This window comes from Streptomyces sp. NPDC005195, assembly GCF_040608315.1.
GTDB classification, from domain to species: Bacteria; Actinomycetota; Actinomycetes; order Streptomycetales; family Streptomycetaceae; genus Streptomyces; species Streptomyces kaempferi.
The window spans coordinates 56,894-169,991 of the sequence record NZ_JBEXHZ010000009.1; the positions used below are offsets into that span (position 1 = coordinate 56,894).

Here is a 113,098-nt window from a genome sequence, read left to right on the forward strand (position 1 = left end):
CGTCTGAACTGGTCCGGCCTCGCGGCGTGCGAGTCCGGGGGACGGCCCGCCGCGGTGGACGCCTCCGGGACCTACGGGGGCCTCTACCAGTTCGACACCCACACCTGGCGCAGCCTCGGCGGGTCGGGGCGGCCGCAGGACGCGCCCGCCACGGAGCAGACCATGCGGGCGAAGAAGCTGTACGTGCGGCGGGGCGCGACCCCGTGGCCCCACTGCGGCCCCCGCCTCCACGGCTGACCTCCGGTGTGCCCGGTCCGGGGGCTCCGTCCCTGGCCCCCGTCCGGCCTGAACGGCCTCGTCCTCGATCGCAGGACGGGCTGGAGCCCCCGTACCTCCGTCCCGGAGGGGGCGGTGGAGTCGGCCGGGGTCGTCGCCCCCGTACCCTGGCTGCGTGAACAGCCCCACCCCCGACGCCCTCCTGGGCCCCGCCGAGGTCCGCGAACTCGCGGGCGCGCTCGGCGTGCGGCCCACCAAGCAGCGCGGCCAGAACTTTGTGATCGACGCCAACACCGTGCGCCGCATCGTGCGCACCGCCGGCGTCCGGGAGGACGACGTGGTCGTCGAGGTGGGCCCCGGCCTCGGCTCGCTGACCCTCGCGCTGCTGGAGGCGGCCGACCGGGTGGTCGCCGTCGAGATCGACGACGTCCTCGCGGGCGCGCTCCCGGCGACCGTCGAGGCCCGCATGCCGGCCCGCGCCGACCGGTTCGCGCTCGTGCACTGCGACGCCATGCAGGTGACCGAGCTCCCGGGCCCCGCGCCCACCGCGCTCGTGGCCAACCTCCCCTACAACGTCGCCGTGCCCGTGCTGCTGCACATGCTCGACACCTTCCCCACCATCGAGCGCACGCTCGTCATGGTGCAGGCGGAGGTCGCCGACCGGCTCGCCGCCGACCCCGGCTCGAAGGTGTACGGCGTGCCGAGCGTCAAGGCCAACTGGCACGCCGACGTGAAGCGGGCCGGCTCGATCGGCCGCAACGTCTTCTGGCCCGCTCCGAACGTCGACAGCGGCCTCGTGTCCCTCACCCGGCGCGCCGAGCCCGTGGCGACCACCGCCTCCAAGCGCGAGGTCTTCGCCGTCGTCGACGCCGCCTTCGCGCAGCGCCGCAAGACGCTGCGCGCCGCCCTGGCCGGCTGGGCGGGATCCCCCGTCGCGGCCGAGGCCGCGCTCGTCGCCGCCGGGGTCTCCCCGCAGGCCCGCGGCGAGTCCCTCACCGTCGAGGAGTTCGCCCGCATCGCGGAGAACCGCGTCGCCGGGGACACCGCCGAGAACAAGGAGCCGGTCCAGCCGTGACGCAGACGGTGACGGTACGCGTCCCTGCCAAGGTCAACGTGCAGCTCGCCGTCGGCGGTGCCCGCGCCGACGGTTTCCACGACCTGGCCAACGTGTTTCTCGCGGTCGGCCTGTACGACGAGGTCACGGTGACGCCGGCGGACGAGCTGCGCGTCACCTGCTCGGGCCCCGACGCCGGCCAGGTCCCCCTGGACCGTACGAACCTCGCGGCCCGCGCCGCCCTCGAACTCGGCCGCCGCCACGGCATCGAACCCGCCGTCCACCTCCACATCGCCAAGGACATCCCCGTCGCGGGCGGCATGGCGGGCGGCAGCGCCGACGGCGCCGGTGCGCTGCTCGCCTGCGACACCCTGTGGGGAACGGGCACCTCGCGCCGGGAACTCCTCGACATCTGCGCCGAGTTGGGCAGCGATGTGCCGTTCAGCCTGGTCGGCGGGGCGGCACTCGGTATCGGACGCGGCGAACGGCTGCGGACGCTGGAGGTCGGCGGGACCTTCCACTGGGTCTTCGCGATCGCCGAGCGCGGGCTGTCGACCCCGGCGGTCTTCCGGGAGTTCGACCGGCTGAACGAAGGGGTACGGATCCCCGAACCGGTCGCCTCGCAGGAGCTGTTCGACGCTCTGGCCAAGGGCGACGCCGCCGCCCTCGCGGCCACGGTCTCCAACGACCTCCAGACCGCCGCCCTCTCCCTCTTCCCGGCCCTCGCCGACACCCTCGCCGCGGGCCGCGCCGCCGGCGCCCTCGCCGCGCTCGTCTCCGGCTCGGGCCCGACCACCGCCTTCCTCGCGGCCGACGCCGAGTCCGCGCGGACGGTGGCCGGGGCGCTGCGCGCTTCCGGAACCTGCCGGACGGTGAGGATCACCGACGGACCCGCGCCGGGCGCCACCGTCGTGTGACCCCTCCGGTCCCTCCGGCCTGTCCGACCTCTCCGCACGGCCGGCGCCCGTACTCAGAGGCGACTTGAGTACGGGCGCGCTGATGCCGGGCGGCCTCGCGGCGCGACCGTACGGGTATGGCATCAAGCGTTCGTGACCTCGCCGCGGCCACCCCCGCCACGCGCGACAAGTACATCGACCTCCTACGGGTCGCCTCGCTCGGCACGGTGGTGCTGGGGCACTGGCTGATGGCCACCGTCTCCGTGGGCGACGACGGACGGGCCGAGGTGGGGAATCTGCTCGCCGTGCAGCCCCGGCTGCAACTGCTGACCTGGGTGCTCCAGGTCATGCCCGTCTTCTTCTTCGTCGGCGGGTTCTCGCACGCGCGGTCGTACCGCTCGCTGCGGCGCCGGGCGGAGCGGGAGGACACGGAGGGGGCGCTCTACGCCGTCTTCCTGCGGGCGCGGCTCCAGCGGCTGCTGCGGCCGACCATGGTGTTCATCGGAGTGTGGGGGGCGGCGGCTCTCCTGCTGCAACTCGCCGGTGCGAGCGGCGGCCTGCTGGACGTGTCCCTGCGGCTGGTCGCCCAGCCGCTGTGGTTCATAGGGATCTATCTGGCGATGGTGGCCTTCACACCGCCGCTGCTCCGGCTCCACGAGCGACGGGGGTGGGGCGCGTTCGGCGGCCTCGTCGCGGCGGCCGGCTGCGTGGACGTCCTGCGGTTCGGCTTCGGTGTCCCGTACGTCGGCTTCCTCAACTTCGCCTTCGTCTGGCTCGCGGTCCACCAGCTCGGCTTCCTGCGCGCGGACGGGAGACTGCGGCGGCCGTACCTCCTCGCGGGCGCCGGGCTCGCCGGGGCGGTGCTCCTGGTCGCCTGCGGGCCGTATCCGCTCTCCATGGTCGGCATGCCCGGCGAGAGGATCTCGAACATGGCACCGCCGACCTTCGCGCTGCTGTGCCACGGGCTGTGGCTGGTCGGCGGGGTGGAACTGCTGCGCGGGGCCGCGGGGCGGTGGCTGCGCGGGCCGCGGGTGTGGCGGGTGGTCGTCGCGGCCAACGGAGTCTCCATGACCGCCTTCCTGTGGCATCTCACCGCGATGCTCGGGGTGTACGGGGTGCTGCTGGGGCTGGGGGTACGGCTGCCGGAGCCGGCCACGGGGGAGTGGTGGGCGCAGGCGCCGGTGCGGGGAGTGGCGGCCGTGGTGGTGACCGCGGGGCTCGTCGCCGTGTTCCGGGGGTTCGAGCGGGGCACTGCCGTGCGGGGTGTCCGGGGTGTCCGGGGGGTGCGGGCGGTGTCCGGGGGCGCGCGGGTGGCTGCCGCCGTGGGGGTGGGTCTGTGTCTCTTCGGCGTCCTCGGGCTGTCGCTGGTCGGGTTCGGGGGGCTTCTGGACGGGCGTACGGCGGTGCTGGTGGCGGTGCGGGTGACGGCGCCGGTCGCTGTCGCGATGACGCTGGCGGGGTGGCTGCTGGTGGAACGCACGGCCCGCACCTGACCGGGGAAAGGTGGTGGATCGGGTGCGGGGGCGGTCGGACTACTCTTGAGGGTCGATCGTCCCCCTTGTCAGGAGAGAAATGGCCGTCAACCTGGTCAATGTCGAGTCCGTCAGCAAGGTGTACGGCACCCGTGCCCTGCTCGACGGAGTCTCCCTCGGCGTCAGCGAGGGCGACCGCATCGGTGTGGTCGGGCGGAACGGCGACGGCAAGACCACTCTCATCCGCATGATCGCCAAGCTGGAGGAGGCCGACACCGGACGCGTCACGCACTCCGGCGGCCTGCACCTGGGGGTGCTGACGCAGCACGACTCGCTCGACCCCGCGGCCACCGTCCGCCACGAGGTCATCCGTGACCTGGCCGACCACGAGTGGGCGGGGAACTCCAAGATCCGGGACGTGCTGACCGGACTCTTCGGCGGACTGGACCTGCCCGGGTTCCCGCAGGGACTGGACACGGTCATCGGCCCCCTCTCCGGAGGTGAGCGCCGCCGTATCGCGCTCGCGAAACTGCTCATCGAGGAGCAGGACCTGATCATCCTCGACGAGCCCACCAACCACCTGGACGTCGAGGGCATCGCCTGGCTCGCCCAGCACCTGCGGGAGCGCCGCTCCGCGCTGGTGTGCGTCACCCACGACCGGTGGTTCCTCGACCAGGTCTGCACCCGCATGTGGGACGTGCAGAAGGGTTCGGTCTTTGAGTACGAGGGCGGCTACTCCGACTACGTCTTCGCACGGGCCGAGCGTGAGCGCATCGCCGCCACCGAGGAGGTCAAGCGGCAGAACCTGGTCCGCAAGGAGCTGGCCTGGCTGCGGCGCGGCGCCCCCGCCCGTACCTCCAAGCCCCGCTTCCGTGTCGAGGCCGCCAACGAGCTGATCGCGGACGTGCCCCCGCCCCGCGACAAGAGCGAGCTGATGAAGTTCGCCAGCTCCCGGCTCGGCAGGACCGTCTTCGACCTGGAGGACGTGACCGTCCAGGCCGGACCCAAGGTGCTGCTCAAGCACCTGACCTGGCATCTCGGCCCCGGCGACCGGGTCGGACTGGTGGGCGTGAACGGCGCCGGCAAGACCTCGCTGCTGCGGGCCATGGCCGAGGCGGCCCGCAGCGACGGCGAGCGGCAGCCCGCCGCCGGCCGGGTCGTCACCGGCAAGACCGTCAAGCTCGCCTATCTCTCCCAGGAGGTCGCCGAGCTCGACCCGACCTGGCGGGTGCTGCAGGCCGTCCAGGCCGTGCGTGACCGCGTCGACCTCGGCACGGGCCGCGAGCTGACCGCGGGACAGCTGTGCGAGACGTTCGGTTTCAACAAGGAGAAGCAGTGGACGCCCGTCGGCGACCTGAGCGGTGGTGAGCGGCGGCGGCTCCAGCTGCTGCGGCTGCTCATGGACGAGCCCAACGTCCTCTTCCTCGACGAGCCGACCAACGACCTCGACATCGAGACGCTGACCCAGCTGGAGGATCTGCTCGACGGCTGGCCCGGCTCGATGGTCGTGATCTCCCACGACCGGTTCTTCATCGAGCGGACCACGGACAACGTGTTCGCCCTGCTCGGCGACGCCACGCTGCGCATGCTGCCGCGCGGGATCGACGAGTACCTGGAGCGGCGCAAGCGGATCGAGGAGGTCGCGGCGGCCGCCGTACTCGCCGCCGCTCCGGCGCCCGCCAAGGCGGCCTCGGCCGCGGACGCGCGCGCCGCCAAGAAGGAACTGCAGAAGATCGAGCGGCAGCTCGACAAGGTCTCCGAGAAGGAGACCAGGCTGCACGCCCAGATCGCCGACAACGCGACGGACTTCGCGAAGGTCGCGGAACTCGACTCCGAACTGCGTGAGTTGACCGGCGAGCGCGAGGAACTGGAGCTGCGCTGGCTGGAGCTCGCGGAGGACGCGTAAGCCTCGGGCGGGCGGCGCGCACGTCTCGTGAAGGGGGCGTGAAGGCGCGTAACGAGGGCATCACGGGCCGGTCCTCCCTTGGGAACAGGGGAGCGATCGGCCCCTCGTGCGAGGGGCGCGGAGTGATAGAAAGAGCGGTCTGAGAACAGTCTGAGAACCACCGGGGTGGCGCGGGACGGAGGCGCCGTCGGGGCCCGTGCGGGGCCGGCCGCCGACGCCGCCGGTGGGGCGCCGCATCAGTGAATGAGGGGGACGCGCTGATGAGTCAGCCGCCGAGTGAACCGCCGCAGGGCGGCTTCGGAGCACCACAGGACCAGCCACCGGCGCAGGGCGGCTTCGGCCCGCCCCAGGATCCCCGGCGGGCGACGCCGCCGCCGCCCGCGCAGCCGCCGCAGGCGCCCCCGCCCCCGCCCCCGCAGACCCCGCCGGCCGGACCGCCGCAGCCCGGCTACGGCTACCCGCAGCAGCCCGGCCCGTACGCGCAGCCGGGCCCCTACGGTCAGCCCGCTCCGTACGGTCAGCAGGCGGGGTACGGGCAGGTACCCGGACAGGGGCAGGGATACGGGCCCGGGTACGGCTATCCCGGCCAGGTGCCGTATCCGGGCGCGCCGGGCTCTGGGCCGCCCGGCATACCCGGCGGCTCCAGGAACCCCTTCAAGAGGCGGCCCGCCGTCGTCGTCGGGGCGGCCGTGGCCGCGCTGCTCGTCGTCGGCGGCACGGTGTGGGCCGTCAGCGGTGGCGGTGGCGACGACGGGAAGAAGCCGGTCGCCGAGGGCACCAAGGACGGCCAGGGCGGCCAGGGCGGCAAGAACACCGCGCCCCAGCCTTCGGCCAATCCGGGCGACGGCAGCGGTGACGGTGGCGGGGACCCGGAGAATCTCAACGACGGCCGTAGGGCCGGTGAGGCGAAGGTGCTCTGGTACAAGCAGGCGCCGGACGCGCCCGGTTCGGGCGCCGACGCCCCCGGCCTGTGGATCACCGGCAAGGCCGCGGTGAAGGCCGCGTACAAGCAGGTGTTCGCGTACAACGTCGGTGACGGCAAGCCCACTTGGGACCCGATCACGTTCGCGCAGAAGATCTGCGCGGTCACTCCGCAGAAGACGTCCGACGACAAGGTCGTGGTGGCGTACATGAGCGGCGCGGGCGACGGCGCCAAGTGCAACCAGCTCCAGCAGATCGATCTCGCCACCGGAGCCAAGGGCTGGAGCGTGAAGGTCGCCGACGGCGCGCTCTTCGACAGCACGCTCACCGTCGAACTGTCCGTCACCGGGAAGACGTTGATGGTCGGCCGTTCGCAGTCCGGTACGGCGTACGACGTCACCAGCGGCAAGAAGCTCTGGGACAAGAAGAAATACGGCCAGGCCTGCTATCCGGCCGCGTTCGCGGGCGGCGCCAAACTGCTGTCCGTCGCGTCCTGCGGGGCCGGCAGCACCACCCAGCACGACGAGGTGCAGGAGCTGGACCCGGCCACCGGCAGGGCTGGATGGACCACGAAGATCCCCAAGGGCTGGCGGGTCGTGCGCGCCTACTCCGTCGACCCCGTCGTCCTCTACATGACCAACGACGACAAGAAGACGGTCAACGTCACCACCCTGAAGGACAACGGAGGTGTCCGCTCGCAGCTGTCGAGCAAGGACTCCTTCGCGCCCGAGTGCGGGTTCGCCATCATCGACCGGGATCTGCCGGGCTGTTTCGGCGCCGTCGCCGACGCGAACACCCTCTACCTGCCGACCGAGGCGAAGACCGGCGCCAACGAGGTCGTCGCGTTCAACCTGGCGACAGGCAAGGAGAAGTGGCGCGTCAAGTCCCCGACGGACAAGTCGATGCTGCCGATGAAGACGGACGGCACCCGGCTGATCGCGTACGTCGAGCCGTCGTACGAGGCCGGTGGACAGGTCGTGTCGATACCGACCACGGGCAGTGGCCACACACCGGCGAAACTGCTGCAGAACCCGCAGGGCACGGCGTCGATCGAGAACGGGTTCTATTCGAAGGCCGTCGACTACGTGGACGGGCGCTTCTACATCTCCACCACCCGGCTGACGGGCAACGACCAGTCGAGGGAGAAGCTGATGCTGGCGTACGGCAAGTGAAGCGCGCTCACGCCGCCGTCGGCACCCGCTTCGTCCACGTCCCCGACGCTTCCGTATCCGAGGTGCACACATCATGAGCCAGCCGCCGCCCCCACCGCCGCCCAACGAGCCCCCGCCGGGTGGGTTCGGCGCGTCCCAGGACCCGCCGCCGGGTGGGTTCGGCGCTCCGCAGGACCCGCCGCCGGGCGGCTTCGGCGCTCCGCAGCCCCCGCAGGGCCCGGGTTACGGATACCCGCAGACACCCCCGCCCCAGTCCCTGCCCCAGTCCCCGCCGGGCTACGGGTATCCGGGCGGGCAGCCCGCGCAGCCGCCGTACGGCTACGGCTATCCGCAGCAGCCGCCGACCTACCCCATGCAGCCGCAGGTTCCCCAGGGCGGCGGCGGGCGGAAGATGAGCGGCCAGGCGGTCATCATCGTGGCGGCCGTCGTGGCCGTCGCGCTGATCATCGGTGGCGGTGTGCTGTACGCGACCTCCTCCGGCAAGGGCGACGACAGCAAGAACAACTCGTCCGGTACGGGCGGCGGCACCGGCGGCAAGAAGGACAACGGCGGTACGGGCGGCGGCGGGACCACCGGTTCGAACGGTGAGGAGAAGGTGCCGGCCGACACCGGTTCCAAGGTCCTCTTCCAGGTCCCCGCGCCGTCCGTGGCCGCCGGGAGCAGCGTGACCACCGTCGGCTCCTGGCTCACCGGCAAGGTGTACGCCAAGAGCGGCAACGCCGAGGTCGACGGCTACGACCCCGACTCCGGCGCCAAGCTGTGGACGATCAAGCTCCCCGGCCCGGTGTGCTCGGCCAGCCGGCACACCACCGACTCCGACCGGACGGCGATCGTCTTCGAGCCCGCCATGCCGACCAAGGCCCAGCCCTCGCACGGCTGCAGCGAGGTCGCCGCGCTCGACCTCGCCGCCGGCAAGGAGCTGTGGGCCACGTCCGTCAAGTCCGGTGACCAGAAGATCAGCCTGGACAACGTCACCGTCAGCGGGAACACGGTCGCCACGGGCAGCACCAGCGGCGGCGCCGCGTTCGACCTCTCCACCGGCAAGGCGCTCTGGTCGCCGAAGCCCACGGACAGCTGCTACGACGCCGGGTACGCCGGCGGCGACAAGCTGGTCGCGGTCCGCAAGTGCGGTGCGTACGGCAGCACGAGGCAGCTGCACATCCAGACCATCGACCCGAAGTCCGGGAAGGTGATCTCCGAGTACAAGATGTCGCCCGGCATCGAGTACGCGAGTGTCGTGTCGACCGACCCCCTCGTGGTCGCCGCCGACGTCGGCGACACCGCCGGGGACGGCAGCGGCATCTCCGACTTCTTCTCGATCGACAACAGGACCGGCCGGCTGCGCACCAGGATCTCGGCGCCCGGCAAGACGTACGCCGCCAAGTGCGACGGCATCAGCAGGACCGAGGCCTGCGCGATGCTGGTGGTCGGCAACGACAAGCTCTACATCCCGACCGAGGAACACGACGGCAGCGGCCAGTACAGCAGGACCGACGAGATCGTCGCCTTCGACCTCGGCACCGGGAAGCAGACCGGCCAGCGCGCCAACGCCGGCGACGGCTACACGATCTCCCCGCTGCGCATGGACGGTGCCAACCTCCTGGCGTACAAGCGGCCGCCGTACGACAAGGGCGGTCAGATCGTCAGCATCGACGGCACCACCTTCAAGGAGACCAAGCTCCTGGAGAACCCGGCGGCCCGGTCGGTCCGCGACGTGGAGACGAGCATGCTCCCGGAGTACGCGGAGATCCTCTACGGCGGCGGTCGTCTCTACATGTCCGCGGTCTACGCCCACAAGCCGACCGGCACGGACGAGAAGGAGTATCTGGCGATCGCGTTCGGCGCGCGCTGACCGGAATCACGTGATCACGGCCCCGTCCCTGCTCAGGGGCGGGGCCGTGCGCTTACCCCTCGTCCTTCCCGAATGCGAGGAATTTCGGTATTCCGGGGCGGTTCTCTCCGGTAGGGGAAGCGCAACGTCGAACAAGCGTGTAGCTTCCGGGGGATGGAGCGCCGGGGGGCTCCTAATCCACGGGGAACCAGTGGGGATGCTTGGGGGGACTGGGGGGTTGCTCGATGGGAGTGCGGCTCATGGTGGTCGACGACCACCGGCTGCTCGCCGAGGCGTTGGCCTCGGCGTTGAAGCTGCGCGGGCACCGGGTGCTCGCCGCGGCGGCGCCCGCCGCGGGAGCGGCGGAGTTGGTGATCACGAGGGCACCCGAGGTGTGCCTGATCGGTACGGCGACACCGGCCGAGCCGGGGATGTTCGACCCGGTGGTCAAGATCAAGCGGGAGCGTCCGCAGGTGGCGGTCGTGGTGCTGGGGCCGGTGCCGAACCCGCGTGGCATCGCCGCCGCGTTCGCCGCGGGCGCGTCGGGATACGTACGCCATGACGAGCGTATCGAGGGCGTCGAGCGGGCGATCATGAAGGCGAGGGCGGGCGAGGCGGCGGTGGCCCCCGGCCTGCTCCAGGGTGCCTTCAGTGAACTGCTCAACCCCGCCGCCCAGCCGGACGACGAGGGCCAGCGCCTGCTCCAGATGCTGACGCCCCGGGAGGTCGAGGTGCTGGTCCGGGTCGCCGACGGCGAGGACACCCGGCTGATCGCGGCGGGCATGGGCATCGCGCCCTCCACGGCCCGGACCCATGTCCAGCGGGTCCTGATGAAGCTGGGCGTGGGGTCGAGGCTGGAGGCGGCGGCGCTGGCGGCACGGACGGGACTGCTGGACCGGGCGGGGCCGGTGGCGACGTAGCCGGGCCGGGGTGGAGTGCAGGGCCGGGGTGGAGTCCCGGGTCCCGGTTCCGTACCGGCCCGGAGGCCGCCCCGGCTACTCGGCCGGTTCCTCCTCCCCGGAGGCCGGTACCGGCGGTGCCGGCGGGCGCAGCCACAGCCAGGCCAGGAAGAAGAGGCCCAGGGCCAGCATGCCCAGGCCGGTCCAGAGGTTGATGTTGATGCCCTGCGTCTTGGTGCGGTCGGCGTCGGAGGCGGTCAGGCCGGCGACCGTGACGATGACGCCGTAGACGACGAACAGGCCGCCGATGATGCGGCGGATGTCGAAGAGACGCGCCGCGGTCGCGGACTTCTTCTCCAGCTCCGTGACCTCGCGCTGGACGTCGCGGTCCGAGTAGTGGTCGGACATGGTTTTCCGGGCCTTTCTCTTCGGGGTGGATGCGGACGCGGGAGCGGGATCAGAACGAGAACGGGATGTAGCAGGCCGCCGCCAGGATCAGCGCGCCCCAGCCCAGCAGGGCGGGCCTGCGGTACCAGGCGTCGTCGCCGGCGGCGGCCGGCTCGGCCGCGCCCGGTGAGCGGGTCCCGTAGACCAGGCCCTGGAGGTCCTCCGCCGGCTTGGGCGCGGTGAAGAGGGAGACCGCGACCATCACCACGGCGCCGGCCACGAAGCCCGCGATCGCCGACACGAAGTTCGCGCCCTGGTCGGAGGGGATGCCGATGATGCCCTGCTTGTAGATGACGAAGTAGTTGACCATCGCGGCGGTGGTACCCGCCAGCAGGCCCCAGAAGCCCGACTTCACGGACGCCCGCTTCCAGAACATGCCGACGATGAAGACCACGAACATCGGCACGTTGAAGAAGGAGAAGAGGGTCTGGAGGTAGCTCATGATGTTGGAGAAGGACGACGCCAGGAAGGCCGTGCCGATCGACGCGAGGACGCCGACGACCGTGATCAGGCGGCCGAAGCGGATGTAGTAGGCGTCCTCCCGGTCCTTGATCACGTACTTCGCCCAGATGTCGGTGGTGAACACGGTGTTGAAGGACGACACGTTGGCCGCCATGCCCGCCATGAAGGCCGCGAGGAGCCCGGTCACCGCGATGCCGAGCACGCCGTTGGGCAGCAGTTCCTGCATCAGGTACGGGATCGCGTCGTTGTACTGGAGGTCCGAGCCGCTCGTGCCGATCTTCGGGACCAGGACGGCCGCCACCAGGCCCGGGATCATCACCAGGAAGACGATGAAGATCTTCGGGTACGCGGCGATGAGCGGGGTGCGCCGGGCCGCGCTCAGGTTCTTGGCCGACAGCGCGCGCTGCACCTCCGCGAAGTTCGTCGTCCAGTAGCCGAAGGAGAGCACGAAGCCGAGGCCGAGGACGATGGTCAGCCAGTTGGCGCCGAGCGGGTTGTCGCTGCCGATGCCGGTGCCGCTCCACGCCGTGGTGAAGTGGGTGCCGTGGGACTTGTCGAGCGAGTCCGTCAGACCGTTCCACCCGCCGACCCGGTGCAGACCCAGCACCGCGATCGGGATCAGCGCGGCGAGGATGACGAAGAACTGCAGCACCTCGTTGTAGATCGCGGACGACAGACCGCCGAGGGTGATGTAGGCGAGGACGAAGAAGCCGGCGACCACGATCGCCACCCACTGCGGCCAGCCGAGCAGTGCCTCGACGACGATCGCGAGCGAGTAGAGGTTCACGCCCGCGATCAGGATCGCCGCGAAGGCGAACAGGATCGAACTCAGCAGGTGTGCCCATTTGTCGAAACGCAGCAGAAGGAACTCGGGGACCGAGCGGACCTTCGAGCCGTAGTAGAACGGCATCATCACCAGGCCGAGGAAGACCATGGCGGGGATGGCGCCGATCCAGTACCAGTGCACGGTGTAGACGCCGTACTGCGCGCTGTTCGCGGCCATGCCCAGGATCTCGGTGGCGCCCAGGTTGGCGGAGATGAACGCGAGGCCGGTGACCCAGGCGGGCAGCGAGCGCCCGGAGAGGAAGAAGTCGAGGCTCGTCCTGACCGAGCGTTTCGCGGCGAAGCCGATGCCGAGGACGACGACGAAGTAGATCCCGAGGATCGTGTAGTCGAGCCCGTTCGTGGGGAGCCGGAGGCCTGCGGCCAGTTGGGCGGTGGGGCCGGAGGCCAGGTGCCCGGAAGCCAGGTGGACGGCCCCGTCGGCCAGGTAGGTGGGGGTAGGCATGCCGGTATCTATGCCCCGTGCGCCCCAGAGACCGCCCCAGCCTCACAGAGACCCCCCAAACCCGCACAGGCATTGACGTTACTGTTGCTTTGTGATTTGTTGTGTTTGGTTCTGTTGGGTGGCTTTGCTGGTTCGAAGCGGTGCTGATGAGGAGTCCAGCGGTGAAGAAGACCTCGACCCGGCTTGCCGACGGTCGTGAGCTGATCTACTACGACTCGCGCGACGACACGGTGCGCGACGCGGTGGACCGGCGTCCACTGGAGCCGACCGTCACCAGCTCCCAGGTGCGCCGCGACCCGCTCCTCGGCGACGTGGTGGCGATCGCCTCGCACCGGCAGGGCCGCACCTACCACCCGCCGGCCGACGAATGCCCCCTGTGCCCCTCCCAGGGCGACCGGCTGAGCGAGATCCCCGACTCCTCGTACGACGTCGTGGTCTTCGAGAATCGTTTCCCCTCCCTGGCCGGTGACTCCGGCCGCTGCGAGGTCGTCTGCTTCACCTCCGACCACGACTCGTCCTTCGCCGACCTGACCGAGGAACAGGCGGGGATCGTCCTGGAGGCGTGGACGGACCGGACGGCGGAGCTGTCCCATCTCCCCTCCGTCGAACAGGTCTTCTGCTTCGAGAACCGCGGCGCCGAGATCGGCGTCACGCTCGGTCACCCGCACGGGCAGATCTACGCCTACCCGTTCACCACCCCGCGCACGGCGCTGATGCTGCGCTCCCTGGCCGCGCACAAGGAGGCGACCGGCGGCGGGAACCTCTTCGACGAGGTCGTCGTGCGCGAGCTGGCCGAGGGCGAACGGATCGTCCTGGAGACCGAGCACTGGGTGGCCTTCGTGCCGTACGCGGCGCACTGGCCCTACGAGGTCCACCTCTACCCCCGGCGCAGGGTGCCCGACCTGCTCGGCCTCGGCGAGGACGCCCGCAAGGAGTTCCCCCAGGTCTATCTGGAACTCTTGAAGCGCTTCGACCGGATCTTCGACGGACCGGGTGGGGAGAAGGAAGGGGCGGGGGAGCCTCCGACGCCGTACATCGCCGCCTGGCACCAGGCGCCGTTCGGCGCTCTGGAGGAGTTCGAAGGCGTCAACCGCGACGACTTCGCGCTCCACCTCGAGCTTTTCACCATTCGCCGCACTTCCGGCAAGCTGAAGTTCCTCGCGGGTTCCGAGTCCGGCATGAGTGTGTTCATCAACGACGTGCCGCCGGAGGCCGCGGCTCAGCGACTGCGAGAGGTAGCGAGTACATGAGTGGGAAGTACCTGGTCACCGGTGGCGCCGGATATGTCGGCAGTGTCGTCGCGCAGCACCTGATCGAGGCCGGCCACGAGGTCACCGTCCTCGACAACCTCTCCACCGGCTTCCGGGAGGGCGTCCCGGGTGGGGCCGGCTTCATCGAGGGCGACATCCGCGACGCCGCCAAGTGGCTGGACGCCTCGTACGACGCCGTCCTGCACTTCGCCGCGTTCTCGCAGGTCGGCGAGTCCGTCGTGAAGCCCGAGAAGTACTGGGACAACAACGTCGGCGGCACGATGGCGCTGCTCGCGGCCATGCGCGAGGCGGGCGTGCGCAGGCTGGTCTTCTCGTCGACCGCCGCGACGTACGGCGAGCCGGAGACCACTCCCATCGTCGAGACCTCGCCGACCAGGCCCACCAACCCCTACGGCGCCTCCAAGCTCGCCGTCGACCACATGATCACCGGAGAGGCCGCGGCGCACGGACTGGGCGCGGTGTCGCTGCGGTACTTCAACGTGGCGGGCGCCTACGGCGCGCAGGGCGAGCGGCACGACCCCGAGTCGCACCTGATCCCGCTGGTGCTCCAGGTCGCGCAGGGGCGCCGCGAGGCGATCTCCGTCTACGGCGACGACTACCCGACGCCGGACGGCACCTGCGTCCGTGACTACATCCACGTCGCGGATCTGGCCGACGCGCATCTGCTGGCGCTGAAGGCCGCCGTCCCTGGTGAGCACCTCATCTGCAACCTCGGCAACGGCAACGGGTTCTCGGTCCGGGAGGTCGTCGAGACCGTCCGTCAGGTGACCGGGCACCCGATCCCCGAGGTCATGGCGGAGCGCCGTGCCGGGGACCCGGCCGTCCTGGTCGCCTCCGCGGAGACCGCGCGCGAGCGGCTGGGCTGGAGCCCGTCCCGCGCGGACCTCGCCGGGATCGTCGCGGACGCGTGGGCGTTCGCGCAGAACATCGCAAGGGAGCAGTAGGTGGGGGTTCGCGAGGGCTTCGAGGAGCTGTACGGCGCCGCGCCCGAGGGCGTCTGGGCGGCGCCCGGCCGGGTCAATCTGATCGGCGAGTACACGGACTTCAACGAGGGGTTCGTGATGCCGCTCGCGCTGCCGCACACGGCGGTCGCCGCGGTGTCGCGCCGCGACGACGGGGTGCTGCGGCTGCACTCGGCCGACATCGAGGGGCCGGTCGTCGAGCTGCGCGTCGACGAGCTGACGCCGCTGGCGAACACCAGCTGGGCCGCGTACCCGGCGGGTGTGGTGTGGGCGCTGCGCGAGGCCGGGCACGCGGTGACGGGTGCCGACATCCATCTCGCCTCGACCGTGCCGACGGGGGCCGGGCTGTCCTCCTCGGCCGCCCTCGAGGTCGTGACGGCGCTCGCCCTCGACGAGCTGTACGAACTCGGGCTCACCCGGCCCGAACTGGCCCGCCTCGCGCAGCGCGCCGAGAACGACTTCGTCGGGGTGCCCTGCGGGATCATGGACCAGACGGCGTCGGCGTGCTGCGCCGAGGGGCACGCGCTGCACCTGGACTGCCGGGACCTGTCGATCCGCCAGGTCCCCTTCGACCTGGCCTCCCAGGGCCTGGAACTGCTGGTCTTCGACACCCGGGTGAAGCACGCGCTGGGCGACGGGGCGTACGCCGAGCGGCGTGAAGGGTGCGAGGAGGGCGCGCGGCAACTGGGCGTCTCCCATCTGCGGGACGTCGCGTACGAGGACCTGGACGCGGCGCTCGCCCGGTTGTCCGACGAGCGGGTGCGCCGGTACGTGCGCCATGTCGTCTCCGACGACCACCGGGTGGAGCGGGTCATCGCGCTGCTGGACGCCGGGGACGTCCGGGCCATCGGGCCGGTCCTCACGGACGGACACGCGTCGCTGCGGGACGATCTGCGGATCTCCTGCGAGGAACTGGACCTGGTCGTCGCCACGGCGAACGCCGCGGGGGCGCTGGGGGCGCGGATGACCGGGGGCGGCTTCGGGGGCTCGGCGATCGTGCTGGTCGAGTCGGCCGACGTGGACTTTGTCGGCAAGGCGGTGACGGAGGCGTTCGCGGCTGCCGGGTACACCGCGCCGCGGGTGTTCCCGGCGGTCCCTTCGACGGGCGCCCGCCGACTGCACTGACCTGGCCTTTTTCGTCCGGGCTGACCGGGGGCGAGGAAACCCCCGGTCAGCCCAGGTGCTTCGTCAGCGTGTACTCCGTGGTCCCCGGCGGATAGTCGGGGACCACGCACACCACCTCGTACCCCTGCTTCTTGTAGAACTCGGGCGCCTGGAAGTCCCACGTCTCCAACCGGACGGCGACACAGCCCCGCTCCTCACGCGCCATGCGCTCCCCCTCGGCGAGGAGCCGGGAACCCAGACCGGAGCCCCGGTGGACGCCGTCCACCCACAGATACGTGACGTGCAGCCACGTCGTCCAGGTGTGCCCGACCAGCCCGCCCGCGAGCTCGCCGGCGGAGTCCAGGGCCCAGATGTGGAGGGGCAGTTCCCGCTCGGCCGGGGTCCCGCGCAGCGCGCGCAGGACGGGAGACGCCGCCGTGTTGGTGTCGAGCAGCCGTTGGCGGAGCAGTTCACGTCGGCCTTTGTCGACTTCTGTCTCCATACGAAACATACGACTCACCCTAAACGCCCCGGCCAATCAGTTCTGCAAATTACCTTCCGCTCCGGGCCCCCGGCCGTACTCTGATGAACAGCACCGGTGGGGGCCGGTGCTGATCAGGGGGCGAGACAGCCGGGTACGACACCCGGAGTGGGGGTAGCACTTCCAGCACGGCGGCGGCCGTGCGGCTGCGGCGCCCCGTTCTCCGAGCCGGAGACCGGTTCGGGTTCTCTCCGGGTGTCGTACCTGCGCGGGTCGTCCCCCGACAATGGGGTATCCCCCGCTCCTCAGGAGCGTGGGGAAGGGGGTTTTTGTGGTTCGCATCCGAGTCCTGGTCGTCGACGACCACCGCATCTTCGCCGAGTCGCTCGCCGCGGCTCTGGCCGCCGAACCCGATGTCGACGTGTCCGCGGCCGGCAGCGGCCCGGCCGCGCTGCGCTGCCTGGAACGGGCGGCGGCGGAGGGCCGTAGGTTCGACGTGCTGCTCGTGGACGCCGACCTCGGCGGAAACGTGCCGGGCGCCAGGCCCGCCGTCCCGGTGCAGGAGAGCAACGAGGACGGGCTGGTCGACGGCATCTCGCTGGTCGCGGGTGTCCGTGCGGGCCAGCCCGGCGTGCGCATCGTCGTACTCGCCGAGAAGGACGACCCGCGCCGGGCCGCGCTCGCCCTGCAGGCCGGTGCCTCGGGCTGGGTCGCCAAGGACTGTTCCCTCTCGCGGCTCCTCACCGTCATACGGGGTGTGCTGCGGGACGAGACGCATCTCCCGCCCGCCCTGCTCACCGGTGTGCTGCGGGAGTTGACGGCCGCGCGCAAGCACCGCACCGAGAGCGAGCGGCTGGTGGAGTCGCTGACGCCCCGGGAGCGGGAGGTGCTGCGGTGCATGGTCGCGGGACTGGGGCGAAAGGCCGTCGCGGAGCGGCTGTTCCTCTCGCCGCACACCGTCCGCACCCATATGCAGAACGTGCTCGGGAAGCTGGGCGTGCACTCGACGCTCGCCGCCGTGGCCCTCGCCCGGCGGGCCGGGGTCGGGCCCGTCGACCTAGCCGGGGATGTTGTCGAACGGGGCGGTCAACTGGCGTAGCAGCGAGGCGAGTTCGCCACGCTGGGCTCTGCTGAGTTCCGCCAGGATCGCGCGCTCCTGGTCGAGGAGCCCGGCCAGTGCCTGGTCGGCGCGGTCGCGGCCCTCGTCGGTGAGGCGTACGAGGACGCCTCGTCGGTCGCTCGGGTCCGGGAGGCGCTCCACCAGATCCTTCTGCGTCAGCCGGTCGATGCGGTTGGTCATCGTGCCTGAGGTGACGAGGGTCTGGGTGAGCAGCTGGCCGGGGGAGAGCTGATACGGGGAGCCGGCGCGCCGCAGCGCGGTCAGGACGTCGAACTCCCAGGGCTCCAGGCTGTGCTCGGAGAACGCCAGTCGGCGGGCGCGGTCCAGATGCCGGGCCAGCCTGCTGACCCGGCTGAGTACCTCGAGCGGTTCCACGTCGAGGTCAGGGCGCTCCCGGCGCCACGCTCCGACCAGCCGATCGACCTCGTCCTCCATGACGATCAGTGTAGTGGTTGTGTCGACGTGAAGTCTCTTGATGTGGAGTCTCTCGACGTAAAGTCTCTTGACGTCGAGATAGTTGGATGTGAGGGTGGAGCTCTGCCCGGACATGATGTCCGTACGACTTCGAGGAGGCCTGCCCATGCCCGCCACCGCCGCCACCTGGGACCCGGGTCAGTACCTGCGTCACGCCGGCCACCGCGCACGCCCCTTCGCCGACCTCCTCGCCCGGGTCCCGGAGCTGCCGCGTGATCCGGCCCGCATCGCCGACCTCGGCTGCGGCCCCGGGAACGTGACGGCGGTGCTGGCCGAACGCTGGCCCACCGCGCGGATCACCGGCCTGGACAGCTCCCCGGAGATGCTGGCACGCGCCGAGGCGCTCGCGGGCCCCACCCCGGGCGGCGGCCGTCTCGACTTCGCCCCGGCGGACGCCAGGACCTGGACACCCGCGAAACCGTACGACCTGGTGATCAGCAACGCGACCCTGCAGTGGGTGCCCGGACACGTCACCCGCTTCCCCGACTGGGTGGCGGGCCTCGCCCCCGGCGGCACCTTCGCCTTCCAGGTCCCCGGCAACTTCGACGCCCCGAGCCACCGCCTGATGCGCGAACTCGCCCACTCCCCGCGCTGGAAGGACCGCCTGGCCGAGGCGCTGCGCCACGACGACGCCGTGCACACCCCGGCCGTCTACCTGGAGCAGCTCACCGCCCTCGGCTGCGAGGCCGACGTCTGGGAGACGACGTACCTGCATCTCCTCCAGGGCGAGGACCCCGTCCTCGACTGGGTGAAGGGGACGGGGCTGCGGCCGGTTCTCACCGAGCTGGGGGCGGACGCGGAGGCCTTCGTCGCCGAGTACCGGGACGCGCTGCGCGAGGCGTATCCGGCGACCGGGCACGGCACCGTGTTCCCCTTCCGGCGGATCTTCGCCGTCGCGCGGAAGGCGGCCTGAGCGTGCTCGCCGCCATCGACCACGTCCAGCTCGCCGCCCCGCCGGGGTCGGAGGACCTCCTGCGCCGCTACTACGTCGGCGCTCTCGGGATGGCCGAGATCCCCAAGCCGCCCGTCCTGGCCGCGCGCGGAGGCTGCTGGTTCCGGGCGGGGGCCGTGCAGCTGCACCTGGGTATCGAGGGCGCTTCCGGGGACGGGGGAGCGGGATTCCGGCCCGCACGGAAGGCGCACCCCGGGCTGCGGGTCACCGGCATCGACGCCTACGCCGCCCGGCTGGAGTCCCATGGGGCCCCGGTCACCTGGGACGACGCCCTGCCCGGCCACCGCCGCTTCTACTCCGAGGACCCCGTCGGCAACCGGCTGGAGTTCCTGGAACCGGTCGTCAGGACGTACGGACCGGATTCATGACGAGGATACGGACGACTTCGTCGTCGATCAGGTAGAGGACCCGGTGGTCGCCGACACGGAGGCGCCGGATCTGAGGTCCGTACGGGGTGGAGCCGGTCGGGCGCGGGCTTTCGGCGAGCGCGTCGACGGCTTCGTAGACCGCGGCGAGGCCCGTGGGGTCGTCCTTGAGGAACCGCACCGCCGTGTTCGTGGCCTCCGGTTCCCATGTGATGCGGTACGTCACGGACGCAGCCCCAGGAGCCGCCCGACTTCTTCGTGGGGGATGCCTTCGTCCAGCGTGCCCTCGGCCTTGCGCCGCTGATGGTCGGCGACCGCGAGGGCGTCTTCGAGATCCTCTATGACCTGAGGGGAGACGAGGAGCGCTGCCACATGGCCGTGGTCCGTGAGGGCGATGGTCTCCCGGCCGTGGGCCGCTCGGCGGACAAGATCTCCGAGCTGGGAGCGGGCCGCGCTGATCGCAATCTCAGTCATGCGCGGATGATTCCACAAGGTTAATCTTGTGGTCGATAACGGCCCCGTGATCGACCACTCAGCTCTTGCGGTGCCCTATCAAGCGCGGCTTCGGCTCCAGGCCGTCCAGGCCGTGCCAGGCCAGGTTCACCAGATGCGCGGCGACCTCGGCCTTGCGGGGCTTGCGGACGTCCAGCCACCACTGGCCGGTCAGCGCGACCATGCCGACCAGGGCCTGCGCGTAGAGCGGGGCGAGCTTCGAGTCGAAACCGCGGTTCCTGAACTCGCGGCCCAGGATGTCCTCCACCTGGGTGGCGATGTCGGAGATGAGCGAGGCGAAGGAGCCCGTGGACTGGGGGATGGGGGAGTCGCGGACCAGGATGCGGAAGCCGTCCGTGTACTCCTCGATGTAGTCCAGGAGGGCGAAGGCGGCCTGCTCGCACAGTTCACGCGGGTGACCCGCCGTCAGGGAGCCGGTGACCATGTCCAGCAGCCGGCGCATCTCACGGTCCACCACCACCGCGTACAGGCCCTCCTTGCCGCCGAAGTGCTCGTAGACCACCGGCTTGGAGACGCCCGCCTTGGCCGCGATCTCCTCCACCGACGTGCCCTCGAAACCCTTCGCGGCGAACAGCGTGCGGCCGATCTCCAGCAGCTGCTGACGGCGCTCGGCACCGGTCATACGGGTGCGACGCGCACGGCGCGGCTTTTCGTTGCTGTTCGGGGTGCTGCTGGAGTCGGTCGCCACGCCGTCAATCATGCCGGGTCGGGGGCTTCCGTCTCGCGCCGGGAGGCGGACCCGTCGGTGTCACGCTTGGAATCGATACGCGAGCGTGACGGCCAGCGCACGTCGTACGCCCAGCCCAGTTGCTCGCACCAACGGATGATCCGGGCCGAGGAGTCCAACTGGCCGCGCTCCACCCCGTGCCGGGCCGAAGTCGGGTCGGCGTGGTGCAGGTTGTGCCAGGACTCGCCGCAGGACAGCACGGCCAGCCACCACACGTTGCCCGAGCGGTCACGCGACTTGAACGGGCGCTTGCCCACCGCGTGGCAGATCGAGTTGATCGACCAGGTCACGTGGTGCAGCAGGGCCACCCGGACGAGTGAGCCCCAGAAGAAGCCGGTGAACGCGCCCCACCAGGACATCGTCGCCACACCGCCGATCAGGGGCGGCAGCGCGAGCGAGAGCAGGGTCCAGTAGATGAACTGGCGCGAGATCGCGCGAATCGCCGGGTCCTTGATCAGGTCGGGAGCGTACTTCTCCTGAGGGGTCCGCTCCTCATCGAACATCCAGCCGATATGCGCCCACCACAGGCCCCTCATCAGCGCCGGAACCGTCTCGCCGTAGCGCCACGGCGAATGCGGGTCGCCCTCCGCGTCGGAGAACTTGTGGTGCTTGCGGTGGTCGGCGACCCAGCGGATCACCGGGCCCTCGACCGCCATCGAACCCGCGATGGCGACCGCGATCCGCAGCGGGCGTTTCGCCTTGAAGGAACCATGCGTGAAGTAGCGGTGGTAGCCGATCGTCACGCCGTGACAGCCCAGGTAGTAGAAGAAGACCAGCAGGCCGAGATCCAGCCAGCTCACTCCCCAGCCCCAGACCAGCGGTACCGCCGCGAGCAGCGCGAGGAACGGGACCGTGATGAAGAGAAGGAGCGTGAGCTGTTCGAGTGACCCCTTCTTGTCTCCGCCCAGGGTGCCAGGGGGGAAGGAGGGGTCGTCGCTCGCCCCCGGGGCGTCGTCGATCACATCGGAGCTCGTGCTCATGGGCGTCCCCTGTGGGATTCGAGGGTGGGGAAGAGGGTGGCCGGGTACGGCTCCCAGGGTTCTCCCGTTGTGTGACGGGAACCCCTACGCTTCCGTAACCTACGGCATCGTAAGTATGGCAGCGCGCTGCAGAGCGGCAACAGCCCGAGACCTTGCGCGTCCACCTGGACACCTATCCTTGGAGTCGGTCGGACAGCGCGGTCCGTTCTGTTTATTCCCGGATGCCACGTCCCTAAGCGGCAGCCGCCGCGCGGTCGTCACCCGGGTTCCCTCCCAGACGAGCTTCAGACGAGCTTCCACACTCTTCAGCCGAGCTTCCACACTGCAAGGAGCCGCACCTGTGAGCAGTGCCGACGACCAGACCACGACGACCAGCAGCGAGCTGCGCGCCGACATCCGGCGCCTGGGCGACCTGCTGGGGGAGACCCTCGTCCGCCAGGAGGGCCCCGAGCTCCTGGAACTGGTCGAGAAGGTCCGCCGCCTGACCCGCGAGGACGGCGAGGCCGCCGCCGAGCTGCTGCGCGGCACCGAGCTGGAGACCGCGGCCAAGCTGGTCCGCGCGTTCTCGACCTACTTCCACCTGGCGAACGTCACCGAGCAGGTGCACCGCGGCCGTGAGCTGCGCGCCAAGCGGGCCGCCGAGGGCGGACTGCTCTCCCGGACCGCCGACCGGCTCAAGGACGCCGACCCGGAGCACCTGCGCCAGACGGTCAAGAACCTCAACGTCCGCCCCGTCTTCACCGCCCACCCGACGGAGGCGGCCCGCCGCTCGGTCCTCAACAAGCTGCGCCGCATCGCCGCCCTGCTCGAAACCCCCGTCATCGAGGCCGACCGCCGCCGCTACGACACCCGGCTGGCGGAGAACATCGACCTGGTGTGGCAGACCGACGAGCTGCGCGTGGTCCGCCCCGAGCCCGCCGACGAGGCCCGCAACGCCATCTACTACCTGGACGAGCTGCACGCCGGCGCCGTCGGCGACGTACTGGAGGACCTCACCGCCGAACTGGAGCGCGTCGGGGTGAAGGTGCCCGACGAGACCCGGCCGCTCACCTTCGGCACCTGGATCGGCGGGGACCGTGACGGCAACCCGAACGTCACCCCCGAGGTCACCTGGGACGTCCTGATCCTCCAGCACGAGCACGGCATCAACGACGCGCTGGAGATGATCGACGAACTGCGCGGCTTCCTGTCGAACTCGATCCGGTACACCGGCGCCACCGAGGAACTGCTGGACTCCCTGCGGGCCGACCTGGAGCGACTGCCGGAGATCAGCCCCCGCTACAAGCGGCTGAACGCCGAGGAGCCCTACCGGCTCAAGGCCACCTGCATCCGCCAGAAGCTGGAGAACACCAAGCAGCGCCTCGCCAGGGGCATCCCGCACGAGGCCGGCCGCGACTACCTCGGCACCGCCGAGCTGCTGCGCGACCTCACCCTCATCCAGAGCTCGCTGCGCGAGCACCGCGGCGCGCTGTTCGCCGACGGCCGCATGAACCGCACCATCCGCACGCTGGCCGCCTTCGGTCTCCAGCTCGCCACCATGGACGTACGCGAACACGCGGACGCCCATCACCACGCCCTCGGCCAGCTCTTCGACCGGCTCGGCGAGGAGTCCTGGCGCTACGCCGACATGCCCCGCGAGTACCGCGCCAAGCTCCTGGCCAAGGAACTGCGCTCCCGGCGCCCGCTGGCCCCGACCCCGGCACCGGTCGACGCCGCCGGCGAGAAGACCATCGGCGTCTTCCAGACGGTCAAGCGGGCCCTGGAGGTCTTCGGACCCGAGGTCATCGAGTCGTACGTCATCTCGATGTGCCAGGGCGCCGACGACGTGTTCGCCGCCGCCCTCCTCGCCCGCGAGGCGGGCCTGCTCGACCTGCACGGCGGCTGGGCGAAGATCGGCATCGTGCCGCTCCTGGAGACCACCGACGAGCTGCGCGCAGCCGACGTGATCCTGGACGACATGCTCGCCGACCCCTCCTACCGGCGTCTGGTGGCGCTGCGCGGAGACGTCCAGGAGGTCATGCTCGGATACTCCGACTCGTCGAAGTTCGGCGGCATCACGACCTCCCAGTGGGAGATCCACCGCGCCCAGCGGCGGCTGCGCGACGTCGCCCACCGGTACGGCGTGCGTCTGCGGCTCTTCCACGGCCGCGGCGGCACCGTCGGCCGCGGCGGCGGCCCCTCCCACGACGCGATCCTCGCGCAGCCCTGGGGCACCCTGGAGGGCGAGATCAAGGTGACCGAGCAGGGCGAGGTCATCTCCGACAAGTACCTCGTGCCCTCGCTGGCCCGGGAGAACCTGGAACTGACGGTCGCCGCCACCCTCCAGGCCTCCGCCCTGCACACCGCCCCGCGCCAGTCCGACGAGGCACTGGCCCGCTGGGACGCGGCCATGGACGTCGTCTCCGAGGCCGCCCACACCTCTTACCGGAGGCTCGTCGAGGACCCCGACCTGCCGACGTACTTCCTCGCCTCCACGCCGGTCGACCAGCTCGCCGACCTGCACCTGGGCTCGCGGCCCTCCCGCCGCCCCGGCTCGGGCGTCTCGCTCGACGGCCTGCGCGCCATCCCGTGGGTCTTCGGCTGGACCCAGTCCCGGCAGATCGTGCCCGGCTGGTTCGGCGTCGGCTCGGGCCTCAAGGCACTGCGCGAAGCCGGCCTGGACACCATGCTCGACGAGATGCACGAGCAGTGGCACTTCTTCCGCAACTTCCTCTCCAACGTCGAGATGACGCTCGCGAAGACGGACCTGCGGATCGCCCGGCACTACGTCGACACCCTCGTCCCCGACGAGCTGAAGCACGTGTTCGCCACCATCGAGGCCGAGCACCGGCTCACCGTCGCCGAAGTACTGCGCGTGACCGGCGGCGAGCGGCTGCTGGACACCAACCCCGTGCTCCAGCAGACCTTCTCGATCCGCGACGCCTACCTGGACCCGATCTCCTACCTCCAGGTCGCCCTGCTCAAGCGGCAGCGTGACGAGGCCGCGGCGGGCGCGGAACCCGACCCGCTGCTGTCGCGGGCCCTGCTGCTGACCGTCAACGGTGTGGCGGCCGGCCTGCGCAACACCGGCTGATCGTCGGTGGACCGGCGGTGGTACCCCCGGGGTCCGGGGGTACCACCGCGGGTTTCACAGAGCGAGGAAGGCCGGTCTCACAGGGCCAGGAAGGCCGCCGTCAGCAGCGCGAGCCCGGCGCCCGCCATCACCCAGGCCGACCGGGTGCGCCGCAGACCGCCCGCGACCACCACCGAGGCCAGCAGCAGCGCGCCGCCGAACGGAACCCACGCGTAGAGCAGTCCGGCCGGGCCGCTGCGGACCACGTCACCGCTGCCGGGCTTCACCGTGACCGCGTACGTGCGCCCCTTGCGCACCGCGGCCGACTCCTCGATCGTGACGCGGGCCCGCGCCCGGGAACCCGCGGACACCGGCCGGTACGGCCCGGTGCAGCGTTCCTGTGAGCAGGCCGTCACGGTCATCGTCCCCTGCTCCCGGCCCTTGCCCAGCATCACGTGCTGAGCCGTGCCCCAGGAGCCCCAGACCCCCGCGATCAGGATCAGTGCGGTGACCGTCCCCATCACCGCGAGCCGCCCGAACCGCAGCGCCGGGTGCGCGTTCTTGCGGGGGCGCTTGCGCGAGGCGGCGGACATGGCGGCGATCCTTGGCCATGGCCGTGCGTTCGGTCAACTCGGCCGGGGGACTAGTCCGCAGTTGTACGAGTACGTCGATCATCCCTGGCCACCGCTCGGGAGCCGGCCGCCCCCGGCACCGCCGCTCAGGAGTTGTACGTGCCCTGCGCCCGCTCCAGCCCGTCGATGACGAGGCATTCCACCGCGTCCGAGGCCCGGTCCACGAAGTAGCCCAGCTCCTTGCGCTCGGCCGACGCGAAGTCCTTGAGCACGAAGTCGGCGACCTGCATCCGGCCGGGGGGCCGGCCGATGCCGAAGCGCACCCGGTGGTAGTCGGGGCCCATCGCCTTCGTCATGGACTTCAGTCCGTTGTGCCCGTTGTCGCCGCCGCCCAGCTTCAGCCGCAGCACGCCGTAGTCGATGTCCAGCTCGTCATGGATCGCGACGACGTGGGCGAGCGGCACCTTGTAGAAGTCGCGCAGCGCGTTCACGGGGCCGCCGGACAGGTTCATGTACGACATCGGCTTGGCCAGGATCACCCGGCGGTTCGCCGGGCCGGGCGGGCCGATACGGCCCTCGATCACCTGCGCCTGGGCCTTCCCCGCGCGCTTGAAGCTGCCGCCGATCCGCTCCGCCAGCAGGTCGGCGACCATGAAGCCCACGTTGTGCCGGTTCATGGCGTACTCGGGGCCGGGATTGCCGAGGCCCACGATCAGCCAGGGGGCGTTGGGGTCCGTCGTCACGTCGGTCTCTCCCATGGGTCCTTGATGCGCCTGCGTCCTTGACAACGCACCGACCGCCGCCCCGGAAGGGAACGGCGGCCGGCGAAGGGGATTCCGGGAGGAATCAGGCCTCGGTGGTCTCGGCCTCGGCGTCCGCCGGGGCCTCCTCCGCCTGGGCGGCGAGGACCTGGAGGACGACCGCGTCCTCGTCGATCGCCAGCGTGGTGCCCTTGGGCAGCGGGATGTCCTTGGCGAGGATGGCCGCGCCGGCCTCCAGGCCCTGGATGGAGACGGTGACCGACTCCGGGATGTTGGTGGCCTCGGCCTCGACCGTCAGCGTGCTGAGCACGTGCTCGAGCAGGTAGGCACCCGGGGCCAGCTCGCCCTCGGTGTGGACGTAGACCTCGACGTTGACCTTCTCGCCGCGCTTCACGGTGAGCAGGTCGACGTGCTCGATGGAGCCCCTGATGGCGTCACGCTGGACGGCCTTGGGGATCGCGAGCTCGGTCTTGCCCTCGATGTCCAGGGTGAGCAGGACGTTCGGGGTGCGCAGGGCGAGCTGCAGCTCGTGGCCCGGCAGCGCGATGTGGACGGGGTCGGCGCCGTGACCGTAGACGACCGCGGGAACCTTGTTCTCGCGGCGGATGCGGCGGGCGGCGCCCTTGCCGAACTCGGTACGGGGCTCGGCGGCGAGCTTGACCTCGGACATGTGCACTCCTCGTAGTTAAGGGACCCGAAGGGCCTGGGGATGTGGTCACCCGGCCGAACATCGGCCTGCTACGAAGAGCGCGTCGATAACGGACCGCCACACAAGTGTGGCCTCCCTCGCCGAGCAACTTTGGCAGTGTACTCGGCGGGAAGGCCACACCCAAAAGGATCTCTACCGCTCCTACTGCTCCTCGAAGAGGCTCGTCACCGAGCCGTCCTCGAAGACCTCACGCACCGCGTTGGCGATCGTCGGCGCGATCGACAGCACCGTGATCTTGTCCAGTTCCAGCTCGCCCGGGGTCGGCAGGGTGTCCGTGAAGATGAACTCGCTCACCTTGGAGTTCTTCAGGCGGTCGGCGGCCGGACCGGAGAGCACGCCGTGCGTGGCCGTGACGATGACGTCCTCGGCGCCGTGCGCGAAGAGGGCGTCGGCGGCGGCGCAGATCGTGCCACCCGTGTCGATCATGTCATCGACGAGGACACAGACACGGCCCTTCACGTCACCGACGACCTCGTGGACGGTGACCTTGTTGGCGACGTCCTTGTCGCGGCGCTTGTGCACGATCGCCAGCGGGGCGTCCAGGCGGTCGCACCAGCGGTCGGCGACGCGCACCCGGCCCGCGTCCGGGGAGACGACGGTGAGCTTCGACCTGTCGACCTTGGCACCCACGTAGTCCGCCAGGATCGGCAGTGCGAAGAGGTGGTCGACCGGGCCGTCGAAGAAGCCCTGGATCTGGTCGGTGTGCAGGTCGACGGTGAGGATGCGGTCGGCGCCCGCCGTCTTCATCAGGTCCGCGATCAGACGCGCCGAGATCGGTTCGCGTCCACGGTGCTTCTTGTCCTGTCGGGCGTAACCGTAGAACGGCACGATCACCGTGATGCTCCGCGCGGACGCCCGCTTCAGGGCGTCGATCATGATCAGCTGCTCCATGATCCACTTGTTGATGGGAGCCGTGTGGCTCTGCATCAGGAAGCAGTCGGCGCCGCGGGCGGACTCCTGGTAGCGGATGTAGATCTCGCCGTTGGCGAAGTCGAAGGCCTTCGTCGGGACTACCCCGACACCCAGCTTGTGGGCGACCTCCTGGGCAAGCTCGGGGTGGGCGCGGCCGGAGAAGAACATCATCTTCTTCTTGCCGGTCGTCTTGATCCCGGTCACAGCACTGTCTCCTCAGAGGTGTCTCAGCTGGATGGTGAGAGGACATCTCCACTGGGCGCGGGAGTCCGTCTCAGCTGGGGGTGCGGGTGCACGGTGCGGGTGTGCACTTATCACGGTACGCCGTGTCGGACGTGCCTGTTTCCGGTCAGACTTCGCCTTCCGGCTCCCGGGAGGCGGCCTCGGCGGCCTTCGCGGCAGCGCTTCCCGGACGCTTGCGGGCCACCCAACCCTCGATATTCCGCTGCTGGCCACGGGCCACGGCGAGCGAACCGGGCGGTACGTCCTTGGTGATGACGGAGCCCGCCGCGGTGTACGCGCCGTCCCCCACCGTGACGGGAGCCACAAACATGTTGTCCGAACCGGTGCGGCAGTGGGAGCCCACGGTGGTGTGGTGCTTGTCCTGCCCGTCGTAGTTCACGAAGACGCTTGCGGCGCCGATGTTCGAGTGGTCGCCGATCGTGGCGTCGCCCACGTAGGAGAGGTGCGGGACCTTGGTGCCCTCGCCGATCGTGGCGTTCTTCGTCTCGACGTACGTGCCGACCTTGGCCTTGAGGCCGAGACGGGTGCCGGGACGCAGGTACGCGAACGGGCCGACGGTGGCTTCGGGGCCGACCTCGGCGCTGTCCGCGACCGTGGTGTCGACCCGCGCCCCCGCCCCCACGCGGGTGTCCTTCAGACGGCAGTTGGGCCCGACCTCGGCGCCCTCGGCGAGATGCGTGGCGCCCAGCAGCTGGGTGCCGGGGTGCACGATCGCGTCCTGCTCGAAGGTGACGGTGACGTCGACCCAGGTCGAGGCCGGGTCGATGACGGTGACGCCGGCGAGCATGGCCCGCTCCAGCAGCCGGTCGTTGAGGGTGCGGCGGGCCGCGGCCAGCTGGACGCGGTTGTTGATCCCGGCGATCTCCCGGTGGTCGGCGGCGACGGAGGCGCCGACCCGGTGTCCGGCCTCGCGCAGGATGCCCAGGACGTCGGTGAGGTACTCCTCGCCCTGGCTGTTGTCGGTCCGCACCTTGCCGAGCGCGTCCGCCAGCAGCTGCCCGTCGAAGGCGAACACCCCGGAGTTGATCTCCCGGATCGCCCGCTGCGACTCGGAGGCGTCCTTGTGCTCGACGATTGCGGTGACGGCGCCGCCGGCCCCGTCCCGGACGATTCGGCCGTATCCGGTGGCGTCCGGGACCTCGGCGGTGAGCACGGTGACGGCGTTGCCGTCGGTGTCGTGGGCCGCGGCGAGCCGGCGCAGGGTCTCGCCGCTGAGCAGCGGGGTGTCGCCGCAGACCACGACGACGGTGCCGTCGATGCCGCCGCCGAGCTCTTCGAGCGCCATGCGGACGGCGTGCCCGGTGCCGTTCTGCTCGGCCTGTACGGCGGTGCGGACCGCGGGGTCGGACTCGGCGAGGTGCGCGGTGACCTGCTCGCGGGCGTGACCCACGACGACGACCAGGTTCTCGGGCTCCAACGCGCGGGCGGCCGCGAGTACATGGCCCACCAGGGAACGGCCGCACAGTTCGTGCAGGACCTTCGGTGTGGCCGACTTCATACGGGTGCCCTCACCCGCTGCGAGAACGACGACGGCTGCCGGGCGATTGGCGCTCACGGGAATGCCCTTCGGCTACGGATGACTGGGGTGTGGACAACCGCAGGATACCGGGGCGTATCAGGAGTGACATGAGAGCGGGCCCCGACGGAACTGTCAGGGCCCGAATCGGTCGTGGCTCCCCCGCCAGGACTCGAACCCGGACAGATGGCACCAAAAGCCACAGTGCTGCCAATTACACCACGGGGGATCAAACTCGACTGGACCGGACATTTGGCCAAGCCGTCGAGTGGGCACGCAACACTATGCCGTACCGGGCGCCTTCGACGCGACGGTACTGATGCGCACGGGCTTCCGGGGTCGAACAGCGAGCGATTCTGCAGTTCGAGCGATACCCGCGGGTTTCGCGTCCGGCCGACGGCGGGTCGCGGTGTCGGAGAGGAGGCGAAACTCACCGGAAAAGGGGCGGGGGGCAAACGTAGGCTGGAGGCATGACCACAAGGGGGGAAGAGCACACCGAGGCCGGGGCAGGGCCGTGGTGGTGGGTCAGGTGGCGCGGTGCCGCGCTCGACGCGGGCCTCGCGGCGATGTCGGCGGCCGAGTGCGCGACAGAGGGAATCCCGTTCGCACACGACGCGGGCCTGCCGGCGGCGGTGGGCGCGGTGTTCGGTCTGCTCGCCGGTTCCGTGCTGCTGCTGCGGCGGAAGTGGCCGATCGCCGTCGTGCTGGTGTCGATCGCCATCACGCCCGCGCAGATGGGCTTCGCGATGGGACTCGTCGGGCTGTACACGCTCGCCGCGTCCGAGTTGCCGCGCCGGATCATCGCGGCGCTCGCCGGAATGTCCTTCGCCGGCATGCTGATCGTCACGTTCGTCCGGGCCCATCAGGGCATGGTGCGCGGGGATGTGACCATGGGGGACTGGTTCGTCCCCTTCGTCTCCATCACGACCGCCCTCGGCATGACCGCCCCGCCCGTGCTGCTCGGACTGTACGTGGGGGCGCGGCGCCGGCTGATGGAGAGCCTGCGGGAGCGGGCCGACTCGCTGGAGCGGGAGTTGCAGCTGCTGGCCGAGCGGGCCGAGGAGCGGGCGGAGTGGGCGCGCAACGAGGAGCGGACGCGGATCGCGCGCGAGATGCACGACGTGGTCGCGCACCGGGTGTCCTTGATGGTGGTGCACGCCGCGGCTCTTCAGGCGGTGGCCCGCAAGGACCCCGAGAAGGCCGTACGCAACGCGGCGCTGGTCGGCGACATGGGGCGGCAGGCACTGACCGAGCTGCGCGAGATGCTGGGCGTGCTGCGCACGGGGGACGGGCTGGCCTCGCGGCCTCAGCCGGTGCCGCTCGCCGCGGTGGGCATGGCCGCGGCCGCGGCGGCGTCGCGCGCGGCCGGCGATCCGGGTGACGGCCCCAGCCTCGCGGAACTGGACGAGCTGGTCGGACAGTCGGCGGCGGCCGGGATGGTGGTCGCCCTGTCGGTGGAGGGCGATACGCGGCCGTACGCGCCGGAGATCGAACAGACCGCCTACCGGGTCGTCCAGGAGGCCCTGACCAACGTCCACAAGCACGCGGCCGGCGCGAAGACGTACGTGCGGCTCGCCCATCGGGTGTCCGAGATCGCCATGCAGGTCGAGAACGAGTGCCCGCCCGAGCCGGGGGCGGAGTCCGCGGTGCGGCTTCCCAGCGGCGGCAACGGGTTGCTGGGGATGAAGGAACGTGTGGCCGCGCTCGGGGGTGTGTTCGTCTCCGGTCCCACGGACGCGGGTGGTTTCCGGGTGTCGGCGGTCCTTCCTGCGGGGGGCTGAGCGCTTCCGTCGCGACCCCGGGTTTTCTCGCCCCCGCCGTGGGTTGTCCGCGAGCGCCGGACGGGCTGGTGGTGCGGGCCCGCGCTGGAGACGCGAGGCCGGGGCGCGAGGCCGCGGTGTGAGGCCGCGCTGAAGGGCTGACGTCCGGGGTCATGCCTTTCAGCCCGTCCGAGTTCGAGGACGGGCCCTTCGGGCGATGGCGGGGGTCTGGGGGCGCAGCCCCCAGGGTCGGGTCGGGGGCGAGGAACACTCCCGTCAGCCGGCGGTCAGCCGAGCCGGTTCGAAGCCGGAGACGAGAGTCGTCAGGGCCGCGTCGATGTCCGGTCCGAGATACCAGTCCCCGGTGTGATCGAGCGCGTAGACCCGCCCCTCACTGTCGATGGCGAGCAGCGCCCGCGAGTCGGACTCCTCCCCCAGCGGACACACCTCGGCATCCAGCGCCCGCCCGAGGTCACCCAGGGTGCGAGCCAGGTGCAGTCCGTGCAACGGGTCGAAGTGGAGCGCGGTCGGAGCGAGCTGCCGTCCGGGCCCGGACGGCACGACCCGCAGACCGCCGAACTCCGCCCACGCCTCCACCGCGGCCGGGAACACGGCGTGCCGGTGCCCGGCGGGCGACTCGTGCTCCCGCAGCGCGTCGGCCCAGTACTCGGCCTGCTTTATGTCCCAGCGTCCGGGCTGCCACCCCGCGGAACGGAGCGCGGCGTCCACGGGGACGGAGAAGCGTGTGGTGGAGGTGCGGTCGGCGTGCATCTGCCCTTCGTTCGTCGAGCGACATGGGATCGGGGGACAAGAAGGTCGGGGGACGGGGGATCGGCGGCGCGGCGAGGCCGGAGGACAGGGGAAGAGGGGCGCCGTCGTTACGGGTACGGGTACGGGTGCGGATGGGTTCAGGCGTCGGCGGACGCCGTCGGATCGACGACGCGGACACCGAAGTGCTCGCTGAGCGCCGTACAGGCACGACAGGGTGCCGCGAAGCTCCCGTGCAGCGGGTCGCCGTCCTCCCGGATGCGGCGCGCGGTGAGCTTGGCCTGCTTGAGGGCCCTGCGCGCCTCTCCGTTGGTCATCGGCTTGCGCGCGGCGCGCTTGCTGCGTGCCGCGTCCAGGCCGGTGATGTGCCGGGAGATCAGGATCGCCTCGGCGCAGCGGCCGGTGAAGCGGTCGCGCTGCGCGCTGGTGAGGGTGTCGAGGAAGTCCTGGACCAACGGGTGCAGGGCGGGCGGCTGGTCACCGCGGGCCGCGGTGCCCGTGAGGGTCGCGCCGCGCACGGAGAGGGCGGCGGCGACGGTCGGAAGTATGCCGTCCCGGCGGTGCAGGAGGGTGGGGGCGTGCGGTGCCTCGGAGCTGCTCCAGCCGACGCGCGGGTCCCCGGACGTGCCTGTATGCGTCGCGTTCATGATCGCTCTTCCCTCCCGTGCATCCCCCGATGCGGCTACAGACTGCCAAACGGCGCGGCGGGTGGGGAAGCTGGGGCGCGCGACACGCCCGGTCTTCGCCCCACCGTCACGGCGAGGTGACGGCAGGTCACGGAACCGGAGGCCCGGTGACCAGTGTCCGTCAACCGCATAGGCTGTCGACATCCGCGATCCATACAGCCATTGAGAACGCCGCAGGGGGCAACAGCGATGACGACAGGTCGGCTCGGGCAGCAAGCCGCGCCGCCGAACGCGGCCTACGCCGGGCAGGTCGTGCACTTCCCGGATCCGGTCCGGGCCGCCCGCCACCCCAGAGGTGTACGGGTCGACGCGCACGGCCACCCCGACTTCTCGGCGTACGCGCGTGCCGCCGCGGAGATCGCCGAACCCCCGGAGGGCTTCGGCGTCGACGAACTGCGCCTGACGGACTACGTGTCCGCGAACGCGGCGCTCGCCGCGACCGGCCACGAACTGTGGGACACGATCCCGCCCGTGGCCACGCCGCACGGCTGGACGTGGCATCACGTGGCCGGTACCCGGCGGCTGGAGCTCGTCCCCGTCGAGGTGAAGGCGCTGCTGCGGCACCACGGTGGCATCGCGACCACGACCGTCGACCACACCAAGCGCGGGACGCGGCCCCTGCAGGAGACGCGGCCCGCGCACTTCGGACTGCCCAAGTCCTCGGTCGCGGTGACGGAGCAGCAGGTGCTGGCGGTCGAGGAGGATCTCGGGTACCGGCTGCCGGGCGCCTACCGGTCCTTCCTCAAGGCGGCGGGCGGCTGCGCGCCGGTGGGCGCCGTGCTCGACGCGGAACTCGGACTCCTGCTCGACCAGCCCTTCTTCACGGTGCGCGAAGAGGCCGCCGTCAACGACCTCGTCTACATCAACAAGTGCCTCCGCGACCATCTGACGAAGGACTACCTGTGCGTCGGGTTCGTGCAGGGCGGCCTGCTCGCCGTCAAGGTGAAGGGCGACGCGATCGGATCGGTGTGGTTCTGCGCCTACGACGACGCCCGCGACCAGGACGCGTGGCCGCCGCCCGAGCGGGTGCGGCGGCTGTTGCTTTCCTGCGGCGCAGACTTCGACCAGTTCCTGTCCCGGCTCGCGGGCAATCCGCCGGAGCTGGAGACGGTGGCGAACCTGATGGTGGACGGCGGCTTCGCGCACGCCGTTCCCGTCTCTTCCGTGTCTTCGGTGGGGGAGTGAACGTCCGATGGTGACCTTCGCGCAGGCGCAGGAGCGCGCGGAAGAGTGGATCAACGGCGATGTGCCGGGCTACCAGCACCGCGAGGTGCGGGTGCGGGAGTTCGAACTCGGCTTCGTCGTCTGGGCGGAGGACCGGGCCGAGGGTCCGCGCTCGGACGGCGGCGCGCAGCGGCTCGTCATCGCGCGGGACAGCGCCGAGGCGACACTGTGGCCCGGACTCCCGGTCGGTGAGGTGATCCGCCGCTACGAGGAGGAGTACGGGGCGCCGGACGGCACCCCGGAACCGGCGCCGGCGCCTTCGGCCCGGGTCGACCTCAACCAGACGTCGTTCCTGCTGAGTCCCCCGGAGTGGCTGCAGGAGGCCGCGGACAAGCTGGGGATTCCGGACCGGCGTCCGGGGGCGTCCCGGGGACCGGGCTCGGACGGGGCGGGATCGCGTCCGGCCGCGGCTGCGGCTGCCGCCTCGGCGTCGGGCCCGGGGCAGGGTCCGGCTTCCGCGGGCGGTGGTCCGCCGGCTCAGGCGCCGGGCGAACCGGAGGACGCGGTGCCGCACGGGGGGCCCTTCGGAGCCGGACCGCGCACCGCGCCCGGCCTTCCCGGATTCCCCGGTGCCGCCGGGGTCTCAGGTGTCTCCGGCGGAGCCATGCCGTGGCCCGCCGCCGCGGCCGGTGACGAGCCGGACGCCGGTCCCGAGGACGCCGTGGGAGCGCCGCGGGTGCCCGCGTCGGCGACACCGTGGGCGGGGACGGACACCAACGCCGACGCGGGCGAGGACCGTTCCGTACCGCTGCCGGCGACGGTGTTCGCACCGCCGCTGACCGATGTCGACGACACCGGCACGCCGCTGCCCGGGGCGATCGCGGACGCCAGGACGGCCCTGATCTCCGGCGGCAGCCAGCTTCCGCGCACGGCGGTCGCACCCGCGCTCGACGACCGGGCACCGGCCCCGCCGCCGTACGGCTACCCCCAGGGTCCGGCGGTGCCCGGCACACCCCCTCCGGGTGCGCCGCCCGCCTACGGGTTCCCGCAGGGGCCGCCCGGTGGTGCCCCGCGTACCCCGTCGCCCGGTGCCTCCGCTCCCGGCGGTCCGCAGGGCACGCCTCCCGCGGGCGCGCCCGGGTACGGCTACCCGCAGGCGCCCGCCGGCGCGCCGAACTCCCCCCAGCCGCCCGCCGGTCCGGGTGCCCCCGTGGCGCCTCCCCGGCCGCTGCCTCCGAACGCCGGTGACATCGCCGACGCCGCGACCAGCAAGGCACAGCCGCCGCGGGGCGCGCGCGGCGGTGGCCCGACCGCGCCGCCTCCGCCGAGCGCCCCGGGCGCGCCGGGCGCACGTCCGAGCAGTGCGCCCGCGCCGTCCGGGCCCGGTGCCCCGGGCACTCCGGCGGGCGGGTACGTGCCGACCCAACTTGTCTCCCAGCTGGGCCCGGGCGGCCCGGGCGGCCCCGGCGGCCCGGCGGCGGGAGTCCCCGGCCCGCCTGCCACGCCCGGCGCGCCCCAGCACCCTGGAGTTCCCGGCGCCCCCGGCGCTCCCCAGCCTCCGGACGGTACGCCTCCGGGCGGTGTCCACCACGCCGCGACGATGCTCGCGGGCCCGCCCGCCGGCGGCCCCGGCACGTCCCAGCCGCCCGGCACCCCGGGCGCTCCCGGAGGTCCGGGCGGTCCGCCCCCCGGTGTCCACCACGCCGCGACGATGCTGGCGGGCCCGCAGTCCGGCGGCCCCGGCGCACCGCCGCCCCCGCAGACGCCCGGCGTGCCGCAGGGCGCACCGCAGCCGATGCCCGGTCAGCCCATGCCCGGTCAGCCCATGCCCGGTCAGCCCATGCCCGGTCAGCCCATGCCCGGTCAGCCCATGCCCGGGACCGGGCCGATGGGCGGCCCGGTCCCGGGGCGGCCCATGCCTCCGGGGCAGCCGATGCCTCCTGGCCAACCCATGCCTCCCGGCCTGCAGCCCCCGGCGTACGGGTACCCGCCGACCGGTCTGCCGACCGTCGGCCCCGGTTACCAGGCCGTGCTGCGCTACCGCGCGCAGGACGGCTCGGAGCAGCAGCTGATCCGGCGTTCGGCGCCGGGCACCCCGCACCCGGAGTGGCAGATGCTGCACGAGCTGCGGGCGATGAACGTGCCGCCGCAGCAAGTGCTCGAGCTGCACACCGAGTTGGAGTCCTGTGAGCTGCCGGGCGCGTACTGCGCGCGGATGATCCGGGAGACCTGGCCGCAGGCGCGGATCACCAGCATCGCCCCGTACGGTACGGACCACGCGAGCCGTCAGCAGGGCATGCACGAACTGCTCGCGCACCAGGGCGAGTTGCATCAGGTGGCGGACGGCCCGGCGCGCCTCGCGCCGGTACGGGCGCCGATCCCGCCGGTGCAGCCCGCGGCGCCGGTTCCGCCGGAGGCGATCGGGCACGAGCTGGCGGCGGCGTTCGGACCGGGCGTGTTCCGGTTCGAACAGGTCGCGGTCTCCCGTCAGGGCGTGCCGAACATCGTGGCGCACACCCTGGTGGTGGCCGGACTCCCGGTCGACATGGGCCCGTTCTTCTGGGCGCAGGCGCAGCCCGGCCGTCCGGTGCCGACGCTCGCCGAACTGGCGCAGGAGCGGGGGGTGCATCCGGCGCCGGACGCGGGTTCGTACCTGGTCATGGGCAGTGACTTCGGCAAGGCGATCTGTGTCCAGTACGGCACGGCGAACATCGTGGCCGTGCCGGTGGAGGCGGGTCCGGGCGGTGCCCCGGTGCCGCCGCAGTTCGTGAACACGGGTCTGCCCGAGTTCGCGCGCTGTCTGGCGCTGCTCGGCCGGATGTGGCGGCTGCGGTTCGGGCTCAACCAGGAGCAGGCGGGCCGCTGGACCGTCGACTTCCAGGCCCAGCTGGCCTCTCTCGACCCGGCGGCGCTCGGCTCGCCGGAGAGCTGGTGGTCGGTTCTGCTGGAGCAGATGTGGGACGGCCTGCTGTGATCTCCCGCTGAGCGTCGCGGCTTCCGCGCGGAACGCCACTCATGGGTTGGACCCGGTGCGCATGACCGGGTTCAACCCATTTTTTTGCTTCCCTCGACCGGAACGGACGGGCGGAGTGTCGCGTTATGCGCACTTACGCCTCATCCATCAGGATATGCGCCACATGATGTCGACGAATCATGTCGCAGGGCGCACCTTCGGAGAGGGGTTCAGGGATGAGCAGCGCATCGGTGTCGCCGCACGGCTTCCCGGCTGTACGGGGGCGCGGTTACCGTCCCGAGGAGGTCGACGCGTATGTCGCCGCCCTTTCACGGGACCGTGACGCCGCCTGGGAGCGGGCCGCCCGGCTGACCGTCCTGGCCAAGGAGATGGACGGGGACGCGCGGCGGCTGCGCGAGGCCGTGACACGGCTCGCTCCGCAGACGTACGACACGCTCGGCGAACGCGCCCGCCGGCTCTTCGAACTCGGCGAGGAGGAGGCCACGGCCGTGCGTGACAGCGCGCGCGGCGAGACCCGGCACGCCGTCGACGAGGCCGAGTCGGCCGGGCGGCGGGTCCGCGAGGCCGCGCAGGTGTACGCCGACGGGGTGCGCGCCGAGGCCGAGGAGCATGCCGGGCAGCGGCTGCTCGCCGCCCGCGCCGAGGCCGACGACGCACGGATCGCCGCCCGCCGGGAGATCAAGGAGAACCGCGGGGAGGCGCTGGCCGCGCTGCGCGAGGTGCGCCGGCGCACGGAGATGCTCCTCGTCGAGCAAGAGAAGGAGCACGCCGGGCGCCGGGAGGAGGCCGAGCGCGTGGCCGCCGAGCGGGTGGCCGCGTTCGAGGCGCACCACGAAGAGCGGGTGGCCCGCGCCGAGGCCGCCCTCGCCGAGGCCAGGAGTGCCTACGCCCAGGCCGAGGAGTCGGCCCGGCACGGACAGGAGGACGCGGCGGCGCAGGCCGCTGAACTGATCGCCGAGGCGCGGGTGCGGGAGGAGCGGATCGTCCGGGAGACCGAGCGGGTGCTGCGCGAGCACGGCGAGCGGTGGGACGACGTACGGGCGCACATGGACCACGTACGGTCGAGCCTCATGACCCTGACGGGCCGGGCCCCGGTGGACTGACCACCACGGCCCACCGCCCGTCGCCCCGGCGCCGGCCCGCGGCCCGCGTCCCCGCGCCGGAGGGCGATCTGCGGCAGCGCCCCGCGGCGGACGGTCCGCCGATGACCGATGACCGATGACCGATGACCGATGACCGATGACCGATGACCGACGGCCGACGGAACGCGAGGACGACGGGAGAACCGCCGGAGGCCCCGGCTCAGCGCGCGCCGCGAGAACCCGTACGGCCCGGTGACCGTACCGCTCCCGCCAGGATCCAGCCCTCCACCGCCTCGTACTGCCGGCGCTGCTCCTCCGACTTCCGGCGGCCCGAGACCATGGTCCCCAGCCATCCGTACGCGAAGCCCAGCGGGATCGACACCAGCCCGGTCGTGGTGAACGGGAACCAGTTGAAGTCGGCCTCGGGGAACGCGGAGGTGGGCGAGCCGGAGACCAGGTTGGTGCCGGTCATCAGGACCAGGACGGTCAGCGAACCCCCGATGAGGGTGCACAGCAGGCCCGTGCGGGTGTAGCGGCGCCAGAACAGCCCGTAGACCAGCGCGGGCGCCAGCGCCGAGGCGCCCAGGCAGAACGAGAGCGTGATCAGCGGCTGCAGGCTGCGGTGCTGGACGAGGGTGGCCAGCAGGATCGCCGCGCCGCCGACCGCGAGGGCCGACAGCCGGGCGAGGAGCATCTCGCGGCGGGGGGACAGCTCGTCGTCGTGGCGCCGGCCCCGGAAGAGCCGGGCGTGCGCGAACACGTCGTGCGCCAGGGAGTTGGCGCAGGCCAGGATCATTCCGGCGACGGAGGCGAGCACGGTCAGGAAGATCGCCGTGGTGACGGTGGTGAACAGGAGCGTCTCGGCCGTCGAGACGTCCGGCCCGAACGCGGCGCGCGAGCCCAGCAGATACGCCGTGTTGCCCTGCGGGTCGGCGTTCGCGATCACCCCGCGTCCGATCAGTGCCGTGGCCCCGAAGCCGACGACCGTGATGACCAGGACGAAGAGGGCCACGCACGGTACTGCCCAGGACAGCGAGCGGCGTACCTGACGGGCGCTGCCGGCGGTGTACATGCGCATGGTGACGTGCGGGAGGCAGGCGCCGCCCAGGACGACCGTCAGCTCCGAACTGATCATGTCGAGGCGGGGGCTGGGGCCGCCGGCGAACTGCAGACCGGAGCGGAGGAACGCGGTGCCGACACCGCTGTGGTCGGCGGCCGCCCGGGAGAGCGCCCCCGGGTCCCAGTCGAAGCGGTTCAGGATGAGCAGGGCGACCACGGTGCCCGAGCCGAGCAGCATCACGATCTTCAGGATCTGGATGAGGGCCGTGCCCTTCATTCCCCCGATCGCCGCGTAGCCGATCATCAGCGTGCCGAGTCCGATGATGCATCCGGTCTTCAGCGAATCGCCGGAGAAGCCGAGGATGAACGCCAGCAGGTCGCCGGTGCCGGCCAGTTGGACCAGCATCAGCGGCAGCAGGGCGACGATGGTCGCGGCGCACGCGGTGACACGTACGGCACGGCCCGGCATCCGCCGCGCGAGCGCGTCGCCCATGGTGAACCGGCCCGCGTTGCGCAGCGGTTCGGCCAGCAGGAACATCAGCAGCATCAGGGAGAGCGCCGTGCTCAGCGCGAGCACGACCCCGTCGTACCCGGCGAGCGCGATGACCCCACCGGTGCCGAGCACGGTCGCCGCCGAGATGTAGTCCCCGGCGATGGCGAGGCCGTTGCGCATCGGCGACAGCGATCCGTACCCCGTGTAGAACTCGTCGAGGTCGTCACGGTCCGGCCCGGTCATCACGCACAGCAGCAGCGTGACCGTGGTGACCGCGGTGAACGCCACCAGCGACATGGCCTGCGCGGAACTGCTGAACCCGGTTCCGCCCCTCTCGATCGCGCCGGTCATCGGGCCGCCTCCCGCTTCGCGTCCAGCTCACTCTGCTTACGGATCCGGTCCGCGACCGGGTCGACGCCCCGGCGCGCCGTGTACTCGTACACGCCGATGGCCACGCAGGTCACGGGCACTTGCAACAGGCCGAGCAGCAGCCCGGTCGGCAGTCCGCCGGACACCGTGCTCGTCATCAGGCCCGGCGCGAACGCCGACAGGAGGAGGAAGAGGGTGAAGTACCCGAGCGCCGTGAGCGTCGCCACCCGCCGCTGCCGGCGATAGGCGCCGCGCAGCAGCCGGATGTCGCTGTGCTGCCCCAGCGCGTGATGTCGCGGCCGCCGCCTTCTGGGAGGTTCGGGAGGCTGCGGCCGCCAGGGGTAGGTGGCGTACGAGGGGGAGTGCGGAGCGGGTTCGTCCCGGAACTCCGGACCGTCCTGGAACTCCGGATACGGGAGCGGGGACTGCTGCGGACAGGGCGGTGGATACGGGGGCGGATACGGAGGCTGTCGGTGTGGTCGGTGCGGCGTCTGGTACTCCGGGGACGAGAACGCGTCTGGCATCCCGGTTCTCCTTGCGTGGCTCGGGTCCGGTGCGGACCGCAGGGAGCAGGGGGGTGGGCGAGGCACGTTACTCGCAGGTAGCCCTCGTGGGCGTGGGTTTCGCCGAACTGATCGGTCGGTATGCGCTTACTTCGCTGACCTGGGGTGTTGCCCAGGTATACCCCTGTGACGGAAGTGTGAAGAGGTAGGGGAGTGGTGTCTGAGGTGGGGGGTGTTCGCAACCGTGTGCCCCGCCCGCGTACCCCGCTGACAGACTCCGTTCCCACCGGAACACGCACCCGGCGGGAGCGGCGACGTCCTCAGTCCGCGGGGTTGTCGAGGACCGGGAAGCGCCTCGGCGCCACGAACAGCAGCACCAGGAAGGCGAGCACGGCGGCGCACGCGGCGCCGAGGTACACGGCGTGGACCGCGTCGGCGACCGCGTGCCGCAACCGCTCGCCCGGCGCGCCCGAGGCCATCGCCCGCGTCACCGCGTCCAGGTCCCCGGCCCCGCCGAGCCGCGCGGCCAGTACCCCGTTGGCGATCGCCCCGAACAGGGTCGCGCCGATGGTCTGGCCGGTCTGACGGCAGAAGAGGACGGACGCGGTGGTCGTGCCGCGTTCGGCCCAGCCGACGGTCGACTGGACCCCGATGATCAGAGGGAGCTGGAAGAGGCCCAGGGCACCTCCCAGCAGCAGCATCAGCAGGGTCGGCTGCCAGGGCGCGCCCGGATAGGGGAGGAACGGGAAGGCCAGCAGGATCAGGGCCGCCGCGCCGATGCCGGCCATCGCGGTGTTGCGGAAACCGATGCGCCGGTACACGTGCTGGCTGAGCGCCGCGGACACCGGCCAGCTCAACGTCCACACGGACAGCACGAATCCGGCGGTGACCGGGGCCAGACCGAGGACCGCCTGAGCGTACGTGGGCAGGAACACCGAGGGGGCGACCATGAGCAGCCCCAGCGCGCCCAGCGCCAGATTCACCGCGGCGATCGTGCGGCGCCGCCACACCCACCCGGGGATGATCGGCTCGGCCGCCCGGCGCTCGATCACCACGACGGCCCCGATCAGCGCGAGTCCCGTGCCGAACAGGGAGAGCGAGGGGGCCGACAGCCAGTCCCAGGCCACCCCGCCCTGCACGAGCGCGGTCAGCAGGACGCCGCCGCAGGCGAAGACGGCGAGCGCGCCCGCCCAGTCGACGCGCGCCCGCCCGGAGGACTCCCGGGCCGGCTCGTGCAGATGACGGACGACCAGCCACAGCGCGAGCGCGCCGATCGGCAGGTTGACGAGGAAGATCCAGCGCCAGTCCGCGTACGCGGCGAGCACACCGCCGAGACCCGGGCCCGCCACCGCCGAAGTCGCCCACACCGTGGACAGCCTGGCCTGGATCTTCGGGCGCTCCTTGAGCGGGTAGAGGTCGGCGGCGAGCGTCTGCACCGTGCCCTGGAGCGCGCCGCCGCCCAGGCCCTGGACGACGCGGAAGACGATGAGCGCGGCCATGTTCCAGGCGGTGGCGCAGAGCAGCGAGCCGACGAGGAAGACGACGGCGCCGGTGATCAGCACCGGCTTGCGGCCGAAGGTGTCAGACAGCTTGCCGTACACCGGCAGCGTGACCGTCACCGCGAGCAGATAGCCGGAGAACAGCCAGGAGAAGACCGAGAAGCCGCCGAGGTCGCCGACGATCTGCGGTACGGCGGTCGACACGATGGTGGAGTCCAGCGCGGCGAGCGCCATGGAGAGCATGAGTGCCGCGACGACCGCGCCCCGGCGGCCGGGGGGAGCCCCCGGACGTACGGCCCCCGCGGCGCGTATCTCGGTGTCCCCCTGGTCCACGGGATTCCTTCCCCTTGCATCCATCGCCTCGGGCCACCCTCTCACTTGACCCTCACGTCGGGGCAGGGCGGAAGCTGACCGTGCCCGAGGGGGGAGCCGACCCCGAGAAGGACTCCACCGGAGGGTGGACAGCCCCTAGGGGTACCTCCGTACTACGGCTCGGGGAGGGTTCGTACCGCCGGAGGAGGAGACGGGGCGGTGCGCGTCCTTAACCTGGCTTTACGCCGCTGACGAGCGGTCGGGACGCGGTCGGGACGTACGGGGGTCGTACGGACCGCACTCCCGGGGGTGGGGTTTTCCCCAGCAAAAGACTGCGCTGAGCACCAGCGCGCCGCGGCACCCCCCGCCGCCAGACTTACCGACGTAGCCAAGAGCACCGCATCCACCCAGGAACACCGCATCCGCGGACCGACGGCTCATCCGCCGACCGATATAGGAGACTTACCGTGACATCGGCTGTAACCATTCCCAGGCACGGGGGCACTGGAGGGCGTACGGCCGTTGCCGCGCGAGCGCGGCAGGTCGTGAAGGCGTACGGGTCCGGAGAGACCCGCGTCGTCGCCCTGGACCACATCGACGTGGACATAGCGCGGGGGCGGTTCACCGCGATCATGGGCCCCTCGGGGTCCGGCAAGTCCACGCTGATGCACTGCCTCGCCGGGCTCGACACCGTGACGAGCGGACAGATCCACCTCGACGAGACCGAGATCACCGGCCTCAAGGACAAGAAGCTCACGCAACTGCGCCGGGACCGGATCGGCTTCATCTTCCAGGCGTTCAACCTGCTGCCGACGCTGAACGCGCTGGAGAACATCACGCTCCCGATGGACATCGCGGGCCGCAAGCCGGACAAGGCCTGGCTGAGCCAGGTCGTCGAGACCGTCGGGCTCTCCGACCGCCTCAAGCACCGGCCGACCCAGCTCTCCGGTGGCCAGCAGCAGCGCGTCGCGGTGGCACGGGCGCTCGCCGCCCGGCCCGAGATCATCTTCGGCGACGAGCCGACCGGAAACCTCGACTCCCGGGCCGGCGCCGAGGTGCTGGGCTTCCTGCGCCGCTCGGTGGACTCGCTCGGCCAGACCATCGTGATGGTCACGCACGACCCGGTGGCCGCGTCGTACGCGGACCGTGTCCTGTACCTCGCGGACGGCAGGATCGTCGACGAGATGCACCAGCCGACGGCCGACCAGGTGCTCGACCGCATGAAGGACTTCGACGCCCGGGGGCGTACGTCATGACCGTCCTGAAGACCTCGATGCGCAACTTCTTCGCCCACAAGGGGCGGATGGCCCTCTCGGCCGTCGCGGTCCTGCTGTCCGTCGCCTTCGTCTGCGGCACGCTGGTGTTCACCGACACCATGAACGCGACGTTCGACAAGCTGTTCGCCGCGACCTCGGCCGATGTGACGGTCTCGCCGAAGGCCGCCACGTCCGACGGCACCCCGCAGAACGGCAGGCCGGAGTCGCTGCCCGCCTCCGCGCTGACCCGGGCCGAGAAGGCCGACGGCGTCAAGTACGCCGAAGGCGCGGTCAGTTCGATGAACGTGACCGTCGTCAACAGCGCCAACGAGAACATGGGCTCCAGCAACGGCGCCCCGACCATCGCGGGCAACTGGACGCGCAACGACCTGCGTTCGATGGAGATCACCACCGGTCACGCCCCGCGCGGGCCGACCGAGACGATGGTCGACGCCGACACCGCCGACAAGCACCACCTCAAGCTCGGCGACGAACTGCGCACCATCGCCGTCACCGGTGACTTCAAGGCCCGGATCGTCGGCATCGCCACCTTCAAGGTGACCAACCCCGGTGCCGCCGTCGTCTACTTCGACACCGCCACCGCCCAGCGTGAACTGCTCGGTGCCACCGGCCGGTTCACCCAGATCAACGTATCCGCCGCGAGCGGCGTCACCGACGCGCGGCTCAAGCGGAACGTCACCACCACGCTCGGCGCCGGCACCACCGCGAAGACGTCCTACAAGGTGCAGACGCAGAAGGAGAACGCGGACGAGAACCGCTCCGGTGTCGGCTCCTTCATGAACGTCATCAAGTACGCCATGCTCGGCTTCGCCGGTATCGCCTTCCTGGTCGGCATCTTCCTGATCATCAACACCTTCTCGATGCTGGTCGCCCAGCGCACCCGGGAGATCGGCCTGATGCGGGCGATCGGTTCGTCCCGCAAGCAGGTCAACCGGTCCGTGCTCATCGAGGCGACCCTGCTCGGCGTCTTCGGCTCCGTCCTCGGCGTCGGCGCCGGCGTCGGCCTCGCGGTCGGCCTGATGAAGCTCATGTCGGCGGCGGGCATGGACCTGTCGACACGGGACCTGACCGTGAAGGCGACCACGCCGGTCATCGGGCTCCTCCTCGGTGTCGTCGTCACCGTCCTCGCCGCCTACCTGCCCGCCCGCCGGGCCGGCAAGGTCTCCCCGATGGCCGCGCTGCGCGATGCCGGGACCCCCGCGGACGGCAGGGCCGGTCTCGTCCGCGGCGTCATCGGCCTGGTCCTCACCGGCGGCGGAGCCTTCGCGCTCTACACGGCGGCCGGTGCGGACAAGGCGAGCGACGGTTCGCTGGTGCTGGGCGCCGGTGTCGTCCTGACCCTGATCGGATTCGTCATCATCGGCCCGCTGCTCGCCGGCGGCGTGGTCCGGGTCATCAGCGCGGTCCTGCTGCGCTTCTTCGGCCCGGTCGGCCGGATGGCGGAGCGCAACGCCCTGCGCAACCCGCGCCGTACCGGCGCCACCGGCGCGGCCCTCATGATCGGCCTCGCGCTGGTCGCCTGCCTCTCCGTGGTCGGCTCCTCCATGGTGGCCTCCGCGACCGACGAACTCGACAAGACCGTCGGCACCGACTTCATCATCCAGGGCAACCAGCGGATCGTCCCGCAGGCGGCCAAGGCCATCGAGTCCACACCCGGTCTGTCGCACGTCACGCACTACCGGGACATCGAGGCGAAACTCGTCGCCCCCGACGGTTCCTCGGACAGCGACGGCGTCACGGCCGCCGACCCCAGCTACGCGCAGGACCTGCACCGCAAGACGACGGCCGGTGAACTGACCGCCGCCTACGGCAAGGACTCCATGTCCGTCGGCTCCGACTTCGCCGGCAAGCACCACGTCAAGGTCGGGGACACCCTCACCGTCGCCTTCAAGGGCGGCAGCACGGCGAAGCTCAGGGTCGCCGCGATCACCGACGACGACGTGGCCATCGACCACGGCGTGCGGTACGTCAGCACCGAGACCATGCGGAAGTACCTCCCGGCCGACCGCATCCCGCCGGACCAGATCATGTTCGCCACCGCCAAGGACGGCCAGGAGAAGACCGCCTACGCGGCCCTCAAGAAGTCGCTGGCCGGCTACCCGCAGTACGAGGTCCGTGACCAGACCGACTACAAGCAGGAACTGAAGGACCAGATCGGCCAGCTCCTGAACATGGTCTACGGCCTGCTCGCCCTCGCGATCGTCGTGGCGGTCCTCGGCGTGGTCAACACGCTGGCCCTGTCGGTGGTGGAGCGGACGCGCGAGATCGGCCTGATGCGGGCCATCGGTCTCTCCCGCCGCCAGCTGCGCCGCATGATCCGCCTGGAGTCGGTCGTCATCGCCCTCTTCGGAGCCCTGCTGGGCCTCGGCCTGGGCATGGCCTGGGGAGCGACGGCCCAGAAGCTGCTGGCCCTGGAGGGCCTGAAGGTTCTGGAGATCCCCTGGGGCACCATCATCGCGGTCTTCATCGGCTCGGCGTTCGTGGGCCTGTTCGCCGCCCTGATCCCGGCGTTCCGGGCAGGCCGGATGAACGTGCTGAACGCGATCGCGACCGACTGACGGCCGGCTGACGACGACCGAAGACCGACCGAAGACCGACCGAAGACGGCTTGCGACCGACGGACGATCGACTCGGGACCGCCTGTCGATCGAGAGTGACCGAGGGTGACCGCGGGTGATCTCATGGCCGCCGCGCACGGGGGTCGCGGGGGAACGGGCCCGGCCGGGGAGGTGATCACCTCCCCGGCCGGGCCCGTCGCGCTGCCGGGTGCCCGGCGTGGGCGTTGTCCACAGGCCCGGCGTGAGGGAGCGCGCCGTCGTAGGCTGGAGATCCCCGGCCCGTAGCGACGTGTCGGGCCCTTCGCGTTGCCCACTCTCCGGATGGAAGCCCTTCATGAGCCTGCACGGTCTGCTCGACGCCGTCGTCAAGGACGCCGCTCTCGCGGAAGCGGTGAAGGCCGCGACCGGCGAGGTCCGGATGCATGTCGACCTGGTGGGCCCGCCCGCCGCCCGCCCCTTCGCGGTGGCCGCGCTCGCCCGCGAGGCAGGCCGCACCGTACTGGCGGTCACGGCCACGGGACGGGAGGCCGAGGACCTGGCCGCGGCGCTGAGGTCGCTCCTGCCCGCCGACACGGTCGCGGAGTACCCCTCGTGGGAGACGCTTCCCCATGAGCGGCTCTCCCCCCGCTCCGACACCGTCGGCCGCCGTCTCGCCGTCCTGCGTCGCCTCGCCCACCCGCGCCCCGACGACCCCGAGACCGGCCCGGTCTCCGTCGTCGTCGCCCCCATCCGATCCGTGCTCCAGCCGCAGGTCAAGGGCCTCGGCGATCTGGAGCCGGTGGCGCTGCGCACCGGCCAGAGTGCCGACCTCGGCGGCATCGTCGAAGCGCTCGCGGCAGCCGCGTACGCCCGGGTCGAACTGGTCGAGAGGCGTGGCGAGTTCGCGGTCCGCGGCGGCATCCTCGATGTCTTCCCGCCCACCGAGGAGCACCCGCTCCGGGTGGAGTTCTGGGGCGACGACGTCGAGGAGATCCGCTACTTCAAGGTCGCCGACCAGCGCTCCCTGGAGGTCGCCGAGCACGGGCTGTGGGCACCGCCCTGCCGGGAACTGCTGCTCACCGACGACGTACGGGAGCGGGCCGCCCGGCTGGCCGAGGCCCACCCCGAGCTGGGCGAGCTGCTCGGCAAGATCGCCGAGGGCATCGCCGTGGAGGGCATGGAGTCGCTGGCCCCGGTCCTGGTCGACGACATGGAGCTGCTGCTCGACGTGCTGCCCAAGGGCTCCATGGCCGTCGTGTGCGACCCCGAGCGGGTACGGACCCGGGCCGCGGACCTGGTGGCGACCTCGCAGGAGTTCCTGCAGGCGTCCTGGGCGGCGACCGCCGGCGGCGGCGAGGCCCCCATCGACGTGGACGCGGCCTCCCTGCGGTCCATCGCGTACGTCCGGGACCGGGCGCGCGAGCTGGGCATGATGTGGTGGTCGGTGTCGCCGTTCGCGGCCGACGAGTCGTTCACCGAGGGCTCCGGCGCGGGCGACGCGGAGACCCTCAAACTCGGCATGCACGCCCCCGAGACCTATCGCGGCGACACCGCCCGCGCGCTCGCCGACACCAAGGGCTGGCTCGCCGAGGGCTGGCGCACGGTGTACGTCACCGAGGCGCACGGCCCCGCCGCCCGTACCGTCGAGGTGCTCGGCGGCGAGGGCATCGCGGCCCGCCTCGAAACCGACCTGGCGGACATCGCGCCGTCCGTCGTGCACGTCTCCTGCGGCTCGATCGACTACGGCTTCGTGGACCCCACGCTCAAGCTCGCCGTCCTCACCGAGACCGATCTCTCCGGCCAGAAGGCGGCCGGCAAGGACGGCGCGCGCATGCCCGCCCGCCGCCGCAAGACCATCGACCCGCTGACCCTCGAAGCCGGCGACTACATCGTGCACGAGCAGCACGGTGTCGGCCGCTACATCGAGATGGTCCAGCGGACGGTGCAGGGCGCGACCCGCGAGTACCTGGTCGTGGAGTACGCGCCGGCCAAGCGCGGCCAGCCCGGCGACCGCCTCTACATCCCGACCGACCAGCTGGAGCAGATCACCAAGTACGTCGGAGGCGAGGCACCGACCATGCACCGCCTCGGCGGCGCCGACTGGACGAAGACCAAGGCCCGTGCCAAGAAGGCGGTCAAGGAGATCGCCGCGGACCTGATCAAGCTGTACAGCGCGCGCATGGCGGCCCCGGGACACGCCTTCGGCGCCGACACGCCCTGGCAGCGCGAGCTGGAGGACGCCTTCCCGTACGCGGAGACCCCCGACCAGCTCACGACCATCGCCGAGGTCAAGGAGGACATGGAGAAGACGGTCCCGATGGACCGCCTGGTCTGCGGCGACGTGGGATACGGCAAGACGGAGATCGCCGTCCGCGCGGCGTTCAAGGCGGTGCAGGACGGCAAACAGGTCGCCGTGCTCGTACCGACGACGCTTCTCGTGCAGCAGCACTTCGGCACGTTCGGCGAGCGCTACTCCCAGTTCCCCGTGAACGTCCGGGCGCTGTCGCGCTTCCAGACGGACACGGAGGCGAAGGCGGTCCTGGAGGGGCTGCGCGAGGGCTCGGTGGACGTCGTCATCGGCACCCACCGCCTGTTCTCCGCGGAGACGAAGTTCAAGGACCTGGGCCTGGTCATCGTCGACGAGGAGCAGCGGTTCGGCGTCGAGCACAAGGAGCAGCTGAAGAAGCTGCGCGCCAACGTCGACGTCCTGACGATGTCCGCGACCCCGATCCCGCGCACCCTGGAGATGGCGGTCACGGGCATCCGCGAGATGTCCACGATCACCACCCCGCCGGAGGAGCGGCACCCGGTGCTCACCTTCGTCGGCCCCTACGAGGAGAAGCAGATCGGCGCCGCCATCCGGCGCGAACTGCTGCGCGAGGGCCAGGTCTTCTACATCCACAACCGCGTCGAGTCCATCGACCGCGCGGCCGCCAGGCTGCGGGAGATCGTCCCCGAGGCGCGCATCGCGACGGCCCACGGCCAGATGTCGGAACAGGCCCTGGAGCAGGTCGTCGTCGACTTCTGGGAGAAGCGGTTCGACGTGCTCGTCTCGACGACGATCGTCGAGTCCGGCATCGACATCTCCAACGCGAACACACTGATCGTGGAGCGCGGCGACAACTTCGGCCTCTCGCAGCTGCACCAGCTGCGCGGCCGGGTCGGACGAGGCCGGGAGCGCGGCTACGCGTACTTCCTCTACCCGCCGGAGAAGCCCCTCACGGAGACGGCGCACGAGCGGCTCGCGACCATCGCCCAGCACACCGAGATGGGCGCGGGTATGTACGTGGCGATGAAGGACCTGGAGATCCGCGGCGCCGGAAACCTGCTCGGCGGCGAGCAGTCCGGCCACATCGCGGGCGTCGGCTTCGACCTGTACGTACGCATGGTCGGCGAGGCGGTCGCCGACTACCGCGCGCAGCTGGAGGGCGGTGTGGAGGAGGAGCCGCCGCTGGAGGTCAAGATCGAGCTGCCGGTCGACGCGCACGTCCCGCACGACTACGCGCCGGGCGAGCGGCTGCGCCTGCAGGCCTACCGCGCCATCGCCTCCGCCAACACGGAGGAGGACGTGAAGGCCGTACGGGAGGAACTCGTCGACCGCTACGGCAAGTTGCCCGAGCCGGTGGAGAACCTCCTGCTGGTCGCCGGGCTGCGGATGCTCGCGCGGGCGTGCGGGGTCGGCGAGGTCGTGCTCCAGGGCACCAACATCCGTTTCGCACCGGCGGAGTTGCGGGAGTCGCAGGAGTTGCGCCTCCAGCGGCTCTACCCGGGCACGGTCATCAAGCCGGCCGCCCACCAGCTGCTGGTGCCCCGCCCGAAGACCGCGAAGGTGGGCGGGAAGCCGCTGGTCGGGCGGGAGTTGCTGGGGTGGACCGGGGAGTTCCTGGCGACGATCCTGGGATCGTAGAGGCGGGTCCCGGGTCCCGGGTCCCGGGTGGCGGTTCCCGGGTGGCGGCGAGGTGCCGGCGAGGTGCCGGCGCCGCGCAGGGGACCGGTGGCGGCCGGCCCCCTGTCGTGGGGCCGGTGCCCCGGGGTCACGCCGGTGGCTCGGTGAACAGCATTCCCGTCAGGGCGCGGAAGACCTCCTCGGGGTCCTGGTCGCCGACCGTGCCGTCCAGGTTGTGGCCGAGGAGCAGGGCCGCGAACACCGCTGGCCGTCCCCTGGCCGCCGCCAACGCGGAGCTGCCGTGGCCGAAGGCCCCGCACCTCCAGTTGTGGCACGCGGCGACGATCCTGCGCGAACACCGTGGCGACGGGCACCTCGCGGCGCTCCTCGTCGCCGGACTCGACCCCGTCGAGGCCCTGGTCTCGTTCGCGGCGGTCGGGGCGGCCTCCGTGCGGCGCTTCGAGAGCCGAGGCTGGAGTGCCGAGGAGTGGAGCGCCGCACGGGAACGGCTGGTCGCACGCGGCCTGGTGACGGAATCCGGTGCCGTCACCCCCGCGGGACGTGACCTCCGCGCGGAGGTCGAGCGACGCACGGACGAACTCGCCGCCGCCCCTTGGGGGGCGCTGTCCGCAGTCGACCGCGCCCGCCTCGTCGAACTGCTCGGCGAGTTCTGGGTCGCGGTCCTGGGCTCGGGGCTGTTGCCCTCGGCGTCGACCCTGGGGATCGGGCGGGTGTGACGCGCGAGTGCCCGCGTGGCACGAGGCGTGGTGACGCGGGGCAAAGGAGAAGCCGTCCGCGGGAGTTGTCCGTCGCGGACGGCTGGGTGTCACGGTCGGGCGGTGGACGACGCGGCGCGTACGGGTGAGTCACGCTTCCGCGTGTCCGAGGGGCAACGGCCCGGCGAGGGCTACCGCTGGTCGGGCCGGTCAGGGCGGCCGGGACGGCCACCCTCCAGACCCGTCGCGCCCTCGATCCGCTGCTGGGCGTCGTCGACCTGGCCGGTGTACTTGTTGCCCGTCTTCTCGTTGACGTCCCGTTCCGCGGTGTCGGACATGTCCTTGCCCTTGGACTTCGCGTGGTCCTTGAACCTGTCGAAGATACCCATCCAGGAACTCCCTCCGGAGGTGGGTCACCTCCGACGATACGCCCGGCGTGCGCCTATTGCCCGTTGAAGGTTGGTATGACCATGGCATACCGGCCGCTACCGTGGGCACCAGGGGAGATGCGCCCGCACGGGGCGGATCCGGGGAGGCAAGGGGAGGGGCGTCGTGGTGCGTCTGAGGGGTGGAGCGGCCATGGCCGCGCTGACGGTGTTCACCGTGGGTGCCGGAACCAGAGGCTGCCAGGAGGGCATGGGTGGCGCCGCGGAACCGAAGGGGACCGCGGCCGGTGGCGCCGCGCTCGGCGCGGAGTTCTCTCGGCTCGTCCAGGGGGCGGTGCGCCATGCCTGCTGAGAGGCGCATGAGGTACAGCGGCGGAGGGCGGCGTGTCCTCCTGGCGTCCGCCGCAGTCGTGGCCGCCGGATTGGTGGTCACCGGCTGCAAGGACATCGCTCCGCCCGCGGACGCCGGCCCCTCCGGCTCCGCCGTCCCGACCGCGGGCAACAGCCGGGCCGTGAACCCGCTGGACAATCCGGACGGGACGAAGCCGGGGATGGCGGTGATCACCTCCACGGCGGACAAGGCGAAGGCGCGGTCGCTGATCGGGAAGGTGGCGACGAAGGGACGCGGACCGAAGACCGGGTACAAGAGGGACGAGTTCGGCTACGCCTGGATGGACTCGGCTCCCGGCGGCATCCCCTTCGCCCACAACGGCTGCGACTCGCGGAACGATCTCCTGAAGCGCGATGGTGAGAAGGCCCGCTTCCGGTCCGGCTCCGACTGCATCATCACGTCCATGACGCTGCACGACCCGTACACGGGGAAGACGATCGAGTGGGCCAAGTCCCGCGCCACGACGGTCCAGATCGACCACGTCATGCCGTTGTCCTACGACTGGCAGATGGGCGCCTCGCACTGGACGAAGGGCAAGCGGGAGGACATCGCCAATGACCCGCTCAACCTGATCCCGGTGGACGGACCGACCAACGGCGCGAAGAGCGACTCGGGGCCCGCGACCTGGCTGCCCCCGAACAAGCAGATCCGCTGCTCCTACGTGGTGCGCTTCGCCCAGGTGTCACTGAAGTACGACCTTCCGGTGACGGCCGCGGACAAGCGGATGATGCTGCAGCAGTGCGGCGGCTGAGCAGGACCGGTAGGGCGGACGCGGCCGTCGGCATCGGCCGCCGGCCGCGGGAGCCGTGGTGCTTGTGCGGGGCCCGCCGGACCCCGACCGGCACTGACCGAGGCCACCGGTGCCCGGCCTGCGGTGGCGGTCTGGGCGGCTCATGACACTGGGCAGGAAGCCGGTCAGTCGCCCGGGGTCAGCACGACGCGCCGGCCGGGGGCCGTCGGGGCGGTCCAGGCCCGTTCGACCTCGGAGAGCGGGAGGGGAAGAGGGGCGACGGCCAGGGTGCCGGAGGTGATCTCCCGTGCGAGGGAGGGGAGTTCGGCGAGGATTCCGGCCGTGGTGACCGAACCCTGGCCGCTGCCCATGAGGTTCAGGTTCGCGGCACGCAGCAGGGCCGACGGCAGGGTGATCTCCGCCCCGGCCACCGAGCCGATCTGGATCCAGGCCAGTGCCTTGGCGCGGTCGGGGCGGGCCAAGAGCAGTGCGGGCATGGCCTGTTCGGTGGCCGGGCCCCACAGGTAGTCGATGACGACGTCCGCGTCGCCGGCGGTCCGGCCGAGGTCGTCGGCGACCTGCTTGGGCTCACCCAGCAGGGAGACCGTCTCGTCCGCGCCCAGGCCGGGCAGCAGGGCGAGGCGTTCGGGGTCGCGGCCGGCGGCCACGACATGGGCGGCGCCGAGGTGTTTGGCGATCTGGACGGCGAGCTGTCCGGCGTTCCCGGTCGCGCCCAGGACCAGGACCCTGGCGTCGGGTTGGAGGGTGACGCGGCGGCGCAGGGCGACCCAGGAGGACATCGCGGGGTTCATCGCGGCGGCCACCGCGAGCGGATCGGTGCCGTCCGGGAGCGTGAGGGCACGGCGGCGGTCGACGACGGCGTGCTCCGCCATGGTGCCCAGGGCGGTGTCCGGGGCGACGAAGTAGAGCAGTTCGCCCTGCGGGGTGCGGCCGACTCCGTCGATGCCGGGGACGAGGGGCAGGGTGTCGGTGGAGGTGTAGTGGGTGCCGTCGGCGCCGGAGCGTACGCGGGGGTGGAGACCGGCGGCCAGGACGTCCACCAGGACCTCGTGGGCGCCTTCGGGGCGAGGGGTGTCGACGGTGTCGTAGCGCGGCGGGGTGTCGAAGGAGTGGACTACGGCGGCATGCATGGCTGGCCTCCCGGGACCGGACGAGCGCACGAGTGGTTTGTGGCACGTACTACCTGTCGACCGTGACGATAGTTTGTGGCGCGTACCGAGTCAAGGTAGTTTGGGTTACGTACCAAGCCGCATGGCGGCGAACAGAGGAAGGCGCCATGACCTCCAGTCACACCCCGGCCGTGACGGACGATCCGGCCGACGACGAACCGCAGGGCACCGTGGACGCCCTTGTCCAACTGTCGTTCCTGGTCCAGGGCGTGCTGGCGCGCATGGCGGCCGAGCACGACCTCTCCCTCATTCAGGCCCGGCTCCTGGGCATCCTGCGCGACCGCCGTCCCGGCATGCTCGAACTCGCCCGCCACCTGGGCCTGGACAAGTCCTCGATGACCGGACTGGTCACCCGCGCCGAGAAGCGCGGCCTGGTGCGGCGGGAGCCCTCGCCCCATGACGGACGGGCCGTCCTGGTCGCGCTCACCCCGCTCGGCCGGGAGCTCACCGACCGGTGCACCGCCGAGATGGACGAGCGCGTCGCCGCCCTCACCTCGGCACTGACGCCTGCCGATCACGCCCGGATCCGCGCCCTGAGCGCGAAGGTCCTGCGTGCCGCTCGGTCCGGTGACGGGTTCGGTGACGGCGCCTTGTGAGGTGCCGGCCGAGCGGGATGCCGACCGAGCGGGGTGACGCGAGGTGTCGGCCGTGGCGGGTGGGCCGGGTTGGGCGCAGGGCGGCTGTCGGACCGCCGAGTTGGCGGGGCCGGCCGTGGGCGTGGGCTGTTCCCCGCGTGTCGTTACGCGGAAGCGTGGGGTGGATATCCGTTCGGCGGCGGTCCGTTCGGCAGGGGTGGGAAACCGCTTCGGTGTGAGTCGGGGCCGCCCATGGGAGACGGGGGCAGGGGAAAGGCGGCCGTCGCGTGATCGGTTCGACGGCCGCCCCTCGCCGGAACGGGAGCCCGGGTGTCAGCGCGTGACGGGGAGAAGTGACACGAACTGATGGCCGTCCGCGCGATGCTGGACGGGGAAGGTCACCTTGAGGGACTGTTCCTGTTCCGCTACGGACAGTTGGGTTATCAGGGTGAGGCCGAGGAGGCCCTTCTTCGTCGCGCCGACGGAGACATAGGGGCGGGGCAGGTTCATCAGGAGTTTGCCGGGCTTCCCGCCGTTGTTCCCGTCGAAGAACAGCAGGCGCTGATCGGTCAGGGCGAGGTACAGCGGGCGCGGTCTGACCGTGGCCGTCACCGTTCCGGCGGTGAGTACGCCGACCACCGCCGCGGTCAGGACCTGCTTGCGCACGGACACCGTGCCGACCGCCGCCAGCGTGGCGAGTTCGAGCTGTTCCCCCTGGAGCAGCAAGGGGCCGGTGGCCTCCAGCAGTTGGCGTCGACGGCGTGCGTTGAGAGACACGGGGGCTCCTTGGTATTCGGGGAGAATGGGAAAGGAAAAGGCCGCGCAAAGGGAGCGCAAGGGCAGAGCAAAAGAACGCACGGCGATGCCGACGGGCGAGTGAGCGAGTGCGTGGGGGCGCGCTGTCGAACGGGGATGCATTCGAGCGCGGCACGGCAGATTTGCCAGGCGGAGTATATAGCCGCCCGGGGAACGTGTGTAGCCCTCAGGTACCCCGGGGGCCGGTGAGGCAAGGGCAGTTACGCCTCTCGAACCCATTCCTGTCGAAGTCCCGTGCACACCGCGGAATTACCGCACCGGGTATCCTCTTGTCCCGTTGTCACAGGGCTCGCTTAAGATCCGCGCCATGTCACCCGAAGCACCACCCCTCCCACCTCCCGATTTCGAGCTCGCCTCGGCCTTTCCCGAGGCCGGCTGGCTGCGGCAGGCCGTCGCCGCGCGGGACTGGGCCGGGATCAGGCAGTACGCGGACGGGCTCCCGCAGGACGTCAACCGGTCGTTCCTCGTCGGCGTGATCGCCGACATCCCCGGGGTGGAACACCCGCTGCGCGAGATGGTCGCCGCCGCGCCCCACGACGTACTGGCCCTGACACTGCTCGGGACACGCGAAGTGATGCTGGGCTGGGAGATCCGGAGCAGCGCGCGTGCCAAGGACGTCAGCCGGGAGCAGTTCGCGGGGCTGCGCGCGCACCTGCGGCAGGCCGAGCAGCTGCTCATCCGGGCCACCGCCCTGGATCCGGCGCACGACGCGGCCTGGGCCTCGCGACTGACGACGGCCAGGGGGTTGCAGCTCGGGCAGAACGAGGCACGGCGGCGCTACGACCGGCTGGCCGCCCACCATCCGCACCACTACAGCGGACAGAGCGGGCTGCTCCAGCAGTTGTGCCCCAAGTGGAGCGGAAGCTGGGAGGCGGCGCACGGGTTCGCCCGTGAGTGCCTGCTGAACGCGCCCGAGGGGACGCTCAGCGGCGGCCTGGTGGCGGAGGTGCACCTGGAACGCTGGCTCGATCTGTCCGCCGGGCAGGAGCGGACGGCGTATCTGCGCCAGGCCCACGTCCACTCCGAACTCGTCGAGGCCGCCGAACGGTCCGTGCTGCACCCGCACTACCGGCCGGTGTACGGCTGGGTCACCGTGCAGGGCCACTTCGCGGCGCTCTTCTCGCTGATCGGCGACACCGCCCGCGCTGCCGCGCACTTCCGCGCGCTGGGCAACCTCGCCTCCGAGTACCCCTGGACCTATTTCGGGGAGCCCGCGGAAGCGTACGTCCGCCACCGTTCCGCCGCGCTCGCGAAAGGCTGAGCAGATGAGTCAGGCCATCCACCCCACCGAGGTCGACGGCATACCGACCCTCTTCGCGTACGCCACCGGGCCGATGCGTGCCGGACTGGTCTTCCGGGTCGGTGTCGCCGACGAGACGCTCGCCCGGTCCGGGATCACGCATCTCGTCGAGCACCTGGCCCTGCACCGCCAGGGCTTGGCCGACTACCACTTCAACGGCGCGACCAAGGGCGCGTTCACCCACTTCCACGCGGAGGGCGCCGAGCACGAGATCGTCGCCCACCTGGAGGGGGTGTGCGCCTCCCTGACCGACCTGCCCATGGAGCGGCTGGAGACCGAGAAGGAGATCCTGCGCACCGAGGAGGCGCGCCGGGAGCCCGGTCAACTGCCGCTGTGGCGCTACGGAGCGCAGGGGTACGGGCTGGTCAGCTACCCGGAGTGGGGCGTACGGGATCTGCGGCCGGAAGACCTGCGGCACTGGGCGCAGACCTGGTTCACCCGGGACAACGCCGTACTGTGGATCGCGGGGGAACGCCTGCCGGCCGGGCTCTCGCTCAAGCTGCCCGCGGGTCACCGCCGTCCGATGCCCGCCGTCACGTCGGCCCTGCCCACCGCCCCGGCCTACTTCTCCGACGGCAAGGGCGGTGTCCTGCTGGACAGCGTGGTCGGCGACAGCACCGCCGCCCGGCTGTACGCGGGCGTGCTGGAGCGGGAGTTGTCGCGGGCGCTGCGGCAGGAGGGCGGCTACTCCTACACGGCCGCCACCGACTACACGTCACGACGGGACGGCTTCGCGGTCGTCACCGCCTTCGCGGACGCGCTGCCCGCGAAGCAGGACGCGGTGCTCGGCGGCTTCGTGGACGTCCTCGCGGGGCTCCAGGCGGGCCGGATCGCGCAGGGTGACCTGGACGCCGTACGCGCCCGCGCCGACGCGACGCTGACCGCGTCCGACGCGGCGGTACGGCGGCTGCCCGGCGCTGCGGAGGACCTCCTCGCCCACCGGGCGCCGCGCGGGTTCGACGAACTGCGCTCCGAGCTGTGGGCGATCACCCCGCAGCATCTGTACGGGGTCGCGGTGGAGGCCGCCGGGACCGCCCTGCTGCAGGCGCCCGCGGGCCACAGCGCCGACTGGGCCGGGTACGCGCAGGCGCCGACCGGCTCGTCGTACGCGGTCACGGGGACCACGTTCGCCCCTCGGCGCGGAGGCGGTCCCTCGCTGATCGTCGGGAGCGAGGGCGTCAGCGTGACGGCGGGGGACCAGACGGCCACCGTGCTCTACCGCGCGTGCGCGGCGGTACTGAACTGGCCCGACGGCGGGCGCAGACTCATCGGCCACGACGGTCTGTCCGTGGAGGTGGAGCCGGGGCTCAACGGCATCGACGCGCACACGATGGCGACCATCGACGCCGCGGTGCACCCGAGCGCGGTGGTCCGGCTGCCGCCCCGGCAGCGGCGGCCGCTACCGGAGACGGGCGGGGGCGAGGGGGCCGGTTCGCCGGCGAAGGCGGCGCCGGCACGGCGTACCGGCGGCCAGAGCGCGCTGCTCGTCATCTTCGGTGTCCTCGCGGGACTGTGGTCCCTGTTGGCGCTCGCCTACACCGTCTTCGGCTTCTCGGACCCGGAGTCCAGCATCGGTGAATGGGCGGCGCTCACCGTCTTCCTCTGGGGCGTCGGCGCACTGCTGGCCTGGCCCGCCGTACGGGTCCTGCGGCGCACCCGGCGCGGCTGATGCGACGGGCGGGGCCGGCGGCCGACCGGGCGGGCAGCGGCACTCGACCGCCGTTGCCCGTCCCGCCGCGGCACTAGCGCAGGTACGGGTTGCCCTGTACCGGGCCGCCCTGTACCGGGCCGCCCTGCCCGTGGACCTGCCCCTGCGCCGGGCCCTGTACGGGTCCTTGCATCCGGCCCGGCACCGGACCCCGGCCGACCGTGCCGTACTTCGGCTGCCGCTTGTCGAACACCGCGAACAGCAGCATGCCCACGGCCATGCCGATGCTGACCAGTGCGACCACGCCGAGGATGGGATCACCCGAGTCGCTCTGCGGGGTGGTCGCCCACGGCAGCGTCACCAGTTCGTACAGCAGGAACGCGGCGAAGGCGCCCCAGTCCGAGACCCGGCCGCGGCGGATCGCCACGTACAGGAACGGCACCCAGACCAGCAGACCCAGCGACCCCACGGCCAGCACCGACCACGCGATCCGCTGGATCCAGCCGGCCTCCAGGCGTTTGTCCATGCTCACCGTCAAGCCCCCCGAGACTCCCCGGAGCCGCCCCAAGACACTCCGGGGACACCCTCCGAGCCGTCATGTTCCCATTCTGGAGGTCATGCGCGCTGGTGTTCGGCCCGCAGAGACGTGACGATCCGCGCGGCGAGCTTCGCGGCCGTGGCCGCGCCGTTGTCGTGCCCGTCGGTGGACAGGACGCTGACGACGTCGGTTCCGGAGCGCACGGCGAGCAGAGTCGTGCCGTTCTGCCAGGCGCTGTCGGTCAGGGTGAGGGTGTACGCGGTGTCGCCCAGACCGGGGGTGGCCGCACCGGTGACCTTCACCTGGCTGTGGGTCTGCGTGTCGGTGAAGGTCGCGCAGGCGGCGGTGGTCTTCTCCAGGCCCTTCAGCACCTCGGCCGCGGTCGCGCCGCGGAAGGTGTCGATCTCCTGGGCGATGTCCTCGGACGTGGCCTTGCTGACGTAGTCGTTCTGCGCGAAGGACACCCCGGAGACGCCGGTGACGGCTATCCAGCTGGTGCCGCCGAGCAGGGAGCAGTCCGGCTTCGCCGCGGCGGACGCGGACGGCGCGGTGTACGCCGCCCCGGAGTCCCGTGCGCCGTCGGGGTCGACCGCGAAACCGGAGGCGAAGAAGGACGCGGGCGCCAGCGCCTTCTTGAGCCGGGCGCCCGTCAGCAGACCGGCGTCGGGGTCCTTGGCCGCCTTCGTCGGGGCGGAGGAGGGGTGGTCCGAGGTGCCGGAGGTTCCGGAGGAACAGGCCGCCAGGGCCAGCGGGAGCACCGCGACGGCGAGCAGCGTTCTGGCGGGACGGTACGGGAACGAGTGACGCATGGGGATCTCTGAGTCCTCTGTGAAGTGGGGCGATACAGCCGAGCGGACTGTAGGGGCGGGCAGGCCATGCACAAGTCACGCATAGGTCAGGTACAGGTCATCAACAGGTATGCGTGTGCCAAAGATCCGCGGTGGGAGGGGTGCCGGGCCGGGGGTGCCGTCGACTCGGCGCCCCTTGCTGTGACTTGAGGGAATCTTGCGGCGATCGAGATCAGGGGTTTCCCGGTTGAGGGGGTGGCGTCGGTTAAAGTGCGATCCGCCCCGCGCGCCGGGGGCCGGACACCGTTCGCCGGTGTGCCGGGGACGGGCGCCGACTCAGGGGCTCTCTTCGCTGTTCTCAACTGTCCGCAGATCGCGCGCGTTCACGCGTGGCGCGATCCGCGCGTGTCACGAATCGGGGTGGGGATGTCCAGCCATCGGATGTCCAAGAAGGGCCGTTACATCGCCTGGGCGACGGCGGGTGCAGCCGTGGTCGCGGGAGCCGGGATCGCGGCGCAGACGTCGATGGCGGCGACCACCTGGCCCGCCCAGAAGACCTTCACCGGCCGCGCGTTCGACACCTGCGCCGCGCCCTCCCTGACCGCGATGAAGGCCTGGCACACCGGCTTCTACGGCGCGGCCGCCGTGTACATCGGCGGCAAGAACCGCGGCTGCGGCCAGCCCAACCTCACCGCGTCCTGGGTGAAGTCGGTCAGCACGCTGGGCTGGAAGCTCATCCCGCTGTACGTCGGCGCGCAGCCCTCGTGCCAGACGGGCTCCAACCCGGAGAAGCTCACCTCCTCCAACGCCGCCTCGCTCGGCGCCGGCGACGGCGCGGACGCGGTGGCCAAGGCGGCCGCGCTGGGGATGAAGGCGGGCAGCCCGATCTATCTGGACATGGAGTCGTACGACATCACGAACAAGTCGTGCAACACCGCCACGCTGACGTACATACGGGCCTTCGACAAGACGCTCAACGCCAAGACGTACCGCGCGGGCTTCTACGGCTTCCGCAGCTCCAGCGCGAAGGCCGTCGCCGACGCCACCGACCGCACGAACCTGCCGGGCAACCTCTGGTACGCCCTGTGGGACAAGCAGAACACCACGACGGCCGACTGGCCGTTCGCCGCCGACCGGTGGACCAACCACAGCCGCGCCCACCAGTACATGGTCAACAGTAAGGAAACGATCGGCGGTTACACCATCACGGTGGACCGGGACGCGTGGGACGCGCCGGTGGCCATCACCGGCTGAGCTCGCCGGTTCCGCTGATCCCGGTGCCGATGGTGGCCGCCTCGGTACCCCTGCCTGGATGGTCCGGCCGCGCCGGCCGGTCCGTCCGTAGCCACGCCACGACAGGCGACGGACGGCAGCGGGCGGCCGGCGGCGGCGGGCACGACAGAGAGCACGGGACAACCAGTGGTCAAGCGGGTCAGGCAGGTACCGCCGGCGCGGCGCGCGGAGGCGGTACCCGGCGCCACACCGTGGTCATGGCTCACCAGGGCCGTCCGGTCCGCGCGGCTGTGGCTGGAGGAACTCGGCGGGCGCACCATCGCCCTGCTGGCGGGCGCCGTGGTCGTGGTGGCCGCCGTCGCCGTCACCGGGTACCTCCTCTCCCGTACCGAGACCGCGTGGCGGCTCCCCGACACCAGGGCCCGGTCCTCCAAGGACGTCGACGCCTGTCTGCTCACCGGCGAGGACGGGATCACCGCCGGGACCACGGCGGCCCAGGTCTGGGAGGGCATGAGGGACGCGTCCCTCGAAACCCACGTGCTCGTCAGCCACGTACCGGTGACCGGGGAGCAGTCCGCGGCCGACGCGCGGTCCTCCCTCAGGGGCCTGCTCCAGCGCTCCTGCGACCTGGTGCTCGCGGCCGGCGGCCCCCAGGCCGAGGCCGCCGAGCAGGCCGCACCCCTGCACCGGACGGTGGACTTCGTCCTCGTCGGCGACAGCGGGAGCGGCTCGGAGGACTCCGGGAGCGACCAGAACGCCGACAGCGGCAAGGGGTCCGGCAACATCACCTTCGCGCGCCCCGGCGACGGGCTGCGCGCCGAGGTCGCGGACGCGGTGGAGCGAGAGGTCGCCGCGCGCGGTTGACGGCGCGGCGGGGTCCTGGGCGGGTGGCACGTACCGCACGGGTGCGCGGTGGTACCCGAACTCTCCGCGAATCGTTGGTCGAATGGCTGGCCGAGAGCCGGGCCACTGCCTAACATCGATCATCGCAAGACTTTGTGCACCGTCGCACAATCTCCTCGGGAGGTTTCCTTGCACCGCCGCCGTCGCACCGCGTTCGTCCTCTCCGCAGCGATCGTCGCCGCGGCCCCGCTGCTCACCGCGTGCGGCAGCCAGGCGCATCCAGGCGCCGCGGCCGTCGTCGGCGGCCAGCGGATCACCGTCGCCCAACTGGAGGGCCGGGTGAACGAGGTGCGGTCGGCCCAGCGGGCCGTCATCAAGGACGAGACCCAGTACGCGCAGGCCATCGCCAAGAGCGGCGGCCTCACCCGCGACACCCTGCACAGCATGGTCCTCGACCACGTCCTCGACCGGGCGGCGAAGGACGCGCGCGTCAGCGTCACCCGCAGGGACGTCCAGCAGCTGCGGGCGTCCCTGGAACAGCAGGCGGGCGGCGCGCACGGACTGGAGACGGTCTGGCTGCAGCAGTACGGCGTGGCGCCCGCGCGCCTCGACGAGAACCTCCGCACCGAGATCGAGGCCCAGAAGGTCGCGGCCTCGCTCGGCGCCGACATGAACACCGCCGAAGGCAAGGCCACGTTCTGGAAGGCCATGTCCCAGGCATCCAAGGAACTGCGCATCGACCTGAACCCGCGCTACGGCGCCTGGGACGTGGAGAAGAGCGGCCGCGTCGACGCGAAGACACCGTGGCTGCGGGAGGTCACGCAGGCGGAAACCCCGCAGTCGGCGTAAGGGCGGGAACTCCAGCGGCACGGGCCGGACCCGGCAGTAAGGGCCGGACCTGGCAGTAAGGGCCCGACCCGGCGGCAGGGGTGGAAACCCGGTCGAAAGGTCGGCGCCGGGCAGTCGGGGCAGGACGGCCGGATACGGCCGTCGGCGGCACCGGGGCACGGCGCGCGAGGGGCGGGCCTGGAGTGATGCGGAGCGCGGCGAACCCGGGTGGCCACCCGGTCCCGTCGATCCTGTGGACAACTCCAGGCGTGTCGGGGGTGTGGGTTACGTTCGAGGGGTGAACGCAACCAGCTCCGACGCAACCGCCCAGGCCGGCCCCGCCGCCCCCGGCCGTATCGTCCTGCTCACCACCAGCCACCGCGTCGCGCCCGGACTGCTGTCCTGGCCCGCCTGGCAGACGCTGCGCGGCGCCGACCAGGTGCTCTGCGCGGACGGCGCGCATCCGCAGCTGCCCTATCTGCGGGAGGCCGGCATCGCCGTGGACGAGACCTCGCCGGGCGCGCAGGAGCTGGTGGACGCCTGTGCCGGCGGGCGCACGGTGGTGGTCGTGGCCACCGGCGAGGGCGAGCCGCGCCTCACCGACGGACTGGCCCGGCTGGCCGGCTCCGGCCGGGTCCACATGCCGGAGCTGGAGCTGCTCCCCGCGTCGTACGACCTGCCGGGCGCCCGTCTCCTCGACCTCGTCCAGGTCATGGACCGCATCCGCGTCGAGTGCCCCTGGTCGTCCCGCCAGACCCACGAGGGCCTCGCGAAGTACGGGATCGAGGAGGCGTACGAACTGGTCGAGGCGATCGAGGAGGGGGACCGGGACGAGCTCAGGGAGGAGCTCGGCGACGTCCTGCTCCAGGTGGTCTTCCACTCCAGGATCGCGGAGGAGGGCCGCCCGGAGGACGGGGCCGAGCCCTTCTCGATCGACGACGTGGCGGCCGGCATCGTCACCAAGCTGATCCACCGCCACCCGCACGTCTTCGGCGACGAGACGGCCACGACCCCCGAAGAGGTCAAGGAGCACTGGCTGCGCACGAAGGCCGAGGAGAAGCGCCGGACGTCCGTCACGGAGGGGATACCGCTGGGCCAGCCCGGCCTGGCACTCGCGGCCAAGCTCGCCTCACGGGCGCGCACGGCGGGACTCGAGGTCGAACTGCCGCGAGGCGAGGGCGTCGGGTACGAACTGCTGGCCGTGGCCGCGCGGGCCGAGGCCGAGGGGGTGGACCCGGAGGCGGCACTGCGCGCGGCGGCGCGGGCGTACCGGGACGCGATCCGCGCGCGGGAGGGTTCACCGGCGCTCGACGGCTGAGGCCGGGGCGCGCCCCGGCCCCGGGATCACGCCTCCGGTGCGCGGGCCGACGGGCTGTGCCAGTTCGGCCGGGGCCGGTCGAGCAGCCACTCCGCCGCGCCCAGCGGTCGGCCGCGCGCCTCCGCGGTGGGCGGCAGGAGGTCGCGGAAGAGCCGGTCGGGCGGGGTGCCGAGCGTGGGAAGGGCCTCGCCGACCTCCTCGACGAGCTGGGGCGGACCGGTCAGATAGACGTCGTGCCGGGCCCAGCCTGCCCGGTTGCCCAGCGCGGTCAGCAGCCGCTCGGTCGCCTGGGTCCTGGGACGGCCGGGCGCCGGGGTGATGAAGGTGACGCCCAGCCGGGGCAGCCGGGCCTGCAGGTGTTCCACGGCCGACCGGTCGTAGAGGTACGAGGTGTCACGGGCGACGACGAACAGCCGGGCCTCGTGCGTGGGGTCGAGCTGCTGCAGCAGTGCCTTCACCGGCGCCCACCCGGTGCCGGCCGCGATGAAGGTCAGCGGCCGTTCCACCGGAGTCCGCAGGATCAGCCCGCCGCCGGGCGAGCCGAGCCGCAGGACGTCGCCCTCCCGGGTCTGCCGCACGAGGGCGGTGGAGAGCACCCCGTTCTCCACCCGGCTGACGTGCAGATCGAGGGTGAGGTCGGCCCGGGGCGCGTTGCCGATGGAGTACGGCCGCCAGATGCCCGGCAGATGAGGGACGTTGACGCTGACGTACTGGCCGGGAAAGTAGCGGAGCCGCCGGTGCGGCCGCAGGGTCAGGACGACGAGGTCGTCGCCGTGCCGCGCCCGGGACACGACCTCGGCGTCCCACCAGGACGGTTCACCCGCGTGCTGTGCCTCCCAGGCGCCCTGCAGCATGACGTTCGTGATCGCCCCGTAGGCCTCGCCCCAGGCCTTCTCCGCCTCCGCGTTCCACGCCGACCCCGCGACGACGGCGAACGCCGCGACGAGACTCGCCCCCACGGCCGCGTAGTGCTCCGGCTCGGCCAGGTACTTCCGGTGATCGCGCCCCAGTTCCCGTAAGTACCCGGGCAGCGCCGGGTCCTCCAGTCGTTCCAGTACATACGTGAGCGCCGCGAACAACCGGTCCCGCTGCCGCTCCATGTCCTCCGGGTGGTCCAGCGGGAAGAGCCCGCGCAGGTCCGGGTTGTGCCGGAAGAGATGCGAGTAGAAGTACTTGACCGCGAACTCGGCCCGTCTCTCGACGACCGCGAAGCTGGATCTGAGTATTTCGGGGTCCACGGCGCGAATGTAGAGAGTCGTCGAGCCGCGGAGTCAAACGGCAGGTGATTTACGGACAGTCCGGGGTGAAGTCCGCGCGGTGGCCGCGCGGAGACCGTGTCCGGGCCCGCGCGCCCTGCGGACACCGTTGATCCGTCCGCCGGATACCGTCGGGGAGTGACCGACCAGCCCCCGCCGCTCAGCCCCGCCCCCGAACTCTTCACCTGGGAGTTCGCCACCGATCCCTACCCGGCGTACGCCTGGCTGCGGGAGCACGCGCCCGTGCACCGGACGCGACTGCCCAGCGGGGTGGAGGCCTGGCTGGTCACCCGGTACGCGGACGCGAAGCGGGCGCTCGCGGACGGGCGGCTCAGCAAGAACCCGGCCCACCACGACGAACCCGCGCACGCGAAGGGCAGGACGGGCATCCCGGGTGAGCGCAAGGCCGAGCTGATGACCCATCTGCTCAACATCGACCCGCCGGACCACACCCGGCTGCGGCGGCTCGTCAGCAAGGCGTTCACCCCGCGGCGGGTCGCCGAGTTCGCGCCGCGTGTGCAGGAACTCACCGACCACCTCATCGACCAGTTCCAGGAGAGGGGCTCCGCCGACCTGATCCACGAGTTCGCGTTCCCGCTCCCCATCTACGCCATCTGCGACCTGCTGGGCGTGCCCCGCGAGGACCAGGACGACTTCCGGGACTGGGCGGGGATGATGATCCGGCACGGCGGCGGGCCGAGGGGCGGGGTCGGGCGGTCCGTCAAGAAGATGCGCGGCTATCTGGGCGAGCTCATCCACAAGAAGCGTGAGGCCCTTCCCGATGTGGCCGCGCCCGGCGAGGACCTCATCTCGGGTCTCATCCGCGCCTCCGACCACGGCGAGCACCTCACCGAGAACGAGGCCGCCGCCATGGCCTTCATCCTGCTCTTCGCCGGGTTCGAGACGACGGTGAACCTGATCGGCAACGGCATGTACGCGCTCCTCACCCACCCCGGGCAGCGGGAGCGGCTGCAGACCTCCCTCGCCGCCGGGGAGAGGGCCCTGCTGGAGACGGGCGTCGAGGAACTCCTGCGCTACGACGGCCCGGTGGAACTGGCCACGTGGCGGTTCGCGACCGAGGCGGTCCGCATCGGCGGACAGGACATCGCGGCCGGCGACCCCGTGCTCGTCGTCCTCGCGGCTGCGGACCGTGACCCCGCCCGGTTCGAACAGCCCGACACGCTCGATCTCTCCCGCCGTGACAACCAGCACCTCGGCTACGGCCACGGCATCCACTACTGCCTCGGCGCGCCACTCGCCCGGCTGGAGGGACAGACCGCGCTGGCCACCCTCCTCACCCGGCTGCCGGACCTCCAACTAGCGGGCGATTCGGCTGATTTGCGATGGCGCGGCGGACTCATTATGCGCGGATTGCGCACGCTTCCGGTGGAGTTCACCCCCGGGCGGCAGTGATGGGGCAGTCGTACGGTGCCGGAGAGGCGGCCGTCGCGGTGCGCCGGAGTGGTGGCCGCGAAGTATGAACGTCCGGCCGCGAAAAAGTGATGGTCCCTCAACTCTGTGATCTTCACGTGATCTGCGCTGTATCTACTTGTGACAAGTGATCGAGTGAGGCTACGTTCACCCATCAACGCGGCTCATCAGCCGCGTAGTCACCTGCTGTCACGTGAAAGGCTCTCGCATGCTCTCCGGGAACGGCCGCCATCGTCGCCCCCGTCAGGCTCCGGCCCTCATCGTCGCGGCAGGAGTGACCGGATCGGCGATCGCCATCCCGCTGCTCGGTGCCGCGAGCGCGAGCGCGGCCGACGGCACCACATGGGACCGGGTCGCCGAGTGCGAGAGCGGCGGTCAGTGGAGCGCCGACGACGGCAACGGGCACTACGGCGGCCTGCGGTTGACCCAGGAGAACTGGCAGAGATACGACGGCCGCATGTACGCGCCGAGCGCCGACGAGGCCAGCCGGTCGCAGCAGATAGCCATCGCCAAGAAGGTCCTGGCCGACCAGGGTCTCGCCGCCTGGCCGACCTGCGGCCCGCTCTCCGGGCTCAGCGAGCACTCGGGCGAGGTCTCGGTCGACACGGGCGTGGCCGGCGACTCGTCCAGTTCATCTGGTTCATCCGATTCATCCACTTCGTCCGGCTCCCTGTCGGACTCGCTGGGGATCGGCTTCTCGCCGTCCGGCTCGTCCTCGTCCGATTCGTCCTCGGACGGGATCGAGAGCAGGACGAAGTCGGACACCTCCTCGGACGGGGACTCCGTCAGCGACCCGGAGGCGGACAGCGAGGGCGCACGGACGGCGAAGGGTGGCGAATCGGGCAACTCGGGCCAGGACGGCGACGCTTCGGCGGCGTCCGAGGGCGCGGCCACCGGCGCCGGGCGCCACCGTGGTGGCAGTGCCGCCGAGAACTCCACCGACGACGCGGTGGACGGCCGCGGCGACGACTCCTCCGGCCGGCACACCTCGCGCGACTCCGGCACCTCCCGCGCCGTCGTCGACGGCTCGTACGTCGTCCGCACCGGAGACAGCCTCTCGGCGATCGCCGACGCCCTTGACCTCGACGGCGGATGGGCCGGGCTCTACGCCGGGAATGAGAAGACGGTCGGTGTCGACCCGGACCTCATCCTCCCCGGTCAGAGCCTTGCAGTTGATGCCGAATCGGGCGAAAAGTAGCGGGAGTTCACGTCATGGTTCGCTGTGTAATGTCCGGTTTGGAGCAAGTGAGAGATGGATCTCAAAGGCCCTGATCGTCTTTGAAATTCGGTCGATCGACTGCTTACGGTCATCACCGCTCGCCACAGCGGGCCCCGACGGTCGCAACGCCGAATCCTGCCAGCGGCCGTACGGGAACAGTCGACGCGTCAAGCGCCGTAGGCAGGAGCGGGGGACCCAAGGTAAGCGCCGTGCCCGGTAGTTGACCGGGAGCGGCTTGGGGTGAAGACGTGCGCCGACGGCGCACGGCCGGGCACTCACCCGCCCGAACCCGACAGCTCACCTCGCAGGCGTCGGTGAGGGGATCACTCGATGCTGTTTTCCAGCAAGGGCAAGCACCGCCGTCCGTCCAAGGCCACTCGTGTGGCCACGCTCGCCGGTGTCACCGGCGTCGCCATCGCCGCTCCGCTGATGGCGGCCGGCAGCGCCTCCGCCGCCACCGCCTCCGAATGGGACTCCGTCGCCCAGTGCGAGTCCGGCGGCAACTGGTCGATCAACACCGGCAACGGCTACTACGGCGGCCTGCAGTTCTCGGCCTCCACGTGGGCCGCGTACGGCGGCACCGCCTACGCCTCCACCGCCGACAAGGCCTCCAAGTCGCAGCAGATCGCCATCGGCGAGAAGGTCCTCGCCGCGCAGGGCAAGGGTGCCTGGCCGACCTGCGGCACGGGCCTGTCCGGCGCCGCCTACACCGGTGGTACGGCCACCCCCGCGAAGCCGTCCACCTCCAGCGGCGCGCAGAGCACCGCCACCCGTTCCACGGACACCGCCGCCTCCCGTTCGTCCGAGCGCCCCGCGGCCCGGAAGACCGTCTCCACCCCGACCGGCAAGAAGGTCAAGAAGGGCGACGGCGAGTACAAGGTCGTCAAGGGCGACAGCCTCAGCTCGATCGCCGAGAAGAAGAAGGTCAAGGGCGGCTGGCAGCACCTGTTCAAGCTGAACAAGGACATCGTCGACGACGCGGACTTCATCTACCCGGGCCAGCAGCTCCACCTCAGCTGAGACGACGGTCCTCTCGGATGACGGTCCTCTCGTAGGAAGGGTCTCCACGCGGAGACCCGAAGAGGGTCACCCCCGTCCCCACGGGCTCCCCGCTCCGGTGCGTCTTCCCCCGTACGCACCGGAGCGGGGCTTTTTGTTTCGAAGGGGAACAATATTTACCCTCAGTTCTGCTCAAGGGGTGGTCGAGCGTCCGGCCGATCGCCCCGGGCCGGTTAGGCTCATCCCGCGGAGCCGAACGCGGCACCGTGCAGTGCGGGCCCCGCGGGCCCGCGTACCCGCGTCACATCCCAGAAGGAGATGCTCGTGCCGTCCATCGACGTCGTCGTAGCCCGGGAAATCCTGGACTCCCGAGGCAACCCCACGGTCGAGGTCGAGGTCGGCCTCGACGACGGCAGCACGGGTCGTGCCGCCGTTCCGTCCGGCGCCTCCACGGGTGCCTTCGAGGCCGTCGAGCTCCGTGACGGTGACCCCAACCGTTACCACGGCAAGGGTGTCGAGAAGGCCGTCCTCGCCGTCATCGAGCAGATCGGCCCGGAGCTCGTCGGCTACGACGCCACCGAGCAGCGCCTGATCGACCAGGCCATGTTCGACCTGGACGCCACCGACAACAAGGGCTCGCTGGGCGCCAACGCCATCCTCGGCGTCTCGCTGGCCGTCGCGCACGCCGCCTCCGAGGCGTCCGACCTCCCGCTCTTCCGCTACCTGGGCGGCCCGAACGCGCACCTGCTGCCCGTTCCGATGATGAACATCCTGAACGGCGGCTCGCACGCCGACTCGAACGTGGACATCCAGGAGTTCATGATCGCCCCGATCGGCGCGGAGTCCTTCTCCGAGGCGCTGCGCTGGGGCGCCGAGGTCTACCACACCCTCAAGTCCGTCCTGAAGTCCAAGGGCCTGTCCACCGGCCTCGGCGACGAGGGCGGCTTCGCCCCGAACCTGGAGTCGAACCGCGCCGCGCTCGACCTCATCCTCGAGGCCATCAAGCAGGCCGGTTACGTCCCCGGTGAGCAGATCGCGCTCGCCCTCGACGTCGCCGCGTCCGAGTTCTACAAGGACGGCAAGTACGAGTTCGAGGGCAAGTCCCGCTCGGCCGCCGAGATGACCGAGTACTACGAGGAGCTCGTCTCCGCGTACCCGCTCATCTCCATCGAGGACCCGCTGTACGAGGACGACTGGGCCGGCTGGAAGGTCATCACCGACAAGCTGGGCGACAAGGTCCAGATCGTCGGCGACGACCTCTTCGTCACCAACCCGGAGCGCCTGGCCCGCGGCATCGAGGAGGGCTCCGCCAACGCCCTGCTCGTCAAGGTCAACCAGATCGGTTCGCTGACCGAGACCCTGGACGCCGTCGAGATGGCGCAGCGCAACGGCTTCAAGTGCATGATGTCCCACCGCTCCGGCGAGACCGAGGACGTCACCATCGCCGACCTCGCGGTCGCCGTGAACTGCGGTCAGATCAAGACCGGCGCCCCGGCCCGCTCGGACCGCGTCGCCAAGTACAACCAGCTGCTGCGCATCGAGGAGATCCTCGACGACGCCGCGGTGTACGCGGGCCGCTCGGCCTTCCCGCGCTTCAAGGGCTGACCCCGGCAGGGTTAAGGCTTAGCCAGTCGCACGTACGTCCCCGTACCCGGTCCCGTACCGTGTGCGGGGACGTCCGCACGTGTGAAGGGGAGGCGGGGACATGGCCGTGAAGGACCGGGACCGGTTCTCCACCGCGACCCGGCTGCGGCTGCTCGGCGAGCAGACGGCGGCCCGGGTCTACCGCTCCCAGACCAAGCGTCAGGCCCGGCGCTCGCGGTTGACGGGCCGGGCGGCGCTGCTGGCGCTCGTCGTCTGCTCGCTGATCGTGGCCCTCGCCTATCCCATAAGGCAGTACGTGTCCCAGCGCGCCGCGATCGCCGATCTGCAGCGGCAACAGGAGCGGGCCCGCGCCCGCGTCGAACAGCTGCGCGACCTGAAGGCGCGCTGGCAGGACGACGCGTACGCGGAGCAGCGGATCCGGGAACGGCTGCACTATGTGATGCCGGGTGAGACCGGATACGTCGTGATCGACCCGGACGCGGTGAAGCAGTCGCGGACGAACCGGGGGGCGGACGCCCGCCCCTGGTACGCCAATGTCTGGGACGGCGTCGACAAGTCCGACCGCTCCGACCGGTGAGCTGACAACCGGAGCCGGCACGGGCCGGTGAGACGACAGAGAAAGTGACTTGAGCACAGGCATGGAAACGCCCCCGCCGCCCACCCCGCGGACCGAGCCGACCGACGCGGACGTCGAGGCCTTCAAGCAGCAGCTCGGCCGCCCGCCGCGCGGGCTGCGCGCGATCGCGCACCGCTGCCCCTGCGGTGAGCCGGACGTGGTGGAGACGGCGCCCCGGCTTCCCGACGGGACGCCGTTCCCGACGACGTACTACCTGACGTGTCCGCGCGCGGCCTCCGCGATCGGCACACTGGAGGCGGACGGTGTCATGAAGGAGATGACGGAGCGTCTCGCCACCGACCCCGAGCTGGCCGCCGCGTACCGGGCCGCCCACGAGGACTACATCGCGCGCCGCGACGCCATCGAGGTGCTCGCCGGGTTCCCGAGCGCGGGGGGCATGCCGGACCGGGTGAAGTGCCTGCACGTCCTGGTGGCGCACTCCCTGGCGGCGGGCCCCGGGGTGAACCCGCTGGGGGACGAGGCGATCGCGATGCTGCCGGAGTGGTGGCGCAAGGGGCCGTGCGTGGACCTTTCCGCGGCCGAGGGAGCCTGCGCGGAAGGGTGAGGTCCGCATCGGCCGGACGGGCCGAAGGTGCGAGCCCGCACGCGAAGGCCGACGCCCAGGGTGTGCGGTTCGGCCCGTCCGGCGTCCGAGGACGAGCCCTTTGATGCGGGGGTCCAGCGGGCACAGCCCCTCGGCGGGGCTCCGGGGCGGAGCCCCGGGGACGGGCCGGGCAGGGGCGGCGGGGGCGAAACAGACGGGGACGGCGCTGCACGCCGGAATCGAAACCACCACAGGAGACCACAGCTCATGACCAGGGTCGCCGCCATCGACTGCGGTACGAACTCCATCCGTCTCCTCGTCGCCGACGCGAACCCGGCGACCGGCGAACTCGTCGACCTGGACCGCCGCATGACGATCGTCCGGCTCGGCCAGGGAGTCGACCGCACCGGCCGCCTCGCCCCCGAAGCCCTGGACCGCACCTTCGCGGCCTGCCGCGAGTACGCGGCGGTCATCAAGGAGCACGGCGCGGAGCGCCTCCGCTTCGTCGCGACCTCCGCCTCCCGCGACGCCGAGAACAGGGACGAGTTCGTCCGCGGTGTCCTCGACATCCTGGGCGTCGAGCCCGAGGTGATCACCGGCGACCAGGAGGCCGAGTTCTCCTTCACGGGAGCGACCAGGGAGCTCACGGGCCGGGACGACCTCGCCAAGCCGTACCTGGTCGTGGACATCGGCGGCGGCTCCACCGAGTTCGTCGTCGGCGACGACCACGTACGGGCCGCCCGCTCCGTGGACATCGGCTGTGTACGGATGACGGAGCGCCACCTGGTGCACGCCGGCGTGGTGAGCGACCCCCCGGAGCCCGCGGAGACCGAAGCGATCCGCGCCGACATCGAAGCCGCGCTGGACCTCGCGGCCCGGACCGTCCCGCTGGGCGAGGCCCGCACCCTGGTCGGCCTCGCCGGCTCGGTCACCACGGTCGCCTCGATCGCGCTGGACCTGGCCGAGTACGACTCGGAGGCCATCCACCACTCCCGCATCCCGCGGGAGAGGGTCCGCGAGATCACCGAGCGGCTCCTGCACTCCACCCACGCGGAGCGGGCGGCGATCCCCTCGATGCACCCGGGGCGGGTCGACGTCATCGCGGCCGGTGCCCTCGTCCTGCTCGCGATCATGGATCGGACCGGCGCGGAGGAGGTCGTCGTCAGCGAGCACGACATCCTCGACGGCATCGCGTGGTCCGTCGCCTGAGCCCTGACGGAGGGGGCCGGGGAGGGCTTGCTACCCACTGGTAGCCTCTCCTGAGCAGGTCGGGCGACGTATGAGCGCGCAAGAGGGCCATTCGGGCCCTCTCTGCGACACGCCGCCGGAAAACTTCGTGAAGTTCTTCACAAGGAATTCGGTCCCTATGCTCGATGGCTGGGCCACTCGGGTGTCATGGGGGTGCTCGCCGGTCTCGGGGTGATGCTCACCGGAGCATTCCGGGAGTGTTTCCGGGAGGTGAAGTCGAAGGGTGGTCGATGCACTCGAACGCCCGGAGTGGCAGCTCACGGGCTCTTGACAACGGTCCGGCCCGAACACCGGTTCCCTCGTGGGGACATGACCTGAGTCACGTGAGCCGCGCAGTGTAGCAGAGGGTCCACCCAAGCTTGTGAAGGGGCGCACGAGCGACCCCCCAGGGGCGGGTGGATACTCGATGGCATGAGCACCACGGAGCGTCCCAGGATCCTCGTAGTAGGCGGTGGGTACGTAGGCCTGTACGCAGCTCGGCGCATTCTCAAGAAGATGCGCTACGGAGAGGCGACCGTCACGGTCGTCGACCCCCGGTCGTACATGACCTACCAGCCCTTCCTCCCCGAAGCCGCCGCCGGCAGCATCTCGCCGCGGCATGTCGTCGTCCCACTGCGACGCGTGCTGCCCAAGGCGGAGGTTCTGACCGGTCGGGTCACCACCATCGACCAGGACCGCAAGGTAGCCACGATCGCCCCTCTCGTGGGTGAGGCGTACGAGCTGCCTTTCGACTACCTCGTCATCGCGATGGGCGCGGTCTCCCGCACCTTCCCGATTCCCGGCCTTGCCGAACAGGGCATCGGCATGAAGGGGATCGAGGAGGCCATCGGCCTGCGCAACCACGTTCTCGAGCAGTTGGACAAGGCCGACTCGACCACGGACGAGGAGGTCCGCCGCAAGGCGCTGACCTTCGTCTTCGTCGGCGGTGGCTTCGCGGGTGCGGAGACCATCGGCGAGGTCGAGGACATGGCCCGCGACGCGTCGAAGTACTACGGCAACGTGTCCCGTGAGGACATGCGCTTCGTCCTCGTCGACGCCGCGGACAAGATCCTTCCCGAGGTCGGCCCCAAGCTCGGCCAGTACGGCAAGGAGCACCTGGAGTCGCGCGGGGTCGAGATCTACCTCTCCACCTCCATGGACTCCTGCGTCGACGGTCACGTCGTGCTGAAGAACGGCCTCGAGGTCGACTCCAACACGATCGTGTGGACGGCGGGCGTCAAGCCCAACCCGGTCCTCACCCGGTTCGGTCTGCCGCTCGGCCCGCGTGGCCACGTGGACACCGGGACCACGCTGCAGGTGCAGGGCACGGACTACATCTGGGCCGCGGGCGACAACGCCCAGGTGCCGGACCTCGCCGCCCGCAAGGCCGGCGTGGAGAACGCCTGGTGCCCGCCGAACGCGCAGCACGCGCTCCGTCAGGCCAAGCTGCTCGGCGACAACGTGATCGCCGGTATGCGGGGCTTCCCGCAGAAGGACTACAGCCACTCCAACAAGGGTGCTGTCGCGGGTCTCGGCCTCCACAAGGGCGTCGCGATGATCGTCATGGGCAAGACGAAGATCAAGCTCAAGGGTCGTCTGGCGTGGTACATGCACCGTGGCTACCACGGTCTCGCCATGCCGACGTGGAACCGGAAGATCCGTGTCTTCGCGGACTGGACGCTCGCGATGTTCCTGAAGCGTGAGGTCGTCTCGCTCGGGGCCATGGAGACTCCGCGTGAGGAGTTCTACGAGGCGGCGAAGCCGGCGCCGGCCGCCGCTGCGGCGGCTCCCGCGGCCGCCAAGACCGAGGAACGGGCGAAGGCCTCCTGACCCTCCGCCGGTCACTGTTTCAGACTGTTCAGCCCGAAGGGGCCTTCCGCCATCCGTGGTGCGGGAGGCCCCTTCGGCGTGCGCCGGAGGGGCCGGGGGTTCCCGGCGGCTCCGCCCTCGGACCCTCGCTTCGGACTCAAGGGCCTTGCCCGCGAGCGCCGGACGGGCTGGTGGTGCGGGCCCGCGCTGGAGACGCGAGGCCGTGGTGTGAGGCCGGGGCGCGAGGCCGTGGTGTGAGGCCGGGGCGCGAGGCCGTGGTGTGAGGCCGGGGCGCGAGGCCGGGGCGCGAGGCCGAGGTGGAGGCCGGGCTGAAGGGCTGACGTCCGGGGTCATGCCTTTCAGCCCGTCCGGAGTTCGAGGACGGGCCCTTCGGGCGATGCGGGGGTCCAGGGGGCGGCGGCCTCTTGGCGGGGGTCTGGACGGAGCCGCAGGGCAGGGCGGGCAAGGAGGGCAGGACGGGCGGGACGGGGTCGGCGGGGTCGGCGGGGCCGGAAAGCGTGGCGGCTACAGCTATTTTGCTCAGCTGTAACGCGGAAGGGGGACTGCGCACGAGGCCGGTAGGTGTTTACGTGGTGTTGGAGCGTTCGGGAGTGTCGTCTCGGAGGTGTACGCCATGCAGGACGCCGCGCCGCGGCTGAAGAGCCTTGTCGAACAGTTGCTGGGGACCCCGTTGCCGGTGCGTATTCGCGCCTGGGACGGTTCGGAGGCGGGCCCGCCCGGCGCCCCCGCTCTCGTGGTGCGCAACCGGCGCGCCGTGCGCCGGCTGCTGTGGAAACCGGGCGAGGTGGGGCTCGCCCGCGCCTGGGTCTCCGGCGACCTCGCCGTGGAGGGCGACCTCTACACCGCTCTTGACCTGGTGTCGGGGCTGATCTGGGACCGGGGTGAGGACGCACGGAGCTTCATGGAGTCCCTGCGCGACCCCGAGTTCCGCGCCGCCGCCCGGGGACTGGTGCGGATGGCCGGGTCCCCGCTGCCGCCCGCCCCGCCCCGCGAGGAGGTGCGCGGACGCCGTCACCTGCACACCAAACGCAGCGACCGGCGCGCGATCAGCCACCACTACGACGTGGGGAACGACTTCTACGAGATCGTCCTCGGCCCCTCCATGGTCTACTCGTGCGCCTACTGGGAGGACGACGGCACCCTGGAGGGCGCGCAGCGCGACAAGCTCGAACTCATCTCGCGCAAGCTCGCCCTGAGGCCGGGTCAGCGGCTCCTCGACGTCGGCTGCGGCTGGGGCTCGATGGCCATGCACGCCGCCCGCGAGCACGGTGCGAGTGTCGTCGGGGTGACGCTCTCGCAGGAGCAGGCCGCGTACGCCCGTAAGCGGGTCGCGGACGAGGGCCTGACCGACCGGGTGGAGATCAGGGTCCAGGACTACCGGGACGTCGCCGACGGACCGTACGACGCGATCTCCTCCATCGGAATGGCCGAACATGTCGGCGCCGAGCGCTATTTGGAGTACGCGGAGGTGCTGTACAGGCTTCTCGCGCCGGGCGGGCGGCTGCTCAACCACCAGATCGGGCGTCGTCCGCAACGCGACGAATCGTCCTACTCCGTCGACGAGTTCATCGACGCGTACGTCTTCCCGGACGGCGAACTGGCCCCGGTGGGCACGACCGTGACGCAGCTGGAGCGGGCCGGTTTCGAGGTCCGTGACGTCGAGTCGATCCGCGAGCACTACGCCCTCACGCTGCGTCACTGGGTCGCCAACCTGGAGACGCAGTGGCCCCGGGCGGTGCGGCTCACCAGCCCCGGCCGGGCCCGTGTCTGGCTCCTCTACATGGCGGCCTCCGCGCTCGCCTTCGAGCGCAACCGCATCGGCGTCAACCAGGTGCTGGCGGTCAGGACACCGGAGCCCTCCGGCGCCTCCGGGCTGCCACTGCGGGCGAGAACCTGGAACCCCGTCGTCCCGTAGGCCCGGCCCAGGTTCCGTGGCCGGTCCCCGGGCCGGTCATTCGGCACTGACGGAGGAAGGGCCCCGTTCCAGCCCGGAACGGGGCCCTTCCTCGTACCGACGTCGTCGTGGCTACTCGGACTTGATCGCCGTCAGCATGTTCAGACGGGCCGCCCGGCGGGCGGGCCACAGCGCCGCAAGGACGCCGACCGTGCCCGCGAGCAGCAGGAAGAGGGCCATCCTGGCCCAGGGCAGGACCAGCTCGTACGTCGCCATCCTGCTGCCGACGAGCTCGCCGGCCGCCCAGCCGAAGAACACACCCAGACCGATGCCGAGCACACCGCCGAACAGCGAGATGACCAGCGACTCCAGGCGGACCATCCGCTTGATGCCCTTGCGGTCGAGGCCGATCGCGCGGAGCATCCCGATCTCCTGCGAGCGCTCGAAGACCGACATGGCGAGGGTGTTGACGACCCCGAGGACGGCGACGATGACCGCCATCGCGAGCAGGCCGTAGAGCATGTTCAGGAGCAGGGTGAACATCTGCGCGATGCCGTTGGAGATGTCCTTCTTGTCCTGCACCTGGATGGCCGGGTTGTCGCCGAGGGCCTTCTCCAGGGTGGTCTTGGTGGCGTCGGAGGTACCGCTCGACGTCTTCAGCATGACCTGCATGTCGGAGGCGTCGGTCTGGTGCGGCGCGAGCGTGGCGTTGTCGAGGATGATGCCGCTGATCATCTGGTTGCCCTCGTACACACCGGCGACCGTGAGCCGCTTCTTCGTGCCGTCCTCGTAGGCGACCGTGAAGCCGGACCCGGCCTTCCAGTGGTGGGACTCGGCGGTGTCCTTGTCGACGACGACCTGACCGCCACCGACCTTGAAGGCGCCGTCGTCGACCTTGAGGTCGGTGAGCCGGGCGATGGACGCGCCGTTGACGCCCGTCAGGTACTCGGTGCCGCCGTCGATCCGCGAGGGCGCGTTGCGCAGGGGGCTGATGGCCGTGACTCCGTCGAGCCCGGACAGCGTCTTCGCGACCTCGGGGGAGAGGGAGTTGCCGTTCGCCATCGAGACGACGTAGTCCGCCTTGATCGCGGAGCTGGCCATCCTGTCGATCGCCTGCTGCAGGCTGCCCGCCATCACCGTCATCCCGGTGATCAGCGTGAGGCCGATCATCAGGGCGGAGGCGGTCGCGGCGGTCCGGCGCGGGTTGCGGACCGAGTTCTGGCGGGCCAGCTTGCCGGACACGCCGAAGACCCGCAGGACCGGCGCGGCCGCCGCGATCAGCGGGCGGGACAGCAGCGGGGTGAGGACGAAGACACCGACGATGAGCAGGACCGCTCCCAGGCCCATGGGAGCCTGCCCGTCCGAGCCGCTCATGGTCGTCGCGTACAGGACCACGGCGACGCCCGCGCCGGCCAACAGGGCGCCGAGCGCGTTGCGTACGACGAGGGACTTGGTGGTCGCCTGCGCGTGCACGCTGCTCATCGCGGCGACCGGCGGGATCTTCGCGGCGCGGCGGCCGGGCAGCCAGGCCGCCAGCATGGTGATGAGAACGCCGACGAGCAGGGCCGTGGCGACGGTGCCGGGCGAGATCACCAGCGGGCCGTCCGGGACGGTGGCGCCGAGGGTGCCCATGAGCGAGCGCATCCCCGCGCCGATGCCGATACCCGCGACCAGACCCGCCACCGCCGCGACCGCGCCGACGAAGAACGCCTCGACGAGGACGGACCGGGTGACCTGCCTGCGGGAGGCGCCGACGGCGCGCAGCAGAGCCAGTTCCTTGGTGCGCTGGGCGACCAGCATGGTGAAGGTGTTGGCGATGATGAACGTACCGACGAACAGCGCGATGCCGGCGAAGACCAGCAGGCCCGTCTTCATGCCGCTCATCGCCGAGGCGATGTCGGTGGCCTGGTCGTCGGCGAGCTTCTGGCCCGTGGTGGTGGAGGCGACGTCGTCGGGGACGACCTGGCCGAGGGCGCTGCGCAGAGCGGTCTGGCTGGTGCCCGGCGCGGCCTTCACGTCGATCTCGTCGAACTCGCCGGCCCGGTGGAAGAGCCGCTGGGCGGTCGCCGTGTCGAAGAGGGCGAGGCTGCCGCCGGCCGCGACGTTGCCGTCGTCGGTGGTGAAGACACCGGCGACGACGGGGCTGAGGACCGGGCCGTCGACCGAGAGCCGTACGGTGTCGCCGACCTGGTAGCCCGCGCGTGCGGCGGTCCTGGAGTCGAGGGCGACCTCGTTCCCGCCCCGGGGCGCGTGGCCGCTCGTCAGCGGGTACCGGGGGTCCTTGGTGCCCCAGTAGTTCCCGCCCTGCGACTGGAAGCCGTTGCCGACGAGCTTGCCGTTCTTGCCGGCGACGGCGGTGAAGCCGTTCACGACGCCGATCGTGGAACCGGCGCCGGGGACCTTGGCCGCCTTGTCCAGCAGGGCCTGGGTGAGCTTCGGGTCCTTGCCGATCGTGTCGCCGGTGTCCTTGCGGCTCTCCGGCCGGATGGCGACGTCGACCTGTCCGAAGCCCTTGGCGGAGCTCTTCTGGTACGCGTCCGAGATGGTGTTGGTGAAGACGAGGGTCCCGGACACGAACGCCACGCCGAGCATCACGGCGAGCACGGTCATCAGGAGCCTGGCCTTGTGCGCGAGCACGTTGCGCAGGGCGGTACGGAACATGGGTTTCTCAGTCCAGGAGGGTGAGGCTGTTCAGGACGGTGCGGGAGCCCGGGGGTGAGTTGACGGCAGGTCAGCTGGTGCGGCCCTTGGCGTCGAACTGCTTCATGCGGTCCAGGACGGAGTCCGCGGTCGGTCCGTGCACCTCGTCGACGATGCGGCCGTCGGCGAGGAAGACCACGCGGTCGGCGTAGGCGGCGGCGACCGGGTCGTGGGTGACCATGACGACGGTCTGCCCCAGTTCCCGTACCGAGTTGCGCAGGAAGCCCAGCACCTCCGCGCCCGCACGCGAGTCGAGGTTTCCGGTCGGCTCGTCGCCGAAGATGATGTCGGGCCGGGAGGCCAGCGCGCGGGCGACGGCGACGCGCTGCTGCTGGCCGCCGGAGAGCTGGGAGGGGCGGTGGCCGAGGCGGTCGGCGAGGCCGATCATCGCGATGACCTTGTCCAGCCACTCCCGGTCCGGCTTGCGGCCGGCGATGTCCATCGGGAGGGTGATGTTCTCCAGCGCCGTCAGCGTGGGCAGCAGGTTGAACGCCTGGAAGATGAAGCCGATCTTGTCCCGGCGCAACTTCGTGAGCTGCTTGTCCTTGAGGGAGCCCAGTTCGGTCTCCCCGATGCGCACGGAGCCGGAGGAGAAGGAGTCGAGTCCCGCCACGCAGTGCATCAGCGTGGACTTGCCCGAGCCCGAGGGGCCCATGATCGCGGTGAACTCGGCCTGGCGGAAGTCGACGGAGACCCGGTCGAGGGCGACCACCTGGGTCTCGCCCTGTCCGTAGACCTTGGACAGTTCCGTGGCGCGGGCGGCCACCGTGGTGGTCCGGTCGGCAAGGGGCGTGGTGGTCACGGGAGGGTGCTCCTGTCGGGACGACGGTGTTTCTGGGGGACGTGTCCCATCGTCCCGGCCGTTCGGCGCCGTGGAGTCAGCCGCTGTTCCGGTTCCTGGGGCAGCCTCCGGTCGGACCGCGAGCGGCGGAGTCATACCTGGGGATGAGGGTGTTCCCTGAGTCCCGTGCGGGTACGGCCGTGCGGGCGCGTCCGTTCGGACGGTGAAATTCCGTCATTCCGTATACGCGTCTCCGCACCGCCCGGAAGGCTATTGGCAAGTGCTGATGGCCCGTACCGGGGGCTGATGCACCCTCAGACGTCAATAAAATAAGACAACATCGGTTCGCCCGGCCGCTGTTCGAGGAGCGAGCCCCGATAGGCTCGGAATCTCGACGCGGAGCCCATGGCCTGCCCGGATGGTGGAATGCAGACACGGCGAGCTTAAACCTCGCTGCCCCTCGCGGGCGTACCGGTTCAAGTCCGGTTCCGGGCACCTCCGACCTCTCGCGCTCCCTCCCGACCCGTCCTCCCCGGGCGCACCCCGCGGGAGGAGTTCGCCGCGATCCGTTGACAGCGAGCGTGTGCCGCCGGAGACTCGCGGTCGCAAGAGGTGAAAGAAGTTTCACCAGGCGAACAGGCGCCATAGGGCCGGACGTCATGTGGCCGGACATCAGGCGAACGGGTGCCGGGCGGGTGAGCGGGTGCCGGGCGAACGGACGCCGGGCGAACAGCCGAGCAGGCGCAGGGACCGCGAAGGGGCGTGCCGGGATGCGTACCACCGTCGGGATCATCGGAGCCGGGCCGGCCGGACTGCTGCTGGCGCGGCTGCTGCGCAACGCGGGGATCGACTCCGTGGTGCTGGAGAGCCGCGACCGGGCGTACGTGGAACGGCGGCAGCGCGCCGGGATCCTGGAGCAGGGGACCGTCGACGTCCTGCGGGCCGCCGGGGCCGGGGAGCGGATGGACCGGGAGGGGCTGCGGCACGACGGGATCGAGCTGCGCTTCGAGCGGGAGCGACACCGGGTCGACTTCCCGGCCCGCACCGGAGGCAGCTCCGTGTTGGTGTACGCCCAGACGGAGGTCTGCAAGGACCTGATCGCGCTCCAGCTCAAGGAGGGGGGCCCGCTGCTCTTCGGAGCCGAGGCGCTGGCCGTCGAGGGGGCGCTGACCGACCGGCCGCGGGTCCGCTTCCGGTACGAGGGGCACGAGGGGCACGAGGACGTGCTCGACTGCGACTACGTCGTCGGCTGCGACGGGTTCCGGGGCGTGGCCCGCAAGGCGGTGCCCGCCGCGCTCTCCCGCGTGTTCGAACGGACGTACCCCTTCGGCTGGCTCGGGATACTCGCCGATGTGGCGCCCTCCCACGACGAACTGGTCTACGCCCGCCATGAGCGCGGCTTCGCCCTGCTCAGCATGCGCTCACCGGCCGTCTCCCGGCTCTACCTCCAGGTACCGGAGGGCACGGAGGCGGGGGAGTGGGCGGACGAGGAGATCTGGGACGAGCTGGAGCGGCGCTTCGAGACGGGTGACGACTGGCGGCTGGAGCGCGGGCCGGTCACCTCGAAGTCCGTCACCCCCATGCGCAGCTACGTTCACGAGCCCATGCGGTACGGGCGGCTCTTCCTCGCCGGGGACGCCGCCCACATCGTCCCGCCGACCGGCGCCAAGGGACTCAACCTCGCCGTCGGCGACGTCGTGACGTTCGCCCGCGCCCTGACCCACCTCGGCGACACCGGTTCGGCCGAGCGCCTGGACGCCTATTCCGAGGCCTGTCTGCGCCGGGTCTGGCAGGCCGAGCGGTTCTCGTACGACATGACGACCCTGCTGCACCGCGCCCCCGGCGCGACCCCCTTCGAGGACCGGATCCAGCTCGCCCGGCTGCGCCGGGTGGCCACCTCACGGGCGGCGGAGACGGATCTGGCGGAGGGGTACACCGGGTTTCCGCTGGAGTGAGGGAACCGGAGCAGAGGGGCCCGGCCGGGGCGTCGCGACAGGGACCTGTCACGGCTTGGTACCAGTGCTCGCAGGCCCGGGAACACACGCGTACCTTGGCAGGACGAGGGAAAGATCCTCCCCAAGCAGTAGGGTCGATCTTTTGCCTACCCATTACCCTTGAGGCCAAGGCCGCGCAGGGTGGCCATGGAGGAGTGAAATGAGGAGCAGCAACCCGGTCTTCTCGCGACGGGGGTTCAGCCGCGACAACGGCTACGCGGGATTCAACGCGGCGCCGCAGGCCGGGGGACCCGCTGTCGGCACGCAGGCCAACCCGTACGCCCAGCAGGGCGGCAACCCCTACGCGCAGAACCCCTACGCGCAGCAGGGCCAGCAGTACGGCGCTCCGCCGCAGGCCCCGGCCTCCACCGGCCGGATGACGATGGACGACGTCGTCATGCGCTCCGCCATGACGCTCGGCACCGTCACCGTCGGCGCCGTCCTGGCGTGGGCACTCCTGCCCGTCTCGTCCACCAGCTACGGCCTCGCCATCGGCTCCGCCCTCGTGGCGTTCGTCCTGGCGATGGTGCAGTCCTTCAAGCGCAAGGCCACGCCCGCGCTGATCCTCGGTTACGCCGCCTTCGAGGGCGTCTTCCTCGGGGTCATCAGCGAGATGTACAACGAGCGGTGGAGCGGCGCCCCCTTCCAGGCGGTCCTCGGCACCATGGCGGTGGCCGGCGCGACCCTGCTCGTCTACAAGGCGGGCTGGATCCGCGTGACCGCGCGGTACGCACGCATCGGTATGGCCATCGCCATCGCCTTCGTGGTCGTCATGGCGGTCAACCTGCTGCTCGTCGCCTTCGGTGTGGCCGGGGACGGCGGCCTGCGCAGCATGGGTCCGCTGGGCGCGATCGTCGGCATCCTGGCGATCCTGATCGGCGCGTTCTTCCTGACCCTCGACTTCAAGCAGATCGAGGACGGCATCGCGTACGGCGCGCCGCGCGAGGAGGCCTGGCTGGCCGCGTTCGGCCTGACCATGACCCTCGTGTGGATCTACGTCGAGATGCTGCGGCTGGTCGCCATCTTCAGCAGGGACTAGCGACGGCGCCGCCGGCGGTGGCCGGCGGCAGGTGTCCGAAGGGCCCGCGAACCATCGGTTCGCGGGCCCTTCGCTGTTCGCGGATGCCTGTCAGGATGTCTGTGGGAGACACCTGGTGGTGCCGGTGGTGCGCGCTCAGAGCAGTTTGCGCGCGGCCCTCCTCAGGTCGTACTCGTGAATGATCGCCTTGGCGTGGCCGTACGCGAGGTCGTGCTCGGCGCGGAGCCAGCTGACCTTCTCCTCGAAGCGGAAGAGAGCGGGGCCTTCGTCGACGGTGCGCAGCCAGTCGGAGATCTCACGACCGGTGCAGTGGGGGATGCGGGCGAGCAGATTGCGGTGGGTCTCCTGCGAGAACACTTGGGACATCGGCGCCTCCGGACGCAAAGGGGATGTAAGCCGGTCCTTCACGCCACGGTGCCTGAGGGTTGGGTTGTTGGCAACAGTCCCGTCGCGGCGCGTAGTCTCGCGGCGTGCTTGATACGACGTCGCTGACCCGAGCCGTGGACCACTTCGCCGACCGGTTGCGAGCCGCCCCGCAGAGCCGGCTGCAGCGGGGGGCGGCTGCCGAGGCACTGGGTCTGGCCAGGGAGTTGGCACTGCGTGCCCAGCGTGTGGAGGACCCCTCCGGGGAGCCCAGGGAGATGCCCGAGGCGGGGATGTTCGCCGCCGCCGACCAAATCACGGTCGCGGCGCATGATTTGGCGCTCGTACTGAGGGACGAGGCGGAGGTCGCGGAGGCGGTGGCGCTGGTGGAGGAGGCCCAGAAGCGGGCCGGGGTCTGACCCGCTGGGGGCTGCCGCGGGTCCGACCTGTCCGGGCGGTACGTGCGTGCCGCTGTTGCGGTGGTGCGCGGCGCGTCGCCCGGCACATGCGGTGCGCGTGCGGTGTCGGTGCGCGGGCGCGCGCCCTCTTTTCCGGGGCGCTCGCCGCGGGACGGTGGCGCGCTACAGCGACGCTATGACGCGGTCCGCCAGGATGTAGACGCTCTCCTCGCCGCACGCGAACGTCAGGGCGTACGCGCCGGAGACGCCCGAACCGCCCAGCAGGACCGGGGTCTCGCCCGCGCGCAGCGCCGCGGCCAGCCGTTCCGCGGTCTCGCGGTGGCCCGGGGTCATGCACAGCGTCGTCCCGTCCGCGAAGACGTAGACGTCGAGGGTGCCGAGCGGACCGGGGCGGACGTCCGCCAGCTCGGTACGGGACTCGGCGAGCTCCTCCAGACAGGCCACCGTGCGTTCGTGGTCGTTCGCGACGGGGGACTGGACCGGCACGAAGTCCGGGTGGGAGGGATGACGGCGGCGGGCGGCGGCCAGTTCGGGAGAGTCCCCGACGACGCCTCCCTGCACGAAGTCCTTGGGCGCGAACTCCTCGGCGTCCAGGTCGGGCTCGGTGACCGTCTCCAGGTACTCCAGCCCCACGAAGTCCGAAGGGCGGGCCGTGAACAGTTCGCTGTCGGTCAGACCGAGCAGCGAGGGCGCGTCCGAGGCGTCACGTGCCTCCTGGGCGGCCCAGAAGGCACGGGCCTCCGCGAGCTCCCGCTCCCGCTCCTCGGCGAGCGCCTCGGTCACCGCGGCGCGTATCTCGTCGGTGTCCGCGGCCGAGCGGGCGGCGGGCACGAGACCGCGCGCGGCACCGGCGCGGTTCTCGGCGAGTTCGTTGCGCAGTGCCGCGACCTGCCCGCGCAGACCCAGCAGGGTGCGCAGAACGGCGACGCCCACGGCCGCGGTCGCGGCGGTGGTGAGCAGCAAAGCAATCGGCATGGCGCTCACTGACGTACTCCCGGTTCAAAGTCGACCCCCGACTTCCTACATCAGCTTGAAGGGCGGACCATCGAGCTGTCAGTGCGTAACGTCACGAATAGGACAGGGCTTTGGGCCTCGGGTTTGCCTCCGTAGCGGCTCCGACCTGCGTAAATCCCTCCCCAGAGGGAGATAGGTCACATCTTGGGGGGGATTGGATCACAAATCGGCCCAGAGTCCCGGTGGCAACCGGGATCCGGGCCGATTCGTCACGCTGGGTCCAACCTCGGTCACCCGTAAGGAGGGTGTGCGCGATCCCGTCGTGGATTGATCGGAGCTTGATCGTGGATCAGCTGAGGCGCTCGATGACCATTGCCATGCCCTGGCCGCCGCCGACGCACATCGTCTCCAGGCCGAACTGCTTGTCGTGGAACTGGAGGGAGTTGATGAGCGTGCCGGTGATGCGGGCGCCGGTCATGCCGAAGGGGTGGCCGACGGCGATGGCGCCGCCGTTCACGTTCAGCTTGTCCAGCGGTATGTCCAGGTCGCGGTAGGAGGGGATCACCTGGGCGGCGAAGGCCTCGTTCATCTCGAACAGGTCGATGTCGTCGACGGTGAGGCCGGCACGCCGGAGCGCCTGCTTGCTCGCCTCGACCGGGCCGAGGCCCATGATCTCGGGGGAGAGGCCGGTGACGCCGGTGGACACGATCCGGGCGAGCGAGGTGAGGCCGAGCTCGCGGGCCTTCGTGTCGGACATGATCACGAGGGCGGCGGCGCCGTCGTTGAGGGGGCAGCAGTTTCCGGCGGTGACGAGTCCGTCCGGGCGGAAGACGGGCTTGAGGCCCTGCACGCCCTCCAGGGTGACGCCGGCGCGCGGGCCGTCGTCCTTGCTGACGACCGTGCCGTCGGGGGTCGTGACCGGGGTGATCTCGCGCTCCCAGAAGCCGTTCTTGATGGCTTCCTCGGCGAGGTTCTGCGAGCGGACGGCGAACTCGTCCATGTCCTGGCGGGTGACGCCCTTGATCTGCGCCAGGTTCTCGGCGGTCTGGCCCATCGCGATGTACGCGTCCGGGACGAGGCCGTCCTCGCGCGGGTCGTGCCAGGTCGAGCCCTCGGACTTGGCGACGGCCTCGGTGCGGGCCTCGGCCTCCGCGAAGAAGGGGTTGCGCGTGTCGGGCAGGGAGTCGGAGTTGCCCTTGGTGAAGCGGGAGACCAGCTCCACGCCGGCCGAGATGAAGACGTCGCCCTCGCCGGCCTTGATGGCGTGCAGGGCCATGCGGCTGGTCTGGAGGGACGAGGAGCAGTAACGGGTGATCGTGCAGCCCGGGAGGTGGTCCATGCCCATCTGCACGGCGACGATACGGCCGAGGTTGTTGCCCTGCTCGCCGCCGGGGAGGCCGCAGCCGAGCATCAGGTCGTCGATGTCCCTGGGGTCCAGCTCGGGGACCTTGGCGAGGGCGGCCTGGATGATCGTGGCGGTCAGGTCGTCGGGGCGGACGTCCTTCAGCGAGCCCTTGAAGGCACGGCCGATCGGGGAGCGGGCGGCTGAGACGATCACGGCTTCGGGCATCACGGCTCCATGGGCACTCGGGGTGGACGGGGGCGGACTGCTTGGGAAGTTACCCGTCCGTACCCTCCAGGTCACCGCTCAGGTCGTGTGACTCCGGACGCACTTTTCTAAGCGCTTGCTTTTTCGTCGGCCGGGTTCTGGGGGTGCGCCCGGACCCCGCCAAGGGGCTGCCGCCCCCTGGACCCCCGCATCGCCCGAAGGGCTCGTCCTCGAACGCCGGACGGGCTGAGGGTGCCGGCCCGCGCTGAAAGGTTCCGGACGGGCCGAGGGTGCGGGCCCGGCTGGACGGTTCCGGACGGGCTGAAGGTGCGCGCCCGTGCCTTCAGGGGCGCGGGGAACTGCGCGACCCGCCCCCGCCCGCCCCCGCCCGAGGAGCCCGCCGGGGCCAGGCCGGGGCCAGGGCGGGGCCGGAGCGGGGCCCCGGTTCAGGGGGACGGGGTCGGTGTGGGCGCCGGGTCCGTGGCGGGGACGCGCCGGCGCCGGCGGCGTTTGAGGAGGGCCCAGGGCCCGCGCGGCCCCGTCGGCATGGCCGCCGTGACCTCCGTACCGGCCTCGGACGCCGCCTCCGCGGCCGCCCGTGCCACCGGCAGGAACCCCTCGCGGCGGGAGACGTCGGGCCGCTCCTCCTCGGCCGGCCACAGCCCGAGCGCCGCGCACACCGTGGGCAGGACCGCCATCGCCGCCGTCGCGTACCCCTCGGCGGAGGGGTGGTAGTTGTCGGGACCGAAGAGCTCGCGCGGGTTCTCCTCGAACTCGGGGCCCAGCAGGTCACCCAGGGACACCGTCCGCCCGCCCTGCTCGACCGTCCCGATGGTCTGCGCGGCGGCGAGCTGCCGGGAGGCACGCCGGGCCAGCCACCGCAGCGGCTGCGGGACCTGCTCGACCGTGCCCAGGTCGGGACAGGTGCCGACCACGACCTCGGCACCGGCGGTGCGCAGCCGGCGTACCGCCGCGGACAGGTGACGGACCGAGCGCGTCGGCGGCATCCGGTGGGTGACGTCGTTCGCGCCGATCATGATCACGCAGACATCGGGCACCCGTGCGGTGTCCGCGAGGGCGAGGGCCACCTGCCGGTCGAGGTCGTCGGACTGGGCGCCCGGCAGCGCGACGTTGCAGAGTTCGACGGGGCGTTCGGAGACCGCCGCCAGCCCGGAGGCGATCAGCGCGCCGGGTGTCTGGCGGGGCCGGTGCACCCCCTGCCCCGCCGCCGTGGAGTCACCGAGCATCGCGAGCCGCAGCGGCGGCCCGTCCTGCGTCGCGTACGCGTACCCGTACAGACCGTTCGCGCGGGGTGCCTGACCGTGTCCGTTGCCCACGTGGCGCTTCGCCAGCTGCACCTCGGCCAGCACGACACCGATCGCGGCGGCGCCCACCAGACCGATCCCGCCGCCGCCGTACGCCGCGCCCGCCGCGATCCGCCGTGCCACCCTCGCCCTCGACAAGCTCGTCATCCGTCGCCGCCACCTCCTCGTAGCCGTACAACCACTGCTTGCCCCGTGGAACGGGTCGGCCAATCTCAACGACACGTGAACGCCCACGTGGGGCCTTAGGCTGACGGGACCATCCCTTTAGAACGCAGCTCCGGAGACAACGGTGCAATTCCACGACTCGATGATCAGTCTCGTCGGCAACACCCCGCTGGTGAGGCTCAACAACGTGACCGCGGGCATCCAGGCGACCGTCCTGGCGAAGGTTGAGTACTTCAACCCGGGCGGGTCCGTCAAGGACCGCATCGCCCTGCGCATGATCGAGGCCGCGGAGGAGAGCGGCGCACTCAAGCCCGGCGGCACCATCGTCGAGCCGACCAGCGGAAACACGGGGGTCGGCCTGGCGATCGTGGCCCAGCAGAAGGGCTACAAGTGCATCTTCGTCTGCCCGGACAAGGTCTCCACCGACAAGATCAACGTGCTGCGGGCGTACGGCGCCGAGGTCGTCGTCTGCCCGACGGCCGTCGACCCGGAGCACCCGGATTCGTACTACAACGTGTCCGACCGGCTCGTCCGTGAGACGCCCGGCGCCTGGAAGCCGGACCAGTACTCGAACCCGCACAACCCCCTCTCGCACTATCACTCCACCGGCCCCGAGCTGTGGGAGCAGACGGAGGGACGGATCACCCATTTCGTCACCGGCGTGGGCACCGGCGGGACGATCTCCGGGACCGGGCGATACCTGAAGGACGCGAGCGACGGCAAGGTGCAGGTCGTCGGCGCCGACCCCGAGGGGTCCGTGTACTCCGGCGGGTCCGGGCGGCCGTACCTGGTCGAGGGCGTCGGTGAGGACTTCTGGCCGACGGCGTACGACCGGACGGTCGCGGACGAGATCGTCGCCGTGTCCGACAAGGACTCCTTCCAGATGACGCGGCGGCTGGCGAAGGAGGAGGGGCTGCTCGTGGGCGGGTCCTGCGGCATGGCCGTGGTGGCCGCGCTGCGCGTGGCCGAGCGGCTCGGACCCGACGACGTCGTGGTCGTCCTGCTGCCCGACAGCGGGCGCGGCTACCTCAGCAAGATCTTCAACGACGAGTGGATGGCGGACTACGGGTTCCTGGAGGACACGGGCCCGAGCGCGCGGGTCAACGACGTCCTGAGCGACAAGGCGGGCGGCACCATCCCCTCGCTCGTCCACATGCACCCGGACGAGACGGTCGGCGAGGCCATCGAGGTGCTGCGCGAGTACGGCGTCTCGCAGATGCCGATCGTCAAGCCCGGCGCCGGTCACCCGGACGTGATGGCCGCCGAGGTCGTCGGGTCCGTGGTCGAACGCGAGCTGCTCGACGCGCTGTTCACCCAGCGGGCCTCGCTGCAGGACCCGCTGGAGAAGCACATGTCGGCGCCTCTGCCGCAGGTCGGCTCCGGCGAGCCGGTCGGTGACCTGATGTCCGTGCTCGGCACCGCCGCCGCCGCCATCGTGCTGGTCGAGGGCAAGCCCACCGGCGTCGTCAGCCGCCAGGACCTGCTGTCCTTCCTCGCCAAGGGCGGCACCCGGCAGTAGGTTTCCGCAGGTGGGTGGACGGAAATCTCCGGAAGTTCCCCTCCTGGGCGGATCTTCCGGTCGCGCGGCGAGGAACTTCGCGGAAGTGGTACGAGCGTGTCACGTCCGCGCAGCACCCGCTTAACACACGTCCGGCACATTGGTGGATGTCGGCAGGGCGGGAGCGGCTCCCCGCCCCGGCCGGCACCGATACGGCGCCAAGGACAACCGGAGCGGCTCCCGGACCTCCATGGGCGCCAAGGACGCGCAAGCCCGGCCCTGACCCGGCCCGCGTCCCTCGCGGGGACCGCCGTCGTCCCGCCCCCCGGCAACGGGGGTGCGGCGGTCCCCGCGCAACACGTCGGAAGGGCCCGGCACCCTCGCGGGTGCCGGGCCCTTCTGTTTCCTCGCGTTCCCCCTGTGCGCCCCGTTTCCCCGGGGCCGGTGTCCGGAGTCCGGAGTCCCGGTTCAGGTCAGTCCTCCCAGTCCGACTTCTCCCTGTGGCGGCGGCCGAAGAGGCCCGGGGAGACCCGCGCGGCCTGCACCGCGTTCACCCCCACGATGCCGATCCAGGCGACGAGCAGTCCGGGCAGGTGCGCGATCCCGCCGCCGATCGCGGAGAGCGGGACCGCCAGGACCAGCGAGACGATGCCGAAGCCGAAGCGCTCGCCCCATGAATCGGTCCCCTGCGGTGAGCGCGCGCCCCGGGCCACCACCATCTGCTGCTCGGCGAGCTGTCGCCGCACCCTTCGGTCGACCGCCCCGTCGAGTCGCTGCTCGACCTTCTCCAGGAAGGAGTCGACGAGCGCGGATTCGTACTCGTCGCCCAACTCCCTGCGCGCGTGCAGAGTGGCGTCGAGTTCCTTCTTCAGTTCGGCGTCGCCGCCCGCTTCCCTACCGGTCATGGTGTCCACGGTAGACAGCGGCGGACCCTGTGGCACTGGGGTTAGCCCCCCTCTTGCGGAGGGGCCGCGCCCCCGTGGGAGCCACCCCGGGAGACTTTGGCGACGGTTCAGGCGGCGGGAAGGTCCAGCGGGCGCAGTTCGTCCGCGTACGAGACGGAGATCCGGCGCATCAGGCCGTCCTCGGTGATGTCGTACTGGCCCAGCCGCCACAGCGGCGGCGAGTACGCGTGCAGCGAGACCGCGTCGTCGGTGGCGCCGGTCAGGCGGTGGATGTGCTCGGGGCCGAAGCAGAAGGACTCGCCGGCGCCGACGGTGACGGACAGATGGCTGCCGCCGATACGGGGGTTGGACTCGTTCAGCCCGCCCTGGACGACGGCGACGGCGCCGGAGGAGATGTCGTGGTCGTGCCAGCCGGTGTCGTTCTGCCGGGTCCAGCACAGCAGCCAGACGTCGACGTACTCGTCCCGGTACAGGGAGGCGTAGTGCCGCTCCTCGTCGGAGAACGCGACCTGTTCGCGCCAGCGGTCGGGGCGGGCGGCGAGATCGTCGACGAGGGCCTGGAGTTCGCGCTTGTCGAGCGTGCGGTCCGGCAGGGCCTGGTACGTCATGGGGTGGCTCCCTTCAGCAGTCGGTCGGGGTTGGCGGTGCGCAGGGCGTGGACGGCGGCGTCCGCGCCGAGGTCGGGGACGACGGGGGTCGCGTAGGGGCGGTCGCTGCCGCTGACGACCACGTCGATGCCGACGGCCCGGACGAGCGCGTCCACCGCGCGGGTTCCGTAGGAGGAGGTCTCGTAGAAGACGTCGAAGTCGATCTCGCCGCGCCCTCCGCCGCGGGCCGCGAGCCGCTCACCGTGCAGCGGGGCCAGGCCCGCGAGGGCGGCGAAGCAGACCCGCAGCCGCGGGTGGCGGGCCCGGCCGAAGGCGCGGAAGGCGAACCAGGACGCGTGCATCTGGTGGAGGTAGGGGACCAGTGCCGGCCACCAGGGCGGGGCGAGCGGGGTCGGTGACGCCGCGCCCGGGTGTACGAACAGCGGTTTGTCCTCGTGGGTCAGGACGTCGAGGAGTGGTGCGTGACGCTCCCAGCCCGCCGCGTCCACCAGGGCGGTGGCGGGGAGTTGGAGGCCCGCGCAGCCGCGGCGGAGTTCCCGTCCGACCGCCTCGGGCTCCGGTGCGGACAGGCAGGGGGAGGCCCAGACACCGAAGGGCGCGGGCAGCGCGAGCGCGCCGTCGTGGAACGCGGCGAGCAGGGGTGCGGCTTCCGCGGGCGGCAGGAACTCGATACCGAGGGGGCTGGACAGCGAGACGAGGGCCAGACCGAGGCCGTCGGCGCGGGCGAGCGCGGTGCGGGCCGCGAGGTCGTGGTCGGCCGGGTCGACCTCGTACGGCGGCTCGCCCGTCAGATGCAGGGTCCAGCCGTCGAGGCGCGGTGGCGCGGTGCGGGCGCGCAGCAGCTCGACGAACGCGGGCGGCCATATGTGCTGGTGGACGTCGGTGGGCACGCGGCGGTCCTTGGAAGGAGTCCTGGGGGAGGGACGGGGTGGGAGGGGGCCGGGAGGGTCCGGGAAGGGTGGGTCCGGAGCAGGTTAACCGCTTCACTTATGCGTTTAACTTAAGCGGTTAACAAGGTGTCGTGTCAAGCATGCGCCCGCAGTCCGGACGCCTCCCGGTAGGCTTCCGGGCATGGCCAGGCCCAATAAGCGCACCACCCTCCGGGAGGTGGCCGAGGCCACGGGTCTCTCCACCGCCGCCGTCTCCTACGCCCTGCGGGGCAAGCACGTCTCGAAGGAGACCGAGGAGCGGGTGCGCAAGGCAGCCGCCGAGCTCGGTTACGAGGCGGATCCCATCGCCCGCGCGCTGGCCAGCGGCCGTACCAGCATGGTCGGCGTCCTCGCGGGGGACCTCCAGGACCTGTGGCAGCAGCAGTTGATGGCGGCCATCGGGCGGGAGCTGCTGGCCGGTGACCGTTACGCGCTGATCCTGGACGCCGGTGGTGATCCCGACCGTGAGCTGGTGCTCGCCAAGCAGTTGCGCGACCAGCGGGTGGACGCGTTGCTCGTGTCGCCGGTGAACCCCTCGGCCGAGGGGTGGGCGGCGATCGCCGACGCGCTGCCGGTGGTGGCCGTCGGGGACTCGCTCAGCGCGGCCCGTACGGCGGGGCAGGTCATCTTCGACAACCGGGCCGGTATCGACGCCGTGCTGGAGTACCTGCACGGTCTCGGCCACCGCCGGGTGACGGTGCTGACCCCGACCCGGCCGAGCACGCCGGACCGGCCCGCCGACGTGTATGTGCGCGAGGCGGCCGAGCGGCTCGGGTTGCGGGCCGAACTCGTCCCGTGTCCCCAGGAGTTGGGGGAGGCGACGGTGGTGGCGCGCCGGCTGCTGGACGGGCCCAGGCCCGCGACGGCCGTGTTCTGCTTCTCCGACTCGCTCGCGTACGGGGTGTACGCGGCGGCGGCCGAGGCGTCGCTCGTGGTCGGGCGGGACGTGTCCGTGGTCGGGTTCGACGACCATCCCGTCTCGCGGGTGCTCGCTCCGCCGTTGACCACGGTGGACTGGGGGTTGTCCGAGATCGCCGCGGAGGCCGCGCGGTTGACTGTCGCGGCGATCGAGGGGAAGCGGGTGCGGAGGAAGAGGATTCTGTGTGCGCCTCGGATGAGTGAACGGGGTTCGGCCGTACGGGTGTAGTCCCACGGGGGTGTTCTCGCCCCCGCCGCCCCTACCCTTCCCATCCCGTGTCCGGGGGCTGCCGCCCGAGCCCTCCGGGCGATGCGGGGGTCCAGGGGGGACGGGTCGGTCAGCAACGGCGGCGGCGAGGGAAAGGCCCGGTCACGTCAGTTTCTTGGACTTCAGCCACGCGTCCGCGACCTCGTCCGGATCCTTCCTCTCCTTGTCCACCAGCCGGTTGAGCCTGGTCAGTTCCTCGGACGAGAGCACGTTGCCGAGGGACGCGAGGGCCTTGCGGACCTTGGCGTCGGCCTTGCGGGAGGCGATGAGCGGGACGATGTGCTGGGACGGGATCAGGTTCAGCGGGTCGGTGAGGACGACCCAGCCGTTCTCGATGACGTCCACGTCCGTGGTGAAGACGTTGGCGACGTCGACGTCGCCCTTCTTCAGGGCGCCCTTGACCAGCGGACCGGAGGAGTCGAGGGACTTGAACTCCTTGAACTCCACGCCGTAGCGCTCCTTGAGGCCCACCGCCCCGACGACCCGCTTCTTCATCTCGGCCGCGGCGCCCAGCACCAGCTTCCCGTTGGCCTTGCGCAGGTCGGCGAGGCTCTTCAGGCCGTACTTGTCGGCGGTCTCCCGGGTGACCGCGAAGCTGTCGCGGTCCTCGGCCGCCGCGTACGGCAGGACCTCAAGACCGGCGGGCAGCACGGTCGTCAGCGTGTTCTGCATGGCCCCGGCCTCGGTGTCCGTGGCCTTCTGGTCCAGGTAGAGGAGCAGGCTGCCCTGGTACTCGGGGAGCAGGTCGATGTCGCCGCCCTCCAGCGCGGGCACGACGATCTCGCGCGAGCCCAGGTTGGGGCGGACCTTCGTCCTGATGCCCGCGGCCGACAGGACACCGGCGTACAGGTAGCCGAGGATCTGGTTCTCGGTGAAGTTGGCGGTGCCGATGGTCAGGCCGCCGGCGCTGGATCCGGAGCCGCCGCCGCTGCCGCCGCCGGAGTTGTCGAGCGAGGTGATGCCGCCGCCGCAGGCGGCCAGGGCGGGGACGGAGGCCGCGGCGAACAGGCCCCCGAGCAGAGTCCTACGGTTCATGGTTCTTCGGCTCCTCAGTGGGCGGCGGCGGAACGGAGATGACGGAAGAGGTAGCGCTGGAGTCCGGCCAGCGCGAGGTCGAGCACGACGGCGACGACCGCCACCAGGACCGCGCCGCCGAGGACCTGGACGAGGTCGCGCTGCGCCAGGCCGTCGAAGACGTACCGGCCCAGGCCGCCGAAGCTGACGTACGCGGCGATCGTGGCGGTGGACACGACCTGGATGAGGGAGAGCCGCAGGCCCGTCATGATCAGGGGGAGGGCCAGCGGGATCTCCACCTGGAACAGGACCTGGTGACCGCGCATGCCCTGGCCGCGGGCCGCGTCCTTGACCTCCGGGTCGACGGCGCTCATGCCCGCGTAGGTGTTGGTGACGATGGCCGGCACGGCGAGGACGACCAGGGCCACGTACACCGACCACAGCGACAGGCCGCTGATCAGGAAGACCAGGACGACCAGGCCCACGGTGGGCAGCGCGCGGCCGAAGGAGGACAGGTTGATGGCGAGGAACGCGCCCCGGCCGGTGTGACCGATGAGCAGGCCCAGCGGGAGTGCGATCGCGGCCGCGATGAGCGTGGCGAACAGCGAGTACTCGAGGTGCTCGGCGAGCCGGTGCACGATGCCGTCGGTGCCGGCCCACTGGTCGCCGCTGACCAGCCACTTGGCGAGGTTCTTGAAGAGTTCGTACATGTCAGGCTCGCCGCCTCGTCCAGGGGGTGAGTACGTACTGGATCGCGACCAGAGCCGCGTCAGCGACCAGGGCCAGCAGCAGGGTCAGCACGACGCCGACGATCACCGGCGTCGGGAAGTCGCGCTGGAACCCGTCCGTGAAGAGCTGGCCGAGTCCGCCGTCGCCGATGTACGTGGCGACGGAGACCAGGGAGATCGACATCACCGTCGCGATGCGCACCCCCGCCATGATCACCGGGAGGGCGAGCGGGAGTTCGACGGTGAGGAGGGTGCGCAGCGGGCGGGTGCCCATGGCCTTCGCGGCCTCCTTGGTCTTCGCGGGGACCGAGTCGAGGCCCTCGACGGTGTTCCGCAGCAGGACGACGAGCGAGTAGACCGTCAGGCCGATGACCGTGGTGGTGCGGGTCAGGCCGCTCACCGGGAGCAGGAGGACGAAGATCGCGATGGAGGGGATCGTGAAGAGGACGTTCGAGAGGCCGAGGAGCACCCCGCGCAGGGGGCGGACGCGGTGGGCGAGCACGGCCAGCGGGAGGGAGATCAGCAGGCCGAGGAGGACCGCGGAGAGCGCGGCCTGCAGATGCGAGAGGGTGAGGGTGGTCAGGTCGTCGGTGTGGTCGCCCAGCCAGGACCAGTCGATGGTCATATGGCGACGCTCGCGATGCCGTGGGCCCTGGCGGCGTGCTCGTGGATGTCGTCCCGGGACGTGACACCGGTCAGCGCGCCCTGTGCGTCGACCCGCGCCACCAGACCGGCCGGCGAGGCGATCGACTCGTTCAGGGCGGCGAGCAGGGAATCCCCGTCCCGCAGCGGCCGTACGGGGAAGGTGGCGTCCCCGGACGTGGAGCGCCAGCTCCGCGGACGGCGGTCCTCGTCGAGGACGAGGGTCCAGGCGCCGCCTTCGGGGGCCGGGCCCTGCGGCACGTCGGCGAGGTTCTCCAGCGAGAGGAGCTTCAGGCCCCGCTCGGCGCCGAGGAAGTCGGCGACGAAGTCGTCCGCCGGGCGGGCGAGCAGTTCGGCGGGGCTCGCGCACTGCACCAGGTGGCCGCCGGTCCGGAAGATCGCGATCTGGTCGCCCAGCCGGACCGCCTCGTCGACGTCGTGCGTGACGAAGACGATGGTCTTGTTCAACTCCTTCTGCAGTCTCAGCAGTTCGTCCTGGAGCTGGGTGCGCACCACGGGGTCGACCGCGCCGAAGGGTTCGTCCATGAGCAGGACGGGCGGGTCGGCGGCGAGTGCGCGGGCCACGCCGACGCGCTGCTGCTGGCCGCCGGAGAGCTGGTGCGGGTAGCGCTTGCCCGCGTCGGCGGCCAGGCCGACCGTCTCCAGCAGTTCGGCCGCCCGGGCGCGGGCCTTTCTGCGGCCCCAGCCCAGCAGCAGGGGCACGGTGGCGATGTTGTCGAGCACCGTGCGGTGCGGGAAGAGGCCGGACTGCTGGATGACGTAGCCGATGGAGCGGCGCAGTTCGGCGGCGTCCCGCTCGAGGACGTTCTTGCCGCCGACACGGATGGTGCCGGAGGTCGGATCGACCATCCGGTTGATCATCCTCAGGGTGGTGGTCTTACCGCAACCGGAGGATCCGACGAGGACGGTCACGCCGCCTTCCGGCATCTCCAGGGAGAGGTCGTGGACTGCGGTGGTGCCGTTGGGGAAGCGCTTGTGGACCGTGTCGAACTGGATCATGAGGTGTCCCTTGCCCGGTCTGCATATCGTCATGCAGAGTTCTCTGTATCTGAATAGGTTGTCAACGGTCCGGCGTCAATCGCTGGTTACTTGTGGCCGCCAGGCAAGATTCAATGTCGGGATCGAGGGGAGTTCGGGCCTTATGTCGTCTCGGAATGTGGACACGTTCGACGCGGTGGACGCACCGGTCACGGCCGGACTCGTGGTCCTGGACGGGTGCGGCACCGGTGTCGCGGACATCGTCCGGCTCGCCGACGGCACCGCACGGCCGGTTCCCGGCACCGAGGCGATGAAGCGCGTCGAGGTGTCCTGGGACGCCGCCCGGCAGATCGCCGCGACCGGCCGGGTCTACGGCCGTTCCACCGGTGTCGGCGCCAACCGGAACGAGGACGTGCCGACCGAGGCGGCCGCGGAGCACGGTCTGCGGCTGCTGCGCAGCCACGCCGGGGCGATCGGCGAGGAACTCCCCGCCCGGCAGGTACGGGCCATGCTCGCCGTCCGCGCCAACCAGCTGCTGGCGGGCGGAGCGGGGCTGCGGCCCACCGTCGTCACCGCCCTGTGCGAGGCACTGGAGGCCGGGGCGTACCCCGTCGTGAACGAGTTCGGCTCGGTCGGCACCGGGGACATCGCGGCTCTGGCCCAGCTCGGACTGGCGCTGGTGGGGGAGCACCGGTGGCGGGGAACGGGCGCTCCGGGGCCCCAGCCCCTCGACAACAACGACGCTCTCGCGCTGATCAGCAGCAACGCGCTCACCCTCGGACAGTCCGCCCTTGCCCTGCACGAACTGCGCGGGCTGATCGCGGCCACCCAGGTCGTCGCCGCGCTGTCACTGCTGGCCGTGGACGGTTCGCACGAGGCGTACGCCGCCCCCGTGCACGCCGCGCGGCCGCACCGGGGATCGGGCGAAGTGGCCCGGCGGATGCGGGTGCTGATCGGCGCCGCCGACCGGCCCACCCCGCCGCTCGGGCGGATCCAGGACCCGTACGGCTTCCGGTGCGTTCCGCAGATCCACGGGCCCGCGCACGACGCGGCGGACGCGCTGGACGAGGTCCTCGCCGTCGAGATCAACGCGGCCGCCGAGAACCCCCTGATCTCCGCCGAGGACATGGCCGCCTACCACCACGGCGGTTTCTACCAGGCCCAACTCGCCCTGGCCTTGGACCACTTCAGGCTGGCGGTCACCCAGGTGGCCCGGCTGTCCACCTCCCGGCTCTCCACCCTCAACGAACCCGCCTACACCCGGCTGCGGCCCTTCCTCGCCGACCACGAGCCCGCGTCCTCCGGCGTGATGATCCTGGAATACGCCGCCGGGGCCGCCCTCGGTGACCTGCGGGCCTTCTCCGCGCCCGCCTCGCTCGGGCACGCTGTACTCTCCCGGGGCGTCGAGGAACAGGCGAGCTTCGCCTCGCTCGCCGCACGGCAGACACTGCGGGCGTGCGGTGCCTACCGTCTCGTCGTCGGCTGTGAACTGGTCGCCGCCGTACGGGCGCTGCGCCAGCGCGGCCTGCGGCCCGACCCGGAGCTGCCGGTCGGACGGGCGCTGGAACTGGCCGAGTCGGTGCTCGGCCTCGACCAGGCCGACCGGCCGCTCACCGACGACGTGACGGCGGCGGCCGCGCTGCTGGACCGGTTCGCGGACATCTGGAGGGGGAGCGGATCATGAGCGTGGACAGGGACATGAACGTGACGGACAGCCCGGCCGGGCGCCTTCAGGCGCTCTTCGAGGGGCACCGGCTGACACCGACCCAGCGGCGCATCGCGCACAGCATGGTGCGGCGCGCCGCCGACGTGCCGTTCCTGTCGAGCGTCGAACTCGCCGAACTCGCCGGCGTCAGCCAGCCGTCCGTGACCCGCTTCGCGGTCGCGCTCGGCTTCGACGGCTACCCGGCGCTGCGCCGGCACCTGCGCGAGGTCGCCCCCACCGAACAGGCGGCGGCCCCGGGCTCGTACAACGAGTACCAGCAGGCCGTCGAGGCGGAGATCGAGAACCTGAAGCACCTCGCCGCGGTGCTCGCCGACCCGCGCCCGGTGCAGCGTGCGGGACGCCTGCTGGCCGTCTCCCGCCCCCTCCTGGTGCTCGGACTGCGGGCCGCGGCCTCCCAGGCGTACGGCTTCGCCTACTTCGCCGCGAAGGTCCACCCCGACGTACGGCTGCTGCACGAGGGCGGCACCATGCTGCACGACCGCGTCGACGCCGCCGTGCGCGCCGGAGCGAGCGCCCTGCTCTGCTTCGCGCTGCCCCGCCACCCGCGCGAGGTCGTGGACGCCCTCGGCTACGCGAAGGAGGCGGGCCTGACGGTCGTCACGGTCGCGGACTCCGCCTTCGCGCCGGTGGCGAAGGTGTCGGACCTGCTGCTGCCGGCCGCGGTGGGCACCGGCCTCGCCTTCGACACGGCCTGCGCCCCCATGCTCCTCGGGCGGGTCCTGCTGGAGGCGATGTGCGACGACCTGCCGGACGCCCAGGCGCGGCTGGAGGAGTTCGACACCCGGGCCGCGGCCCGGGGACTGTTCGTGGAATAGGTTCCGTGGTCACGGATCGGTGGAGCGGCCGCCGCGCTGGGCGGCTCCTTCGCCCGGCCCGCCGCGGGCGGCATGCTGCTGGCCGGCGCGGGCGTCGGACTGTGGCTGAAGGCCGGCTGGCTCGGGCGCCGCGAACGCGCCGCGCAGGCGCTGATCTGGGTACGGGTCGACTGGCTCGGCCGGGGCTCCGGTGCGCCCGCGGGCAAGCCGGTCAAGGCCTGCCGGGCCACCGGGGTGGCGGCCGGCGACGCCGCGCCCGGAGGAGCGCGACGTCGCTGACCGGACACCGGCCCGGCCGCTACACCTCGAGGTCCGCCTCGATCCTCTTCAACTGGTGCCTGGCCATCGCCAGGTTGGCACGTTTCGCGTCGAGCACCAGGTACAGGAAGAGCCCGTTGCCGCCGCGCCCCTTCATCAGCCGGATCAGGTGGTACTGGTCGGACAGTGTGATCAGGATGTCCTCGATGTCGCCCTTCAGCCCGAGGTGCTCCATGGTGCGCAGCTTGGCGCGGACGACGTCGGTGTTGCCGGCCGCCGCGACCGTGAGGTCGAAGCCCTTGCTGCCGCCGATCGTGCCCAGCGCCATGCCGCTGGTGTAGTCGACGAGAGCCGCTCCGGTCGCGCCCTCGATGGACGCCAGCGCCTCTTTCAGTGCGGTTTCGGTGTTGGTCATGGTGTGGTTCTCCCTCTCAGCTTTCCGATGTGCGTGGGGTGTTGGGTGTAGGTGTGGTCGATGTGCGGGACGCGCCGCGCGCCGGGCGGCCGCGTGTGGGGAGCGGGGCGGTGGCCCGGGTGGGCGCCCGCGCCGGGACGACCGGCTCACCGCGCGCCGTCGCGGCCTCCACGAGCTCGCCGATCCGGGTTCCCGAGCGCCGTCCCTCCAGATGCAGCCGGCCGACGTTGACCCGGTCCTGGGCCAGCAGCGTCAGTACGGCGGAGGCGCCCGCCGCGTACGTCGCCACATAGCCGTCGACGCCGCGCACCAGCAGTTCGCGGAAGTCGCCCTGCCCGGTGGCGTCCGCCATCCGCACGGCGACCCCCAGCGCGGCCGCCGTGAGCGCGGCCACGCCCTCGGGTTCCACTCCGGGCGTGTCGTGAGCGAGCACGAGACCGTCGACGCTGGCCGCCAGAGCACCGGTCAGCTGGGGCACACGGGCCCTCAACCGGTGCAGTTCGTCGAGGACTTCGGGTTCCGCCGCCATCAGCAGTCTCCTCTCGGCACGCTGTCGCAGCGCGCGGATCACAGGGCCTCCCGTCGTTCCGGGTTCACAGCGCCTCCAGCGCGTCTCGCAGCCGGCGCAGCAGCGCGACGTCGGGGTCGGCGGAGGACTGGGTGAGCACAGTGGGCACCGGAGCCCGCTCCGGCGGGGTCGCCGCCGTCACGACCCCGGCGGCGGCCAGCCGGCGGACGTCGACCAGGGTGTGGAAGGCCGGCCGCCCCAGGGCGAGCGAGATGTCCGAGGCCGTACGCAGGCCGTCCACCCGGCCGAGCACGGACCACTGCCGGAGCGGGACCGACGGCTCGCAGGAGCGCCGGGAGCGCGCCAGCGGAGCGGTGTCCGTCGCGGGGTCGGGCCAGACCCGGTGCAGCAGCTGACGGCGGCGCACCGTCTCGCGCTCCAGCGCGGCCACCGGTACGGGGCGTACCGGACCGAGCCAGTGCGCGGCCCCGTACCGGAACCGGGCCGGGGTGCTGCTGGGCTCCAGGACGAAGTACGCCGCGTCGTACAGCGCCCCGAGGTGGCACAGTTCGAGCGCGCCCTCGGCGATCCGGCCGCGTTCCACCAGGAACCGGCCGACCCGGCGCCGCGCGCCGGCCTCCGCGACCGCCTCCCGCCAGTCCTCCGCCGCCACCACGCCGCGTGCGGTGAGCAGCACGTCGAGCGAGGGGGTGGCGGGGCTCTCGGCGTGCACGACGTCTCCGTCGCAGAGGTAGAGCACACCGCGCTCGCGCACCAGTACGCCGGTGGCGCGCTCGGCGGCGAGCCGGCTGAGCATCGGCGAGACGGCGCCCGTGGTGCCCGCCCCCTTGTCGCGCACCGGAAGTTCGAGCGGGGGCGGTGTTCTGACCGTGGTCATCCCAGCACCAGCCGCCCTGCCATCTCGCCGAGTCTGATCCTCGCCAGAGCGAGGTTGCCGTCCGTCCGGTCCAGCCACAGGTGCAGGAAGACGCTGCTGTCGAAGGTGGTCCTGACGAACCGCAGCAGGTGGTAGCTGTCGCGGTTGCTGATGATCAGGTCCTCGACCGGTGTCTCCTGTTCGGACCAGTCGGAACCGTCGGCCGGGGCGAACGCCTTGTGCTCGGCGGCGAGCCGGGCGAGCTCGGCGGCCTCGGCCGCGGTCGTCTCGTGGTCACCGCCCGGCGCGTCCCCGACCGTCCCCAGGGCCAGCCCGCTGGTCCAGTCGACCACCGAGGCACCCCGGGCACCGGGCAGTCGCATGGCTTCCAGCAGGCACTCGTCGATTCCGGGCACCGTTTATCCCCTCCCGCCAAAGGGTTCGGCCGAGTGACGACGAAGTTACGCAACGTGTGCGTGGCGAGTGATGGAAATGGCATTTTCCTGTGGAACATGCCCGGTGGTGACTAAGCTAGGTCGACTGACCACATTTTCCGGTGGGTCGGGGGTCCGCTCGAAGACCCGCCGGGGGGCGCCAGTGAGCCCGTCGGGGCGTGCGGCCGGCTTTCGCGCGCTGTCGTCCGGGTCCTACAGTCCCGAGAGCGCGGACGGCTGGGCCCCGCCCGACTCCGCGACGATCTCGGCGAGGGTCTGCGGCTCCCGTACGACCGCGAAGCGCATCCCCGCGGTCCCGTGTCCGCCCGCGTCCCGGTCGTCGCCCGCGGGTGCGTAGCCGTGGATGCCGGGGCGGGCCAGGGAGTTGTACGCGTAGTGGTGCGCGAAGTAGTACGCGCCCGTGTCCAGCGCCGCCGCGTAGTCGCCCTGTTCGAGCAGCGGCAGCGCGAGGCCCTCGGCGAGCAGGTCACCCGCGAAACAGGCCGGGCCGGCGACGTCCTGCACCACGTCGGGCCCCGGCTTGGGCCGCCCCTTCGCGTCGTACGCGGCGATGCGCAGCGGCCAGGACGCGGGCGCGTAGACCGTACGGGCCGCGATCTGCACCCCGGCGTGCGTGACCGCCACCGGCCGTCCGCCGGCGGACTTCGCGTACTCGACCCGCGCGACCACGGTTCCGTGTTTGGCCAGCAGCGACCGCCCGAACTCGGTGACCAGTCCGTACCGCCCGTCGAAGAGCCCCGGCACCGCCTCGGCGAGCAGCCGCGCGTACTGCGCGTAGGTCGGGGCCGTGGCGTCGGAGCCGAAGTTGACCGGCAGTCCGCCGCCGATGTCGAGCGTGTCGATCTGCCGCCGGCCGACGTGCCGGTTGATCTCCTCGGCGAGCGCGTACGTCCGGGCGATCCCGCGGGCCATCAGTGAGAGCGGAATGCCCTGCGATCCGGTGTGCGCGTGCAGCCGGGTCAGCCAGGGGCGGTCGGCGTACGCCCGGACGATCCACTCCCGGGCGCCCTCGTCGCACAGCGCGACGCCGAACTTCGAGGTCGCCGTCGCGGTCGAGAGCGCCTCGATGGAACCTCCGCCGACCTGCGGGTTCACCCGGATTCCGAGAGGTGAGGCGGGATTCGTGGTCCCCACCAGGGTGTCGAGGCGCGCCAGCTCCTGCGGGTTGTCCGCGTTGACGGCGATGCCCAGCGTCAGCGCCTCGCGCAGTTCGGCGGTCGTCTTGGCCGGGGAGTCGAGCACGGTCCGGGACGGCGGTACTCCGGCCGCCCGGGCGAGGGCCAGCTCGCCCGGGCTCGCCACCTCGGCGCCGATGCCGTGCTCGTGCAGCAGCCGCAGTACGGGCACGAGGGGGGTCGCCTTCACCGCGAAGGCGTGCAGGACGGGCGTGCCGGGTGCCGTCACGGCGTCGAAGGCCGCCCGCAGGGTCGCCGCCGAGGCCCTGATGCCGGGAACGTCGAGCAGCGCGATGATGGGGGACTCGGGCCCCAGCAGCCCCTGTTCCACGGCGGCCCGGACCGCTTCGTCGCGCCGCGCCACCCGGTCGGAGTCCGGCCCGTGCCCGCCTTCCCTCGCGGGAGACGTGCCACCACCCGGGGACGTCACCCCGTGCCCGCCCGTCCCGCCGCCCACCGGATCCCCCGGCCTGTCCCTGTCTGAGCCCATACATCCCAGCCAAACACCCGCGGCGCGCCCGCGCTGGCCCACGCCTCTATTGACTAGCTCTATTCAAAGCGACAGGATGTGAATATCTGCTGCAATACTTCGCTGCAGCATCAGCCGGCACAGTTCCGCACAGGAGGCAGACCATGTCAGGACCCCGCCCCGTCCGAGCGCCGCGCGGTACGGAACTGAGTGCCCTGGGATGGCAGCAGGAAGCCGCGCTGCGGATGCTGCAGAACAACCTCGACCCCGAGGTCGCCGAGCACCCCGACAAGCTCGTCGTCTACGGCGGCACCGGCAAGGCCGCCCGCGACTGGCGCTCCTTCGACGCCATGGTGCGCACCCTGCGGACCCTGAAGCAGGACGAGACGATGCTCGTCCAGTCCGGCCGTCCCGTCGGTGTCATGCAGACCCACGAGTGGGCCCCGCGTGTCCTCATCGCCAACTCCAACCTGGTCGGCGACTGGGCCAACTGGGAGGAGTTCCGGCGCCTGGAGGCGCTCGGCCTCACCATGTACGGCCAGATGACGGCCGGCTCCTGGATCTACATCGGCACCCAGGGCATCCTCCAGGGCACCTACGAGACCTTCTCCGCCGTCGCCGCGAAGAAGTTCGGCGGCACGCTCGCCGGCACCATCACCCTGACCGCCGGTCTCGGCGGCATGGGCGGTGCCCAGCCCCTCGCCGTGACGATGAACGACGGCGTCGCGATCTGCGTCGACGTCGACCCGCGCGCCATCGAGCGCCGCATCGAGCACCGCTACCTGGACGTGCGGGCCGACTCCCTGGAGCACGCCCTCCAGCTCGCCGTCGAGGCCCGCGACCAGCGCAAGCCGCTCTCCATCGGCCTCCTGGGCAACGCCGCCGAGCTGCTGCCGCGGATGCTCGCCGAGGGCGCCCCCATCGACATCGTGACCGACCAGACCTCGGCCCACGACCCGCTCGCCTACCTCCCCGTCGGCGTGGACCTCGACGACATGGCCTCGTACGCGGCCAAGGACCCGGCCGGCTTCACCACCCGCGCCCGCGAGTCGATGGCCCGCCACGTCGAGGCCATGGTCGGCTTCATGGACGCCGGCGCCGAGGTCTTCGACTACGGCAACTCGATCCGCGGCGAGGCCCAGCTCGCCGGGTACGAGCGGGCGTTCGCCTTCCCGGGCTTCGTCCCCGCCTACATCCGCCCGCTCTTCTCCGAGGGCAAGGGCCCCTTCCGCTGGGCCGCCCTGTCCGGCGAGGCCTCCGACATCCACAAGACCGACAAGGCGATCCTCGACCTCTTCCCGGAGAACGAGTCCCTGCACCGCTGGATCAAGCTGGCCGGTGAGCGCGTCCACTTCCAGGGCCTGCCCGCCCGCATCTGCTGGCTCGGCTACGGCGAGCGCGACAAGGCGGGCGAGCGCTTCAACGACATGGTGGCCTCCGGCGAGCTCGCCGCGCCCCTCGCCATCGGCCGCGACCACCTCGACTGCGGTTCCGTCGCCTCCCCGTACCGCGAGACCGAGGCCATGCTCGACGGCTCCGACGCGATCGCGGACTGGCCGCTGCTCAACGCCATGGTGAACGTCGCCTCGGGCGCCTCCTGGGTCTCCATCCACCACGGCGGCGGCGTCGGCATGGGCCGCTCCATCCACGCGGGCCAGGTCACCGTCGCCGACGGCACCGTGCTGGCCGGCGAGAAGATCCGCCGCGTCCTGACCAACGACCCCGGCATGGGCGTCATCCGTCACGTGGACGCCGGCTACGACATCGCCGAGTCCGTCGCCGCCGAGCGCGGCGTGCGCGTCCCGATGCGGGAAGGCGAGTCCGCGTGACCCAGCACGACGGCGGCCCGGGGACCGTGCCCCCGGCCGCCCCGGCCGCCCCGGCCGCCCCGACGGTACCGGGCGGCTCCGTGCCGGCCTCCTTCCACACCATGTGGCGGGACCTGCGGCCCATCGGGCGCCACGCGGACAGCGGTGGATACCGCCGGTTCGCCTGGACCGGGGCCGACGCCGACTGCCGGGCGTGGTTCCGCTCGCAGGCCGAGTCCCGCGGGCTGCGCTACGAACTGGACCGCAACGGGAACCAGTGGGCCTGGCTCGGTGACCCCGCCGAGGGCGACGCCGTGGTCACCGGATCCCATCTGGACTCCGTGCCCGACGGGGGTGCCTTCGACGGGCCGCTCGGCGTCGTGTCCTCCTTCGCCGCCCTCGACGAACTGCGCGGCAGACAGGCCCGGTTCACCAGGCCCCTCGCCCTCGTCAACTTCGGGGACGAGGAGGGCGCCCGGTTCGGACTCGCCTGCGTCGGCTCCCGACTGGCCGCCGGGCAGCTCACCGCCGAGCAGGCACACCGGCTCACGGACGCCGACGGCGTCACGCTCCCGCAGGCCATGGAGCGGGCCGGGTACGACCCCGACACCATCGGACCGGACCCGGAACGCCTCTCCCGTATCGGCGCCTTCGTCGAACTCCACGTCGAGCAGGGCCGCGCCCTCGACCTGTCCGGCGACCGGGTCGGCATCGCCAGCGCCATCTGGCCCCACGGCCGCTGGCGCTTCGACTTCCGGGGCGAGGCCAACCACGCGGGCACCACCCGGCTCGTGGACCGCCGCGACCCGATGCTCCCGTACGCCGAGACCGTGCTCGCCGCCCGGCGCGAGGCCCTGATCACGGGCGCCGTCGCCACCTTCGGCAAGATCTCCGTCGAGCCGAACGGCGTGAACGCCATCCCGTCGCTGGTGCGCGGCTGGCTGGACTCCCGCGCCGCCGACCAGCCGACCCTCGACACGGTCGTCACCGGCATCGAGAAGGCGGCCCGGGAGTACGCGCACGCCCAGGGCGTCGAACTCGACGTCGTGCGCGAGTCGTTCACCCCCGTCGTCGAGTTCGAGCACGCCCTGCGCGACGAGCTCGCCCGCATCCTCACCACCACGGCGGACCTCACCGTCCCCGTACTGGGGACGGGCGCCGGACACGACGCCGGAATCCTCTCCGGGACCGTCCCGACCGCCATGCTGTTCGTACGCAACCCCACGGGTGTCTCGCACTCCCCGGCCGAGTACGCCGCCGAGGACGACTGCGTGGCCGGGGTGACCGCACTCGCCGACGTACTCGAAGGGCTGGCCTGCAGGTGACGCAGACGTACTGGCTGGAACACGCCTGGCTCGACACCCACGTCGAGCCGGGCGTCGCCCTGACCGTGTCGGCCGGCGGCTCCGCCGCGGACGGCCGCATCACCGCCCTGCGCACGGGCGTCCGCACCCCGCCCCCGGGCGCCGAGATCCTGCGCGGACTCACCCTCCCGGGACTCGCCGACGCCCACTCGCACGCCTTCCACCGAGCCCTGCGCGGCACCGTCCAGGTGGGCTCCGGCACCTTCTGGACCTGGCGCGAGATCATGTACTCCGTCGCGGACCGGCTGACCCCCGAGACCTACCACGCGCTCGCCCGCGCGGTGTACGCCGAGATGGCGCTCGCGGGCGTCACGGCCGTCGGCGAGTTCCACTACCTGCACCACGCCCCGGGCGGCACCCCCTACGCCGACCCGAACGCGATGGGCGAGGCACTGATCGAGGCCGCGCGGGACGCCGGCCTCAGGATCACGCTGCTCGACACGGCGTACGTCTCCTCGGGCTTCGGCCAGCCGCCCAACCGCCACCAGCTGCGCTTCTCCGACGGCAGCGCGGACGCCTGGGCGGAACGCGCCTCCCTCCTCAAGGACCGTGACCACGCACGGATCGGCGCGGCCGTCCACTCCGTACGCGCCGTGCCCGCCGGACAGCTGGCGACCGTGGCGCGCTGGACCGAGGAACGGCGCGCCCCGCTCCACGTGCACCTGTCCGAGCAGACCGCGGAGAACGACGCCTGTCTGCGGCACCACGGCTGCACACCCACCCGGCTGCTCGCCGACCACGGCGTGCTCGGCCCGCGCACCACGGGCATCCACAACACGCACCTCACCGACGAGGACATCGCCCTGCTCGGCGGCTCCTCGACCGGCACCTGCATGTGCCCCACCACCGAACGCGACCTCGCCGACGGCATCGGCCCCGCCGCCGCCCTGCAGCGCGCGGGCTCGCCCCTCTCCCTCGGCTCCGACAGCCACGCCGTCATCGACCTCCTCGAAGAGGCCCGCGCGATGGAGCTGAACGAACGCCTGCGCACCCGCACCCGCGGCCACTGGACGGCCGCGGCCCTGCTGCGCGCCGCCTCCGCGGACGGTCACGCCGCCCTGGGCTGGGACGACGCGGGCATCCTGGAAGTCGGCGCGCGCGCCGACTTCACGACGATCGCCCTCGACTCGGTCAGAACGGCGGGCACGCTGCCGCGACTCGGCGCGGAGTCGGCCGTGTTCGCCGCGACGGCCGCCGACGTACGCCACACGGTCGTGGCGGGCCGGCCCGTCGTACGCGACGGCGCGCACACCCTCGTACCGGATGTGCCGAAGGCCCTCGCGGACGCCGTCGAAGCGCTGCGCGCCTGACCTCCGTCCACAGGCTCACCACCGACAAGGACGCCATGAGCACCGTCATCACCAACATCGCCACGCTGGTCACCAACGATCCCTCCCTCGGTGACGGACCCCTCGGTCCGATCCGGGACGCGGCCGTCGTCATCGACGGCGACCGCGTCGCGTGGACCGGTGAATCAAGAAAGGCACCCGCCGCCGACAACCGGGTCGACGCCGGGGGCCGGGCCGTCGTCCCCGGCTTCGTGGACTCCCACTCGCACCTCGTCTTCGCCGGCGACCGCACCGAGGAGTTCAACGCCCGGATGTCCGGCCGCGGCTACACGGCGGGCGGCATCCGCACCACCGTCGCGGCGACCCGCGCCGCGAGCGACGAGGAGCTGGAGCGGAACCTCACGCACTACCTCGGCGAGGCCCTTCGCCAGGGCACCACGACCTTCGAGACGAAGTCGGGCTACGGGCTCACCGTCGAGGACGAGGCACGCGCCCTGCGGATCGCGGCCCGCCACACCGACGAGGTCACCTACCTCGGCGCGCACATCGTCGCCCCCGAGCACGCCGACGACCCGGCCGCGTACGTGGCCCTGGTGACCGGCGAGATGCTCGACGCCTGCGCTCCGTACGCCCGTTGGATCGACGTCTTCTGCGAGAAGGGCGCCTTCGACGGCGACCAGGCCCGCGCCGTCCTCACCGCGGGAAAGGCGAAGGGCCTGCACCCGCGCGTCCACGCCAACCAGCTCACCTACGGCCCCGGCGTCCAGCTCGCCGTCGAACTCGACGCGGCGAGCGCCGACCACTGCACGCACCTGACCGACGCCGACGTGGCGGCGCTCGCGAGCGGAAACACCGTGGCGACGCTGCTGCCCGGAGCCGAGTTCTCCACCCGCGCCGAGTGGCCGGACGCCCGCCGCCTGCTGGACGCGGGCGTCACCGTCGCCCTCTCCACCGACTGCAACCCGGGCTCCTCCTTCACCTCGTCCGTGCCGTTCTGCATCGCGCTCGCGGTGCGGGACATGGGGATGACCCCGGACGAGGCGGTGTGGTCGGCCACGGCGGGCGGCGCCGCGGCCCTGCGGCGCGAGGACATCGGCCGCCTCACCGTCGGCGCCCGCGCGGACCTGGCCCTCCTGGACGCGCCCAGCCACGTCCACCTCGCCTACCGGCCCGGCGTACCGCTGGTCACCGGAGTCTGGCGGGGCGGCGTACGCGAGGTCTGACCGTCAAGCCCCGCCCCGGCCCTCCCGTGGCCAGGTCCTGACCGTCCCCGGGCCGGGTCCGGTCAGGACGCCCCCGCCCGCCACCGCTGCTCCCCGCCCCCGTTCAGCGGGAGCAGCGCCAGGCCGTCGCCGCCGTCCGGGGTGAGCCCGGTCTCGATGGCGACGGCCGGGCGGATCACGCCGTCGTCGCCCACGGTGAACCGCAGGTTCTGGGCGTGCCGGCCCTCGGCCGAGGAGCACTCCCAGATGCCGACGCCGTTGTCGACGGAGCCGCGGCTGTCCAGACAGAAGTCGGTGTCGGCGTACGACTGGAGGACGCCGAGGGAGGCGTCCACGCGCCAGCGCTGGGTGGACGAGGAGCCGCAGGGGGCCGTGACGACGTCCGTGCCCTTCTCCAGGTCGCCGTCGCGGATGTCCAGGCACAGGCCCGAGGCGGTGTTCACCACCTGGGCGTACGCGGCTCCCGGCGGAGCGGCCGGGGTGGGCGTGGGGGACGGCCCGGGACGCGCGGACCTCGACGGGGACGCGGGCGCGGTGGGGGAGGCGGAGGCGGTGGCCGCCGAGGCCGACGGGACGGACGGGGACGGGGAGAGGGACGGGGCCGCCGGGACCGTCGCCGTGACCGTCACCGACGGCGGGCTCGAGGGTGTGCCGACCGGACCCGCCGCGTTCTGGGCCGGTGAGCCACCGGACGGCAGCAGGAGGAGCAGCGGCGCCAGGGCGACCCCGAGGGCCGCCGACGCCAGCACCAGGCGGCGGGACGGGGGCCAGGGCGGCCCGGACGACACCCGGGCGCCGGGCGCCGGCTCGTGGGTGCCGGTCAGGGCGTACGCCGTGCCGGCCCAGGGCAGCAGGCCCTCGGCCAGGGTGGTGCGCGGGTGGTCGCGCAGGGCGGACAGTTCCTCGTACGCCGTCGTGCAGTGCGCGCAGTGCGCCATGTGGGCGTCCAGGTCGGAACTGAAGCGCGGGTTGTCGGGCCGCAGCGATTCCTCGATCAGCCGCCGGAAGTCCCCGCAGGAGGGGTCGTCGGAGGCGGCCAGCCGGGACTTCAGACAGGCCTGCCCCAACGTCTGGAGCGCCTGCTCCGTGCCGTACGTCACGTCCTCACGGGTGAGACCGAGCAGCACCGCCGTCCGCTCCTCGGGCTCCCGCTCGACCAGCCCGTACCAGATCAGGCCCTGGGCGCGGGACGGGAGGGACTGGAACGCCGGGAGCATCCGCGGGACGGGGCCCCCGGGGCCTGCCGTGTTCAGGACCAGGAGCAGCCCGGCGTCGAGGCCGGCGGCCCGCTCGTCGGCGGCCCAGGACACGGCCACCCGCGAGGTCAGCAGGAGGAGCTGGTGCCGCCACGGGGAACCGGGGTCGCTGCCGCGGGCCGTCTCCCGGGCCGCGAGGGTGAAGGCCTGCGCCGCGAGCTGGCGTGCCACGGACTCGCTCGTGGTGCACAGGCGGGCGTAGGCGAGGACCGACGCGCGGTGGCGGCCGCGGAGTTCCTGGAGTGCCGGGTACGCGGTCGCGGTGGCGGCGCGCAGGAGTTCGGTCAGACGCGCGTCGGGCGTGTGCGCGTGCGCCGTGCCACCCTCGGCCCCGGTCTCGTCGTCCCTGCCGGCCGGATCGCCCTGAGTCATCCCTCCGCCTCCCCCTCCCCCGTGCGGTCGCTCGCCCCGTACTGACGTACCGGCCAGTTTGGGGGTGCCCACAGTGACAGCGGTGACCCTCCGGGGAAAGAGTTGGCGAGGAGGTTTCCCCGGGTAACTTCCGCCGGGGGGAGAGGAACCGCGCGGAATGAACCGGATGAAGCGGAAAGAAGCGGTCCGGCGCCGTCAGGGCCGGACCGCTTTCCACCGGGACCACGCGGGGGAGTTCCGGGACCGCTTGTGGGGGTACCAGGAGTGCGTGGGAGAGTTCCGGGACCGTTCGTGGGGGTGAGGCTCCGTCACTCCTCGACGGTGAGGCCCCTGCGGAGCCGCACCAGCGTGCGCGACAGCAGCCGCGACACGTGCATCTGCGAGATGCCGAGTTCGTCGCCGATCTCGGACTGGGTCATGTTGGCGACGAATCGCAGCGACAGGATCTGCCGGTCGCGCGGCGGGAGACCGGCGATCAGGGGCTTGAGGGACTCCACGTACTCGATGCCTTCGAGCCCGTGGTCCTCGTAGCCGATGCGGTCCGCGAGCGCGCCTTCGGAGTCGTCCTCCTCGGGCTGGGCGTCCAGCGAGCTGGCCGTGTAGGCGTTCGAGGCGGCCATGCCCTCGACGACCTCGTCGTTGGTGATGCCCAGGCGTTCCGCCAACTCGCCCACGGTGGGTGACCGGTCGAGCCGCTGGGCGAGCTCGTCGCCCGCCTTGGCCAGGTCGAGCCGGAGTTCCTGCAGCCTGCGCGGCACGCGCACGGACCAGGAGGTGTCGCGGAAGAAGCGCTTGATCTCGCCGATGATGGTCGGCATCGCGAAGGTGGGGAATTCCACGCCGCGGCTCAGCTCGAAGCGGTCGATCGCCTTGATCAGGCCGATCGTGCCGACCTGGATGATGTCCTCCATCGGCTCGCTGCGGGAGCGGAAGCGGGAGGCGGCGAACTTCACCAGCGCGAGGTTGAGTTCGACGAGCGTGTTGCGGACGTACGAGTAGTCGTGGGTGCCCTCTTCGAGGGACTCCAGGCGCTCGAAGAGCGTCTTGGACAGGGCTCGTGCGTCCACCGCCCCCACCTCGTCGTACGGGGGGATCTCCGGAAGCCCTTCCAGACCCGCGAGCTCCGCGCCGTGGTCGGCGGGATCGTGGTCCGGGTGCTCCGGAGAGGGTGCCGACGTCGCCCTCTGGGTCTGCGATGCGTCGAGCCGGGGTGACATGGTGTCCTCCATCGTTCTCGGCATATGGCCGCCGATGCCAATACGTGCACTGCGGTGTGCGGCGCCTCCGTGGCCGGCCGTGTCGAATAGCTGTCGCTACTAGCCCTACCCGCTTTCGCGTATCCCTCGCAAGTGCCTTTCCTTGCTAAATGTCCGTTTTCGAGGGGTTGTTCGGGTGTCGGAGATCGTGGGGAAGGCGTAGTGTTCGAGTGTGTAACCAGGACCCACGACGCTCGGGAGAGAGACGGCATGGACCGCGGGACGGTCGGCAGCGCACAGTCGGGCCGGCTTCTTGTCGAGGTGCGGGAAGAGGGCTCTAGCGCCGTCGTGACCCCCGCGGGTGAGTTGGATCACCACACGGCCGAATTGTTGCGTGAGCCACTCGAGGCCTGCCTCGAGAAGGGGTACTCCCGGCTCGTCGTGGACTGTTCACGGCTGGAGTTCTGCGACTCCACGGGACTCAACGTGTTGCTCGGCGCCCGGCTCAAGGCCGAGGCCGCGGGCGGCGGGGTCCATCTGGCGGGGATGCTGCCGGTGGTGGCCCGGGTCTTCGAGATCACCGGGGCGGACGCCGTCTTCACCGTTCACGAGTCGCTCGATGCCGCGCTGGCCGACTAGCCGGGGCGTCCGGGCGCCGCTCTGCCGCGTCCAGGTCCCCCCGGACGGCCGCAGCGTCACGTCCGTCACACATTCCCGGTCGGCCAGGGGGGTGTTCCCGCGCGACAGCCGGGCAGGAGACATCCTGACCGTGTTGGTGGGAATCGGTGGGAACGTCGGAGAGAAACGCTGCAGATATTCGTCCCGAGCGTCCTGGACGCGGAAGTGCCCTGAGGTCCTGAGTGCGGAAGCCCCTGGTGTGCGTACCACATGCTGAGTACTGAGTCTTGAATCGTGATACTGGTGAATCGGTGAGGTGAAGCGCTGATGAGCACCACCCGGCCTTACTCGCCGGGCGACCGCGGCCCGGAGTCGGGCGACGGCGGCGCTTCCGGGGTGTCGGGAGACGGCGTGAGCGTGTCCGGGCGCCCGGTGGCCCCGACCGCCGACGGCGTGTCCCTGACGGTGTCCGCGGACGACGCGGGCGTTCCGTCCGCCGGCCGGTCGGCCCGCAGACTGAGTTTCGAGGGGGAGAGCGGCGTCGTGCCGCTCGCCCGCGACTTCGCCCGCCAGGCGCTGCACGCGTGGGGATGGCTGCCCGCCGCGGGCGCCGACCGGCGAGCCGCCGCCGAGGACGTCCTGCTGGTCGTCTCCGAACTGGTCACCAACGCCTGTCTGCACGCCGAGGGTCCGGAGGAGCTCCGGATCAGCTGCGACAACAAGGTGCTGCGCGTCGAGGTCTCCGACCGGGGCACCGGTCAGCCCGCACCGCGCACCCCGCACCGCGCCGGACGGCCCGGCGGCCACGGCATGTTCATCGTGCAGCGGCTGTGCCTGGACTGGGGAGTCGTCCGCGCCCCGGACGTCGTCGGCAAGACCGTATGGGCGGAACTCGGGGCACCTGCCTGACGCCCACCAGGAGTTACCCGCGGTCATGACGCTTCTTCGTACCTGCCGCACGCGCGCTGGATCTCCTCAGATCCGGCGCGCGCTTTGTCTTCCCTCCACAAGGCGCCGGGCGTACCTTGACGGCCGATCTGATGTTCCGTCAGGAATCTGTCAGGAGTGAGGGGCAGGCCGTGCCGAACCGGACGTACCAGAAACGAACCGCCGCGCTCGCGCTCGCCGCGGCCCTGGCCGGCTCGGCGGTGCTGACGGCCGCCCCCGCCGCCCAGGCCGCCGTGGTGGACGTCAACTACCAGTGCAAGACGCCGATCGGCGACAAGAGCGCCGTCTCACCCATCGACATCAAGAGCGTCAGGAGCGGCAGCGCCTACCGGCTCACCATGTCCTGGCAGAAGGGCGTCTCCTCCAGCCCGGTCGAGCTGGGCAAGGGCGCGATGAGCCCGAGCGCGGTCATCAAGGTGGGCGGTGCGGACAGCGGCACCGTCGCGGTGAGCGGCCCGGCCAACGCGGCCGCGATCCCCGCCAACACCCCCATCAAGATCAGTGACTTGAGCGGGACGTACACCCCGTCCAAGAGCGGCAAGGTCACCTTCACGGCGGGCGTCCTGACCATCAAGGCGCTCGGTACGACCACCACCTGCACGCCCACCAACAACCCGGGGCCCTCGCTGACCCTCGACGTCACGGCCGCGGGAGGCGGGACCGGTTCGGGCGGATCGAGCGGGTCGAGCGGGTCCGGAGGGTCGAGCGGGTCGGGTTCCCAGACCGGCTCCGGCTCCGGCGGGCAGCTCCCGCAGACCGGTCCCGCCGACTCGGCGCCGGCTCTCGGCACGCTCGGCGGCACGGTGCTGCTCGTCGGCGCGGCGGGTGCGCTGTGGCTGACGCGCAGGCATCAGGCGGCACGCCGCTGACGCGTTGACCCGTACGACGACCAGGAGCCGCCGATGCCGTACGCCCGTGTTCTGTGCTGTGCCGTCGGCGTGCTGCTGTCGCTGGCCGCAC

Annotated in this window: 99 protein-coding genes, 2 tRNA genes, 3 pseudogenes and 1 riboswitch (2 of these 105 cut by a window edge); of the genes and pseudogenes, 58 read left to right on the top strand and 46 right to left on the bottom strand. The window is 71.6% G+C overall.

Annotation, left to right across the window (positions count from 1 at the left end):
* From ABZV34_RS13000 to ABZV34_RS13035, 8 genes are all read left to right on the top strand, one after another.
* On the top strand, window positions 1-237 hold the end of the coding sequence (locus ABZV34_RS13000) for a ubiquitin-like domain-containing protein (RefSeq protein WP_356274345.1). 1,320 nt of this gene lie to the left of the window's left edge; only the last 237 of its 1,557 coding nucleotides appear in the window; the start codon falls outside the window, past its left edge; it ends in the stop codon at window positions 235-237.
* A 154-nt stretch (window positions 238-391) separates the two neighbouring features.
* Window positions 392-1,291, top strand: coding sequence for a 16S rRNA (adenine(1518)-N(6)/adenine(1519)-N(6))-dimethyltransferase RsmA (gene rsmA, locus ABZV34_RS13005; protein ID WP_356274348.1), 900 nt, complete (start codon window positions 392-394; stop codon window positions 1,289-1,291).
* Window positions 1,288-2,187 carry a 4-(cytidine 5'-diphospho)-2-C-methyl-D-erythritol kinase gene (locus tag ABZV34_RS13010; RefSeq protein ID WP_356274351.1) on the top strand — a complete coding sequence of 300 codons (900 nt, stop codon included), beginning with the start codon at window positions 1,288-1,290 and terminating at the stop codon, window positions 2,185-2,187. The genes rsmA and ABZV34_RS13010 overlap by 4 nt, the downstream gene beginning before the upstream one ends.
* Window positions 2,188-2,303: 116 nt before the next feature.
* A complete protein-coding gene (locus ABZV34_RS13015; protein ID WP_356274354.1) occupies window positions 2,304-3,659 on the top strand; it encodes an acyltransferase in 1,356 nt (451 codons plus the stop codon).
* A 79-nt stretch (window positions 3,660-3,738) separates the two neighbouring features.
* On the top strand, window positions 3,739-5,544 hold the full coding sequence (locus ABZV34_RS13020; protein ID WP_356274357.1) for an ABC-F family ATP-binding cassette domain-containing protein: 1,806 nt from the start codon (window positions 3,739-3,741) through the stop codon (window positions 5,542-5,544).
* Window positions 5,545-5,804: 260 nt separating this feature from the next.
* Window positions 5,805-7,637: a PQQ-binding-like beta-propeller repeat protein gene (locus ABZV34_RS13025; protein WP_356274360.1), complete on the top strand. Its 1,833-nt coding sequence runs from the start codon at window positions 5,805-5,807 to the stop codon at window positions 7,635-7,637.
* Between the two features lie 73 nt (window positions 7,638-7,710).
* Entirely contained in the window at window positions 7,711-9,489 is a 1,779-nt protein-coding gene (locus tag ABZV34_RS13030) for a PQQ-binding-like beta-propeller repeat protein (RefSeq protein ID WP_356274363.1), read from the top strand.
* Between the two features lie 224 nt (window positions 9,490-9,713).
* The gene (locus tag ABZV34_RS13035; protein ID WP_351623826.1) at window positions 9,714-10,388 is read left to right on the top strand and encodes a LuxR C-terminal-related transcriptional regulator; all 675 of its coding nucleotides are present in this window, start codon (window positions 9,714-9,716) and stop codon (window positions 10,386-10,388) included.
* A gap of 75 nt (window positions 10,389-10,463) precedes the next feature.
* On the opposite strand, the gene ABZV34_RS13040 is transcribed toward ABZV34_RS13035, so the two are convergent.
* Together ABZV34_RS13040 and ABZV34_RS13045 are read right to left on the bottom strand one after the other, a co-directional pair.
* Window positions 10,464-10,775, bottom strand: a complete 312-nt coding sequence (locus tag ABZV34_RS13040; protein ID WP_356274366.1) for a hypothetical protein — start codon at window positions 10,773-10,775, stop codon at window positions 10,464-10,466.
* Between the two features lie 49 nt (window positions 10,776-10,824).
* Window positions 10,825-12,564 carry a sodium:solute symporter family protein gene (locus ABZV34_RS13045; RefSeq protein WP_356274368.1) on the bottom strand — a complete coding sequence of 580 codons (1,740 nt, stop codon included), beginning with the start codon at window positions 12,562-12,564 and terminating at the stop codon, window positions 10,825-10,827.
* A gap of 161 nt (window positions 12,565-12,725) precedes the next feature.
* Between ABZV34_RS13045 and galT the strand changes: the two genes are divergently transcribed.
* From galT to galK, 3 genes are read left to right on the top strand one after another with little or no spacing between them, the layout of a single operon-like run.
* Window positions 12,726-13,814 carry a galactose-1-phosphate uridylyltransferase gene (galT, locus tag ABZV34_RS13050; protein WP_356274371.1) on the top strand — a complete coding sequence of 363 codons (1,089 nt, stop codon included), beginning with the start codon at window positions 12,726-12,728 and terminating at the stop codon, window positions 13,812-13,814.
* The gene (galE, locus tag ABZV34_RS13055) at window positions 13,811-14,779 is read left to right on the top strand and encodes a UDP-glucose 4-epimerase GalE (protein ID WP_356274374.1); all 969 of its coding nucleotides are present in this window, start codon (window positions 13,811-13,813) and stop codon (window positions 14,777-14,779) included. The genes galT and galE overlap by 4 nt, the downstream gene beginning before the upstream one ends.
* On the top strand, window positions 14,780-15,922 hold the full coding sequence (galK, locus tag ABZV34_RS13060) for a galactokinase (protein ID WP_356274377.1): 1,143 nt from the start codon (window positions 14,780-14,782) through the stop codon (window positions 15,920-15,922). It begins immediately after the preceding gene.
* A gap of 46 nt (window positions 15,923-15,968) precedes the next feature.
* On the opposite strand, the gene ABZV34_RS13065 is transcribed toward galK, so the two are convergent.
* On the bottom strand, window positions 15,969-16,412 hold the full coding sequence (locus ABZV34_RS13065; RefSeq protein WP_356274380.1) for an N-acetyltransferase: 444 nt from the start codon (window positions 16,410-16,412) through the stop codon (window positions 15,969-15,971).
* A 301-nt stretch (window positions 16,413-16,713) separates the two neighbouring features.
* Between ABZV34_RS13065 and ABZV34_RS13070 the strand changes: the two genes are divergently transcribed.
* Window positions 16,714-17,481, top strand: a complete 768-nt coding sequence (locus tag ABZV34_RS13070) for a response regulator transcription factor (RefSeq protein WP_153290129.1) — start codon at window positions 16,714-16,716, stop codon at window positions 17,479-17,481.
* Here the strand turns inward: ABZV34_RS13070 and ABZV34_RS13075 are convergent.
* Complete coding sequence (locus ABZV34_RS13075) at window positions 17,440-17,937, bottom strand: MarR family transcriptional regulator (RefSeq protein ID WP_356274383.1); 498 nt, start codon at window positions 17,935-17,937, stop codon at window positions 17,440-17,442. The two genes, ABZV34_RS13070 and ABZV34_RS13075, sit on opposite strands and share 42 nt — an antisense overlap.
* 145 nt (window positions 17,938-18,082) lie before the next feature.
* On the opposite strand from ABZV34_RS13075, the gene ABZV34_RS13080 reads away from it, so the two are divergent.
* On the top strand, window positions 18,083-18,889 hold the full coding sequence (locus ABZV34_RS13080; RefSeq protein WP_356274386.1) for a trans-aconitate 2-methyltransferase: 807 nt from the start codon (window positions 18,083-18,085) through the stop codon (window positions 18,887-18,889).
* Between the two features lie 2 nt (window positions 18,890-18,891).
* Entirely contained in the window at window positions 18,892-19,296 is a 405-nt protein-coding gene (locus tag ABZV34_RS13085; RefSeq protein ID WP_356274389.1) for a glyoxalase, read from the top strand.
* Here the strand turns inward: ABZV34_RS13085 and ABZV34_RS13090 are convergent.
* Genes ABZV34_RS13090 through ABZV34_RS13105 form a run of 4 tightly spaced genes read right to left on the bottom strand, consistent with a single transcriptional unit; the run spans window position 19,271 to window position 21,513 of the window.
* On the bottom strand, window positions 19,271-19,519 hold the full coding sequence (locus tag ABZV34_RS13090) for a type II toxin-antitoxin system RelE/ParE family toxin (protein WP_356274391.1): 249 nt from the start codon (window positions 19,517-19,519) through the stop codon (window positions 19,271-19,273). The two genes, ABZV34_RS13085 and ABZV34_RS13090, sit on opposite strands and share 26 nt — an antisense overlap.
* Window positions 19,516-19,767 carry a type II toxin-antitoxin system Phd/YefM family antitoxin gene (locus ABZV34_RS13095; protein ID WP_356274394.1) on the bottom strand — a complete coding sequence of 84 codons (252 nt, stop codon included), beginning with the start codon at window positions 19,765-19,767 and terminating at the stop codon, window positions 19,516-19,518. Before ABZV34_RS13095 ends, ABZV34_RS13090 begins: the two co-directional genes overlap by 4 nt.
* 58 nt (window positions 19,768-19,825) lie before the next feature.
* Entirely contained in the window at window positions 19,826-20,506 is a 681-nt protein-coding gene (locus ABZV34_RS13100) for a TetR/AcrR family transcriptional regulator (RefSeq protein WP_356274397.1), read from the bottom strand.
* A complete protein-coding gene (locus ABZV34_RS13105; protein WP_356274400.1) occupies window positions 20,503-21,513 on the bottom strand; it encodes a fatty acid desaturase in 1,011 nt (336 codons plus the stop codon). Before ABZV34_RS13105 ends, ABZV34_RS13100 begins: the two co-directional genes overlap by 4 nt.
* 340 nt (window positions 21,514-21,853) lie before the next feature.
* On the opposite strand from ABZV34_RS13105, the gene ppc reads away from it, so the two are divergent.
* Window positions 21,854-24,586 (top strand): phosphoenolpyruvate carboxylase, encoded by a 2,733-nt coding sequence (gene ppc, locus ABZV34_RS13110; RefSeq protein ID WP_356274403.1) that lies wholly within the window; start codon window positions 21,854-21,856, stop codon window positions 24,584-24,586.
* A gap of 77 nt (window positions 24,587-24,663) precedes the next feature.
* Here ppc and ABZV34_RS13115 read toward each other — a convergent pair whose 3' ends face one another.
* The 6 genes from ABZV34_RS13115 to ABZV34_RS13140 all read right to left on the bottom strand — a co-directional run bounded on the left by ABZV34_RS13115 (window position 24,664) and on the right by ABZV34_RS13140 (window position 29,507).
* Complete coding sequence (locus ABZV34_RS13115) at window positions 24,664-25,158, bottom strand: hypothetical protein (RefSeq protein ID WP_356274406.1); 495 nt, start codon at window positions 25,156-25,158, stop codon at window positions 24,664-24,666.
* Window positions 25,159-25,283: 125 nt separating this feature from the next.
* A complete protein-coding gene (gene pth, locus ABZV34_RS13120) occupies window positions 25,284-25,895 on the bottom strand; it encodes an aminoacyl-tRNA hydrolase (RefSeq protein WP_356274409.1) in 612 nt (203 codons plus the stop codon).
* Between the two features lie 88 nt (window positions 25,896-25,983).
* Complete coding sequence (locus tag ABZV34_RS13125; protein WP_356274412.1) at window positions 25,984-26,568, bottom strand: 50S ribosomal protein L25/general stress protein Ctc; 585 nt, start codon at window positions 26,566-26,568, stop codon at window positions 25,984-25,986.
* Window positions 26,569-26,748: 180 nt separating this feature from the next.
* The gene (locus ABZV34_RS13130) at window positions 26,749-27,723 is read right to left on the bottom strand and encodes a ribose-phosphate diphosphokinase (RefSeq protein WP_356274415.1); all 975 of its coding nucleotides are present in this window, start codon (window positions 27,721-27,723) and stop codon (window positions 26,749-26,751) included.
* 145 nt (window positions 27,724-27,868) lie between these two features.
* A complete protein-coding gene (glmU, locus tag ABZV34_RS13135) occupies window positions 27,869-29,317 on the bottom strand; it encodes a bifunctional UDP-N-acetylglucosamine diphosphorylase/glucosamine-1-phosphate N-acetyltransferase GlmU (RefSeq protein ID WP_356274418.1) in 1,449 nt (482 codons plus the stop codon).
* A 115-nt stretch (window positions 29,318-29,432) separates the two neighbouring features.
* Window positions 29,433-29,507: transfer RNA gene (locus ABZV34_RS13140), tRNA-Gln, on the bottom strand.
* A gap of 241 nt (window positions 29,508-29,748) precedes the next feature.
* Between ABZV34_RS13140 and ABZV34_RS13145 the strand changes: the two genes are divergently transcribed.
* Entirely contained in the window at window positions 29,749-31,059 is a 1,311-nt protein-coding gene (locus ABZV34_RS13145) for a histidine kinase (protein WP_356274421.1), read from the top strand.
* Between the two features lie 255 nt (window positions 31,060-31,314).
* On the opposite strand, the gene ABZV34_RS13150 is transcribed toward ABZV34_RS13145, so the two are convergent.
* Window positions 31,315-31,809 (bottom strand): SUKH-3 domain-containing protein, encoded by a 495-nt coding sequence (locus ABZV34_RS13150; RefSeq protein WP_356274424.1) that lies wholly within the window; start codon window positions 31,807-31,809, stop codon window positions 31,315-31,317.
* 137 nt (window positions 31,810-31,946) lie between these two features.
* Window positions 31,947-32,453, bottom strand: coding sequence for a YwqJ-related putative deaminase (locus tag ABZV34_RS13155; RefSeq protein WP_356274427.1), 507 nt, complete (start codon window positions 32,451-32,453; stop codon window positions 31,947-31,949).
* 228 nt (window positions 32,454-32,681) lie between these two features.
* Between ABZV34_RS13155 and ABZV34_RS13160 the strand changes: the two genes are divergently transcribed.
* The 3 genes from ABZV34_RS13160 (at window position 32,682) to ABZV34_RS13170 (ending at window position 37,733) form a co-directional block, all read left to right on the top strand.
* On the top strand, window positions 32,682-33,677 hold the full coding sequence (locus tag ABZV34_RS13160; protein ID WP_356274430.1) for an SMI1/KNR4 family protein: 996 nt from the start codon (window positions 32,682-32,684) through the stop codon (window positions 33,675-33,677).
* A gap of 7 nt (window positions 33,678-33,684) precedes the next feature.
* Complete coding sequence (locus ABZV34_RS13165; protein ID WP_356274433.1) at window positions 33,685-36,630, top strand: SUKH-4 family immunity protein; 2,946 nt, start codon at window positions 33,685-33,687, stop codon at window positions 36,628-36,630.
* Window positions 36,631-36,845: 215 nt separating this feature from the next.
* Complete coding sequence (locus ABZV34_RS13170) at window positions 36,846-37,733, top strand: cellulose-binding protein (RefSeq protein WP_356274435.1); 888 nt, start codon at window positions 36,846-36,848, stop codon at window positions 37,731-37,733.
* A 199-nt stretch (window positions 37,734-37,932) separates the two neighbouring features.
* On the opposite strand, the gene ABZV34_RS13175 is transcribed toward ABZV34_RS13170, so the two are convergent.
* The 3 genes from ABZV34_RS13175 to ABZV34_RS13185 form a co-directional block, all read right to left on the bottom strand.
* A complete protein-coding gene (locus ABZV34_RS13175) occupies window positions 37,933-39,615 on the bottom strand; it encodes a cation acetate symporter (protein ID WP_356274437.1) in 1,683 nt (560 codons plus the stop codon).
* Window positions 39,612-40,157: a DUF485 domain-containing protein gene (locus tag ABZV34_RS13180; RefSeq protein ID WP_356274439.1), complete on the bottom strand. Its 546-nt coding sequence runs from the start codon at window positions 40,155-40,157 to the stop codon at window positions 39,612-39,614. The genes ABZV34_RS13175 and ABZV34_RS13180 overlap by 4 nt, the downstream gene beginning before the upstream one ends.
* A gap of 299 nt (window positions 40,158-40,456) precedes the next feature.
* On the bottom strand, window positions 40,457-41,968 hold the full coding sequence (locus tag ABZV34_RS13185; RefSeq protein ID WP_356274442.1) for an MFS transporter: 1,512 nt from the start codon (window positions 41,966-41,968) through the stop codon (window positions 40,457-40,459).
* 446 nt (window positions 41,969-42,414) lie between these two features.
* Here ABZV34_RS13185 and ABZV34_RS13190 point away from each other — a divergent pair, with 446 nt between their 5' ends.
* From ABZV34_RS13190 to mfd, 3 genes are all read left to right on the top strand, one after another.
* Window positions 42,415-43,203, top strand: coding sequence for an ABC transporter ATP-binding protein (locus ABZV34_RS13190; RefSeq protein WP_168528507.1), 789 nt, complete (start codon window positions 42,415-42,417; stop codon window positions 43,201-43,203).
* Window positions 43,200-45,782 carry an FtsX-like permease family protein gene (locus ABZV34_RS13195; RefSeq protein ID WP_356274445.1) on the top strand — a complete coding sequence of 861 codons (2,583 nt, stop codon included), beginning with the start codon at window positions 43,200-43,202 and terminating at the stop codon, window positions 45,780-45,782. Before ABZV34_RS13190 ends, ABZV34_RS13195 begins: the two co-directional genes overlap by 4 nt.
* A gap of 334 nt (window positions 45,783-46,116) precedes the next feature.
* On the top strand, window positions 46,117-49,668 hold the full coding sequence (gene mfd, locus ABZV34_RS13200; protein ID WP_356274448.1) for a transcription-repair coupling factor: 3,552 nt from the start codon (window positions 46,117-46,119) through the stop codon (window positions 49,666-49,668).
* Between the two features lie 127 nt (window positions 49,669-49,795).
* Here the strand turns inward: mfd and ABZV34_RS13205 are convergent.
* Window positions 49,796-49,906, bottom strand: a pseudogene (locus tag ABZV34_RS13205) (TetR family transcriptional regulator); the annotation flags it as partial.
* Here ABZV34_RS13205 and ABZV34_RS13210 point away from each other — a divergent pair.
* A pseudogene (locus ABZV34_RS13210) lies at window positions 49,899-50,384 on the top strand (hypothetical protein); the annotation flags it as partial. The pseudogenes ABZV34_RS13205 and ABZV34_RS13210 sit on opposite strands and share 8 nt — an antisense overlap.
* Before the next feature lie 170 nt (window positions 50,385-50,554).
* Here the strand turns inward: ABZV34_RS13210 and ABZV34_RS13215 are convergent.
* Window positions 50,555-50,752 carry an antitoxin gene (locus ABZV34_RS13215; RefSeq protein ID WP_356274451.1) on the bottom strand — a complete coding sequence of 66 codons (198 nt, stop codon included), beginning with the start codon at window positions 50,750-50,752 and terminating at the stop codon, window positions 50,555-50,557.
* 190 nt (window positions 50,753-50,942) lie between these two features.
* Here ABZV34_RS13215 and ABZV34_RS13220 point away from each other — a divergent pair, with 190 nt between their 5' ends.
* Window positions 50,943-51,101 carry a hypothetical protein gene (locus ABZV34_RS13220; RefSeq protein WP_356274454.1) on the top strand — a complete coding sequence of 53 codons (159 nt, stop codon included), beginning with the start codon at window positions 50,943-50,945 and terminating at the stop codon, window positions 51,099-51,101.
* Between the two features lie 7 nt (window positions 51,102-51,108).
* Entirely contained in the window at window positions 51,109-51,891 is a 783-nt protein-coding gene (locus tag ABZV34_RS13225; RefSeq protein ID WP_356274715.1) for an HNH endonuclease family protein, read from the top strand.
* A gap of 164 nt (window positions 51,892-52,055) precedes the next feature.
* Here ABZV34_RS13225 and ABZV34_RS13230 read toward each other — a convergent pair whose 3' ends face one another.
* Window positions 52,056-53,021 carry a zinc-binding alcohol dehydrogenase family protein gene (locus ABZV34_RS13230; RefSeq protein WP_356274456.1) on the bottom strand — a complete coding sequence of 322 codons (966 nt, stop codon included), beginning with the start codon at window positions 53,019-53,021 and terminating at the stop codon, window positions 52,056-52,058.
* A gap of 146 nt (window positions 53,022-53,167) precedes the next feature.
* Here ABZV34_RS13230 and ABZV34_RS13235 point away from each other — a divergent pair, with 146 nt between their 5' ends.
* Window positions 53,168-53,656, top strand: coding sequence for a MarR family transcriptional regulator (locus ABZV34_RS13235; RefSeq protein ID WP_356274459.1), 489 nt, complete (start codon window positions 53,168-53,170; stop codon window positions 53,654-53,656).
* Window positions 53,657-53,968: 312 nt separating this feature from the next.
* On the opposite strand, the gene ABZV34_RS13240 is transcribed toward ABZV34_RS13235, so the two are convergent.
* Window positions 53,969-54,412: a hypothetical protein gene (locus ABZV34_RS13240; protein ID WP_356274462.1), complete on the bottom strand. Its 444-nt coding sequence runs from the start codon at window positions 54,410-54,412 to the stop codon at window positions 53,969-53,971.
* A gap of 346 nt (window positions 54,413-54,758) precedes the next feature.
* Here ABZV34_RS13240 and ABZV34_RS13245 point away from each other — a divergent pair, with 346 nt between their 5' ends.
* Window positions 54,759-55,712: a hypothetical protein gene (locus tag ABZV34_RS13245; RefSeq protein ID WP_356274465.1), complete on the top strand. Its 954-nt coding sequence runs from the start codon at window positions 54,759-54,761 to the stop codon at window positions 55,710-55,712.
* A gap of 4 nt (window positions 55,713-55,716) precedes the next feature.
* Complete coding sequence (locus ABZV34_RS13250; protein ID WP_356274468.1) at window positions 55,717-57,420, top strand: insulinase family protein; 1,704 nt, start codon at window positions 55,717-55,719, stop codon at window positions 57,418-57,420.
* Between the two features lie 73 nt (window positions 57,421-57,493).
* Here the strand turns inward: ABZV34_RS13250 and ABZV34_RS13255 are convergent, their stop codons facing one another.
* Window positions 57,494-57,925: a hypothetical protein gene (locus tag ABZV34_RS13255; RefSeq protein ID WP_356274718.1), complete on the bottom strand. Its 432-nt coding sequence runs from the start codon at window positions 57,923-57,925 to the stop codon at window positions 57,494-57,496.
* A gap of 89 nt (window positions 57,926-58,014) precedes the next feature.
* On the bottom strand, window positions 58,015-58,746 hold the full coding sequence (locus ABZV34_RS13260) for a hypothetical protein (protein WP_356274471.1): 732 nt from the start codon (window positions 58,744-58,746) through the stop codon (window positions 58,015-58,017).
* Window positions 58,747-59,151: 405 nt separating this feature from the next.
* Here ABZV34_RS13260 and ABZV34_RS13265 point away from each other — a divergent pair, with 405 nt between their 5' ends.
* From ABZV34_RS13265 to ABZV34_RS13280, 4 genes are all read left to right on the top strand, one after another.
* Complete coding sequence (locus ABZV34_RS13265) at window positions 59,152-59,979, top strand: glycoside hydrolase domain-containing protein (RefSeq protein ID WP_356274474.1); 828 nt, start codon at window positions 59,152-59,154, stop codon at window positions 59,977-59,979.
* 165 nt (window positions 59,980-60,144) lie between these two features.
* Window positions 60,145-60,822, top strand: coding sequence for a hypothetical protein (locus ABZV34_RS13270; RefSeq protein WP_356274476.1), 678 nt, complete (start codon window positions 60,145-60,147; stop codon window positions 60,820-60,822).
* A 168-nt stretch (window positions 60,823-60,990) separates the two neighbouring features.
* The gene (locus ABZV34_RS13275) at window positions 60,991-61,650 is read left to right on the top strand and encodes a SurA N-terminal domain-containing protein (protein ID WP_356274478.1); all 660 of its coding nucleotides are present in this window, start codon (window positions 60,991-60,993) and stop codon (window positions 61,648-61,650) included.
* 277 nt (window positions 61,651-61,927) lie between these two features.
* The gene (locus ABZV34_RS13280) at window positions 61,928-62,947 is read left to right on the top strand and encodes a nucleoside triphosphate pyrophosphohydrolase (protein ID WP_356274481.1); all 1,020 of its coding nucleotides are present in this window, start codon (window positions 61,928-61,930) and stop codon (window positions 62,945-62,947) included.
* Window positions 62,948-62,973: 26 nt separating this feature from the next.
* Here ABZV34_RS13280 and ABZV34_RS13285 read toward each other — a convergent pair whose 3' ends face one another.
* A complete protein-coding gene (locus tag ABZV34_RS13285) occupies window positions 62,974-64,185 on the bottom strand; it encodes a globin domain-containing protein (protein WP_356274484.1) in 1,212 nt (403 codons plus the stop codon).
* A 156-nt stretch (window positions 64,186-64,341) separates the two neighbouring features.
* Here ABZV34_RS13285 and ABZV34_RS13290 point away from each other — a divergent pair, with 156 nt between their 5' ends.
* The 9 genes from ABZV34_RS13290 to ABZV34_RS13330 all read left to right on the top strand — a co-directional run bounded on the left by ABZV34_RS13290 (window position 64,342) and on the right by ABZV34_RS13330 (window position 75,589).
* A complete protein-coding gene (locus ABZV34_RS13290; protein WP_356274487.1) occupies window positions 64,342-65,616 on the top strand; it encodes a cytochrome P450 in 1,275 nt (424 codons plus the stop codon).
* A gap of 226 nt (window positions 65,617-65,842) precedes the next feature.
* Complete coding sequence (locus tag ABZV34_RS13295) at window positions 65,843-66,832, top strand: transglycosylase family protein (protein ID WP_356274490.1); 990 nt, start codon at window positions 65,843-65,845, stop codon at window positions 66,830-66,832.
* Between the two features lie 183 nt (window positions 66,833-67,015).
* Window positions 67,016-67,179, top strand: a riboswitch (cyclic di-AMP (ydaO/yuaA leader).
* A gap of 4 nt (window positions 67,180-67,183) precedes the next feature.
* Complete coding sequence (locus tag ABZV34_RS13300; protein WP_356274492.1) at window positions 67,184-67,873, top strand: transglycosylase family protein; 690 nt, start codon at window positions 67,184-67,186, stop codon at window positions 67,871-67,873.
* Window positions 67,874-68,170: 297 nt separating this feature from the next.
* Window positions 68,171-69,457, top strand: coding sequence for a phosphopyruvate hydratase (gene eno, locus ABZV34_RS13305; protein WP_356274495.1), 1,287 nt, complete (start codon window positions 68,171-68,173; stop codon window positions 69,455-69,457).
* A 100-nt stretch (window positions 69,458-69,557) separates the two neighbouring features.
* Window positions 69,558-70,034 carry a septum formation initiator family protein gene (locus ABZV34_RS13310; protein ID WP_356274498.1) on the top strand — a complete coding sequence of 159 codons (477 nt, stop codon included), beginning with the start codon at window positions 69,558-69,560 and terminating at the stop codon, window positions 70,032-70,034.
* 61 nt (window positions 70,035-70,095) lie between these two features.
* Window positions 70,096-70,638: a DUF501 domain-containing protein gene (locus ABZV34_RS13315; RefSeq protein WP_356274501.1), complete on the top strand. Its 543-nt coding sequence runs from the start codon at window positions 70,096-70,098 to the stop codon at window positions 70,636-70,638.
* Window positions 70,639-70,884: 246 nt separating this feature from the next.
* A complete protein-coding gene (locus ABZV34_RS13320) occupies window positions 70,885-71,826 on the top strand; it encodes a Ppx/GppA phosphatase family protein (RefSeq protein WP_356274504.1) in 942 nt (313 codons plus the stop codon).
* 450 nt (window positions 71,827-72,276) lie between these two features.
* Window positions 72,277-73,674, top strand: coding sequence for an NAD(P)/FAD-dependent oxidoreductase (locus tag ABZV34_RS13325; RefSeq protein ID WP_356274507.1), 1,398 nt, complete (start codon window positions 72,277-72,279; stop codon window positions 73,672-73,674).
* A 613-nt stretch (window positions 73,675-74,287) separates the two neighbouring features.
* Entirely contained in the window at window positions 74,288-75,589 is a 1,302-nt protein-coding gene (locus ABZV34_RS13330) for a cyclopropane-fatty-acyl-phospholipid synthase family protein (RefSeq protein WP_356274510.1), read from the top strand.
* 111 nt (window positions 75,590-75,700) lie between these two features.
* Here ABZV34_RS13330 and ABZV34_RS13335 read toward each other — a convergent pair whose 3' ends face one another.
* Together ABZV34_RS13335 and ABZV34_RS13340 are read right to left on the bottom strand one after the other, a co-directional pair.
* Window positions 75,701-78,229 (bottom strand): ABC transporter permease, encoded by a 2,529-nt coding sequence (locus ABZV34_RS13335; protein ID WP_356274513.1) that lies wholly within the window; start codon window positions 78,227-78,229, stop codon window positions 75,701-75,703.
* Between the two features lie 70 nt (window positions 78,230-78,299).
* Window positions 78,300-79,070 (bottom strand): ABC transporter ATP-binding protein, encoded by a 771-nt coding sequence (locus ABZV34_RS13340; protein ID WP_356274516.1) that lies wholly within the window; start codon window positions 79,068-79,070, stop codon window positions 78,300-78,302.
* Between the two features lie 391 nt (window positions 79,071-79,461).
* Here ABZV34_RS13340 and ABZV34_RS13345 point away from each other — a divergent pair.
* The 3 genes from ABZV34_RS13345 to ABZV34_RS13355 all read left to right on the top strand — a co-directional run bounded on the left by ABZV34_RS13345 (window position 79,462) and on the right by ABZV34_RS13355 (window position 82,082).
* Window positions 79,462-79,544 (top strand) — tRNA-Leu (locus ABZV34_RS13345).
* 275 nt (window positions 79,545-79,819) lie between these two features.
* Entirely contained in the window at window positions 79,820-81,004 is a 1,185-nt protein-coding gene (locus ABZV34_RS13350; RefSeq protein ID WP_356274519.1) for a 4-hydroxybenzoate 3-monooxygenase, read from the top strand.
* 199 nt (window positions 81,005-81,203) lie between these two features.
* Window positions 81,204-82,082: a Bax inhibitor-1/YccA family protein gene (locus tag ABZV34_RS13355; protein WP_356274522.1), complete on the top strand. Its 879-nt coding sequence runs from the start codon at window positions 81,204-81,206 to the stop codon at window positions 82,080-82,082.
* Between the two features lie 135 nt (window positions 82,083-82,217).
* Here ABZV34_RS13355 and ABZV34_RS13360 read toward each other — a convergent pair whose 3' ends face one another.
* On the bottom strand, window positions 82,218-82,448 hold the full coding sequence (locus tag ABZV34_RS13360) for a DUF4287 domain-containing protein (RefSeq protein ID WP_148008763.1): 231 nt from the start codon (window positions 82,446-82,448) through the stop codon (window positions 82,218-82,220).
* 104 nt (window positions 82,449-82,552) lie between these two features.
* Between ABZV34_RS13360 and ABZV34_RS13365 the strand changes: the two genes are divergently transcribed.
* A complete protein-coding gene (locus ABZV34_RS13365) occupies window positions 82,553-82,864 on the top strand; it encodes a hypothetical protein (protein WP_168528482.1) in 312 nt (103 codons plus the stop codon).
* A gap of 162 nt (window positions 82,865-83,026) precedes the next feature.
* On the opposite strand, the gene ABZV34_RS13370 is transcribed toward ABZV34_RS13365, so the two are convergent.
* From ABZV34_RS13370 to ABZV34_RS13380, 3 genes are all read right to left on the bottom strand, one after another.
* A complete protein-coding gene (locus tag ABZV34_RS13370) occupies window positions 83,027-83,839 on the bottom strand; it encodes a hypothetical protein (RefSeq protein ID WP_356274525.1) in 813 nt (270 codons plus the stop codon).
* Window positions 83,840-84,167: 328 nt separating this feature from the next.
* Window positions 84,168-85,388 carry an acetyl-CoA C-acetyltransferase gene (locus tag ABZV34_RS13375; protein ID WP_356274528.1) on the bottom strand — a complete coding sequence of 407 codons (1,221 nt, stop codon included), beginning with the start codon at window positions 85,386-85,388 and terminating at the stop codon, window positions 84,168-84,170.
* A 425-nt stretch (window positions 85,389-85,813) separates the two neighbouring features.
* Window positions 85,814-86,839: an SGNH/GDSL hydrolase family protein gene (locus tag ABZV34_RS13380; protein WP_356274531.1), complete on the bottom strand. Its 1,026-nt coding sequence runs from the start codon at window positions 86,837-86,839 to the stop codon at window positions 85,814-85,816.
* Between the two features lie 142 nt (window positions 86,840-86,981).
* On the opposite strand from ABZV34_RS13380, the gene ABZV34_RS13385 reads away from it, so the two are divergent.
* The gene (locus tag ABZV34_RS13385; RefSeq protein ID WP_356274534.1) at window positions 86,982-88,376 is read left to right on the top strand and encodes a cystathionine beta-synthase; all 1,395 of its coding nucleotides are present in this window, start codon (window positions 86,982-86,984) and stop codon (window positions 88,374-88,376) included.
* A gap of 452 nt (window positions 88,377-88,828) precedes the next feature.
* On the opposite strand, the gene ABZV34_RS13390 is transcribed toward ABZV34_RS13385, so the two are convergent.
* The 3 genes from ABZV34_RS13390 to ABZV34_RS13400 all read right to left on the bottom strand — a co-directional run bounded on the left by ABZV34_RS13390 (window position 88,829) and on the right by ABZV34_RS13400 (window position 90,758).
* The gene (locus ABZV34_RS13390; protein ID WP_356274537.1) at window positions 88,829-89,260 is read right to left on the bottom strand and encodes a hypothetical protein; all 432 of its coding nucleotides are present in this window, start codon (window positions 89,258-89,260) and stop codon (window positions 88,829-88,831) included.
* Between the two features lie 107 nt (window positions 89,261-89,367).
* Window positions 89,368-89,868, bottom strand: a complete 501-nt coding sequence (locus ABZV34_RS13395) for a cysteine dioxygenase family protein (protein WP_356274540.1) — start codon at window positions 89,866-89,868, stop codon at window positions 89,368-89,370.
* Window positions 89,865-90,758, bottom strand: a complete 894-nt coding sequence (locus ABZV34_RS13400; RefSeq protein ID WP_356274543.1) for an amidohydrolase — start codon at window positions 90,756-90,758, stop codon at window positions 89,865-89,867. Before ABZV34_RS13400 ends, ABZV34_RS13395 begins: the two co-directional genes overlap by 4 nt.
* A gap of 181 nt (window positions 90,759-90,939) precedes the next feature.
* Between ABZV34_RS13400 and ABZV34_RS13405 the strand changes: the two genes are divergently transcribed.
* Window positions 90,940-91,944: a LacI family DNA-binding transcriptional regulator gene (locus tag ABZV34_RS13405; protein ID WP_168528475.1), complete on the top strand. Its 1,005-nt coding sequence runs from the start codon at window positions 90,940-90,942 to the stop codon at window positions 91,942-91,944.
* A gap of 141 nt (window positions 91,945-92,085) precedes the next feature.
* Here the strand turns inward: ABZV34_RS13405 and ABZV34_RS13410 are convergent, their stop codons facing one another.
* The 4 genes from ABZV34_RS13410 to ABZV34_RS13425 are packed head-to-tail and all read right to left on the bottom strand — an operon-like array spanning window position 92,086 to window position 95,387.
* Window positions 92,086-93,018 (bottom strand): ABC transporter substrate-binding protein, encoded by a 933-nt coding sequence (locus tag ABZV34_RS13410; protein ID WP_356274546.1) that lies wholly within the window; start codon window positions 93,016-93,018, stop codon window positions 92,086-92,088.
* A gap of 14 nt (window positions 93,019-93,032) precedes the next feature.
* Entirely contained in the window at window positions 93,033-93,707 is a 675-nt protein-coding gene (locus ABZV34_RS13415; RefSeq protein WP_356274549.1) for an ABC transporter permease subunit, read from the bottom strand.
* Window position 93,708: 1 nt separating this feature from the next.
* Window positions 93,709-94,350, bottom strand: a complete 642-nt coding sequence (locus ABZV34_RS13420) for an ABC transporter permease (RefSeq protein WP_356274552.1) — start codon at window positions 94,348-94,350, stop codon at window positions 93,709-93,711.
* A complete protein-coding gene (locus ABZV34_RS13425; RefSeq protein WP_356274721.1) occupies window positions 94,347-95,387 on the bottom strand; it encodes an ABC transporter ATP-binding protein in 1,041 nt (346 codons plus the stop codon). The genes ABZV34_RS13420 and ABZV34_RS13425 overlap by 4 nt, the downstream gene beginning before the upstream one ends.
* A gap of 142 nt (window positions 95,388-95,529) precedes the next feature.
* Between ABZV34_RS13425 and ABZV34_RS13430 the strand changes: the two genes are divergently transcribed.
* From ABZV34_RS13430 to ABZV34_RS13440, 3 genes and pseudogenes are all read left to right on the top strand, one after another.
* Entirely contained in the window at window positions 95,530-97,050 is a 1,521-nt protein-coding gene (locus ABZV34_RS13430; RefSeq protein WP_356274555.1) for an aromatic amino acid ammonia-lyase, read from the top strand.
* Window positions 97,047-97,907: a MurR/RpiR family transcriptional regulator gene (locus tag ABZV34_RS13435; RefSeq protein WP_356274558.1), complete on the top strand. Its 861-nt coding sequence runs from the start codon at window positions 97,047-97,049 to the stop codon at window positions 97,905-97,907. The genes ABZV34_RS13430 and ABZV34_RS13435 overlap by 4 nt, the downstream gene beginning before the upstream one ends.
* A 30-nt stretch (window positions 97,908-97,937) precedes the next feature.
* A pseudogene (locus ABZV34_RS13440) lies at window positions 97,938-98,186 on the top strand (hypothetical protein); the annotation flags it as partial.
* Window positions 98,187-98,205: 19 nt separating this feature from the next.
* Here ABZV34_RS13440 and ABZV34_RS13445 read toward each other — a convergent pair.
* The 5 genes from ABZV34_RS13445 to ABZV34_RS13465 form a co-directional block, all read right to left on the bottom strand.
* Complete coding sequence (locus ABZV34_RS13445) at window positions 98,206-98,580, bottom strand: hypothetical protein (RefSeq protein ID WP_356274561.1); 375 nt, start codon at window positions 98,578-98,580, stop codon at window positions 98,206-98,208.
* A 16-nt stretch (window positions 98,581-98,596) separates the two neighbouring features.
* A complete protein-coding gene (locus ABZV34_RS13450; protein WP_356274564.1) occupies window positions 98,597-99,109 on the bottom strand; it encodes a roadblock/LC7 domain-containing protein in 513 nt (170 codons plus the stop codon).
* A 64-nt stretch (window positions 99,110-99,173) separates the two neighbouring features.
* Window positions 99,174-99,905, bottom strand: coding sequence for a transcriptional regulator (locus ABZV34_RS13455; RefSeq protein ID WP_356274723.1), 732 nt, complete (start codon window positions 99,903-99,905; stop codon window positions 99,174-99,176).
* Window positions 99,906-99,982: 77 nt separating this feature from the next.
* Window positions 99,983-100,381: a hypothetical protein gene (locus ABZV34_RS13460; RefSeq protein ID WP_356274567.1), complete on the bottom strand. Its 399-nt coding sequence runs from the start codon at window positions 100,379-100,381 to the stop codon at window positions 99,983-99,985.
* Between the two features lie 231 nt (window positions 100,382-100,612).
* Window positions 100,613-102,085: a diaminopimelate decarboxylase gene (locus ABZV34_RS13465; protein ID WP_356274569.1), complete on the bottom strand. Its 1,473-nt coding sequence runs from the start codon at window positions 102,083-102,085 to the stop codon at window positions 100,613-100,615.
* A 143-nt stretch (window positions 102,086-102,228) separates the two neighbouring features.
* Between ABZV34_RS13465 and hutU the strand changes: the two genes are divergently transcribed.
* The 4 genes from hutU (at window position 102,229) to hutI (ending at window position 107,748) form a co-directional block, all read left to right on the top strand.
* Window positions 102,229-103,893 carry a urocanate hydratase gene (hutU, locus tag ABZV34_RS13470; protein WP_356274572.1) on the top strand — a complete coding sequence of 555 codons (1,665 nt, stop codon included), beginning with the start codon at window positions 102,229-102,231 and terminating at the stop codon, window positions 103,891-103,893.
* A 101-nt stretch (window positions 103,894-103,994) separates the two neighbouring features.
* Window positions 103,995-105,197 carry an allantoate amidohydrolase gene (locus tag ABZV34_RS13475; protein WP_356274726.1) on the top strand — a complete coding sequence of 401 codons (1,203 nt, stop codon included), beginning with the start codon at window positions 103,995-103,997 and terminating at the stop codon, window positions 105,195-105,197.
* On the top strand, window positions 105,188-106,546 hold the full coding sequence (locus ABZV34_RS13480; protein WP_356274729.1) for a formimidoylglutamate deiminase: 1,359 nt from the start codon (window positions 105,188-105,190) through the stop codon (window positions 106,544-106,546). Before ABZV34_RS13475 ends, ABZV34_RS13480 begins: the two co-directional genes overlap by 10 nt.
* Before the next feature lie 35 nt (window positions 106,547-106,581).
* The gene (hutI, locus tag ABZV34_RS13485) at window positions 106,582-107,748 is read left to right on the top strand and encodes an imidazolonepropionase (RefSeq protein ID WP_356274575.1); all 1,167 of its coding nucleotides are present in this window, start codon (window positions 106,582-106,584) and stop codon (window positions 107,746-107,748) included.
* A 62-nt stretch (window positions 107,749-107,810) separates the two neighbouring features.
* Here the strand turns inward: hutI and ABZV34_RS13490 are convergent, their stop codons facing one another.
* On the bottom strand, window positions 107,811-109,376 hold the full coding sequence (locus ABZV34_RS13490; RefSeq protein ID WP_356274578.1) for an RICIN domain-containing protein: 1,566 nt from the start codon (window positions 109,374-109,376) through the stop codon (window positions 107,811-107,813).
* A gap of 308 nt (window positions 109,377-109,684) precedes the next feature.
* Entirely contained in the window at window positions 109,685-110,593 is a 909-nt protein-coding gene (locus tag ABZV34_RS13495) for an RNA polymerase sigma factor SigF (RefSeq protein WP_356274732.1), read from the bottom strand.
* Between the two features lie 249 nt (window positions 110,594-110,842).
* On the opposite strand from ABZV34_RS13495, the gene ABZV34_RS13500 reads away from it, so the two are divergent.
* From ABZV34_RS13500 to ABZV34_RS13515, 4 genes are all read left to right on the top strand, one after another.
* Window positions 110,843-111,211 carry an STAS domain-containing protein gene (locus ABZV34_RS13500; RefSeq protein WP_168528463.1) on the top strand — a complete coding sequence of 123 codons (369 nt, stop codon included), beginning with the start codon at window positions 110,843-110,845 and terminating at the stop codon, window positions 111,209-111,211.
* 306 nt (window positions 111,212-111,517) lie between these two features.
* A complete protein-coding gene (locus tag ABZV34_RS13505; RefSeq protein ID WP_356274581.1) occupies window positions 111,518-112,099 on the top strand; it encodes an ATP-binding protein in 582 nt (193 codons plus the stop codon).
* A gap of 131 nt (window positions 112,100-112,230) precedes the next feature.
* Window positions 112,231-113,007, top strand: coding sequence for an LPXTG cell wall anchor domain-containing protein (locus ABZV34_RS13510; RefSeq protein ID WP_356274735.1), 777 nt, complete (start codon window positions 112,231-112,233; stop codon window positions 113,005-113,007).
* 33 nt (window positions 113,008-113,040) lie between these two features.
* Window positions 113,041-113,098, top strand: partial view of a hypothetical protein gene (locus tag ABZV34_RS13515; RefSeq protein ID WP_356274584.1) — the 5' portion only. It continues 920 nt past the right edge of the window; 58 of the gene's 978 nt are visible here — the first part of the coding sequence; the start codon lies at window positions 113,041-113,043; its stop codon lies beyond the right edge, outside the window.

Excerpts from the sequence above, each read along its gene's own strand:
- ABZV34_RS13015 (WP_356274354.1), top strand. The coding sequence starts at position 2,304 with ATGGCATCAAGCGTTCGTGACCTCGCCGCGGCCACCCCCGCCACGCGC.
- ABZV34_RS13020 (WP_356274357.1), top strand. The coding sequence starts at position 3,739 with ATGGCCGTCAACCTGGTCAATGTCGAGTCCGTCAGCAAGGTGTACGGC.
- ABZV34_RS13025 (WP_356274360.1), top strand. The coding sequence starts at position 5,805 with ATGAGTCAGCCGCCGAGTGAACCGCCGCAGGGCGGCTTCGGAGCACCA.
- ABZV34_RS13030 (WP_356274363.1), top strand. The coding sequence starts at position 7,711 with ATGAGCCAGCCGCCGCCCCCACCGCCGCCCAACGAGCCCCCGCCGGGT.
- ABZV34_RS13035 (WP_351623826.1), top strand. The coding sequence starts at position 9,714 with ATGGGAGTGCGGCTCATGGTGGTCGACGACCACCGGCTGCTCGCCGAG.
- ABZV34_RS13040 (WP_356274366.1), bottom strand. The coding sequence starts at position 10,775 with ATGTCCGACCACTACTCGGACCGCGACGTCCAGCGCGAGGTCACGGAG.
- ABZV34_RS13045 (WP_356274368.1), bottom strand. The coding sequence starts at position 12,564 with ATGCCTACCCCCACCTACCTGGCCGACGGGGCCGTCCACCTGGCTTCC.
- galE (WP_356274374.1), top strand. The coding sequence starts at position 13,811 with ATGAGTGGGAAGTACCTGGTCACCGGTGGCGCCGGATATGTCGGCAGT.
- ABZV34_RS13065 (WP_356274380.1), bottom strand. The coding sequence starts at position 16,412 with ATGTTTCGTATGGAGACAGAAGTCGACAAAGGCCGACGTGAACTGCTC.
- ABZV34_RS13075 (WP_356274383.1), bottom strand. The coding sequence starts at position 17,937 with ATGGAGGACGAGGTCGATCGGCTGGTCGGAGCGTGGCGCCGGGAGCGC.
- ABZV34_RS13080 (WP_356274386.1), top strand. The coding sequence starts at position 18,083 with ATGCCCGCCACCGCCGCCACCTGGGACCCGGGTCAGTACCTGCGTCAC.
- ABZV34_RS13095 (WP_356274394.1), bottom strand. The coding sequence starts at position 19,767 with ATGACTGAGATTGCGATCAGCGCGGCCCGCTCCCAGCTCGGAGATCTT.
- ABZV34_RS13100 (WP_356274397.1), bottom strand. The coding sequence starts at position 20,506 with ATGATTGACGGCGTGGCGACCGACTCCAGCAGCACCCCGAACAGCAAC.
- ABZV34_RS13105 (WP_356274400.1), bottom strand. The coding sequence starts at position 21,513 with ATGAGCACGAGCTCCGATGTGATCGACGACGCCCCGGGGGCGAGCGAC.
- ABZV34_RS13115 (WP_356274406.1), bottom strand. The coding sequence starts at position 25,158 with ATGTCCGCCGCCTCGCGCAAGCGCCCCCGCAAGAACGCGCACCCGGCG.
- pth (WP_356274409.1), bottom strand. The coding sequence starts at position 25,895 with ATGGGAGAGACCGACGTGACGACGGACCCCAACGCCCCCTGGCTGATC.
- ABZV34_RS13125 (WP_356274412.1), bottom strand. The coding sequence starts at position 26,568 with ATGTCCGAGGTCAAGCTCGCCGCCGAGCCCCGTACCGAGTTCGGCAAG.
- ABZV34_RS13145 (WP_356274421.1), top strand. The coding sequence starts at position 29,749 with ATGACCACAAGGGGGGAAGAGCACACCGAGGCCGGGGCAGGGCCGTGG.
- ABZV34_RS13150 (WP_356274424.1), bottom strand. The coding sequence starts at position 31,809 with ATGCACGCCGACCGCACCTCCACCACACGCTTCTCCGTCCCCGTGGAC.
- ABZV34_RS13155 (WP_356274427.1), bottom strand. The coding sequence starts at position 32,453 with ATGAACGCGACGCATACAGGCACGTCCGGGGACCCGCGCGTCGGCTGG.
- ABZV34_RS13160 (WP_356274430.1), top strand. The coding sequence starts at position 32,682 with ATGACGACAGGTCGGCTCGGGCAGCAAGCCGCGCCGCCGAACGCGGCC.
- ABZV34_RS13165 (WP_356274433.1), top strand. The coding sequence starts at position 33,685 with ATGGTGACCTTCGCGCAGGCGCAGGAGCGCGCGGAAGAGTGGATCAAC.
- ABZV34_RS13170 (WP_356274435.1), top strand. The coding sequence starts at position 36,846 with ATGAGCAGCGCATCGGTGTCGCCGCACGGCTTCCCGGCTGTACGGGGG.
- ABZV34_RS13175 (WP_356274437.1), bottom strand. The coding sequence starts at position 39,615 with ATGACCGGCGCGATCGAGAGGGGCGGAACCGGGTTCAGCAGTTCCGCG.
- ABZV34_RS13180 (WP_356274439.1), bottom strand. The coding sequence starts at position 40,157 with ATGCCAGACGCGTTCTCGTCCCCGGAGTACCAGACGCCGCACCGACCA.
- ABZV34_RS13195 (WP_356274445.1), top strand. The coding sequence starts at position 43,200 with ATGACCGTCCTGAAGACCTCGATGCGCAACTTCTTCGCCCACAAGGGG.
- mfd (WP_356274448.1), top strand. The coding sequence starts at position 46,117 with ATGAGCCTGCACGGTCTGCTCGACGCCGTCGTCAAGGACGCCGCTCTC.
- ABZV34_RS13215 (WP_356274451.1), bottom strand. The coding sequence starts at position 50,752 with ATGGGTATCTTCGACAGGTTCAAGGACCACGCGAAGTCCAAGGGCAAG.
- ABZV34_RS13220 (WP_356274454.1), top strand. The coding sequence starts at position 50,943 with ATGGCCGCGCTGACGGTGTTCACCGTGGGTGCCGGAACCAGAGGCTGC.
- ABZV34_RS13225 (WP_356274715.1), top strand. The coding sequence starts at position 51,109 with ATGAGGTACAGCGGCGGAGGGCGGCGTGTCCTCCTGGCGTCCGCCGCA.
- ABZV34_RS13230 (WP_356274456.1), bottom strand. The coding sequence starts at position 53,021 with ATGCATGCCGCCGTAGTCCACTCCTTCGACACCCCGCCGCGCTACGAC.
- ABZV34_RS13235 (WP_356274459.1), top strand. The coding sequence starts at position 53,168 with ATGACCTCCAGTCACACCCCGGCCGTGACGGACGATCCGGCCGACGAC.
- ABZV34_RS13245 (WP_356274465.1), top strand. The coding sequence starts at position 54,759 with ATGTCACCCGAAGCACCACCCCTCCCACCTCCCGATTTCGAGCTCGCC.
- ABZV34_RS13250 (WP_356274468.1), top strand. The coding sequence starts at position 55,717 with ATGAGTCAGGCCATCCACCCCACCGAGGTCGACGGCATACCGACCCTC.
- ABZV34_RS13255 (WP_356274718.1), bottom strand. The coding sequence starts at position 57,925 with ATGGACAAACGCCTGGAGGCCGGCTGGATCCAGCGGATCGCGTGGTCG.
- ABZV34_RS13260 (WP_356274471.1), bottom strand. The coding sequence starts at position 58,746 with ATGCGTCACTCGTTCCCGTACCGTCCCGCCAGAACGCTGCTCGCCGTC.
- ABZV34_RS13265 (WP_356274474.1), top strand. The coding sequence starts at position 59,152 with ATGTCCAGCCATCGGATGTCCAAGAAGGGCCGTTACATCGCCTGGGCG.
- ABZV34_RS13295 (WP_356274490.1), top strand. The coding sequence starts at position 65,843 with ATGCTCTCCGGGAACGGCCGCCATCGTCGCCCCCGTCAGGCTCCGGCC.
- ABZV34_RS13300 (WP_356274492.1), top strand. The coding sequence starts at position 67,184 with ATGCTGTTTTCCAGCAAGGGCAAGCACCGCCGTCCGTCCAAGGCCACT.
- eno (WP_356274495.1), top strand. The coding sequence starts at position 68,171 with ATGCTCGTGCCGTCCATCGACGTCGTCGTAGCCCGGGAAATCCTGGAC.
- ABZV34_RS13310 (WP_356274498.1), top strand. The coding sequence starts at position 69,558 with ATGGCCGTGAAGGACCGGGACCGGTTCTCCACCGCGACCCGGCTGCGG.
- ABZV34_RS13315 (WP_356274501.1), top strand. The coding sequence starts at position 70,096 with ATGGAAACGCCCCCGCCGCCCACCCCGCGGACCGAGCCGACCGACGCG.
- ABZV34_RS13320 (WP_356274504.1), top strand. The coding sequence starts at position 70,885 with ATGACCAGGGTCGCCGCCATCGACTGCGGTACGAACTCCATCCGTCTC.
- ABZV34_RS13325 (WP_356274507.1), top strand. The coding sequence starts at position 72,277 with ATGAGCACCACGGAGCGTCCCAGGATCCTCGTAGTAGGCGGTGGGTAC.
- ABZV34_RS13330 (WP_356274510.1), top strand. The coding sequence starts at position 74,288 with ATGCAGGACGCCGCGCCGCGGCTGAAGAGCCTTGTCGAACAGTTGCTG.
- ABZV34_RS13335 (WP_356274513.1), bottom strand. The coding sequence starts at position 78,229 with ATGTTCCGTACCGCCCTGCGCAACGTGCTCGCGCACAAGGCCAGGCTC.
- ABZV34_RS13350 (WP_356274519.1), top strand. The coding sequence starts at position 79,820 with ATGCGTACCACCGTCGGGATCATCGGAGCCGGGCCGGCCGGACTGCTG.
- ABZV34_RS13355 (WP_356274522.1), top strand. The coding sequence starts at position 81,204 with ATGAGGAGCAGCAACCCGGTCTTCTCGCGACGGGGGTTCAGCCGCGAC.
- ABZV34_RS13360 (WP_148008763.1), bottom strand. The coding sequence starts at position 82,448 with ATGTCCCAAGTGTTCTCGCAGGAGACCCACCGCAATCTGCTCGCCCGC.
- ABZV34_RS13370 (WP_356274525.1), bottom strand. The coding sequence starts at position 83,839 with ATGCCGATTGCTTTGCTGCTCACCACCGCCGCGACCGCGGCCGTGGGC.
- ABZV34_RS13375 (WP_356274528.1), bottom strand. The coding sequence starts at position 85,388 with ATGCCCGAAGCCGTGATCGTCTCAGCCGCCCGCTCCCCGATCGGCCGT.
- ABZV34_RS13380 (WP_356274531.1), bottom strand. The coding sequence starts at position 86,839 with ATGACGAGCTTGTCGAGGGCGAGGGTGGCACGGCGGATCGCGGCGGGC.
- ABZV34_RS13390 (WP_356274537.1), bottom strand. The coding sequence starts at position 89,260 with ATGACCGGTAGGGAAGCGGGCGGCGACGCCGAACTGAAGAAGGAACTC.
- ABZV34_RS13395 (WP_356274540.1), bottom strand. The coding sequence starts at position 89,868 with ATGACGTACCAGGCCCTGCCGGACCGCACGCTCGACAAGCGCGAACTC.
- ABZV34_RS13405 (WP_168528475.1), top strand. The coding sequence starts at position 90,940 with ATGGCCAGGCCCAATAAGCGCACCACCCTCCGGGAGGTGGCCGAGGCC.
- ABZV34_RS13410 (WP_356274546.1), bottom strand. The coding sequence starts at position 93,018 with ATGAACCGTAGGACTCTGCTCGGGGGCCTGTTCGCCGCGGCCTCCGTC.
- ABZV34_RS13415 (WP_356274549.1), bottom strand. The coding sequence starts at position 93,707 with ATGTACGAACTCTTCAAGAACCTCGCCAAGTGGCTGGTCAGCGGCGAC.
- ABZV34_RS13420 (WP_356274552.1), bottom strand. The coding sequence starts at position 94,350 with ATGACCATCGACTGGTCCTGGCTGGGCGACCACACCGACGACCTGACC.
- ABZV34_RS13425 (WP_356274721.1), bottom strand. The coding sequence starts at position 95,387 with ATGATCCAGTTCGACACGGTCCACAAGCGCTTCCCCAACGGCACCACC.
- ABZV34_RS13430 (WP_356274555.1), top strand. The coding sequence starts at position 95,530 with ATGTCGTCTCGGAATGTGGACACGTTCGACGCGGTGGACGCACCGGTC.
- ABZV34_RS13435 (WP_356274558.1), top strand. The coding sequence starts at position 97,047 with ATGAGCGTGGACAGGGACATGAACGTGACGGACAGCCCGGCCGGGCGC.
- ABZV34_RS13445 (WP_356274561.1), bottom strand. The coding sequence starts at position 98,580 with ATGACCAACACCGAAACCGCACTGAAAGAGGCGCTGGCGTCCATCGAG.
- ABZV34_RS13450 (WP_356274564.1), bottom strand. The coding sequence starts at position 99,109 with ATGGCGGCGGAACCCGAAGTCCTCGACGAACTGCACCGGTTGAGGGCC.
- ABZV34_RS13455 (WP_356274723.1), bottom strand. The coding sequence starts at position 99,905 with ATGCTCAGCCGGCTCGCCGCCGAGCGCGCCACCGGCGTACTGGTGCGC.
- ABZV34_RS13465 (WP_356274569.1), bottom strand. The coding sequence starts at position 102,085 with ATGGGCTCAGACAGGGACAGGCCGGGGGATCCGGTGGGCGGCGGGACG.
- hutU (WP_356274572.1), top strand. The coding sequence starts at position 102,229 with ATGTCAGGACCCCGCCCCGTCCGAGCGCCGCGCGGTACGGAACTGAGT.
- ABZV34_RS13475 (WP_356274726.1), top strand. The coding sequence starts at position 103,995 with ATGTGGCGGGACCTGCGGCCCATCGGGCGCCACGCGGACAGCGGTGGA.
- hutI (WP_356274575.1), top strand. The coding sequence starts at position 106,582 with ATGAGCACCGTCATCACCAACATCGCCACGCTGGTCACCAACGATCCC.
- ABZV34_RS13490 (WP_356274578.1), bottom strand. The coding sequence starts at position 109,376 with ATGACTCAGGGCGATCCGGCCGGCAGGGACGACGAGACCGGGGCCGAG.
- ABZV34_RS13495 (WP_356274732.1), bottom strand. The coding sequence starts at position 110,593 with ATGTCACCCCGGCTCGACGCATCGCAGACCCAGAGGGCGACGTCGGCA.
- ABZV34_RS13500 (WP_168528463.1), top strand. The coding sequence starts at position 110,843 with ATGGACCGCGGGACGGTCGGCAGCGCACAGTCGGGCCGGCTTCTTGTC.
- ABZV34_RS13505 (WP_356274581.1), top strand. The coding sequence starts at position 111,518 with ATGAGCACCACCCGGCCTTACTCGCCGGGCGACCGCGGCCCGGAGTCG.
- ABZV34_RS13510 (WP_356274735.1), top strand. The coding sequence starts at position 112,231 with ATGTTCCGTCAGGAATCTGTCAGGAGTGAGGGGCAGGCCGTGCCGAAC.